This is a genomic window from Lysinibacillus contaminans (assembly GCF_001278945.1).
Lineage (GTDB): Bacteria > Bacillota > Bacilli > Bacillales_A > Planococcaceae > Lysinibacillus > Lysinibacillus contaminans.
Genome location: NZ_LGRV01000003.1, coordinates 2076174 through 2191516, shown reverse-complemented (window position 1 = coordinate 2191516; position 115343 = coordinate 2076174). Strand labels below are relative to the sequence as shown.

Below are 115343 nucleotides of genomic sequence, written 5' to 3'. Positions count from 1 at the left end.
TGTTTACGAATAAGTTTGAACCTGTAGGAATTTGTATCGGCCATATTCATATTTTGCATGGTATGGCGGAGCATAGTGGACGCTATGAGAAATTTGCTCGTGAACTGTGTGCGTTTGGATATGTCGTAACGATGCATGATCACAGAGGGCACGGTAAAACTGCAATGCGTAATGGACAGCTTGGTTTTTTTGCAGAAGAGGACGGCTTTGCGCGTGTTGTTGAAGATGTCCATGAAATTGTAAGCGTGATGCATGCACCATATACGGATGTACCGTTTATATTATTTGGGCATAGCATGGGGTCCTTTATTGCGAGACGATACATTCAGTTGTATGGTGAGTCGGTGGATCGTGTGATTTTATGTGGTGCTGGTGCTGTCTCGACTTTACATAAAGTGGGGCATTATGTGGCGCTTGCCTTAGCTAAACAGTTCGGAAAAGATGTAGAGAGCCCGTTATTAAACGACTTAAGCTTTGGTAGCTTCAATAAGCAATTCCCTTCTACTAAAACAGCGTATGATTGGTTGTGTTCCGTGGAGCAAGAGGTGCAAAAATATATCGATGATCCTTATTGTGGCTTTATCCCGACCAATCAGTTTTTCGCGGATTTGACAAAAGGCTTTATGGAACTGAATCGAAAAAAAGAGATTGAAAAAATAAAGAAAAACTTACCGATTTTATTGATTAGTGGAAGCAAGGACCCTGTTGGAGAGCAAGGGGCCGGTGTGTACCGTGTGGCAGAGCAATATCGTTCTGCAGGTCTAGAAGATGTGACTGTTTATTTGTTTGAAGACAAGAGACATGAAATTCTAAACGAAGACAATCAACAAGCGGTTTATCAAGTTTTATTACGGTGGTTAAATAAATATGATACATGACAAAATAACAAAAGCAGAAGTCGTAGCGATTGTTGGTCCTACTGCTTCCGGCAAAACAGCACTTAGCATTGAGCTAGCCAAACAATATAATGGTGAAATTATTAATGGCGATTCGATGCAGGTTTACAAAGGTTTAGATATTGGTACAGCCAAAATTACCGACGAAGAGATGGAAGGTGTCCCACATCATTTGCTCAGTTTCCTGGAGCCGACAGATTCCTTTTCCGTTGCCGACTATCAAAAATTAGTGCGAGCGAAAATTTCTGAGATTCAAGCACGAGGAAAGCTACCGATTATCGTTGGTGGCTCAGGACTTTATGTACAAGCTGTGTTATTTGATTTTCAGTTTACGGATGAACAAGTAGATGAGGAAGCACGTAAAGCTTATTATGCTGAGCTTGAGAAATTGGGCCCTGAGGCAATGCATGCAAAACTCGCAGCACTAGATCCAAAAACAGCAGAGACGATACACCCAAATAATACGCGTCGTGTCATTCGTGCTTTAGAGATGATCGAATTAAGTGGTGTTTCCAAGGCGTCAGAAGCCCAAAATCGTGGAGAGATTCCACTTTACAATCATTTGATAATCGGGCTTGGACAAAATATGGATCGTGAAGAATTATATGATCGCATAAATCGCCGCGTGGATATCATGATGGAAAAAGGCCTATTGGAAGAAGTAAAGGGCTTATGGCAGCAAAATATTCGAGGCGTCCAGTCAATTCAAGCAATTGGTTACAAAGAATTATATGATTATCTGGATGGTAAATGCTCACTTGAAGAAGCGATAGAAAGCCTCAAGCAAAACTCACGTCGTTATGCCAAGCGTCAGCTAACGTATTTCCGAAATAAAATGGATATACACTTTTTGTGAAAAAATTATTGCTAATTTGGAAATTTATGCTAGTATAAGGTGGGTATATAGAAAGAGAGATAGAGGAGGCGCTTTCGATGAAAACGACTAATTTGCAAGATGCATTCTTAAATCAGTTACGTAAAAATAGTGTTTTTGTTACAGTATTTCTGTTGAATGGGTTCCAACTAAAAGGAACGGTGAAATCTTATGATAACTTCACGATTTTACTTATTGATGGTGATGGCAAACAACATCTTATTTACAAACACGCTATATCTACTTTCGCCCCACTAAAGCAAGTGGACCTAACAGAATAAGAGAAATCAAAGCTTTAAATTTTATCGGTTAGTGTCATTGCACTAGCCGTTTTTTTTTGTTCGCGCTATAATAAAGGCGAGATCGATATATTGGAGGAAAATAACACATGAAATCAATGGAAACACCAGCATTATTAGAGTTACTAGATGCAAACGAAGATTTATACATTATTGACGTACGCGAAGACGATGAAGTCGCACAAGGCATGATCCCAGGCGCTAAGCACATCGCACTTGGCACAATCCCTGATCGCTTAGACGAATTAGATGCTTCAAAGCCATACATAGTAGTATGTAAAGCTGGCGGACGCTCTGCCAATGCATGTGCTTTCTTAGAAGCGCAAGGCTTTGACGTAACAAACCTTGAAGGTGGCATGCTTGCCTATGACGGCGAGTTAGAATTTAAATAAGTTTTTGTTTTGAAGCCCTCGCATTGTGCGGGGGCTTTTAGTTTGTCGAAAAGGTGTGGAAATTTGAATTTTGCTAGGGGGTGTGCTTGATAGAGGTGAGTTTTTGCACGATAGAATCCGTTTGGTGCATGATTGGCTAATAGTTTTGCACGATAGGAAGTAAACAATGCACGATTGATTGTGGGCTACTAAATCTTTTATAATATATTTGAGAAAGGTGGTGAAATATTGCGAATAATGGAGAGGAAAAAGCCGCATAAGCTGTTAATGTTGGAAGCTATTTTACGACGACTCAAAAAAACATCCCCAAACTACTCTTATTTTCTGGAATACCATCGTAAAATGAATGCTGGCTTTGCTGGTGAACGCTATGTCGATCGTATTTGGCAGGAAATGAATCTACCTTCCCCATTTCAATTATTCCATGATTATTGTTTTGTCAATGATGCAGGTTTTACCCATCAAGTAGATACCGTATTTGTAACGCCCCATTTTTTATGCTTAATCGAAATAAAAAATATTGCAGGTCGGCTCGACTTTGATGATGTGAAAAGGCAATGCATTCGTACAATGGCTAACGGCAAAGTAGACAGCATTGCATATCCCGTTGACCAACTGCTTCGTCATGAGAGGTATTTTCAAAACGTGTTAACGCAATTACAGCTGAAACTTCCGATTGTAAAAGTAATTCTCATGGCACAATCATCTACAATGATTGGCCAGGTGAGTGTGGAATGTCCCATTATGCATAGCATTGGCTTGCCTCACTTTTTACAGAAACAGTGGCAACGATTCAGTCAGCGTGCATTAACTAATAGAGAGTTCGATCAATTACTCGAACAATTGGCAACGATGCGTCAAGACAAGCTATGGGTACAGGAAATTGCGCATGAGGAGTTGAAATCAGGTGTGCTCTGCCCAAATTGTGCATATGAGCAGAAAATGTATTATGTGCAGGGTTCGTGGTTTTGCCGAAGTTGTGGTATGGAAAACAACGAGGCGTTTGATGAGGCCTTGCAAGATTATCGGCTTTTGCGAGAAAGTACTATTACAAATGCAATACTATGTAAGGAATTTAACATTCCCAGCAAGTATATTGCCTACCGTATTTTGCAAGCATTGAAGTTTGAAAAAGTAGGCAATAATCGCTACAGTCAGTATAAAATTCCGGAGAGCTAGGCGATAGAATGAATAGGATGCACGATAGCATTCGATTTCTGCACGATAGAACGCCAAAGTTGCACGATGATAGCGGTCTTCATCGTTGCAAATGATTCAGTAGCCATTTTTGAGTGTGAAAACAGCGTTAAGCCTGGTTTAATTTTCGCAATGGCAAACGCCATTTTCGTGTATAAGAAAGAATACGTAACGCTGTAATGGCAGCAAACAATACATATAAAAAGATATCCCCTGATAAAACTTCAAGTCCTATGATAAGTCCTGCAATAGCTGCCCAGACGCCGTAGATTTCATCGCGTAGTACGAGTGGTTTGCGCCTAGCTAACAAATCGCGCACAATCCCACCACCAGAGCCAGTTAATACGGCTGCCACAATGACTGCACTAATGGGCATATCGAGCTTTACGGCATATAGTGCCCCTTGAATGGCGAATGCTGATAAACCAATAGCATCGGTGAAATTGCCCCAACGATGCCAGTGTTGAATGAGCCGATGTGGAAATAAGAAAAACAACGTAATGGCTGCAATCGCGATTTGAAACATCATATCCTGGCCCCATAATGTTGTTACAGGAAGGCCAATGAGTAGATTACGAATGGCCCCTCCACCGAAAGCGGTGACAATTCCTAGTATGTAAACACCGAATAGATCGTATTCTTCCTCCATCGCAATTATTGCCCCGGAAATTGCAAAGGCAATGGTGCCAACGATGCTAAAAACTTCCCAAGCCATACTTTTCACTCCTACTATAATAATTAGCCCCTAGCTTAGCGCATCTAGCAAACAGAAACAATAGCAATTTTTGCAGGCTTGCGTACAAATTGATAAGATAGGGAAGAACTAATTGAAACGGAGACGAAACAAATGACTTTTACAAGCAATTTAACAGAAGAAACATTGGCTCTAGCCACACAAATAGAAGAGAAGGTACGCCCTTTCCATGTGAAAGTGGAGGAGATGGCATTTTTTAATCAGCAAAAGGTACTATCGGCATTTAGAAAGCATCAGGTGAGTGATTATCATATGCATCCATCGAATGGTTATGGCTACGATGATGAGGGCCGTGATAATTTAGAGCGTGTTTATGCGACAGTATTTGGGGCGGAAGCGGCAATTGTACGTCCGCAAATTATTTCTGGCACGCATGCGATTACGCTAAGTCTTTTTGGTGTTTTACGCCCAGGGGATGAGCTGCTGTACATTACAGGGAAGCCCTATGATACGCTGCAGTCCATTGTCGATGGTGGTGACAAGGATACAGGTTCCTTAAAAGATTATAAAATTGGTTATAGTCATGTCGATTTAATTGATAACCAGGAGATTGACTGGGACGGGGTAGCGGCTGCGATTACGCAGAATACAAAAATGATTGCGATTCAACGCTCAAAGGGGTATGCATCGCGCCCATCATTCACAATTGAGCAAATTGCTGATATGTGTGCGAAGGTACGTGAACTTGCACCTGAGGCGATTATTTTTGTCGATAACTGCTATGGTGAATTTGTTGAGACGCAGGAACCAACTGAAGTCGGTGCGGATTTAATGGCAGGCTCGTTGATTAAAAATCCAGGTGGTGGCTTAGCGAAAATTGGTGGCTATATTGCAGGTCGCGCTGAATTAGTAGAAAAATGTGCGTACCGTATGACATCACCGGGCATTGGTGCAGAAGCTGGTGCAACTTTAAATACATTGGCCGATTTCTACCAAGGTTTCTTCTTAGCACCGCATGTGGTGTCTCAAGCGTTAAAAGGTGCCATTTTTACATCCGCGATGCTAGAGGAAATCGGAATGACTACGTCGCCAAGCTATGCCGCGCACCGAACAGATTTAATTCAATCGGTATCATTCCAAACAGCGGATCAGATGATAGCCTTTTGTCGTGAAATACAAGCGAATTCACCGATTAATGCGCACTATGCACCGGAACCGGCGTACATGCCGGGCTACGAGGATGATGTAATTATGGCAGCTGGCACGTTTATTCAGGGTTCTAGCATTGAGTTAACAGCAGATGGCCCAATTCGTCCGCCATATACTGCGTTTATTCAAGGTGGATTAACGTACGAGCACGTGAAATTTGCCATTTGTAGCGCGGTACAAAAAATCCGAAAATAAATATGTAAAAACTGTTCAAAGACTTAATTTGAACAGTTTTTTTACATTTCTTCGTCTAGTGAAAAATTTCTGAAAAAACCATGTAAGAAAACCTTACATCTCCATTGACAGTAAAAATTTTTCATTGTATGATAATCGGGTATTGGAGGGGACTTAAATGAGTCGTGAAATTAGACGAACTATGCCGTTATTATCTATGAGTATCGTGATGCAATTGACCGAGCTTTCTGCGCGACAAATTCGTTATTATGAAGAACACCATTTAATTGAGCCGCACCGAACAGAAGGCAATCGCCGTATGTTTTCTTTAAATGACGTCGATATTCTTCTTGAAATAAAAGATTACTTGGAACAGGGTATGAATATAGCGAAAATTAAAAAGATTTTCACGAAAAAACAAGATCCTGCCGTAGCTGAAGAAACAAATTTAAGCGACACTGAACTACGTCGCGTGATGCGCGAAGAAATGCGTCAAGCACAGCGCATGCAAAAATCGTCCATCCGACAAGGTGATTTATCTCGATTCTATTAATTAGATTCGGGTAATGATATAAGCTAGACAATTTATAGGAGTGTGGAAAACTGTGGGTAAATACACAAAAGAGGACATTAAGCGTCTAATTGAAGAAAAACATGTAAGCTTTATTCGACTACAATTTACGGATATTCTGGGTACGATTAAAAACGTTGAAATTCCTGTAAGCCAACTAGACAAAGCACTAGACAACAAAATGATGTTTGACGGCTCATCAATTGAAGGTTTCGTTCGTATCGAAGAATCAGATATGTATCTATTTCCAGATTTAGATTCTTTCGTAGTGTTCCCTTGGACTTCTGATAAAGGGAAAGTAGCACGTTTCATCTGTGACGTCTACACTGCAAAAGGCGAACCATTCGCAGGTGACCCACGTAATAACTTAAAGCGTATTCTAAAGAAAATGGAAGATATGGGCTTCACAAGCTTCAACTTAGGGCCTGAGCCAGAATTCTTCTTATTCAAATTAGATGAAAAAGGCGAACCAACTTTAGAAGTAAACGACCACGGTGGTTACTTCGATTTAGCACCAACTGACCTTGGTGAAAATTGCCGCCGCGATATCGTGTTAGAGCTAGAGGAAATGGGCTTTGAAATCGAAGCATCTCACCATGAAGTAGCACCTGGCCAACACGAAATCGATTTCAAGTATGCTGATGCGATCACGGCTTGTGATAATATCCAAACATTCAAATTAGTTGTTAAAACAATTGCACGCAAACATGGCTTACATGCAACGTTCATGCCAAAACCATTGTACGGCGAAGCAGGTTCTGGTATGCATTTCAACGTATCATTATTCAATGGTAAAGAAAATGCATTTTATGATGAATCAACAGAACTAGGTCTTTCTGAAACAGCTATGCAATTCATGGCGGGTGTTCTTAAACACGTACAAGGTTTCACGGCAGTAACAAACCCAACAGTTAACTCTTATAAACGCTTAGTGCCTGGTTACGAAGCGCCATGTTACGTAGCATGGTCTGCTCAAAACCGTTCACCACTGATCCGTATCCCATCTGCACGTGGTCTTTCTACTCGTGTTGAAGTTCGTTCAGTGGACCCAGCAGCAAACCCATACTTAGCGATGGCTGTTATTTTAGAAGCGGGCCTTGAAGGGATCCGTCAAAGACTAACACCACCAGCTGCAATTAACCGCAACATCTATGTAATGTCTGAAGAAGAGCGCCAAGCAAACGGTATTGATAATCTACCACCAGCACTTGACGATGCTTTAGCATTACTTGCAAAAGACAAAGTGGCGCAAGAAGCTCTAGGTGAGCACATTTACGCGAACTTTAAAGAAGCAAAAGAGATCGAGTTCGATATGTATCGAACAACAGTACACCAATGGGAACGCGACCAATATCTAAAAATGTATTAATCAAAAAGGGTTGTCCAGAAAGTCAGTTTTCCTGACTTTCTGCGACAACCCTTTTTGTATTACCTGTTCACAATGCGATTATAAGACGTAATAGTTAATACGTAATAAATCAGATAGATGACGCCATAGGCAGCGACCGCATAGAGGAAATAAAGTACATTTTCGATTAAGTCCATATCATATTGTACCACTATGGATAGAAGTAACATGCCTCCATTCAATATGCCAATCAGTAAAGGCAAGATAAATACAAATAGCGTTTGTTTGGTTATTGTTGACCTTACTTCCTTTTTATTTACACCTATTTTTCGTAAAATCTCATAACGGTTTTGATCCGCATATGCTTCTGAGATTTGTTTGAAATAAATAATACTTCCCGTTGCGGCTAAGAGGACTAATGCTAACGAGCTGACAATAAACGTTTTCATGCCTGTGAATGCTTTTATTGATGTATATTTGTCATAATACGTCAGCAATTGCATGTTTTCATCGGATAGTTTTTGTAAAGTCTCAGATGTTTCTTTTGTTGTTTTTTCATTTTCTACTTCATACGCTTTATACGTGATGGGCGGGAAATTTTCAGCCATTTCACTAAACAATTTGTCATCAACGACAAGATATAAAAACTCCTCACCATCTGTTAGTCGTACTGATTTTTTTTCGAGCTTTTCAAGTGTCAATGTCTGCTTGCCTTGAGGTAATGGAATTTCAATGTCATGTCCCTCAAAATCAGCAGCCGATTGATGTATGAAATAATATTTAAAAGCGATAGCTTGTTCGCCAGATAATGGTGGTATATCCCCTAAATCCATTGTTTTTTTCACTTGGTGAAAGGTTTGTTCAGCCATCAAGTTAATGGACAGATCATGATTGTCTTGAAATGGTGCTGCGGTAGTTCCTTTCACTGAAATAATCGGGATATCGAGTTGCTCGGTAATTGGATGGTTTTTATCATTTGTAATGATACGATTGATTTGCTGATCAATCGCTTCATCCTTTGAAAGATAAATATAACTATACGGAGCTGTGCTACGAGCCTCTTTTTTAGTCATACCATATTCAGAAAAAGCTGCTTGAATGTATGGTAGTGCGCCTGTAATGAGTAAAGCGATGATCGTCAGCATCAGTGCATTTCCTCTAACTCGGTACAATAAGTGAGTAGTACCGATGATGTTGATGCCGTGATAGTACTTGGCCTTCTTCTTTTGTGCACGTTTTAACAGATAGACTGTCAAAGAGCGGAATAATAAATAAGTACCAATGACCACAATTGGTATCGCAAGCATCGCCATGCCATTAAACATCAACCAATAACTACTTGTTAGTAATACAAACGCAAGGCTAGCAGAAAAGAAAGAGGCTTTTGGGACTTTCTCGCCTTTTTTCTCTGCATGGAATAATTCAATCAATCGGAATCGGTAAATTAAGAGATACGACTGAACCGATGTGAAAATAGTAATCATTGTAAAGACAAGTGTCGTTGTTAAAATAGCTTCCAATGGAATACTAAAACTTACTTCAATCGGGGCACCCAAAAGCTTGAGCAGCAACATAGCAGACAATCTGGATAAAATGATACCTAGTACGAGCCCTGTTAATAACGTCATTGCGCCAATGATGATATTCTCAAAAAATAACATACGTCCTATTGTTTTTTTCTTTACACCAAGTAGGGAGTACAAGCCGACTTCTTTCTTCCTTTTTTTTGTGAAAAAAGCATTCGAATAGCCAATAAAGACGATGATGAACCCTATTAAAATGAAAGAGGTTTGTGACATAGTACTATCCAAAAATGGGTCGACATTTTGAATTTCTGGAATGTATAACAGAGAATTAAACGTATAAAAGATGATGATACAAACAACCATAGAGAAAAAGTAAAGCAAATAGTTGTTTATATTGCCTTTAATATTTTTTCTGGCTAGGTTAAATAAGTTCACTTGCACCACCCCCAAGAACAGATAATACATCTAATATTTTTTTGAAGAATTCTTTGCGCGTTGTATTGCCTTTTGCAAGCTCCGTGAATATGTTACCGTCTTTAATAAAGAGCACGCGTTGGCAATAGCTCGCTGCAAAGGCATCATGTGTAACCATTAATATGGTTGCTTTCTCTTCATTACTTAAACCTTGCAAACTCTCCAATAAGTCTGTCGCCGATTTAGAGTCCAATGCACCTGTTGGCTCATCTGCTAAAATCAAGCTAGGATTCGATATGATCGCACGAGAAGCAGCTGTACGCTGTTTTTGCCCACCTGAAATTTCATATGGATATTTCTCTAAGATGGAGAGAATCCCAAAGCGATCTGCTATTTCATAGACTCTTCGATCGATTTCCATTACATCCATTTTCGCTAATGCTAATGGCAAAATAATATTATCTCTTACTGTTAATGTATCTAACAAATTATAATCTTGAAAAATAAAACCAAGTTTGTCACGACGGAATGCAGATAGTTGATCTTCACTCATGTTTAATATGCTAGTTCCATCAATCAATATTTCACCTGATGTGGGTTTATCAATGGTAGCCAAAATATTCAAAAGTGTCGATTTACCAGCCCCCGAAGGTCCCATAATACCAACAAATTCTCCTTCACGAACGGTGAAATCTATATTGTCCAATGCGGTAAATGTCTGTCCTCTATCTCCGTATACTTTTTTGATGTTTGTAGTTTCTACAATTGTTTTCATCTATATTTCCTCCAATTTCGAAGTTGTGTTCTCTTTACATGCTCTATTCTATACCACGCAACACTTCCGTAACCTTTCAGTTTAAGCGTTAACCTTACAGTTCTGTCATTTTGACTACAGAAATTCATTTTTCCACTATAATGATGGGGAGAAGTGCTGTGAGAACTGCATAACTATGCTACCTCAAGCACAAATTAACCTTACTCTATACATTCAGGAGAAAAATGATGAAAATTATGATTGTAGAAGATGAAAAAACAATTCGAGATATGATAGGAGAAACAATCGAAAAATGGGGATTGGAGCTTGTAAAAGTAGATGATTTCGACCAAGTGCTACAAATCTTTCTACAGGAAAATCCTCACCTTGTGCTAATGGATATTAACTTGCCATCCTTTGACGGGTTTTACTGGTGTCAAAAAATAAGAGAATTTTCAAAAGTACCGATACTCTTTATTTCCTCTCGTAATACACCAATGGATATGGTGATGGCAATGAATATGGGAGGCGATGACTTCATCAATAAACCTTTCCATCTGGATGTTTTAATGGCTAAAATCAATGCACTTCTACGACGTACGTACGCGTATACAGAGGATCTTGAGCTAACGGTCATTGAGCATGATGGTGTGGTACTTAACTTGAAAAACTATGAAGTCACTTATGAAAATCAAAAAGTGGTGTTAAGTAAAAACGAAACAATTATTTTGCATCTTCTCATGAAGAATAGAGGAAGTGTCGTAAGTCGGAGTAAAATTATGCGTAGCCTTTGGGCGGATGAAAGATTTGTAGATGAAAATACGTTAACCGTAAATATTGCACGTATACGCAAGAAAATTGCGGAACTTGGCAAAGAACAGTTCATCACCACGAAGAAGGGAAGCGGGTATATGATTGAATGAGTTTTATTCAATATTTAAAAGATAAGCGATTTTTTCTCACTCTCTATGTGATTTTGATGCTTTTTGTTTCATTAATTATGATCGTCAATGATGATTGGGAGTTGGCTTCTCAAAACCTTCTTTATACGCATATTTTTTGTTTCTTTTTTGCAAGTTTGTATGTGATTATCGGCTATTATTATCGACGTTCCTTCTACCTTAAGTTGCAGAATTTAATCGACAGTAAACAGGAGGATTTTCACATAGCAATGCCTGAGCCCCAAAGCTATGAGCAAGCTTTATACATCCAGCTAATCCAAAAAGTACATGCCCATCATGCGGAACAGCTACAAAAACTAGTACTAGAAAAACGTGATCATCAAGACTTCATCATGTCCTGGATTCATGAAGTAAAGCTGCCAATCGCTGCAAGTCATTTATTGATGGAAAACAGTACAGGCAAGACAACGGACTTCCTTGTCGATAAATTGGAAGATGAGCTGAGCAAGATTGATAATTATGTGGAACAAGCGTTATATTATTCTCGCATTGATTCTTTTTCTAAAGATTATTTCATTACGGACGTCTCGGTACAAAACATCGTCAAAAATAGTGTGAAAAAGTATGCGAAGTACTTTATCACCAAAAGAATTCGTTTTCAAATGGATGAAGGGGAGAACTTTGTACAAAGTGATAGTAAATGGCTTGCTTTTATCATCAATCAAATCATCACTAACGCGTTAAAGTATACAATTGAAGGCGGAGGTATCTCTGTTTTGATAGAAGAAGACAGTAAAGAAAAACGATTAGTCATACGAGATACTGGCATTGGCATCAAGCAAGAAGACCTTTATCGTGTATTTGAAAGAGGCTTCACAGGTACAAATGGGAGAAGTCATTCGAAATCCACAGGTATGGGACTATATTTGGCAAAACAAATGGCCTTGAAATTAGGGCATGATATTTCTATGCAATCCCAAGAAGGAAAGTACACAAGCGTCACTATTCATTTTCCGAAAATGAGAAATTACTATCACTTCAATTGAATTAGAAAAAACAGAACCTGACTGTCGTTTATTTTAAAAAAGTCATGTTTGTAAGTTGAATCTATAATAAACCAGTACTATTGATGTAATGTGAAATATTTAAATTGAAAATTTTTAAGCTGAACTAACCTGAATAATTAGTTCAGCTTTTATTTATAGTATTTAATATAAAGCCAGAGTAATTGTATTTTTTTGTATAATGAAGGCGGGTGAATATGTATGATGTTTATTCGGCTAATTGTATAGGGGAGTTTAACAAACAATTTTAATTTATAGATTGAGCCAATTGTATGAAAAGGTATAAAAATAAAGAACAAGTGCCCTTTATAATAGAGGACACTTGTTTTATTAAACCAACTTTTAATTACTATTCAATCCAAGTGTTTGTTTCATTTTAGAAACTGCTTGATTCAATTCCTCATCTTGCACAATAGTTATATCAGTGTCCCACTGCTCTCCTTTAGGTAAGTTGAATTGGAAATTCTCGGCATATGGTGCTGGACGGCCTAATACATACTCAACAATTTCCTTTGCGATAAACGTTCTTGCTTCTTCGGGAGTACGTTTACCTGTAACGATTTCATGCATCATATTTAGAGAGAGAGTATTTGCACCCTCATTATCGCAGTGGACAGAAACCTCACCTTTTGTACGATCAATAACGATACTACCTTCTAGTTGGGCAACTAATCCTACTTTATCTGCTGGCACATGATAATCAATGAATTGTTCAAGTACATCAGTATGAGGCTCAGGGAAATCATGGGGTACCTCATCGCGAAAGGCAATAGTTCGTTTCCAAGGTCCATTGTTATACCAGATTAGACGGCTTGGAGTTGCTTCATTTGGTGGTCCATAAAAATTAATTGTATTTTCAGCCGCCATTTTAGAAGTAGCAGGCCATTCTTCAACAATTTTTTTTGCATCTTCCAAATTAATTAAACCTGTCGAGCCTTTATCTCCACCATTCCCAGTTCTGTGTAGATTCAGATTACTGACCATTGCAGTGGTCGCTATTTTTAACCGAGCTTCAGCGGGAGTACTACTTGCCGCTGTTTTTTGTGAATTATTATCCATCTGAGAATCTCCTCCTATTGATATTGATCTATAATTTAACTTCCCATTTAAAATAGAACTAAACTTCGATTTTACGATAGGAGGAAGGTTCAAAGTGAGATTGTGAAAGATTCTACCTACGAACACAGCGCTACATCAGTGGGAGTAGTCAAATATAGACGAATTAAAAATACGATTATATCTGATGTTTATGAACAGGGGTCAAAGGGGAATAAAAGTTGTAGTGATTGAGGTAAGTGCATTTTTTTTTAGAAAAACTATCTTTTGACGATAGAGGATTCAAACATACAGTTAATGATGCAATTAGTTTTGGTATCAAATGAACTTCGGAAAAACTGAATTTGATAAATACAAGAAAAAACTTAAATCCAACTATATTCAATCTCAATTGAAGAAGATATAAAACTAATACAAGGGAGAAAGATATATGAGTTCGGCAATGAAACTAACTATCCAGGATGCAAGAAAAATTAATAGAATCAAGGACAGTAAAAAAAATCTAAGGATGACAACTATTGAAAAGGTAAGAACTGAGTATAAAAGAATGATTCGTAAAAAATCTATATCTTTGTTAACAAAAGTAGAATTAAAAGCTTGGTTAACTCACTCGGAAAGGCGTCACAAAAATGGGCATCAACCTTTTATATTCGAAAAATACACAAGACACATGACGATTCAACTATATATTGACCAAGTGACATCAAATGTACTGGATGTAAGTGAGTTTGGAGAGAAAGAAACCGTATTAGATTTTTTAGAAAATAAAGCAGTATCAGCGTATTTAGAAAAAAAGTGTAGTCCTCGTAATTATTGTGAAATTCTTTTACCGATGTAATTAATAAAATGCGAAAAGAATTTACTTTTAATCTTGAGTAAAGATTTTAAAGCTATTGAGTAACCACTTCATATCAGCTTTTACGGAAAATATCGGAGGCACTGACAGATAGTTTAAGTATCTGTCAGTGCCTCTTTGTAGATTTACCATATTGTATCATTATAAAAGAGATGCCACCACAGACCTAGATGCTTGATGATAAAAAAGCGCTGAAGTTAGGCAGAATCTCTGCAAACTGTCAGCACTTCTTTTTCTATATTGGCACTTAAATAGCGGGTGGTTTCATCCTAAAAAAGTGCAATGATTTTATCAAGTATGCCTGTAATATCAAGGAATACGATGATGATGACAAAAGGAATAATATACTTCATAATAAAGAACCATATATTAAATGCGGTTGCCCCTAAGCGAGAATGCTGTAAAAGTTCCTCTCGCAAAGTGCTTTTCTTAATTTTCAGTGGTACGAAAATCGAGATTAAAAACACACCAAGTGGCATTAAAATATTACTAACTAAATAATCAGCTGAGTCAAAAATATTCTTCGAGAAGATTAAAATATCCGCAAATACACTATACGATAATGCAGAAGGTACGCCGACTACGAAAATTAAAGCACCAATCATATAGGCATATTTTGTTCGCTGCTCTTCCTTACCTTTTACTAGAGAGGCTACAATGATCTCTAACATTGAAAAGGCAGAAGTTAATGTAGCGAATAAAAATAAAGCTAAAAATCCTAATAAGAAAGCTTCACCAAAAATAATTTGATCAAAGACAGCAGGTAGTACAACAAATAACAAACCAGGTCCTTGAGCAGGTTCTAAACCTAGAGAAAACACGGCCGGGAAGATCGCTAATCCTGCCAATAAAGCGATGAATAAATTCATGGAAACGATTGAAATAGCTGGCTGAATTAAGCTTTCTTTTTTCGAAAGATATGAACTATACGTCACCATTACGGATACGCCGACACTTAGGGAGAAGAAAGCTTGCCCCATCGCAAACAAGATACTTTGAGAGTTAATGCTCGAGAAATCAGGTGCTAAAAAGAATTTCACACCTTCCATTGCATTATCAAGTGTCAGTGAGCGAATGATTAGAACAAAAAATAGGATAAATAAGGCAGGCATCAAAATCTTACTTACTTTTTCAATCCCATTTTGAATCCCTTTTGCAACAACTAGAATTGTGAAAGCTAAAAACGCAAATTGAGCGCCCATAACCAAGAGTGGATTTCCGATCGTTGCGTCAAATACAGAAGCATAATCTGCACCTTCACTAATAATTCCACCAAACAATCCTTTGGCAAAATAAATAACAATCCAACCACCAATTACACTATAGAAGGATAATAATAGGAAGCAGGTAAATACCCCTAACTTTCCGATCCAATGCCAATTTGTATTAGGTGCTAAACTACGGTAAGCACTAACTGCTTCTTTTTGAGTACTTCTCCCAATAATAAACTCTGCTAATAATAACGGAAAACCTATAAACAAAGAAAATAAAATAAATAGAAGAAAGAATGCGCCTCCTCCACTTACGCCAGTTACATAAGGGAGCTTCCATATTGCGCCTACTCCTATGGCTGATCCAGCAGCAGATAATATAAAACCAATCTTCGATGACCATTGCTCTGATGTTTGAATGCTAATCAATCCTATCTATTTTTATTACGTCCTAACTTCTGTAAAACAAAGTAAAAGACAAAAAAGCCACGTCTCTATCTGTAACGATAGGGACGTGGCTGTTCACGCGGTACCACCCTAATTGGAAACAAACCATGTCTCCCACTTGGTAAAATAACGGTTTAATCCGTTTTTATACCACTTGTTCTAACATGTAGTATAAAAAAAGCTCGAAGAATGAAATTCACACAGATCTTTGTATCAGTTTCCACCAACCACTGATTCTCTGCCAACAGGGAGATCTGGCTTAATATGTTCTTGTCATCGCTCATTCGATATTTAGAATAATAATCGAAATTATAGTATGATAACATCTAAAGGTCAAGTTCTTTTTTCAGAATTTAATATTATTTGACACCATTATTTCACTCAGTGTCAAAAAAATATCATATTTTGAGCCATTTCAAACATCTATACATATTAGGTTATTTTTTCACCTTATAATGCAGCTGTACAAACTGTCCAAAACGTTTTGTATCAACCAATACTAAATCTATTTGCGGATTATTTTCTTTAAATAATGGAATACCAGAACCTAATATATGGGGCGTGAGAGTAATAATGTACTCGTCAATTAAATTCTCTTTGATAAAGGCATCAAGTATGTCTGAACCACCAACCATCCATATTTTAGCGCCTGGCTGTTCTTTTAACTGTGTTGTAAATGCTACGACATCTTCATTTACAAAAACCACGTATTCAGTGGAACCTTGCTCAGAAGTGCTAAAGACATAGTTTTTCTTGTCCGGGTAAGGAAAAGCTTCGGCATGTTCCATGACATAGTCATAAGTTCTTTTTCCCATAATCGTAGTATCGATCGAGTCATACATCTCTGAATAGCCATTGTCACCCTCACCCTCTGTTTCCTCCAACCACTTCAGGTCATCATTTTCTTTCGCAATAAATCCATCTAAACTAGCGCCAATATATAAAATAACTTCACGTGACATTATTTTGTCCCCTTTAACTTTAGAATAGCCCTTATTAATAAAATTATAATGTATACACTATTTTAACCGAAAAAAATGGTTTGGTTCGAATGAAGTGCAAAATTCCATTTGATTGTATGCTTACTTAACAAAAAAGGCGTACGTCAGTGTAAAAGTGTTCCTGACTTTGAGAGGCATATCGTCACAAGCGAGGATGGAACGGGATATATTAATTCAATCATTTTGAAGAAGCCTCAAAATAAAAAGGCCTATATCTCTTTTGAGATATAGGCAAAAAAATCGACATCAATCTGTTCTTAAGCGCGAATACATATTGATGTCGATTAACTTCCCTTTAGATTTTTCATATTGTCTAAGTGTTCCTTCAAATGTGAAATTTAATTTAGTTAGAACCTTGATTGAATTAACATTTTCTGGTTCGACTTTTGCTTCAATTCGATTTAGCTCCAATGTTTGGAAAGTGTAATTTACCAGGGCATTGATACCTTCAGATGCATACCCCATGCCCCAATAGGCTTTTGCGATACTAACACCAATTTCGGCTTTAGAATTTTCAAAGTCGATTGAATTGAATCCACATGTACCAATGATTTCGTTTGATTCACGTTCAATTATAGTGAAGTTACTAGCTATATTATCCCGAGCTAATTCACCAAGAAGTGCAAAGATTTCTGTTGATTGCTCCTCGTACGTAAAGCTTGAGATGTTCAAGAACTTTGTAACATCAGGGTCAGACCAAATCTTAAACAAGCTATGTGAATCGGACGCTTTCATTGTTCTTAAATGTAATCTTTCGGTGTGTAGTTCCGTTTTCACTTCTTTTACCTCCAATTTTTGTCGATTGGCTAAGAGATATTGCTATTTGTGCATAGTTCAATCCCTTCAAGTGTATGTATCGATGGGGTGCTGTCATGTTAGGCGAAAAAATTAAAGCTGTTACATCTCAAACGTTGCGTGAATTGAACGTGTGAAGGATGTGTAACTTGTTAAGGGTTTTATTGAAAAAGACAAAAAAAGCCAGGCAATAGCCTGGCGTATCAATGTGTGTTTCACGAAAAAGAAGGTAGTTGTGAAACGAACGTGTTAGATACTTACCATCTTGGTTGTGGGCCACAGTGATGGTTGTATGGTGTGCCACACATTGTATTCTTTTCACAGCATTCATTTACAACGGATTCTGTTACTGGGAAATGGTGCTGGTGATCGATGATGTGTTTGTTAACTGTTGTGATATGTGATGGATGAACATGTGGAACGACTGTGTGCATGATATTCGTGCGAACAAACTGCTGTGTTGGATCGAACTGTGCTGGATCAAACTGTGTTGGCATCATATGCGGCGGACAGCAATGTGGATTATTTCCTTTGCAACCACGTGAGTGGCGACGATTACGTTTAAACATGTTAATGACCTCCTGTTTTGATAAGATATGATTCTTAGTTAATATATGAGGTGTATGACTAATTGGACTATTTGTATGCCTATTCATAGCTAGGTAAATCTCTCAGCTGCTGTTTTTTAAAAAAGGGACGCATGAAAAAAGTGGATTTATAAAGATGGCAAACTGGGGAATCTTTTTTGGGAAAAGGATGATGAAACTTTGCAGGACGCGGGGGGGATGTTGTTACCAAAAAAGTTAATGTAGCGCGATGAGCTGTATAATTAAACGGAGATCTTAATCCAGATTTTTTTAAAAAACTGGCAGATGAAATATATATCATGGTATGTAATGTATGAAATTTTTGGTTTGCGAAAAAATACTTTTTTAAACGAATCTTTGGGAAGGACAAAGACACAAATAGTAAGTTTAATTGGTCGAGTAATAAAAAAGGTATGCATGTTATAGCCAGGGAATAAGTTAACCTATTGGAGGGGATTACATGAAAAAATGGGGAGTATTTATGGTTTTAGCTTTGTTTGTAGTAGTTGGCATCTTGTATTATTCTTTTGCCAAATCGCAATTTGAATTGGCAGAGGAACTGTATGACTTTCCAGTTCCTAAAGGGGCCATGCTCATACAAACAGAAGTAACAGATAATCGAAAAAGCTTCGATTGGTCAGCTGCGTCTGGTGACAATGGTATACCACTTAGTTATAAATTGATACTTAAGAAAAATGGATGGGATCAAGGGCAAATAGACGGAACCAACGTTGTATATACGAAAGGTCAGCAGCAAATTAATCTTAGTACAGCTACAGATTATTTAAGTATTGCAAAGGTAGAGTAGGTGGAAATGACAGAACAAAAAATTCAATGGTCATCGTTACTTTTTTTTGAAGCATCTATATGGAGATTTTAATCAAATAGTAGATAGACGGATGTAGGGCATTCAACCTTTTTGATCACTTCATTTTTCACGGTCAAATACTGAACAACAAATTTTATTTAGAATATTTTTCAAACGTTAAAAAGTTCATTTGTCAAAATTGATATACGACTTAAATATAAATATGTGACAAACAGAGGAGAAAGACCTAAAATGGCGCTTATTAAAAAATATGTCGTATATCGAAATCGAAAGTTTGAATAAATCCACATTTGTTTAAGTCACTTTTAGAATTTACTGTGATAAAACGAAAATGAACTTAATTAATTTTCGAAGCAAAAATGTGGCTCAAGGAAAGATCAACAAAGAACGTTTGCTAATTCCAATTTGGCTAAACCATTTTTGGCTGCTCTAATTTTTCAAAAGGATGCAGAGGAGATTCTTCGGATCGAAGCCTTGATATACAGACATTACAGTGTATTTCCAACACACTTCTTTTGTCTTTTTCGGTAGCATTATTTCATTGATAGACAGATGGATGTTCCTCGCTGGTTACTCTAAATAAAAGGAGTACTTGGCGGTGTTTTTAAGAAAGTAGATGACAAGTCAATCATGAAATGGGAACAATATGATAAGGTCCAGATGCTTTTTTTATAATCCATTTGAAAGAAAAAATGAATATAAAATGTATTTTCTGATTGAATGCAGCATTTTATAGCTTGTTTTATCAGAAAAAACATAAGTCTATTGTCCTGTATGTATTATTTTGTAGCTTGATCAGCGGAGAGGAAATAGCTCTATTTTGTGTTGTTTTTGTATTTTTCAGGTGTTTTCGTTTGTATTTGAAAGTGCGAATGCAATGTTTTTTGACGAATACCTAAGAATGAAGATATTTTAGTAGAATGCCAAAAGGAGCATCTTGATTGTTAAAAGAGTGTAAGTACATGTTTTGGAGTTGAGTCCGATTTTTTGAAATAAGAAAGTTATTTAATTTTGAAGTAGAATCGTTAATCGTGAGCTATGACAACCTTCTCACACTTACTCAATCTTTTCCGCACCAAGTAACTTCATAAATAAAAGTAGTGTTGTAAACCCGAAAAATACCAACGTAATGAAAATTGTAAATGGATTGCGGGTACAAAGTTTAACAACCACAGCCCACCGAATATCGCCACCAAAAAAACAGTCCATCTGGTTTGCTTACCCACGTTATTTAAATGAAATAGCAAAATAATTTGTGCAACCGGGGCACAAATGAAGGCAAAAAATGTTGACCATCCACGCTTTAAATACCATGGCAGATTTGACTCTCGTTCCTCAATTGTTAGGTTCTCTCCCATACCGATTCTCCTCAAGTACCTTACTTCAATTTATTCACTAAACAAATATTTCCATGTTCTTAGTTTTGATTATACAGAGAAAAAAATAGGGTATTAAAATTCATTATTAGTGGAGAATGAATGATTGCAAACGTCCTAGGATTGCATATTGGGACTTACCTAGTTACACGATACGTCTTTTGGATTGTAAGAGTAATATTGAAAAATCTGTTGGAATTAACGAATGGTGTTCGAGTGATTGTTGTAACTAATTGTTGAATTTGACGATGTGTAGGTGGACAAATTTTAGATTTAAAAGGTATTTTGGAATATTTATGGAATATCTTATCTGAGGTTTTAAAATGTTTGTAAGCTGTTCGTTTTGCAAGGAGGAATATTCTAAAATGGGAGGCAACTATTATGACAAATGATTTCCTTACTCGAGAACAGATTGAAAAATTACTAGCTGTGAAAAAAACAGCAATCCGTGAAACCACAATGGAAGATATACAGCTAATTAGACAGAACATAGATAGTTTGATTGAGCATCATCGTAAACATGGTTTGGAGGAAGCAGTAAAAGAGAGCTTATTCCTGCGAGAGCGTTTAGATGAAACAATAATTACCGTTACAAATGAAACGGAACAACAAATTTCTTACTCATTCAAATACCCTGAAATGTATAAAGAGAATTATGTATTACAAGATTCAGGCTTTATGAGTGTCAATAAAAATTAGTAAGCAGAAGTAGTCTTCAATAAAAGGGGATGGCACATGAAAACAAGTTTTCTCAAATTTGATCGACAAGTCTGTCTTAAGATGAATATATTGACCACTTCGGTATTTGCAATTTCTGTATATTTTAATATCGAACTCATTTGTATGAGAGACCTAGGAGGTATTTGATGTACAAACTATTGCTATTTACACTGTTAGTATTGATGACACTAGCTGGCTGTTCAAACAGTGGCGCATATGACTCGACAGAAGCAATTAAAAGAGGAGATATTACCTTTTCTCCAAAAGGAGTACATAGTCTAGACAGGTTTGAGCAATTTTTAAATAACGTATCTACCAATAAAGAAGATGCTGTTCGAGTGACGTCGTATACAATTGAAGGTGACCCAATATTTGAGGATTTACAATATGACGGTGAAAAGATTCAATATTCTTATGATAATTCAAATGATGCATTTGGCGGAAATGATAAAGGGATAGATTCCGATGTTTGTACGGAGATCATTAGTAAAGTTAATGAACAAGGCAAAGAGGAATACTATATTACTGGTTGTTCGCAAAATACAGACTATGTTCTTCTTGAAATTCCAGAGGCAAAAAAGTAAATGGCATCGAATTGGAGGGATAGAAGCATTGAAAAAAATATTTTGGTGTATTTTAATGGGAATCTTATTAGTGGCTTGCCAAAATGAAGACATAACAAAAACGAAGGGCAATACAATTATGAATGCACAATTAACAAAACGAGAAGAAAATTTATTGAAAGCTGCTGCTGGCGAAATAATTTTTACATACGATGTTACAGTAGATGAGCGAGGAGGGCAGCTAGATGTATGGCTTGAAAAGTATGAATACGGACAGTTGTCAGATGATTCCAAAGGCGGAGTTGGGACGGAGATTTTTGAAGACCGACAAATACTCGTTTCGGTTCGGAAAGTTCCGGAAAGTAGAAATGCTATTGTCCGAACATCCGTTATAGGTGAGTCTTACATTGGTACAGGGGAGAATCTCATTGAATTGCCAGACAGTGGAGCATCCGGACATAGCTCACTTTTACCAGCTGTTACTACACTAACGGAAGATATGGCGATTGGCCAAATTATTTACGCAGAAGATACACTCAGCTTTCAAACAAGCTGGGGGGATTTAAACAACAATCCAGCGGCATTAGTAAGCGAATTAAAGGATTACCCTGTTGTGTATTTGGTGCGCTGCTCATTTAAAGAAGCAATATCCGCTGAATCAAGCGAGCATTAGTTCAAGATTACAATCCGGTTGTAGTAAATATTAAAGGGGGATTATTTGATATATAAAGCCACTTCGCAAAAGCAGTTGTTCGTGTATCTCCTTGGGTTTGATTTAATATTTTTCCTCTTTAGCTTGGGAACCTAATTTTTATGACATTGGTAGTACTACTAGCTCTTTTCTGTGTGCTTTTGTTATTTGTGAAGTATGAATTTGAAATAGATGAACAAACGTTACGATATCGAATCAAATTTCTCAACTTTTTAATGTATGAAAAACAAGTCAACGCGCAGGATGTACAGGCAATCCATTTCAAATGTGCAGGTTGGACTACGCAACTAGCCATTGTGAAATTACATAAGGGCTGGAATATACGTATAATGTTATTTAGCCCGCTTGAAGTTTTTTACCAATTGAAGATGTACGCCAAAAGAAATAACATTGAAATGAGCAGAACAAAGGATTATAAGACTCTAGAAAAAATGGCTCTGTAATAATCAAGTATTTATCTTTCAAAAATAAGGAGGTGTTTTTATGGGGAATTTAAATTTATTTGGTGCAGCAAACTGGGTGAGCATTCTTTCAATAATTTTTATATTACTTTGCCTTTACTCTGTATTAACTTTCTTTCAACATCTGAAAAACAACGATGAGCGATTGATCAAACAATCTAAATTAGCTGCAGTATTTTGTCTAGCAGTTGCGCTACTTGTGCCGGCTTTTTATAACCTATACATATACAGTGAAATGATGAGATAAAACTACTGTCACTAAAAGCTATAACTTGAAAGGGGTATAAACGTTGGAAAAAACGACTATGGTGGATGTTGCTAGTAATGATAGTAACGGTTTGCAATCAAGAAGACATAGAAAAAATTTATGAAAATACTATTAAAGATGCACGTGAAGAAAATTTTGAAGAGTATCCTTTAAAGTTAGGGGTAGAAATTTGTCCATATTACTAAATGCCATTATTCCAATTATTATAGGGTTTGGAGTTAGCGGAATTGTTTCGTTTTTTTTTAGGAACAAAGAAAAAGTAGATAATGGATTTGAGTTTATTTACTACAGATTAAGTTATCGTAAGAAAATGATGCGTACTTTATGGAATCTTCCTTTAATTTTTCTTGCGCTTATTTCGATAAACATATTCGCTGATTTGCAAATTTACGAAAATCTTATAATTTTTATTTTGTTTTTATCAGGCTTCTTCTTACAACTGTTTTATAATTTTTATAGGTGGAAGAAAGAAGAAATCTAATGTGAATAAAGAACGCTCGAATCAGCGAAGGCGCTGTGAGTTATATTTTCGTGGAAAAATACTTTTTTCGGGCAATAGGGGGATCAATAATGCCTAATAAAAGTAAGCTGATATTAAGTGGTTATTTGTTAGTGATTATTGCATTTTTGTATTTCGGTTTAAATGGAATTATCTATTCGACATCCGAAGAAGCATTTCCAAATGTGAAATTTGTAGCAACGTTATTTTTATTGTTCGTCGTTGCTTGGAGCATCGGGCTTGGTGTACGTAAATTCATTCAAATTACCATGAGGGATAATGAGCGGCAAGCAAAAAAGACAAAAGAATTATTCCTGAAGGCGACAGTAGTTTCGTGGATAGTCGTATTAATATTATTTTGGAAAGATTAAACTGAATGTAAGGGGAGAGTTTATGAAGATTTTTGACGCACACTTTCATATCATTGATTTTGATTTTCCGATTTCTGAGAATCAAGGATACATACCACCGAGTTATGTGGTGGAAGATTATTTACGTGAAACAGCTAACTTCAATGTAGCGGGTGGAGCAATTGTTTCGGGTTCGTTTCAAGGCTTTGATCAGGGGTATTTAGTAAAAGCACTTGCGCTAATGGGCCCGACTTTTTATGGAGTAACGCAATTGCCTTACACTGTTACAGATGAAGAAATTTTGGGGCTGCATGACAAGGGTGTGAGGGCGTTACGTTTCAATATCAAACGTGGTGGTTCGATGGATATTTCGAAGCTTGATTATTTTGCGAGACGCGTGTTTGATTTGGTCGGTTGGCATAGTGAGCTGTATATCGATGCGCAGGAATTACCGGAAATTGCACCAATTCTTCAGCAGTTACCGGCGATTTCAATTGATCATTTAGGTTTATCGGAGGCGGGTTTACCGCATTTAGTACAGCTTGTGGAGCAGGGGGTTCGTGTGAAAGCAACTGGCTTTGGGCGAGTCGAGGTCAATGTCGTACAGGCCATGGAGGAAATATATAAGGCGAATCCCGATGCCTTAATGTTTGGCACGGATTTGCCATCCACACGTGCAAAGCGTCCCTTCCATGTAACGGACATTGACCTGATTCAACAGACATTTGATGCAAAAGCAGCTGAGAAAATCCTATTTTCCAATGCTGATACTTGGTATGCAAGATCGAATAACTAGATAGAAATAAGTTAGAAACGGCTAGAAGAGCCTCTCCAAAGGCTAATCTATGCGTGAGCGAATAATATCTAGATTCTAATGTTCAACCTATAAAATTAAAAGTGCCAAGTGCAATAGTGAGTAGCCTTGGCATTGTTTGCTATTCACGATGTTATATTTGCACTTGAAAATGCACTTTTTTCTTCACACGTCTCCAAAGGAAAATCGTATATACAAATAGAACAAAAATAATGATAGATGCGGACATCATAGAACTCTCTTCATTGCCCATAAAATTGAAAAAGTTGTTAAAGCCATGGAATAGAATAGTCATAATAATTGAATGACCATCCATGATGAGTAAAGAAAGAACAAGCCCTACTAGCAGCGCATAAACAATTTGTATGACTGTATCTTCAACCGATTGGCCACCAAGAAGCTGTAAAGAATGTGTCACGCCAAAAAGTATGCTAGAAATCCAAATTGCTGTAAACGTACCTTTCGCTAACAGCATCCGAAGCATGATTCCTCTAAAAACAGTTTCCTCAATAAATGCAACGACGAACATCTGCATGATGAACATGAATAGTAAATCAGTAATTGATTCAAAATTTAAGCCTTTAGAGCTTATTAAAACAATACATAAAACAAGAAGAAGTGGTGAGACTATTAAAATACTTTCTTTATCGATCTTTCTAAAGAAGTAATGGTCCCACTTCTTTTTGGAAGCAATGTACATAAAGAGCCCTATTGCTAGTGGTATCAGCATGACAAACTGTAAAAATGGGCTAGAAGGTTGTGTAATTGATACATAGGCTCCATTTAAAACATAGAAAAACATCAAAAGAAATTCTAATCCAACGATTGTAAAACCAATCTTTTTATTCACTAGGTCGATTCCCTTCATGGAAAATTTTCTTATAACCTTATATCTTATGGCCAGGATTCAATTCTTAGATGTTTTTTCTGCATATTTTGTATAGGGTGAAACGTTATGCAGGAATCGCCGAAGCTTTTCGTAATGCGCCTGTAATCACACTGTAGATCAAGAAGGTCATGAGTAGCAAACTGCTTAGTATTGAGAAAACCGAAGCTTTTGACAGTACCTCAAAAAGTGGTGTATACCATTCGAAAATGACCATAACAATCGGAATTAAAGCAAGAATCCCAATAAAACTGTAGCCCCCGATTGTCCCTAAACGATAAAAGACCACATTTAGTAACAACCCAGAAATTAGGCAGAACAAAAGTAATACAAAGTCTAAAGCAACAATAAGCATAAATGGTTGGGTAGTATCAAAGAGTAAAACGGGATGAATGATGATGATATCTTTCACGTCTAACAGTTCAGAAAAGAATGTGATGATTTCATGCGTACAAGCAATAATGAAAGCGCCGGCAATACTCCAAGCAAGAAAAAATAGGCCTAAATGTAATACATATTGTATACGACTCAAACCAAGTTTTAAAAAATACGGCATTGTTCTATTTAAAATCTTCGAAGCCATGGTGCTGTAAAAAATATAAACAGGAATGGAAATCGTGATGGCAAAAGAAATATACTTACCAAAAAATGAATCTAAAAAAAACGATAGAAAGACAATGGAAAACAAAATGCACCAGAAAATGATATTTTGCTTTTTATAGCTTTGAAAAAAGACGTAAAAGCTTCCTTTTAACACATTCATCTAGTTGACCCCACCTTCTTTTTTTTACTTAAATACACCAACATGTCTTGCAGTGACACACTTCCGATCGTAATGTTTTCAGCCTCAATTTCTTTGCCATTTGTAAAAAGTACTGCTGTCATTTCATGCATGAAGGACTGCTTGTAAATAACCTCAAAGCCTTCAATTGCCTGTTCAACGTGGTTGGGGGAACCTTTTACTGCAACGACATGCTGAGGCCATTCATCGGCATCTTTTTGCAACAATAATTTGCCTTCATGGAGAATAAGAATTTCCTCAAATAACGCACTCGCCTCATCAATTAAATGCGTCGATAACAAAAACAATCTTGGGTTTTCAGCCTGCTGTTCAATTAATAAATCGTAAAAGGTATTTCTTCCTGCCGCGTCTAGCCCGATATACGGCTCATCAAAAATCGTAATGGCTGCATGACTTGCAAAGCCTGTAATAATACCAAGTGCAGACACCATCCCTTTTGATAGGCTTTTCACTTTGTCTTTTGGGTTGAGGGCAAATACTTGCAACAATTCTTTTGCAAAATCCTCATCCCATTTTGGATAAAAGAAGCTATTTGCCTTTAAGCTTTGTGCAACAGTCATTTCGTCTTGAAAATTTCCACTTTCAGCAACAAAGCAAATTTCACTTAAAACGTGTGGGGCATTGAAGACATTTTCACCGTTGACACAAATTTCTCCTTCAGTTGCAGAAAAGAGGCCAGCTAACATATTTAAAAATGTCGTTTTCCCCGCACCGTTATGTCCTAAAAATCCAATGATTTTTGGTCCTTCAATTGTGAAGTTTATATTTTCTAGCGCCTGCTTGTGCGTATACGATTTACTAACATTTCTCGCTTCGATGATCATACGTTATCCCCTTTGTAACATATTTTGTAATTCTTCATCTGAAATGCCTAATCTAGTTGCTTCTTTTTTCAATGGCTCAATGTGCTGCGTAAAAAAGCTATCCTTTCGTTCCAGGGTTAATATCGTTCGCGCTTGTGGACTGACAAACATACCAATTCCACGTTGTTTATAGATAACCCCTTTATCCACTAGTTCGTTCACGCCCTTTCCAGCGGTAGCTGGATTGATTTGATATTCCTTCGCAAATTCATTTGTCGATGGAATGCGATCTTCTGGCTGTAAGTGTCCATCGAGAATAGCGTCCTCAATGCGTTCGCGAATTTGTTGGAAGATAGGTTTTTCATTGTTTAAAGAATGCGTCACAATCCACCTCCTGGTTACATGGTTAATTAGTTATGTAACTAACCATACAACGCATTGAATTTTCTGTCAATTTATTTCTGAATGGAATTAATTTTTTGTATAGGACAAATAAAGTTGGAATCTGGGGATAAGTTTCTAATCCAACTTATTTCACTATTGGATGGCGGTAATTAAAGATCTTGCATAGCTTTTAATAACTGTTCTTTCACACAAAAGACAAGTAAATGGATTAGTGATACGCGGTCAAAACATTGGCAATTGATTTTTATAATAGTTGCGCAAAAATTGAAACACAAAAAGTTCTGAGATATAACACAAAATGGTCTAAACTAGAAAAGTATTTTTAGTATAATTTTATTGAAGTAAATAGGCGTCAAATCAGGGTTCTTATATTAAAATGTTGATTGTTTAAATTGGACGGTTAATTACAGATGAACTTATATTAATGGTTCATTACCAATGTACTTGACTTATAATAACCCCCACTATATGCAAGCGCATGGAACGGAAGGCGGCGACTCCTAGGGGATTAGCGAGCAACTTGAGACCCTGCAGGAGCGTAGCGACGAAGCGGCTCAAGGCTCGCCCCCTGGAAAGCGTCCGCCTATAGTGGAATGTGCTGTCAAGTACAGATTTTGGTGTAGAGCCATATTAATATTTATATTTTTTAGCTTGCATGACACTGCTAAAAGATAGGTTTTAAGCAAGTTTTATAGAAATAATGAGGTGAGTATATATGGATTGGAAACCTGATAGAAAAGCAAAAAAAGCTATATATAAACAACTCGCAGAATATATTGAAAAAGGAATTGCAGATGGTACATTTCCACCTGATAAACCTTTACCATCTGAGAGATACTTAGCTAATGTTTTGGATTTAAACAGAAGTACTGTGGTTAATGCATATGATGAACTAGAATCGATTGGGCTAATTGAAAGAAATAGAGGCAGTGGGACTACCATTAGTAAAGATATATGGGGTATAACAAAGAAACGTATTCCTAGCTGGAATAGGTATATTGAGGCGGGTTCTTTTTTACCTAATTTACCTGTAACACAAAAAATAAGAAAAGAAGCTATAGACCATAAATTAATTAATTTAGCTTCTGGAGAATTGTCAGAAGATCTTTTCCCAAAAAGCTTTTTAAGAGAAATAACTTCAACACGTTCTTTTATTGGGAGTCTAGGATACGATCATCCACAGGGGAGTGAAATACTTAGAACTACCCTTACAAAACACATAAAAAAAAGTCGGGGAATCGAAACCAAACCTTCTTCAATACTTATAACATCAGGCGCACAACAAGCATTACATTTAATTGTACAATGTTTGTTAAAGCCTGGAGATGCAATAGCAATAGAAGATCCTTCTTACAATTATACTCTTCCAATTTTGAAATCAGCAGGTATACAAATACATTATCTACCTGTCGATAGGGATGGAATAAACCCAGAAGATTTGCAGTCATTATATAAAAAACACCGTATTAAAATGATTTTTTTAAATCCAGATTTTCAAAATCCAACGGGTTCCTTAATGAGTGTAAAGAAAAGAGAAGCTATTTTAGATATATCCTCAAAGCTTGGGATTCCAGTAGTAGAAGACGATCCTTATAGTTTAACAGCTTTTTCAGGAAATAAAATACCAACCCTTAAATCAATAGATAAGAACGGAAACGTATTATACATTAGTTCTTTGTCCAAAATTGTTGCCTCAGGGTTAAGAATAGGGTGGATTATTGGCCCAACATCGGTGATTGAAAGATTATCCGATGCAAAGCAGCAAATCGACTTTGGACATTCTAGCTATACACAATGGATAGCAAATGATTTTTTAGAATCAGAAAATTTCAATTTTCATATAAAACGTTTAATTAAGGAATTAGAAAAAAGAAGAGATAAAATTATAAAAAGCCTTGATGTTTATTTAAAAGACCAGGTAGAATATTCTATTCCTCAAGGTGGCATTCATATATGGTGTAAAATACTAAAAAATTATAATGAAATCCAATTACTTGAAGAATCAATTAAAAGAGGAGTCATTTATGTTCCTGGTTCTACAATGGGATCTAAAAATGGATTTGTCCGTTTTACTTTCGCAAGAGAAGATGAAGATTCGATTGATGAAGGAATAAAAAGGTTTGCAGAAGCTCTTAATTGTTTATAAACATTTACTTCTGAAAAAGTATCTTTTATATTCAAAGATTCATAATTTGTTAACTAAGATTATTTTGTTAATTATATACAATTGGATGGCTAAAAAAGTGTTAGAGTGGATGGTTTAAAATATGTTTAAAATATTTATGATAGTGACATGGATAAGAAACATCCATATAGGCTAATTCATAATTATTTGTGGCTAAGTGTGTGGATTGATTTACAATTTATCATTTTTTTATCTGTTTAAAGTTAGCACAAGTAGATGCTGAAAAGCTAAGACTACATTTGCTGAATGAATATGGAGTAGGTACAATAGCGATCAACTCAACCGACCTAAGAATTGCCTTTTCTTGTGTGGAAGAAGAAGATTTAGAAGAGCTTTTTGAATTAATTTATCGTGGTATTAATGATTTATTAGCAAAGGAAGTATGAAGTTATGTCTAATATTTAAGAAATACTGTAAGGATGATTCTGCTTTAATGATATTCGTAAAAATACGTTTTATTGTGAGGGAGTCCAAAATATGATAAATGAAAATAAAAGTGTTAGAGTTGCTGTAATTCAGGCTGCATCAATATTTATGGATCGTGATGCAACCATAGAAAAAGCCATTAACTTAATAAAACAAGCCGGAGAAAAGGGCGCCAAAATCGTTGTTTTTCCGGAGGCATTTATCCCGGCCTATCCTAGAGGATTATCCTTTGGCACAATTATTGGAAGCCGTACGGACGATGGAAGAAAGGATTGGTATCGATATTGGGAGAACTCGATTCCTGTTCCTGGTGAAGCTACGGAACTACTTGGTGATGCGGCACGTGAAGCAGGTGTATACCTTGTCATGGGTGTCATTGAGAGAGATAGTGAATTTAGTGGCGGTACCCTTTACTGCTCTGTGTTATTTTTCGGTCCAGATGGCGTATTGTTAGGAAAACATCGCAAATTAAAACCAACTGCAGCAGAGCGGATTGTATGGGGAGAAGGAGATGGCAGTACATTGCCTGTATTTGATACCCCATATGGAAAAATAGGAGCATTAATTTGCTGGGAAAACTATATGCCTCTCGCTAGGGCAGCCATGTACGCACAAGGAGTTCAACTTTATATTGCGCCAACTGCTGATACAAGGGAATCATGGCAGTCCACCATTCGACACATTGCAATGGAAGGAAGATGCTTTGTTTTGTCCTGTAATCAATATGTAACGAAGGATATGTATCCTGAGGATCTAGCTTGTTATGATGACATTAAATCTAGTCCAGAAGTGATGAGTGATGGGGGAAGTGCAATTGTTGGACCTTTGGGTGAGTATGTTGCTGGACCTGTTTGGGGAAAAGAAGAAATTATCATAGCAGACCTTGATTTGAAACAAATAGCCTACAGTCAATTTGACTTTGATCCTGTTGGACACTATTCAAGACCGGATGTTTTTAAATTATTTGTAAACAAAGAAAAGCAAGATAACAAAATTTGAAAGAAATAACATAGTTACTACCTTAAAATTTAGACTGGGTGGATATCGTTTAGAATGGAAAAGAAACTAAAATTGAGACAGCAATTAAGACTTCAAAGAGTAAGTGAGCTTGAGCTTCCCTAAAAACCTTGGAATGTAATTCAAGCTTCAGGGCCATCGTTTAACATCAAAGAAAAACAGCGTAACTGATGTTGCCTCACATGAATAAAATGAGGATTTAGTTAATTACGTTCTAAAAGAGTTTTTGGGATAACATATTAATGTTATTAAAATGAGCACCTATAGGTATATTAGTTACCAGTTATAATTAATGAAAGAGTTGATATGATATGACATGGATTTGGGTTATTTCGGTAGTATTTTTTATTCTTAAATTGTTAATGAGTCCTCCAAGTGCACTTGTGGCATGGGTTTTAAGAAAATTTGAACTTCATCCAGAACTTGATTCAAAAGATGTTACTGTAACGTTTAATGGAAAGCATTTAGAAGAGGAAGAAAAGATTAGATTTACTGACTATTTTAATGAAGCTAACTTTTTAAAAAAACATTATATTTTTCCAGGAAATGAAAAATTATTTCTAAATCCAGAGACTAATATTACTCCATTTGTCATCAACGTAAAAAGAGGGAAAAAAGATGTTAATTTCTTTGTTTATAGTTCCGATAATCACGTGGATGTAGTCAAGCAGTACAAGGAGAAAGTTGTTTCTTATAGTCTTAATTCTGATGATCTTATAAATTTCACCATGTAAACTGAGAGACAATATTAGCATAAATGTAATAAAAAAGGCCAAATTTACAACCAGACTGGCCCCCGTATATGAGACGGAGGTCAAAAAAAAGCATTTATTCAACCAGTTATCGGTATTGTACCGGCAACTGGTTGTTTAGTCTCGCTTCGCTTGTATTTAGATACAGTACTAATACTTTATAAAGCCTTAGACAGTTTGTTCTACGCACTCCTCAAACTGTCTAAGTAGAACGTACCAGACTTTAATGCAGAATGAAACGATTCGATAAGGGCATTATCAGCGAGCGTTCCTTTACGGGACATGTTCATGGTAATGCCTTTTCCTTTAACAGCTTGTTGATATCGATAAGATGTGTACACTGAACCTTGATTCCTATGCAGCGTACATCCTTTGGGAAATATATTGATGGACTTGCAACCATCATAAAGGAAGAATTCGAATTGAATCCTTTTTCTTTCGGTTTGTTTGTCTTCTGTAATCGCTTCCGTGGTGCTATAAAACAGAACATAAAATAAAGATGTTTTATAATACAGTTCGATTTTTTTTATAATACAGATTTTCCTTTTTTAGAAAAAAACCTAAAAGGTAAACTTATAATACAATGGGTCATATTAACATGCCATCACATAAAATGCTCATATTAACGCAATTCCCATACTAAAAACAACCATTTCAGGCGTTTTGTGTACATCCGTTCATAAAGTTTTCAAAAATTTTTATTGAGAATACTTTATCCTAATTCATTGTGAATGTATAATCTGTTACATAAGAGGTTGATCTTCTGTATTATATATAAATGACTATGAAAGGCGGAAAACAGCATGGAACAATGGAAGGGCTTTCAATCAGGTAATTGGAATAAAGAAATCAATGTACGTGATTTTATTATTAACAATATTACAGTGTACGATAAAGACGATTCATTCTTAGTAGGACCTACAGAAGCTACTACTAAGCTTTGGGCTCAAGTTATGGATTTAAATAAACAAGAACGTGAAGCTGGCGGCGTTTTAGATTTAGATTCTAAAGTCGTTTCTACTATTACTTCTCACGGTCCTGGATACTTGAACAAAGATTTAGAAAAAGTTGTAGGTTTCCAAACTGACGCTCCATTCAAACGTTCATTACAACCATTCGGTGGGATTCGTATGGCTGAACAAGCTGCCGCATCGTATGGTTTCCATGTAGATGAAGAAGTAAAAGAGATCTTCACTAAATATCGCAAAACTCACAACCAAGGTGTATTTGATGCCTACACTGAAGAAATGATGTTAGCTCGTAAAGCTGGTATCATTACTGGTCTTCCAGATGCTTATGGTCGTGGTCGTATTATCGGCGACTACCGTAGAGTAGCTCTATATGGTGTAGACTTCTTAATCAACGAAAAGAAAAAAGACCTTAAAAATACAGGTAAAGTCATGTCAGAAGAAACAATTCGTCTTCGCGAAGAGCTTGCTGAACAAATTCGTTCTTTAGGCGAATTAAAAGAAATGGCTGCTGCTCATGGATTTGATATCTCAGCTCCAGCTGCTAACGCTCGTGAAGCATTCCAATGGTTGTACTTCGGATACCTTGCCGCTATTAAAGAACAAAATGGTGCAGCAATGAGCTTAGGTCGTACATCTACTTTCTTAGATATCTACATCGAAAGAGATTTACAAAACGGCACATTAACAGAAGTAGAAGCACAAGAATTAGTTGACCACTTCGTCATGAAACTACGTCTTGTTAAATTCGCTCGTACACCTGATTACAACGATTTATTCAGTGGAGATCCAACATGGGTAACTGAATCAATCGGTGGTGTTTCAGTAGACGGAACACCTTTAGTAACGAAAAACTCATTCCGTTTCTTACACACATTATCAAACCTTGGACCAGCTCCAGAGCCAAACTTAACAGTTCTTTGGTCTACAAAGCTTCCACAAGGTTTCAAAAACTTCTGTGCGAAAATGTCTATCAAAACGAGTGCGATTCAGTATGAAAACGATGACATCATGCGTTTAGAATACGGAGATGACTACGCAATTGCTTGCTGTGTATCTGCAATGCGTGTAGGTAAACAAATGCAATTCTTCGGTGCTCGTGCTAACTTAGCAAAAACTCTATTATATGCAATCAACGGCGGAATGGATGAAAAACTTAAAATTCAAGTTGCTCCACGTTTCGCTCCAATTACTTCTGATATTTTAGATTACGAAGAAGTAATGGATCGTTTCGATGCAATGATGGACTGGCTTGCTGAATTATATATCAATACATTAAATGTAATTCACTACATGCACGATAAGTATGCTTATGAGAGAATCGAAATGGCACTTCACGATACAAAGATTATTCGTACAATGGCAACTGGTATCGCTGGACTAAGTGTTGTTGCTGACTCTTTAAGTGCCATTAAATATGGTCAAGTTAAAGTAATCCGTGACGAAAATGGTGTAGCCGTTGACTTCGAAACAACTGGTGACTACCCTAAATACGGTAACAACGATGATCGTGTAGACCAAATTGCAGTAAACTTAGTTGAAACATTCATGACTAAGCTTCGCAAACATGCAACTTACCGTGATTCTGTAACAACTACGTCCATCTTAACAATCACTTCTAACGTAGTTTATGGTAAGAAAACAGGTAATACTCCTGATGGACGTCGTACTGGTGAACCATTTGCTCCAGGTGCAAACCCAATGCACGGAAGAGATACTAAAGGGGCATTAGCTTCATTAGCATCTGTAGCTAAACTTCCATATACACATGCTTTAGATGGTATCTCTAACACATTCTCAATGGTACCAAAAGCACTAGGTAAAGATGAAGCTAGCCAAGTAGCTAACTTAGCTGCAATTCTTGATGGATATGCATCTAAAGAAGGTCATCACTTAAATATCAACGTATTTAACCGTGATACTTTATTAGACGCTATGGAGCATCCAGAAGAGTATCCACAATTAACAATTCGTGTATCTGGTTACGCAGTTAACTTCATTAAATTAACGCGTGAACAACAAATCGATGTAATCAACCGTACATTCCACGGAAGTATGTAATAAATAAAGCGACTTATACAGCCTTTTGTCTAAAAGTTATTTCGAAATGAGAAACAAGCTTTAGGCGCTGTAGTTATACAAAGACCAAATTCGAATGACACGCTCATAACAGTTGTTATTCATTTTGGTCTTTTATTTTACTAGACCTTGCTTTTTCATAATTATATGGGTAGAAGCTAGGAGGCGAATTTTAATATGCAAGGAAATATTCATTCCATTGAAACATGCGGTACAGTTGATGGACCAGGAATTAGATATATCGTATTTACACAAGGCTGCTTGCTTCGCTGCCAATATTGTCATAACGCAGATACTTGGGAAATTGGCACAGGTAAAATAATGACGGTGGATGAAATCGTTCAAGATCTTGAAAGTTATCGACCTTTTATGGAAGCATCAGGTGGAGGTATTACGGTTAGTGGTGGAGAACCCTTATTACAAATGCCATTTTTAACAGAGTTGTTCAAGGCATGTAAAGCGAAAGGGATTCATACAACAATTGATTCTTCAGGTGGAAATTTCTCTGAACGTCCGGAATATTTAAGCCAATTAGATGAATTGCTACAGTATACAGATCTTATTTTAGTTGATTTAAAGCATATTAATCGTGACCAGCATAAACGACTAACTGGAAAATACAATGATCATATTCTTAAATTTGCACAGTATCTATCAGATAAAAACATGCCAATTTGGGTTCGTCACGTACTGGTACCTAACATTACAGATTTTGATGAATATCTAGATGAACTAGGTGAATTTATTGGCACTTTAAACAATGTAGAGAAAGTAGAAGTGTTACCTTACCATAAACTAGGCGTATATAAATGGGAAGCACTTAATTTGAAATATCCTCTAGAAGATACAGAGCCGCCAACAGAAGATCGTGTGGAAAATGCATATGAAAGACTAACTCGTCATTTGAAATAAATTGTCGAGTCTCGCTGAACAATATAATATATTGTCCGGGAAATATTTTGAAAAACACGAAATAAAGAAGGAACAGTGCATACTGAACTGAACCCCGAATAGTGGATACTCTAAAAAAGTAGACCTATTCGGGGTTTTTCTATATTCAATTAGCTTAAATCCCGTTATACAAATTATTGCGATTGACGAGAAAATTGTTTAGATAATGCCCCAATGGAATCATTCTTTGGACAATAAAAAAGATAACTCCGGCAGCATTCCGAAGTTATCTAATTGCTACATAGTACGGCATCTTTTTTTATTAAACTGTCTACTTTATAGGGCGCAGTTCAAAGTTATAGGTTCAATTGTTTTATAAGTTTAGATGTTTACTTAGTTTGGAGAAGCAAGAACCTTTTAGAAAGCAGCCTTAATCAAAAAAAGTAATACGAATATATGTAGAGATTGAAATAAAGGAGCTAATTTTCATTTAGCTCTTTTATTTTTTTGCAAATTATAAATCAGAATAAAAGGTACACAACGTTATTGGTTCCAACTTTATTAGTTCTATACAATTCTTGACCAATGGGGGCAGATTAATATAATACCTAATACGAAAGAAGTTCATAGCGCATCCACTTTTAAAAAATATGGGTGACGCCACTTACGTCCTGGAAAATGAGGATACTGGTTTTTATTATAAAAATCCATAGGATGGTACTGATAAAATTCATCGATATGTTAAATTGCTGAATTTATTTTTGAGAGTACTAGAAATTTTATGTGCAGGCTGTCGTTAATAAATGACCAAACACCAAAATAAATTAATTTATTATCCTTTTTTTAACCTAAATTTAACATTCGTCTAGTAGAGTGAATGACAACAAGGGAAGAATTTTAGAGAGGTCGTGAGGAAGAAATAGAAGTTAGTCAAAAAAAGAACATCTTTTGAGTCATGCAAAAAAGTTATTAAACGTAAAAGTAGTCATTGAATGTTGATCTTTTAAATTGCTGACGTACTACCGGTTTATGAACTATGTAGAAAAGGAGCCTTTATCGATGACGCTATTTAAAAAAAAGCCCACGTCACTTGTTCCTAACGCTTTGCAACACTTAGGAATCTCTTTTCATAGCTTTGAGTTAAACCGCTGTGACAAGAAAACATTTTATATTACTGTCGAGCTTTACTTCAATGGACAGAAAGTATTATGCGATTTAATTTATATTGTCGATCAACCTGAAATGTGCGGAGCTATTTCCATCAATACACACTATCATCCAGTCCAACGTTTTATCAAGCAACACTTCAATCATCACTTAATGTATTCTGATGAAATGAAGCTTGCAAAAAACTTTTCTCAAACGTCTTTTTTTAAACAGAGCATGAAGCAATTTGCAGAAAAATACCCAGAGTTCGCAAAAAACTCCTTGACGTATGCATAATAAAATAGGCGAATTTAATATAATAGTTTTTACAGTCAGTCTCATTCCATGAGACTGACTGTTTTAGTGCTGTCCAATAGAAATTAATATTGTTACTAAAACTCCATTTCTGCATATGCTCCATTTTCGCTGCTACATATAATGTTTTAAGGAAGGATGGGAGGTGAGTTTTAATGAGAATTAACTGGGGAATACGTTTCAAGCATAAGCCGTTTTTATTGGCACTATTTTCTTTAGTGTTGTTATTGGCACAGCAGATTGGGGCTTTTTGTGGCTATGAAATGATGAGTGGGATGAGCGAGCAGCTAACATTCATCTTAAATACAGTTTTATCGATTCTCGTGTTAATGGGGGTTATTGTTGATCCAACAACGAGGGGCATGAGTGATAGCGAGCGCGCTCGGATGTATAGAAGACCAAGATAATTTTCGCAGACCTTTTTAAAAAAGGGCATTTAGTAAAATTATAACTATCGGGACGACCTTTCTTTTAGGTAAAATAAGGTATAATTGCAAATGAATAAAAAGTGTAATTTTACAATTTAAGTAAATGTGTTACGATGAAAGAATTGAAAAGTAGGGAGGGTGGTCGAATGTCAACGGAGATGGAGCAACGTATCGCGAAGTTAGAGCAAGAGGTTGTGGATTTGCGGCAGGAAGTAGACGCATTGAAGCGACACAAGCAAAAAGAGCAGAGTCCTAAAAGTTTTGTGAGTAAGCCTATTATCATAGGCCCGCCAGTAGAACCAAAGCCAAAACCAGTGCTTGAATCAGCAATTGAAAATGTCGAGGAACCAAAGCACACGTTAGAGGAACGTATCATGTGGGCGTTACCAAAAGTGTTCATGGTCATTTTGGTGTTAGGGGTATTATGGGGACTCAAATTAGTGAGCGATTACGGCTATTTATCCAACGGGGTGAAAATCATCCTCGCTTACGTACTGTCGGTGGCACTAACGGTGACAGCTTATAAGGTTGAGATCAAGAAGATCGGCTCACAAGCCATTACGATTTCGTTATATGGTGGAGCATTCATCATCGGGATTTTAACGACAGCTGCAGGTGCAATTTTGTATGAAATATTGGGATTGTATGTGGCACTTATGATAGCGCTACTATATATCGGATACGGTATAGCCATAAGCTATTTCAAGAAAAACGAAGTTCTCACAACATTTGTAGCCTTTACTTCACTTCTGTTACCATATTTACTCGAATATATGGATTTTAGTCCTGTCATTATTTTAGGCTTTATTGTGGTGCTATTTGGCGCACTACAACCTGTTATTATTTTGCATCAGCAAAAAATCGCTCTATATGTCGCGACCTTTTTCTCAGTAATTTCTATTAGCATTTTATCATCTGTAAATAGTGACAATAAGACTGTTTTTGCTCTTAGCTTGCTTGGTATATTGGTCATGTTCTTCATGAGCTGGTGCCGTATGAATATTGGAGAGCCAAAATGGAAGCAGTTACATGCAGGTTTGCTATTTACTTTAAGCAGTTTTAGTTTACTATTGCTGAATTTAATGGTTAGTAATCTGGAATATAGTGAATTACTGCTACTTATTATGCTTGGACTTTTTGTAGGGCTAGCATTTTATGGGCATCGACACAAAATGCAAGAAGCGTTTGATGTTGCTGGGACGCTTGCAATTGTAACGCTGCTCAATATACTTATTGTAATGAATTTGCCTAGTGATGTTGAACGTTTACTGTTACCGTTTAGTGCGTTTGTTGGTGTAATGATTGCCATGCGCTTAAGAGCAAGTGTCATGAAGGCAATCAATTCATTTATATTTATGATTACAGTCATTTTAAGTTATGTCATACATGAACCAACGCCATTTTTAAGTATTGACCATGTAAGTTTAGTGTTACCGTTAGTGTATCTAGTTGTGATTTATCTTTATTTGAAACGACCGAAAGAGGAGCTAACTAGCTTTGAGACGGTGATGAAGGAATTGTATGTGGTTGATGTGTTAGCCGTCATCACGAGTGTTTACTTTTTGTCCTATATCGCCAAGATAGATACAGCGTATTTTGCAAGTGTTAATGGCATACCACACTTAATGTATATTGCACTCGCTGTCCTTTTTGCGGCATCGCTGATCGTGCCAGAAAAGTATATAGGGCGGGTGTTGTCACCAGTACTTGGTGGGCTTTTCTTGTTAACAATGCTGTTGCTTACATTGATGCCCTACAATATGGAGGGGATAGAATGGCTCAATATCGTAACAAGGGTTGTGTATATCGCGGTAATTGTGGCTATTTTGGTGGATGTTTATGTGAATGGTACCATTGCACAAAAATACAAGAAGTTGACGGAGAAATATACAGATCATGTTTTGAGTACAGGAATTGTGCTTGTGATGATTACTGTATGGGGACTGCTGTACCAGTTAACGTACAATCAGTTACTGGATGGGACGTTACGTATTGCCTTGACGACGATAACGCTCTTTATGACCGCGAGTATTTCGCTATGGCTTAGCATAATTCGAAGCTTCCGAATTCTAAGGTTAACAGGCTTTGCGATTTTAGCTTTTGCCATCGTAAAGCTCGTATTCATTGATTTATCGTCTCTCGACTTATTTGTACGTGCAGTGCTATTTATGACAATAGGTGGGCTAGGATTATTCTTATCGAATCGCCTATTAAAAAAATAATTGTGTAGAGATTCCAGCGTATGCTTTGGAATCTCTTTTTTTCGCGGAAAAATAATTTTTTTAATACAAAAAACAATGTTTTTCTACAAAAGAAGATTTTTTTCGCTATAAATTAGATATTGTTACAAGTTATTTAGAATGTTAACATCAGTTGTATAGTGAAAATTCTGAAAATTAAAGGGGTGTTTAGATGATCACGTTTTTAGTTTGTATCGTATTATTGATTGTAGGTTATTTCACTTATGGAAAGTATGTAGAGAAGGTATTTGGTGAGAAAGAGGAACGACCAACACCAGCGTATGTGAACGCTGACGGGGTTGACTATGTTCCAATGTCAACGCCGAAGAACTCACTTATCCAATTGTTAAACATTGCCGGGGTTGGGCCAGTGTTTGGGCCTATTGCAGGGGCGCTTTACGGTCCAGTGGCATTTGTCTGGATTGTTGTTGGTTGTATTTTTGCCGGTGCAGTCCACGACTATTTAACTGGTATGATTTCGATTCGGAACCGTGGTGCCCATTTACCAGAACTCGCTTCTAAGTTTTTAGGTAAATACATGCGCCATATTGTAAACGTTTTCGCGCTATTATTGTTAGTACTTGTAGGGACTGTATTTGTATCGTCACCAGCAATGTTGCTTTTTAATTTAATGGAAGCAAAAATTAGTATCGCCATTATCACATTTGTCATATTTGCTTATTATATTTTAGCGACAGTATTGCCGGTAGATAAAATTATCGGTCGTTTTTATCCGTTTTTCGGTGCACTATTAGTGATTTCAGCGTTAGGTGTAGGGATTGGCCTTGTTGTGACAGGCTCTCCAATTCCTGAATTAACACTAAAAAATATGCACCCAGCAGCACTACCGATTTTCCCACTGATTTTCTTTACGATTACATGTGGGGCACTATCGGGCTTCCATGCAACACAATCGCCAATCATTTCGCGTACGACGAAAAATGAAAGAGAAGGCCGTAAAATCTTCTACGGTATGATGATTACAGAAGGTATTATTGCTATGATTTGGGCAGCTGCCGCAATGAGTTTATTTAATGGTTACGGTGGGTTAAGTGAAATGATCGCTGCAGGTGGTCCAGCGGCAGTTGTAAGTGAGGCTTCACTTCTGATGCTTGGTTCAATTGGTGGTACATTGGCAATTCTAGGCGTTATCATTTTACCTATAACATCAGGTGATACGGCGTTTCGTGCAGCACGTATGATTATCGCTGATTACTTCAAATTTGCACAAGGCAAGATGCTTAGTCGAATTTGGATTGCGGTTCCACTATTCGTTATTTCTTATGCCTTAACGAAAATGGACTTCAATATTTTATGGCGTTACTTCTCTTGGGCAAACCAAGTGACAGCGGTTATTGCGTTATGGGTAGGGGCTATGTATCTATTCCTATCATTCAAGAATCACTGGATCGCGACCGTACCAGCCATTTTCATGACAAGCATGGTATTTGTCTACATTCTATTTGAACCAACGATGGGCTTCGGCTTGCCGTTAACAGCTTCCTATGTTGGTGGTGCAGTAGGGGCGATGGCGATTACAGCATTATTCTTTACTCATGCTAATAAACAACGAGGGACTGGGTTTGTGTTGGATGAGGATGTTTCGGGTTATAAGATTAATGGTTAAACAGTAGGCTATTGATGATTAAATATAGTTGGAAATGCATTTTCTAAATAATTAAAAGCCTACAATTTTGTTAAGCAGAATTGTAGGCTTTTTTTGATTTTGTTACCATGGTTGACTTCTTAGAGGAGGAAGAGCTCTTTCGAAATTTTATGTTCTAAGAGCTTAGAAGGATAATCTAAGAGCGAATGCGACGTGTCTAAGAGAAGAGGGTAGACATTATTATAAGTCGAAGGGCATGACCAAGTCAGCTATAACATACATAAATTAGTGGAACCCTTTGTAAGATAGGCAATCTAAATTAGTTAGTTTAGTCACAATGAGCAATTTCAATTAACGGACGTTAATGTGTTTCGCTTTGTTGGAAATCGGAAACTACTAGAAACTTGGCATCAAAATAAATTAGACCTATGGAATGATGTGTTGTTAAAATAGCTATTTGCTACCAAGGAAACGTGGTCGACGTAATAAAAAAGTGTTGGAGAACATCTACTGTGAATTGGAGGGAATTGCAAAGAAGGATGAAAAAATATTACAGTCATTTCGTTCATGGCAAGATTTGAGTTCGAAAGAAGAACAAATCTCTCTAATTAAAAGTCGATTAAAATATTTAATGAATAAGGAAGCAACTATCTAAGAAGCTTAATTACGAGAACAATAAGCATTAGAAAAAGGAAAAGAAGATAGCAAAGCGGGAAATTGTTCGCAACTTGTTAGTCCAAAATGCAGCGATAGATCTTATCCGAAATACACAGGATTCACAATCGAGCAGATTGAAGAAGTTATAGTGAAGATGGATTTGCGGTAGATAGTTGGCTATGTATAAAGTAATCAGAATAAAACCGCCTATCATCGACTTTTTATCAATGAAGGACGGTTATTTACATAGTAATTATTATAGGTAATGGACAGTTAAATCTCCTTTTGTGGTTCAGGGTCTATTAAACCACCTTCTGTTGAGTAGGTAGGTCCTGATGTTGGTGCGAATATATCTGTATTCAATTTATTTTTATCATATATATGTTTTGTATTGGCTCCAATAGTGTCAACTTTATTGCCAATAATTGTTCCGAATATTGTAGAACTACCGCCGAATTTTATTGAAGAATTAGGGGCTAGAATCACAATATGGTGATCTTCATTTCCGAATTTTGTATCGCCAGAATTATTAAGTACACCTCCTACAATTAGATTTCCAGAGATATGTGCACTACTTAGCGATACAGAACTATATTTTGTATACAAGTTACTCTCAACTTTCTTGGAAAATGATAAAGGACTAGCTCCTTCATAATAAATCGTTGTATCAAAAGGGGTTCTTTCATTGCTGGCAAGGAAATCAACAATGGATAATTTATTTCTAACGAGAATATTTAGTTTCCCTGTCCCCTTAATTCGAATATTTCCACCGCTAGATGTTAAGTCGTCAATAACGAGTGTTCGATCTTGGTCACCTACATCGATTGTTAGAGTCGCGTTACTACGAATAGAGATATTTGGAATATAGCTATCATTCAATAGTGATATTGAATTGTTAGCCCCCGTAGAGATGCTAGATAACTCTGTCAAAAGAGAATCATCAACAATGTTTAAAAATTTTGGTGCTGATGGAATTTGAGCATTTGCAAATGATTGGCTACTACAATCATCAGTATTCCCTGAAGTATCCTGTGTGCCTCTTAGTTTATTTAATTTTTCATGGTAATAGTTTAAATTTATATTTTCATTACTTAAAAACTGATTGAACTCTGCTTCATCTTTAGCGCGTATATTGGTAGTATTATTTCCTTTCTTGTAAACGATTTCCCCTATGGAATATCTTTTGCTCCCCAATGCACTGGCTGAGTCGGTTAGTGATTGAATGCTTTCTTTTCCAAAAATAACCCCTTTAATAGTTGGGTATGTGTTTGTTTGGTTGATAATATTTTTATTTGAATACATAAAAGTGTTTGAAACAGTATTGATATTTTTTCCAATTAAAATATCATTTAAAGCAAAAAAGTTGCCTGTAGAAGTGAAGTATCCGTTCTGTGTTTTAAAGTAAATATCTTCGTTCGAAATAATATCTTTTTTATAGGTTCCGCCACTTTCAAAAGTAATATCTGATAATGCGACTAGGTCCCCGTAAACGGTAGGTGTATTCGTTAATGTTATTGATCCTTTAGAATAAATATTGTAATATTCCCCGCCGTTTTTAATTTTCAAGTCATTTAATGCAAAAATATCTGCATTTGTATAATAAGTATTGGTTGCTTCAAATGAATTAACAAGTACGCCAAAGCAGAAATTATAGTTAGTTGGTGTTTCGTCGCCTGGTTCAGTTAGTATATCGGGTAGTTTAATTGAAAAAGTTTGTGATATTGTTCTTGTAATGCCATCTATGTCTGCTGTAGATTCTAAAGTGTAGGAATTAGATTCTGGACCTTCCTTTAGTATTACTTGTGAAGCTGGTTCATGACCGTTTTGATGTTTGTAACTTTTTACTTCTGCATATTTATATTCTTTTTTATTTGTTGTAGGATCAAAAATGAGTTTTTTATTTAAATGAGAGACCGCAGCAGAAAGATAATCTCCGTTAATTTTGTCAAGATCCAGTTCTTTGTCTTTATAACCATCTAAAATAGATTGAAAAACACCTTCTAATTCCGAGTTGATGTCTGCTCGTTTGATGTTTAAGTCAGCTTCCGCAATATAAAAAACTGATTGGTCTGTTCGTTCGTGTTTGGTTATTTTTAATGTGTTACTCGTCATAGTTATTAAAGCGAAACTAATAACAGAAATCAAAACGATGAGTAAGAGCGTAATAATAAAAACAGAGCCTCGTTCGTTTACGAATACAGTATTTTTTCTCAATATGGACTCCCCTTTCTTAAATATAATTCAGTAGAGTATGTTCTTCCTTGTAAATTTGTGATTTGTATAGAAATTAAGTTAAAGTTTGGCGAACTAGTATTATTTTGAGTTTTAGCTAACTCTTCTAATGTGAAGTTACTAACTAGGAAATTGTCAATACCTGTAGATAAAATCTTGCCATTTTGATTAATTGTTTTTTGTTCTTTGTTAAAGACAAAATGGATTTCTGGTTCAGTACCAGGTTTTATCTTCAACTCAGTATCAGAAGGTAGAGTTACATTTTCAGGATGTTTCCTTATATCTTTTGTAATTACCTTGAGTGCATAGGCTGCATTGTTAATTTCTTTATTGGCCATAGTTTGTTTTTGATGGGTATTCGAACTTTGGCTAATAATAGAATAAAGAAATAGTAAGACAATACTTGCAATAATTGTAACTGCTAATGTTTCAATGAGTGTTAAACCAGATTCTTTATTCAATTTCATTACCTTGCCCTCCATTCAAAGATGTTTTCCATTTGTGCTTCTGGAGTTGTTCGTTCGGTATCGCCTTTGTCATATACTAGAATCACAAAACGGGTTAAATTTTTCTTATAATCATAGAAGCTAAATTTAAGCTCATAATAAAAATCGTTATTTGGATCCACTGTTGTATCGCCTTCTTTTAAAAATACAGTAGGGTTATTTACATCTTTTTCATAATTTTTTTCAGTCGAAATAGCTATGATAGCATCTTCAACAATTTTAATTTTTGTACGGTCATCTGCCTTTTTTGGAACCACGATATTTTGAGAAAGGCTATAGAGTTTCTCCATTTCTTGTTGTGCATAATACGTTGCGTCGAGAATGTCATTGGATGTTTTTGTTGTTCTTGCTGTGCTTATAAAGAGTGAAAAGAAACTTATAAGAATAATCGAAATAATGACAATTGATGCGACAACTTCTATTAACGATATTCCTGATTCGTTAAGTCGGAGTTTTAAAGTAGGTATTTTCATTTAGAATCGCCTTCTTTCTAAGGAGGAATAAGTATGGGGATTTTTGTTTTATAATAAAATCAGTGGAACTGTCTATAAAAAACAACATAAAACAAATTTACAAGAATCCAGAAAAACAGCTTATTTATTTTAATGTTGTATGTCGTTTTGGAGAATTGTCGTTTTGATTAAATGAAAAGAAGTATACCTCTTAATAAACGGTAAATATACATAAGATTCGAATGTTCGAAAATGTAAAAAACTACGGTATGTAAAGTATAATCTAATAGTGGTAAAGGCAATTTCATATTAAGTATGTAGTTAGTTAACTATTGTGAACAACTTTCACTTTTTGAATCTTTGTTTAATTTAGGTGGAACGTCATTTAACCAAACCGCTGAAATATCCTCTCCACTTCTACTTAAATAGCAAGCCCTTTCAGATAAAACACAAATTCTCATCCGACTTTACATCCCCATGAATTTCTACTCTACCATGAAGATATAAATTCCCACCATAATACGTAGAAACGGTATATCACAACTAGTCGGGAATTGCATCTGTGCGGATTTGAGAATTATCAAGAATATCCTCCGTTTACAGATAATAATACCTTTTAAGTAGGGATATATGTACCATAATACGGTAATTTCACATTTTTGTCGGTTTTTTTAGAGTTAATATATGGTTTAATTATAATTAATAGGGATTTATTCCCTCTTGGAATAGATCTTATGCTCTTTACATAACTTTTTTTGTGTTGAATGACATAGTCTTTTATTTTTTAACTATTAGAAATTCAATGATTAGGTAAATAGTGGTGTTCAAACCATACTTTTGTATAGTATTCTGTTTATATGAGTTTATTAATTTAAATATAGTGAAAATTAAATAAAAAGTGTTAAGTGGGAAGGGGATGTGAGCATGAGAATAGGCTTAAAAATAATGACGTTACTAACTTTAATCGCCATACTAATGGCGATGTCGATACCAAATATTGTGTTAAATCCTACAACATATGCGAAGGAAGTGTCGAAAGCTTCTAGCATTGGTGGTGTGGAGGTAGCCGATTTGAAGGGAAAGGAAATCGAAGCGGCGGTACAAGTGGCAGTGACGGAATGGCTGGCTACCCCAGTAAAAGTTACAGGTGGTGGTGTGACATCGACAATCGATCCAAGTCAATTTGTTTTTGATGTAGCATCTTCTGTTGCGGACTACGAGCGTATGACAGATAAGTCTTGGTACGCATTTTGGGAAAGCGATCAAACTGTACATATCCCTTTACATGTAGTGCTTAATGATGAAGTTCAAGCACAGCTACAAGCAGTCGGCGTTTGGGATGTAGAGAATACATTAAATTCTGTTGTGGGACAAGCTTCTTATTTAAAAGGACATGAAGTAGAAGCAGCTGTCTTGGATACGACTTCACTTGAAGCAGAAAGATTAGCATTAGCAATTGAAGAGATTCCTGTAAATACATTAGGTGTTGTAGAGGTAGGAAGTATTTTAAACGATTTTGTTATTGCGCCAGGCGAAAATATTTCCCTATTAACTTTATTGGGTGATAATACGGAGCTTGCAAATCTTGAGGGTTTAGATTTCATTGCATCTATGCTTTATAATGCAGTGCTACAAACAGATTATGAGATTTTAGAGCGTCACGCGCAAAATGAAATTCCATCTTACCTTCAGCAAGGTACAGAGGCGTCCATCAATAAAGCGTTAGAAAAAGACCTGCAGTTCGTTAATCTTACTGAACAGCCAGGGAAGGTTAAAGTTACAACAGAAGGTAACTCTATTAAATTAGAAATATTCTCACAGACAAAAGAAAAGGAAATAAAAATACGAGTAGAAAAGGATCGTATTGTGGATCCACGAATCATTTATCGATATTCAGATGAAATAGCGATTGGACAAGAAAAGACAGTACAAGAGGGGAAAGAAGGCATTCGTGTTGAAGTGTATCGTTCGATTACTGAAAATGGCGTTTCTTCTGAAGTATTAGTAAGTCGTGATTTTTATGCACCAATTAATCGAATCGTCGTTCGCTCTACAAAACAGCCTGTTACTACAGCAGGTGGTAGTGAATCGGATACGTCTTCAACTAACCCGAATGATCCTGATTTACAGCTAGATTTAGATGGCAATGGTTTACCGGATACACCAAGTAAACCAGGTGAATCATCTGTAAATAATGGTGATAAACAACAATCAAATGATCCGGATATTGTATACGGCTACTACGATAAGGGTGGGAATTTTGTACAGACAAGCCCTTGATGAAAGGAGTGTACTGGAATGGCTATAAATACTGGACGTAAACGTTTAGGAGACTTGCTTGTCAGTGCAGGCGTAATGCAGCAGGAACAATTAGAATATGCACTTAAGACAAAATCGCGGGATGAAAAACTCGGAGATTTTCTTATTAAAGAAAATATTTTAACAGAGCAACAATTAATTGAAGTGTTAGAATTCCAACTGGGTATTCCACATATTCATTTAAACCAATATTCGATTAGTCCTGAGTTGCTTCAACTAATTCCAGTAGAATTGGCAAAACGAGCAAATATTATGCCGATTCGAAAAGAAAAAAATAAGCTTTTCATCGCTATGGCTGATCCAATGGACTACTTTGCGATTGAAGAGGTTCGTATGGCAACTGGTTGCCAAATTGAAACAAGTATTGCCGCGAAGGACGATTTATATCGAACAATTACAAAGTATTACGATTTACAAGAGTCGATGGAAGCGGCACTGTCGGATTTAGGTGCATCGGGCAGCGAGACGCTAGAAGAAATTGAAAAAGAAGATTCGCCAATCATGCGTTTGGTGAATCAAATTATAGCTAATGGTGTCGCCCAAAGAGCGAGTGATATCCATTTTGATCCACAAGAAACAGAATTACGCGTACGCTACCGTGTAGATGGTGTATTACGAACAGAGCGTTCATTGCCGAAGCATATGCAAAATATTGTAATAGCTCGTATTAAAATTATGGGGAATTTAAATATTACGGAAAACCGTATTCCACAGGACGGTCGTATTAAAGCGAATGTGAACTTTAAACCTGTTGATATTCGTTTATCGACGTTACCAACTGTTTACGGTGAAAAAGTCGTAATGCGTATTTTGGATTTAAGTACTGCTGCAAACGATATTGACAAGCTCGGCTTTAGTGAAAAAAACGAGGCGATCTTCCGCAAAATGATTGCGCAACCAAATGGCATCATGCTTATTACAGGACCTACTGGTTCGGGTAAATCATCTACTTTATATGCGGCACTTAGTAATCTAAATGAAGAGGGCGTCAATATTATTACGGTAGAAGATCCAGTTGAGTATCAGCTCGATGGCATTAACCAGATTCAAGTAAAGGAAGAGGTTGGCCTTACATTTGCAGCTGGTTTACGTTCTATTTTACGTCAAGACCCGGATATTGTAATGATCGGGGAAATTCGTGACTTAGAAACAGCGCAAATTGCAGTGCGGGCGTCTTTAACCGGACATTTGGTATTAAGTACACTACACACAAATAGTGCGGTGGAATCGATCTCACGCTTGCAGGATATGGGCATCGAACCCTTCTTATTATCCTCCTCATTAGTGGGTATTATGGCACAGCGTTTAGTGCGTCGCATCTGTCGAGACTGTACTGAGGAGTATGCATTTACAAATCGGGAACTAGAAATTCTGCAAGCAAACGGCATTGAAGGAGCGACATACGGTAAACGTGGCCGTGGTTGCCCATCTTGCAATCAGACTGGCTATCGTGGTCGTCTAGCGATACATGAGATTTTGCCGATCAATCGTAAAATAAAAGATTATATATTAAGTCGCAGTGGAGATAATGTCATTCGCGATTACATGAAGCAAGAGGGCTACAATACTTTAGTAGTGGACGGTTTACTAAAAGTAATAGATGGGCAAACAACAACGTCTGAAGTACTTCGCGTAGCCAACGCAGATTAGGATGTGATGACTGTGGGATCAACAATATCAATTATCGATTTACTAGAAAGAGCCTATACAGAAAAAAACTCAGATTTACATTTAACAGTAGGTATTCCACCGGTATATCGTGTGCACGGGCAGCTCGAGCAATACGGTGATTTTACGTTAACTTCTGAAGATTTAAAAACAATGGTTCTTGAGATTTTGCCAGACTACAAAGTGAAAGAATTTGAGGAGAAGGGTGAAACCGACTTTAATTATTCATTAGCAGGGAAATGTCGTTTTCGTGTAAATGCGTATCATCAGCGCAATGAAGTAACGATTGCAGCCCGTTTAATTGATGCAAAGATTCCATCTATTGAATCACTTAACATGCCAGAAGTACTGTATAAGCTTGCGGAAAAACCACAAGGGCTTATTTTAGTAACAGGTCCAACAGGTTCTGGTAAATCAACAACACTTGCCGCAATGATTGACTATATTAATACGAATAAAGCGAAGCATATTATTACACTTGAAGATCCAATTGAATATTTACACACACATAAAAAATCAGTGATTAATCAGCGTGAGGTCGGAGTCGATACGATGAGCTTTGCAAATGGATTACGTGCGGCGCTCCGTCAAGACCCAGACATTATTCTTGTGGGGGAAATGCGTGACCTCGAAACGATTTCTACAGCGGTAACAGCTGCAGAAACAGGTCACTTAGTCATGGCGACATTACATACAAGTAGTGCTGCCACTACGATTGACCGTATTATTGATATCTTCCCACCACATCAGCAAAGCCAAATTCGAGTACAGCTAGCAAATGTACTAGTCGGAATTGTGTCACAGCGCTTGTTCATTCGAAAGGATGCAAAGGGGCGTATCGCGGCAACGGAAATTTTAGTACAAGCCCCATCCATTTCAAACCTTATTCGTAACGAAAAGATTCACCAGATTCCAAGTGTCATGCAAACGAGTAGGGCGCTTGGGATGCACACATTAGAATCATCTATGCAGCAGCTCATTTCGTCGGGGAAGATCTCCATTGAGGATGCAAGACCGTTTATGAATGCGGGTGATTACAGTTGACCGTTTTTCGTTATAGTGGGCGCTCAAAAACTGGTGTTTTAAAAAAGGGAATTATTGATGCGACGAATAAAAAAGTAGCCATCGAGAAATTACGTGAACAGGGCATTAACGCACGGGAGCTAGAAGAATCAAAAAGCATATTGCACAAAGACTTAGTGGTGGGTGGCAAAGTCAAACACCAAGATTTCGTCATTTATTGTCGACAATATGCAACCCTCATTCGAGCAGGTGTCTCAATTGTTGAGTCGACGCGTATTTTAGGGACCCAATCAAAAAGTAAACCGCTGAAAAAGGCACTTGGACAGGTGGAGGAAGACATTCGAGGAGGGCTGTCATTTTCTGACGCTGCTGCAAAGCATCCAAAAGTATTCCCACCATTGTTCATCAATATGATGCGCTCTGGTGAAGTTACCGGCAATATCGACAATACATTAGAGCGTTTAGCGATGACGTTTGAAAAGTCCTATAACATTAAGAAAAAGGTACAGTCAACGATGACCTACCCAGCAGTATTAATGGTTATTACCATTGCCGTTACATTTTTCTTGATGATTTTCATCGTACCGACATTTGTTGGAATGTTTGATGACCTTGGCGGTGAAATGCCTGCCCTGACATTATTCATCTTAAAGATTAGTGATTTCTTAATAGCATATTGGTGGCTAATATTAGCTGTCCTCATCGCTGCTGTTGTTGGATTTAGAATGGCATACAAAGGAAACAAACAGTTTAACTATTCTGTAAACCTATTGTTACTGCGTATACCTGTATTTGGACCGTTATTACAGAAGAATGTTATTGCCCGGATGACACGGACATTATCTTCATTATTTAGTAGCGCTGTTCCGATTTTACAGGCATTGACGATTGTCGAAAAAGTTGTGGGGAATCCGGTAGTTGGTAAGGTTGTGCTAGAAGCGAGAGAGAGTTTAGAATCTGGTAGCACATTATCGGCACCACTTGAAAAAAGTTGGATTTTCCCGCCGCTTGTCACGCAAATGACAGCAATCGGAGAGCAAACTGGTTCACTCGATTATATGCTTGAAAAAATAGCAGACTTTTATGAGGATGAAGTTGATCGTACGGTAGATACGCTGAAATCACTCATTGAGCCGTTAATGATTGTCTTTCTAGCAGCTATAGTTGGGACAATCGTCATGGCCATCATGATGCCAATGTTCTCGATGTATGAAAATATGTAATGTTCTTTCTATATTATTGAAAGGGGTGATGCAAAAAAGATTTACGGAAAATTAGGGTGTTCGTGTTTTGCACTAATATATAATACTAAGGAGGAACAAACATGTTAAAAAAATTACTGAACAAAAAAATGTTAAAAAATGAAAAAGGTTTAACGCTTATCGAGTTACTAGCTGTTATCGTAATTTTAGCGATTGTAGCCGCAATTGCTGTTCCAGCGATTGGGAATATTATCGAAAACTCAAAGTATAATGCTGCAAAAGCTGATGCTATAAATGTTCTTAATGCGGCTAATATTTATTTTACTGATGAAGGCACAGCAGATGGAGGGACAGTTGATGTTGCAGCATTAAAAGCTGCTAAATATTTAGATAATGCTGGCTTATTTGAAACTGCTACAACGGATGAAGTTACTAAAGCCGCTGGTGGAAATAAATTAACTGGAGCAGTAAAATATTCAGGAGCTAAGACAGCTACTTTTACAGCTGCAACTATTGCTGGTATTAATAAAGATGATCAAAAAGGTAGCGGAACACCTGAAGCAATTAAAGAATAATATTTGGCTCTTTTTAGAACATCCAATAATCTGTTGGATGTTCAAATAAAGAACTAAGTACTAATAAAGAAAAATGATATTGTTTTATGGGAAAGGGGGGGTTTCATGTTCAACAAAAAAAAGAAGTCACATATTTCAATAGAAATAAAAGATTATGTATTGCGTGCGATTGTAGCAAAGGGGCCTGACACATCGCTTTGGAAAGGCTATGAGCTTCCTTTAGAGCGTGGTATCGTAGAGGGTGCTGTTATTTCAGATGAGATGGCGTTGTATGAAATTATTAAAGAGCATGTCACAAAATGGGCGGGCAAGAAGCAAAATGTGCGAATGTTCGTGCCGGATACTTCGGTACTTTTAAAAAACTTTGATCATCCAAGTGATGTTGAGCCACATCAGTTAAAAGGATATGTCGAGATGGAGCTTGGCCAGTCGATTCATTTACCGTTCCATGAACCTTTAATTGATGTTTATGATCCAAAACCAGGTGACGGACAAGCTATGTTGTATGCGGCACCTTCTGAAGAAGTCAATAAGATGATGGGGATGTTTTTAGATGCCTCCTTAGAGCCTCAAGCTGCCGATATTCGGGGCTTATGCAATATTCGATTACTAGAACATATGCAGTTTCTAGATGCGCATAAGACCTATTTAATAGCCGATTGGTCGATTAATGAACTGTCAATTAGTATTTTCTCACAAGGTAACGTGGAGTTTCTGCGCTACCAATCGATTGAAACGAATTTAGCCGATTGGAAGGCGGAACCAGTTGGTGAAAATAGCTATTCATTTGAGCATATAGGTGGAGAAGAAGAGTATCGCATGGTCGTGACGGATCAGGTGCTCGAAATCGATCGTATGATGAACTTCTTTAAATTCTCTTTACATAAAGGTGAAAAATCAGTCGATGAAATTATTATTTTAGGAGATAATCCAATATTACAGACCATTGCTGATTTATTAAGTAATAATTTTGATACGCCATTAAAAGTATTAAACGATTCGATCATTCAAAAGCAGTTCCCAGAATTTACGGAGCCATTTGCCACTTTACTTGGACTTGCGCTAAAGGAGGTTAACTGATGGTACCAGAAATAAACCTCTTGCCTAATTTAGAAAAGAAGAAGGCTGCTCCAACGTTACTATATGCCTTGTTAATAGGGATTACAGCGATTGTCCTAGCCTATATGATTTTCTTATATTTTGGAGCGAAAAGTGATATCACTACTTTATCTAAGCAGGAGCAAGAGTTAACAACGCAACGTGAGGAGCTTCAAAAAGAGCTCGATGCAAAGAATAATATTAACGCAGGATCACTTGCGCAATCTGTGAAATTTGTAGAAAACGTATCCTATCCCGTCACACCATTAATAGCTGAAACACTAGTGCTTTTACCTGAGCATACTTATGTACGTGGGTATACTTTTGATGAAGAAAGTGTAACTGTGACGATTGATTTTGAGACGATGAATGATATTTCAAGATATGTAGAAAAACTTGGAACAAGCGATTATTTTAGAGATACTCAAGTAGACACAATAGAAAATTTTGAAGTAGCACTTGGGGAACAAACGGAAGACAAGAGGTTGGAAGATAAATTCAAAGAAATACCACGTTATACAGTGACCGTTAAGTTGTTTATCGACTATGCTTATTTAGCTAAAGGAGGAAAAGGATGAATTCTATAACAAGTAATAAAAATTCAGCCATCCTCCTTTTGACCGCTCTAATTGCCGCCGTTTTGTTTGCGGTGTATTACTATGTGTTAACACCAAAACTGGATGATGTGAAGGCAAAGGAAAGTACGGTCAGCACTTTAAATCAAGAGATAACGAGTTTACAAGAGCAAATAGCTATAGTAGAGGAAACGCAACAATCTTCTGCGACAAATAATGTAACACTCCGTAAAAAAGTACCTCAAACGCGCGCAATTGAAAAAGTGCTTCTGGATATAGCGGAAATTGAAGCTGTAACGGGTACGTTGGTGGAATCGATTAGCTTTAATAACTATGATTCACTTGTGTTAGATTCAACGATTACGGATCCGAACGCACCGGTAGTAGATGAGGATGCACCTGTGACAGACGGAGATACAACTGATACTCAGCCAACAGAAGAAGATCCAGAGGCCACAACTGATGAGCTACCTGTTTCGACTATCGCGAAAGAATCTTTGCCGGCCGCATTAAAGCTTGTTACGTTTAGTATGGACATTGCTGCACTTGATATGAAATCATTAAATAGTTACTTACAAGAAATTGAAAAAATTGAACGTATCATGAAAATTGATGCGTTAGATATTTCTTTACCTGGGGAAGAAGATAAGTTCCAAGAGGATGCAGATCCAACAGTGACCGCAACCATCCAGGTGACGACGTTCTATTATGAAGGGGAAAAATAGTAAGTAGGCGCGCATACGTAAATAGTATGGGCGTCTATTAGTTTAGGAGGATTTACATTATGGAAATCGCTTATACAATAATGGTTTTTGTGTTTGGGCTTGTCTTTGGCTCGTTTTTTAACGTGGTTGGGTTACGTGTGCCAATGAAGGAGTCGATTGTGTCGCCACCTTCGCATTGTACGACGTGTCAACGTCAATTGACGGTGCTAGATTTAATACCGGTGCTTTCATTTTTATTTTTAGGTGGGAAGTGTCGAGGTTGCGGGCAAAAGATTTCGTGGATTTATCCGTTCATGGAACTTGTAACAGGTGTGTTGTTTGCTTTTGCTTATTGGCAGCTTGGATTTAGTGCAGAGTTTGCAGTGGCGATTTTATTTATTTCTTTATTAGTGATCATTGTCGTGTCGGATTTCGCTTATATGTTGATACCAGATAAGGTGTTGCTTTTCTTTTTACCCCTGCTAGTCATAGGGCGAATTCTTTCACCGTTAACGCCGTGGTGGGATAGTTTACTAGGTGCAGTTGTAGGGTTTGGCATATTATATAGTATTGCTGTTTTGTCACGGGGTGGCATGGGCGGTGGCGATATTAAGTTATTCTTTTTAATCGGGCTCGTGCTCGGCACAATAGGATCGTTACTGACGCTGTTTTTAGCGGCAGTAATAGGAATGATAGTCGGCATCGTAATTTTACGTGCACGAGGACAGGGGAGAAAAACACCTGTGCCATTTGGACCATCGATTGCATTAGCTGCTATCATTGTCTTTTTTTATGGTGATGCCATTACTAATTGGTATTTAGGGCTATGGTAGAAAGTAAACTATATGGGGGGTTGTTGTTTGAAACCGATCATTGCAATCACTGCTTGTGCTGAGGATGATCTATCTTCGCGTTTAAATGCGGCATATAGTAAGAGTATACTAGAAGCGGGTGGAGTTCCGATAATTCTACCGCTTGGAGTAGAGGCGGATGTGGCGCAGATTTTGTCTATATCAGACGGGTTATTACTATCTGGTGGTGATGATGTGCATCCATTTCATTTTGGCGCAGAGCCATCGCCTAAATTAGGGCAGATTCATCCTGAACGAGATACGGTTGAGCTCGCCCTGATACACGCTGCGATTACAAAACAAATGCCTATTTTCGGGATTTGCCGTGGTATTCAAGTGCTTAATGTTGCACTAGGTGGCACGCTTTATCAGGATATTGATTCGGAATATCACAGTAGTAAACGATTAAAGCATACCCAGCAAGCAGCTCGCGGTGTTGCGACGCATTATGTAAATATTGAGCAAGATAATGTCTTGATGAAAATCATCGATCAAGAGAAAATTGCGGTCAATTCCATTCATCATCAGGCGATTCATGCGTTAGGTGACACATTGAAGGTTGCAGCAAAATCGAATGATGGGATCATCGAAGCCGTCTACCATGAATCATTACCATTTTGTTTAGGCGTGCAGTGGCATCCGGAAGAACAAGCGCTTGCTGGAGATAATGAAGCAAAAAAACTATTTAAAGCCTTCGTAGCCGCTAGTTTGAAATATAAGAAAAAAGCCTAAAGACAAAAAAAGCTGTCCGATACAGTCAGTTTCTGACTAATGGGACAGCTTTGTCATTTACTAGTGTACGCGACGATATAGGCCAACTACTTGTCCTAAAATCGATACTTGGTTCACAATAATTGGTTCCATTGTAGCGTTTTCAGGTTGTAGGCGGAAATGCGTTTTTTCTTTGTAGAAACGTTTAACTGTTGCTTCGTCTTCTTCTGTCATCGCTACAACAATGTCCCCGTTATTTGCTGTTGATTTTTGCTTTACAATAACTAAATCACCGTCTAAGATGCCTGCGTCAATCATTGATTCACCCATAATTTCTAGCATGAATAATTGATCTTCACTCGTACCGTATGTGTCTGGTAACGGGAAATATTCCTCAATGTTTTCAATCGCTGTAATCGGTGAACCGGCTGTAACTTTACCAACTAAAGGGACGTGAATGACACTTTGCTTTTGAATAGTATCCTCAGGTTCTAAGATTTCGATAGCGCGTGGTTTTGTTGGGTCACGGCGAATTAAACCTTTTTGTTCTAAACGTGCTAAATGTCCGTGCACAGTCGAGCTAGAAGCAAGGCCTACAGCTTCTCCAATCTCACGTACAGATGGTGGATAGCCCTTAGCGCGAACCTCTTCTTTAATGAATGCCAAAATGTCCTCTTGCCTTTTCGAAACTTTTTTCATAATGCTCACCTCTTTAACTTTATGTACTCGTTTTACTTATAAAGTAGTATAGCAGAATGCGAACACGTATGCAAACATAGGTTCGAAAAGTGTTTGACAAAAACGTTTGTTCGTTTTATTATGAGAACATACATTCCGAACAAGTATTCGAAAAAAGGGGACATGGTTGATGAATTGGATGAAAAAAAACGTACATATTTCTATTTTACTGGGAGCTTGCGTGTTATTTGCAGGATATCTCTTAATAACCGATCCTGGTGATATTACATATACAGAAATTCATATTAAACATGGCGATAGCTTATGGTCGTTAGGAGAACAACATCGTGGTAAAATGGCTACAGATGAGTGGATACAAATCGTTAAACTAAAAAATGAATTAACAGATGTGAAAATCGTGGCAGGAAAGTCATTAATCATTCCAGTCGTTGGCGATCATGCCAAGCCCATCAATACAATTGAAATTGCGAGAAATACACAATGATGAATGAACAACGATCGGCTGTCGTCTATTGCCGTGTCAGTACCGAAAAAGAAACGCAAAGCTCCTCACTGGAGCGACAAGAAGAAGAACTTGTAAGCTATGCAAAACAGCAGGATTACAAGGTGAAAGGTGTCTTTAAAGACAAGCATAGTGGTTATGATGTAGAGCGTGAAGGGCTCCTTGAAATGTTAGATTTTATTAAGGAAGAAGGCGTAAGTGCGCTGTTTGTGCAAGATGAAACACGTTTAGGCCGAGGCAATGCGCGTATGGCTGTTCTACATTTACTGCAAAAAACGGAAACGGATGTCTTTTCGATGCAAGATGCAGGGACAGTTCAGTTAAATGAAATGGACACCATGTTGCTAGAGATTTTAGCAATTGTAGAAGAGTATCAGCGCAAGATTCATAATGCGAAAATTCGCCGAGGCATGCGCCGTGCTGTCGAAAATGGCTATCGTCCTGAAAAGAATCTATCTAACCGCGGAAACCCACTAGGCCAAGAGCGAAAAGAAGTACCGATTGAAGAAATTATTCAGCTACGCAACAAAGGCTTCACTTTTCAAGAAATCGCCACAACTCTCAGAGGCTTAGGTTTTAACGTAAGTAAAGCTACTGTGCACCGTAGATATCAAGAATACCAAGAGAGATTAGAGGGCAAATAATTTGCACTTCTAATCTTTTTTGCATATTTTTGTAGTAGTATAAGTACGAAAGAGGTGTGGAATAATGTTATCGAAAGAAAAAATTAATCGAATCAATGAATTATCAGCTAAAGCAAAAGCGGGAAACCTAACAGAAGTAGAAGCGAAGGAACGAACAGCCCTTCGCCAAGAATACTTAGCCACCTTCCGTGCGACAATGCGTGATACAATTGAAAATGTAAAAGTAGTCGATGAAGCCGGTAATGATGTAACTCCGGAAAAGGTAAGAAAAGCTAAAAAAAATAAATTTTTAAATTAATGTGACACATTTTTTATTTAGTATGTCACAAATCCTAATTAGTATAACAAAAGCATTGTTTTCTAATGCAATCTTGACTAAACTGTAAAAGAACAATATATAGGACGAGAAAGGATGTCACAATATTATGACTCAACATGCAGATCAACTAGCGATAAATGCTATCCGAACATTGTCAATCGATGCAATTGAAAAAGCAAACTCAGGCCACCCAGGCTTACCAATGGGGGCAGCGCCAATGGCTTATACGCTTTGGACGAAACAACTTCGTCACAACCCTGCTAATCCTAAATGGGCTAACCGTGACCGTTTCGTACTTTCAGCAGGTCATGGTTCAATGCTTTTATATAGCTTACTTCACCTTGGTGGTTACGGCTTACCAATGGAGGAAATTAAGAACTTCCGTCAATGGGACTCATTAACTCCAGGTCATCCTGAATACGGTCATACGGTTGGAGTAGAAGCTACTACTGGTCCTCTTGGTCAAGGGATTGCTATGTCAGTTGGTATGGCAATGGCTGAGCGTCATTTAGCGGCAACTTACAACAAACCAGGTCATGAAATCGTTGACCACTACACATACGCACTTTGCGGAGATGGTGACTTAATGGAAGGTGTAGCTGCTGAGGCAATTTCTTTAGCAGGTCACTTGAAATTAGAAAAACTAATTGTACTTTACGATTCAAATGATATTTCTTTAGATGGTGATTTAGAAAAATCATTCTCTGAAAACATTGAAAAACGCTTTGAATCATACGGTTGGAACTATATCCATGTAGCTGATGGTACCGATATTAAAGCTATTAATAAAGCAATCGAAAAAGCAAAAAAATCAAAAGGTAAACCAACAATCATCGAAGTAAAAACAGTCATTGGTTTCGGTTCACCAAATAAATCAGGTAAATCAGATTCACACGGTGCACCACTTGGTTCAGACGAAGTACTATTAACAAAAGCGGCTTATGAGTGGCCACATGAGCCATTCCAAATTCCTGCTGAAGTGTATGACACATATAAAGCAGCAGCTGAAGAGCAAGGTGCTCAACCTGAAGCGGCTTGGAATAAAAAATTCGAAGCGTATAAAGCTGAATTCCCTGAATTAGCTGCACAATTCGAAAATGCGATGAACGGTAAATTACCTGAAGACTTCGCATCAGAATTACCTGTATATGAAGTAGGTAAATCTGTTGCAACTCGTTCTTCTTCAGGTGATGCAATCAATGCAATCGCGAAGAAAACACCTTCATTCTTCGGTGGTAGTGCGGACCTTGCTGGTTCAAACAAAACGACTATGAAGGGTGCAGGCGACTTCTCAGCAGACGACTACGCAGGCCGTAATATTTGGTTTGGTGTACGTGAATTTGCAATGGGAGCAGCTATGAACGGTATGGCACTTCACGGTGGTGTAAATGTCTTCGGTGGTACGTTCTTCGTATTCTCTGACTATGTTCGACCAGCTATCCGTCTTTCAGCTTTAATGGGTCTACCTGTTACTTATGTGTTCACACATGACTCAATTGCTGTTGGGGAAGATGGCCCTACACACGAACCAGTTGAACATTTAGCATCACTACGCGCGATGCCAAATCTTTCTGTGATTCGTCCAGCTGATGCAAACGAATCTGCAGTTGCTTGGGAACTTGCTGTATCTGCTGAAAAAACACCGACTGTTTTAGTTTTATCTCGTCAAAACTTACCAGTACTTAACGCTTCAATCGACACAGTTCGTGAAGGCGTTAAAAAAGGTGCATACACAGTATCACCAGCATCTAAAGAAGTGGCAGATGCACTAATCATTGCAACAGGCTCTGAAGTTTCACTAGCTGTAGAGGCACAAAAAGCATTAAAAGCTGAAGGTATCGATGTAGCAGTTGTGTCAATGCCTTCAATGGATCGCTTCGAAAAACAAGACGCAGCATACAAAGAATCAGTTCTTCCAAAAGCTGTAACAAAACGTCTTGCAATCGAAATGGGCTCATCATTCGGCTGGCATAAATACACTGGTTTCGAAGGTGACGTACTTGCAATCGACAAGTTCGGCGCATCTGCACCAGGCGAATTAGTAATGGAAAAATACGGCTTCACAGTTGAAAATGTTGTAGCAAAAGTGAAAGCACTTTAATTTACTCTCAATTGCGCCTCGGCGTAATTGTGTCTGGATTTTGAATTGTGCTTGCACAATTAACTCCTTTCAAAATCCATGACATCTGCCAGAGGCTTTAACTGTATTCAGTCGGTGTTTGAGCACTTAATGAATAAAGGTTGAAATCATTATTCATTGCCCAACCTATTTAGGTAAAAGACTTAGACTGAATACAGTTAAAAATACCGCAATGCTCTAATAAGAGCGTTGCGGTATTTTTTTATTTTTGGATGTTTTCGAAAAGGCAATATAAACAACTATTATTTTGTATAAAGACTGTGCCTATAAATAAGTAAAAGTCCTTTTCATTCTAAATTTTTTTGTTGATTTTAGCGGAATATGCTTGCCTGCGGAAAGTGAGCATCCTAGCGGAAATCAACTTCCCATTTTAATAGTGGTGGTTAAAATTGATTAATCAATACGCCTGATATTATTCATCTATAAAATGGAAGGAGGGGAGATAGTACTCCCTCCTTTCGTTTTAATCATTTTTCATTACGAAGCGGGGATCATCCCATACAAATTGACGCTTTAAGAGCCCTAGTTAATCATTTTTATAAAAGGATTAACTTATAAAAAGGAACTATTGTTGGGGAATTGCGTTATAGTATATAAAAATGGATTTTTTTGGAGAGATAATAATGGATAAAAAAATAACACGAACTACGAAGAGAAAAAGAATGCGAATGAAAAAACTGATTTTATTTGGTTCCTTATTTGTTGTATTCATCGGCATAGCATGGGCTAGTACAAATTATTACTCTTTTAAAAAGGCATTGGTGAAGATGAATGGGTCAGAAGAAATAAAGGGAGCATCTAATATGGCAACATCAGATCAAACACCTCATTCAGAGCCGTTTTCTGTATTACTTCTAGGGATTGATGAACGGAAAAGTGATAGTGGGAGAACGGATACAATGATCGTCGCTACAGTAAATCCGGAAATAGGTACAATTAAAATGCTTAGCATTCCAAGGGATTCACGTGTTGACATAATTGGCAATAACACGACAGAAAAAATCAATCATGCCTATGCGCGTGGCGGTATTTCCATGACAATCAATACAGTTGAGCATCTATTATCGATTCCTATTCATTACTATGTTGCGGTTAATATGGAAGGCTTTTTATCGATAATTGACGTAGTGGATGGCATTGAAATAAATAATGATATGGATTTAGCTCACGGTAAATATAGTTTTCCTAAAGGTAAAATCACACTAAATGGAGATGAAGCACTCGTGTTTTCAAGAATTCGATATGAAGATCCTCGAGGTGATTTTGGCAGACAGGTAAGACAAAAGCAATTGCTTGAAGCCTTGCTATCTGAAGCGAAAAACCCCAAAATATTACTGCAACTAAACGATATATTTAAGGTGCTCGGTGATAATGTCAAAATGAATTTTACCGCTTCTCAATTGATGGACTTGCAAAAATTGTATGGTAAGTTAGATGGTAAAATCGAACAATTGCAATTCGAGAATGGCGTTGGACAAACAATTGATAAGTATTGGTACTACATATTAGATGAGGAAGAAGTAAATCAGGTTAGTGAAGAATTAAGCGAACATTTAGGAGTTTAGCAAAAAGAGGACTGTATTCTTCTAGAATATGCAGTCCTCTTTTAGCTGATAGAATGATAAATATCGCCGATAACAAAGTCAGAATCGCCGATAAACTCCCCATAATCGCTGATAGAACATCAAAAATAGCCGGTAGACCTCACAATATAGCCGATAAGCTTCCAGTTATTTCGCTAAACCATTTTGAAACGCATAAACCACCGCTTGTGTACGATCTTGTACTTCAAGTTTCGCCAAAATATTACTAACATGTGTTTTCACGGTTTTCAATGCAATGAATAAGTTATCCGCAATTTCCTGGTTGGCCTTTCCTTTTGCCATCAACAATAGTACTTCCATTTCTCGTTCTGTAAGCTGTTCAAATAATGGTGTGCTTGAACCGTAACGCATGCGGTGCATCATTTTGGAAGTTACTTCGGGCTCTAATACGGTTTCACCGCCCATTGTTTTACGAATGGCATCGGCAATTTGCTTGGCATTGGAAGTTTTTAAAATATAACTGACAGCGCCTGCCTCTAAAGCAGGATATACTTTGTCATCATCTAAAAAGCTAGTGACCATCATAATTTTCGCTTCGGGCCAGGCTGCTAATATTTCCACAGTGGCTTCAGGACCTGTCATAACGGGCATGACATTATCCATTAAAATAATATCTGGGCGAAGAGCAAGTGCACGCTCCACCGCTTGTTTGCCGTTTTCAGCTTCACCGACGACAGTTATATCAGGTTGCGCTGACAAATAGGCAGAAACGCCAATGCGCACCATTTCGTGGTCATCCACGATCAGAACTTGAATCATCTGGCTCGACCTCCTTTTGCAATGGGACTTTTACTTCTACAATCGTACCTACGTCGGGTACAGAAACAATTTTATACGTACAGCCGATTTCAACGGCACGTTCGGCAATATTTTTCAAACCATAAGATGTGGACTTATCGTCTTCAATGTTAAAGCCGAGGCCGTTATCTTGAATACGTAAGATCGCTAAGCCATTACGTGCGACAAGGAGTAACTCTACTTCACTCGCTTTTGCGTGACGCAATGTATTCGATAGTGCTTCTTGTGCGATTCGGAATAAATGATCTTCCTCCGCTTTTGTTAAGGCCATTTCCTCGAGTTCGTATTCTATATGAAAATAAACTTTTTGTTGTAGCTCAATAATAAGTTCTTCTAAACCTTGTGCGAGTGTTTTATTGTGCAGCGCGACAGGACGTAAATGTAGCAGTAGCGCACGCATTTCAAGCTGAGCCTGTTGTACAACTTTTTCCACTTGTTTTAATCCTGTTGGGTTTTCGTTACTTTCTGTTAAGGCCGATAAAAGCATGGAAGCGGCGAATAATTGCTGAGAAACGGAGTCATGCAGTTCACGAGCTAGACGCTGACGTTCTGCAATAATCTGCTCTTGAATCACTTTATCATTTGCTTCAGCTCGTTCATTGGTAAGACGTTGTAAACTTTTACGTTGTGTGTCGATTAGTTCACTTGTTTGTGTTAGTGCTTTTTTCAGTGGTTTTGGTAGTGGTTGTTTCTTTGGTATCACAAAGTCAGGCTCGACTAATTGTTTTACAAAGCGTGTTGCCTGAGCTTCTCTTGTTCTAGCTGTTGAGCTAATCCACCCTGCAATCACTAGACTTAATACAAAGAGACTGATGACAATCACGCCACCTAGTGGAATAGCATCATAGGTTTGTTGCCATAACGGTTGCCATACTTTTTCGTTCGGCTTCCCCCATATTAAAAATAGTAAACCAAAAGCTGCACCTACAAATAGAAAGAACAAGGTAAACACTCTTGAAATGAAAGCAATCATTTACGAGTCACCTCCAAATCGCCAAGCCATGTCGCAACGTGAATGATGAGTTTGCGCTTTGCATCTTCAGGCTCGCCGTCTGTAAACGTCACACTTTCATTGAGTAAACGTTGGGGACCGAAATCTAAGCATTTGATGTCACCAAACAGTGTCGTATATTGGACGCGGAACGGAATTTCGTAAGGTACATGGATTTGTACTTTACCGATCCCTTGGCGAATCGAAATTAGGCTAGTTCCAGCAGGTAAAATGGTTTGTGTCGTATCAATAGTAATATCACCAGCAAGGCGCTGAATTTGGACGTCTTGCCATTTAAATGCCTCAATGGGAGCTGGTGTCGTACCAAACAGTTCATTTTTTGTCGCAGGTAGTTTGTCAAAAAGCGCATGACCGACAATTTTCGGCTCGTTTTCTTTTTGTAAGTAGTTATAAAGCATATATAAGAACAGGAATACGATAAATAAGCGCAAACTCCACATCGTAAAGAGCGCTATGGCAATAAAGAAAATACCGAGCCATTTAAAAAATTTACTGTTTTTTGAATAACTAAAATAGAGTAGGCCAGCCCCAATTAATAGCGAAAAAGCACCGCCATTATTGAAAATCGTCAACTCAATAAAGAGAAGTAAAAAGAAGCATATTACCCAAAAAGAGAGTTTATTCGTGTTAAAGTTTTGCAAAGGGATGCACCTTCTTTCTACAAAAATATGTGAGAGAAGACGAGATGCTTCCCTCGAAAAACGTTTTATCATTCAAGCAGATGTATTTCAATTTTCTTTAACTACCATCTCTTTGATAGTGCGAATGATAATCTCAGAATCAAGGGTATTAGGGTAATGAGCGGAATTTTCTAATGTTATAAATTCCTTGCCATTTGGTGCGTCTAATAACTCATAGTACTGTTTCGCTAAATCATAGTTAGTCTGTTTATCATATTTCCCTTGAATAAAATAGATAGGTACATCTATTTTTTTTATTGTATGAAAAAAATCTGTAAGGATAATTTCTTCTTTTAGTTCTTTACTTTCAATAAGACTGAGCTTAGGCCCCGTAATGAAAGAATGATATATATCAGGTAGAGAGTAGTCAGGGGAAATGAAAGCCCCTTTTACTAAATTAAAAAGATTAACTTTTTCTACATCTTCATCATAATAATTCATCCCTCTATACTGATCAATAAGTCCACTAAAGATATCCTCTTTTTCATCTAGATAAGGACCTTCACCTAAGTCTTGTAGGGTTTGAAGTGTTTTTTTATCGTCCTTCTCAGTAGCTTCATTTTCCAACCAAGTATACCCGATTTCTTGGCCTTTAACGGTACTTGTTAATTGTGAAATCCCTAAATATGCATGGAACTTTTCAGGGTATTTAGATACTAATAGCGTTCCTGTCACTGTTCCGAACGATTGCCCAAGTAGATATATTTTTTCTTGTTTATAGTGCTTTCTTATATAATCTACTATAACATTAGCATCTGCGATAAATTGATCAATGTTCATCGTTTTTATATTTAACTCTTTGTTAAAACTTTTCCCTGATCCTCTTTGATCATAATATACTGCCACACAACTCTCCGTTATTTCGGGATATAATGACCGAGCACTTACTCCGTATGGAAATGGAGATCCTGGACCACCGTGTAGAAATAGACAAAATGGTTTTGTCTTATCTTTTCCATCCACTAAAATAAATTGTTTGTCCCCGTTTACAAGAATTTCTTTTAATTCACTAATTCCACCATTCTTTATTTGTGCAGCACTTGCATTTTTTATTTTTTCTTGAGCGAAAAAACGATAGCCAAATAAACTAACGATTAATACGAGAATGATTACTAAAAAGGAAAATAACCCCGTTTTAATCATTCAACTAAATCGCCTTTTATCTTGCTTTCTACACATGTTTCCATATAAACACTCCTTATCTTTAAGGTAGATTGCTCTAAAAAGTCAATTAGGGATTTAAGTTAATGGGCAACATTTTATATTTTTATCACAGAAATGAGGATGCTTCAAAATTATTTTGGAAGCATCCCTAGTATAATTATAACATTTTATTTATTTTCAATTAGCAGTGGTGGATTTTCATTTGTAGCATTTTTTTCTAGCTCGGCAAGACGTGCTTCGAAAGTTGTAACTTCATGATCTTTATCGATTTGGTTAGCTAATTTATCGATATATGATTCTAAGTCCTCGAAATTTGTTTGATTATTTTTGGCAAGCATGCCATCCATTTGGTGGTGTGCACGTGTGACATTTTCTTTGCCCATAAGCTGTAACTGACGAACTTTCATGTCTTTAATTTTATGCTTCATCGTTTCAAACTTACGTTCAAGTTCGAAAAATTCGCGTGTGCTTGCTTCGATACTTGCTTGCAATGTGTTTTTGCGTGCAGTATAAGCTGCGACTTCATCCATTGCAAAGTCAATTAGATCTTGCTCGCCGCTCGCAGTTGCAAGTGTTAGCTGTGCTTCTCGTTTTGCTAGTAACTCCGTGTTTTCTTTGAATTCTACTTCCAGTTTTTCTTTTAACTGGCCTTGGCGTTCTAACAGTTTACCTGTTTGCTCCGTTTGTTTTTCTGCTTCGCGGATGTATTGATTGAGCATCGAGATTGGGTTTTTCTTCTCTTTTTTATCTAATACTTGATGTAAATCGGCTTCTAACGTGTATTTAAAACGTTGTAATAGATTCATTTTGTTTCGCTCCTTTTATTTTTTTCTGGACAAAAGCGCCAAACCTTCGATGGCGCTTTTGCCCTTTTATTTTGTTAAGTTTGACCATTCTTTTTCGAAGTTTGTAAATGGGTCTTCTTCTTTTGCTTCAATTGTAGGGATTTTTACGCTTTCGCCATTCCATTTTTTATAGATGACATAAAGGATGGCGATGGCTGCTAAACCAACCATTGCTGGAACGTTTGATATGGCTGATAGCACACCAATTAAACCTACTGTGATCCAAATGATTTTAGTGAATGTTGATTGACTTGAGATGTAGAAGTGCATACCAAGTGCTACGAGGACACCTGAAAAAAGAAGTCCTGCTAAAGGTCCAACTAAGGCAAGTGCCACAATGGCTGCGATGATGCCTCCTGAAAATAATAGAAATTTTCTCATGTTTGTTTGCTCCTTTCGTTTGTACCTTAATAGTACCTGGTAGAACGTTTTGCTAAAACGGACTAGGAAATGATTTTCATCTAGGTCTTGAGGCTGAGACTAGTCAGGAAGGAAGGAATATAGAAACTTTTCGACAAAAATAGATGATTAACGCTTCCTTGGTTTGACAAATAATCGAAAAAGAATTCGCTATACTTACGGAAATGAAACTGATTGAAAGGGGATTTCTTATGAGAACCTACTCCATTTATAAAATAAAAGAAGAACATTTAACGTTTATTTTTGGTAGAGAGCGAAAGTTACTTGAAATGATGCAAGGTTGTGAAGATGCAAATGAGAAATCCTTGAAAGAATTATCGTACATTTGCGAATCCGTTCGTTTTGAAGAGATTGCAGATGTACTAGAAGCTCAACTGGATTCGAAATATACGCATTTAGAAAGAACACGAAATGCGCTATTTTTGGAACATCCGATTAAAGGGAAAATGGCAATTTATTTAGTGGAGCGCAAAATTTGCATCTATTGTGAGGGATCACGCATGCTAGACTTAGATTTGTTTCAAATGCTAGCCAAAATGAGTGATCGTTTCATTGCCTTCAATAAACAAGAGAATGAGTGTGGCTGGCTGAAGCCTATGAAGTATCACATGCATTAGGAAAATTCACTGCTATATATAGTAACACGCTCCTATTTCGTGTATAATCGAGCGTGGAGAGTTTATCTCGGTATATTGTAGTGGAGGAGGTTGGCAAGATGGCAACTTGGATTTGGATTATTATCGTAATTATTGCGTTAGCGGCAGGTACTGCGCTAGGTTTTTATTTCGCACGTCAAGCTATGATGAAACATTTAAAAGAAAACCCACCAATCAACGAACAAATGATTCGTATGATGATGGCTCAAATGGGTCGTACTCCGTCTGAAAAGCAAGTACGTCAAATGATGGCACAAATGAATAAAGTCCAAAAATAATTGGATTTTTTTAAGAGCAACTCGTCCAAACATTGGGCTAGTTGCTTTTTTGTTAGCTAAAATTTGCATATAATGAAATCATTTAAATTGGAGAGAAGAGAATGTGCAAATATAGATTTGTTGTGTTCAATTTCGTTTTATTATTTGGTATAGGCATATATTTAGCTGTTTATAGTCTTAAGTTAAATAATATTGAAAGCTCATTGCTTCCTGCTATATCGGGTACTTTATTAGGATTTTCAATCTATTCATCCTCAATCTATTACAAACTTTTAAAACAACCGAAACACGACTAATTGAAATGTAAATTTGTTGCAACATTCTTCAAAAAAACAAAGGTGGTGTTAGATTATTCTTAAAACTCTAACTTTTCATGTAGATTCTCGTTATAATAGAGGGAGATAGTCTAAAGGAGTTGTTCATGATGGAAAAGGAAAAAACAAATGTAGAAAGTTTTGATTTAGATCATACGAAAGTAAAAGCACCTTATGTTCGTTTAGCGGGTGTGAAAACTGGTAAAAATGGCGATGAAGTATACAAATACGATATTCGCTTTAAACAACCAAACAAAGAGCATATGGACATGCCTGCACTTCATTCATTAGAGCATTTATCGGCAGACATTATTCGCAATTACTCAGACAATATCGTGGATTTTAGTCCAATGGGATGTCAAACAGGTTTTTATGTATCCCTCATTAACCACAATGATTACGAGGACTTACTCAATATTTTAGAAAAAACATTTACAGATGTTACAAAAGCAACAGCCGTGCCAGCGTGCAATGAAGTGCAATGTGGATGGGCAGCAAGCCATAGCTTAGAAGGTGCACAAGCTTTGGCGAAAGAATTTTTAGCAAAACGCGATGAATGGCATACTGTTTTTGCAGAATAGTAAAGAGACCTTGCACAGTTTTTCTGTACAAGGTTTTTTCTATTTAAGTTTTATTTAGAAGCAAATGGAATGACATTTGATGAAGACGGTTCATTCGGTATTTTTTTGTAAATAAAGGATTCTAAAAATTCATGTATAAGATCCTCGTATTCAGCCATATTTTCATTAAAGGACTGAGCATGTGCACCTTTTTCAAAAAGTTTTAACTTCTTCGGACCGCTTTTTTTATTGTATAATTCCAATGACATCGTAGCGGGTATGAACGTGTCAGGCAGGCTATGAACAAACAGCACAGGCTTTTCAATATGTGTAACTGCCTCGGCTGGGGTCACACTTTTGAATGAGTAACCATCACGTAGACGAATGAAAAAGTCCGCGAAGCGAATAGGTATAATCGAACCATATTTTAATTCGGTCTTTGCCAATCTCTTCAGGAGTATTGAAAAATCAGTAAACGCACAATCGGAAATATAAAAATCAGCACCATCATTGACTGTACCTGCATATAGGAGCATGGCCGCAGCGCCCATTGATTCACCGTGAATGCCAAGAATTGCATCATCCCCAATCATGGCCTTCACCGTTTTGACAACTGCATCCAAATCATATTTTTCGTAATGTCCATAACTGGTTGTTTTGCCACCCGAATCACCGTGACGTCGGTGGTCAAAAATAACTGAATTATAGCCAAGACGTTCAAATAGTCGAGCATATCTTACTGAATTAATTTTATTTTCGGTTACACCATGGCAAATAATAATCGTATTATTTGTTTGCAGTGGCTGGAACAGTATACCGCGAATCGTGTAACCGTTAGGAGATTCAATATTTAATTCGCATTTGAAATGTTGATTGTACCAAACTTCATCGAAACGTTTTGCTGTTGTCTCACGTTCTCGAACAAAATCAGGATCCTTTTGCTGAATGTACATCAACTTATTAGATAGCGCGAAACCGAAAAAACCGGTTGCAGCAGCGGCAAGGGTCGTTGTAATAGTAGAAAATAAAAGCATTTTCTTCTTCAAGTTGAACACCTCCTCAAAACTGTTTCTTTACATTGTAATGTTCCCATCTGAGATTGAATAAACCACGACAACATTTTACAGAAATATAAGAACAAAATCTGACATATTCTTTATCGAAAAATGTCGAAATATTTGTTAAAATATAGATATCTGCTAGTAGCATATGCAGGTGACATCGATTTTTGAACGGGGAAAAGGGGAAATGGTTTTGACAAATGAGGTTGTGATTGTAAGTGCTGTGCGTACAGCAATTGGTTCATTTCAAGGGACATTAAAGGATGTACCTGCGACAACGCTTGGCAGCATCGTGATCAAAGAAGCGCTATTACGTGCTGGTATTACCGGGGAGCAAGTGGATGAAGTTATTATGGGAAATGTTTTAGCTGCAGGGCTAGGACAAAACCCCGCACGTCAAGCTTCTATTGGGGCAGGTTTACCGCATGCTGTACCAGCGTTAACGATTAATAAAGTATGTGGATCAGGCTTAAAGGCAGTACATATAGCAACACAAGCAATCTTAGCAGGCGATGCGGATATTATTATTGCTGGCGGTTTTGAAAATATGAGCCAAGCACCGTATGTATTAAAAAACGCGCGTGAAGGTTTACGCATGGGTGATCAAAAGCTTGTCGATACAATGATTCACGATGGCTTATGGTGTGCATTTAATGATTATCACATGGGTGTTACAGCTGAAAATTTATGTGATGCGTATGGGATTTCACGTGAGGAGCAGGATGCCTTTTCAGCACGTTCACAACAGCGTGCTGAAACTGCAATGGCAACAGGTAAGTTTGACAATGAAATCGTCCCGGTTGAAATTCCACAGCGTAAAGGAGAGCCAATCATTTTTGCTAAAGATGAATTCCCTCGTGCCGAGGTAACAGTGGAATCATTATCGAAACTGCGCCCAGCATTTAAAAGGGATGGCTCTGTGACAGCAGCGAATGCATCGGGCATTAATGATGGTGCAGCTGCAGTTGTGGTCATGTCAAAAGAAAAAGCACTTGAGTTAGGCCTAAAACCGATAGCGCAAATTACAGCTAACGCGAGCTCAGGTGTAGATCCATCGATTATGGGAACTGGCCCTGTAATAGCTGTGAAAAAAGTGCTGGCAAAAGCGAATGTATCACTAGAAGATATTGATTTAATCGAAGCAAATGAGGCGTTTGCAGCACAATCGATTGCTGTCGATCGCGAACTTGGCTTCAATCATGATAAACTAAATGTAAATGGGGGAGCGATTGCCCTTGGTCACCCAATTGGTGCTAGTGGTGCACGTATTTTAGTGACACTTTTACACGAGATGGAAAAGCGTGACGTAAAAACAGGTCTCGCAACACTTTGTATCGGCGGTGGACAAGGCGTAGCGACAATTGTACAACGCCCTTAAAGTTAATGAGAAGGTGAAATGAATGGGAAAGAAACGAAAACAACAACAACAACAGCGTGTAGATAATAACGCAACAGCCGGCCTACCGAAGCAAGAAGCAATGACACTTGCTGATCAGCTAGGTGGCGACGTGTTAGCGAAATTAAAAGCAGCTAAGCAAGATCTAACAGCTAAAGAACAAGCAGCAGCGGAAGAACGTCATGCACAGGCAGCCTTTGAGCGTAAGCAACGCGAGAAAAACAAATCGTTCGAAGAATTGCTAAATGAATATGGCGACAAAGGCACGAAGTTTTAAAGTAAAACAGTGAACCCGAATTTGGGTTCACTGTTTTTTCATGATAGCTGATAGAAAAGCGAATATCGCTGATAGAATTGTGAATATAGCTGATAAAGGTTCTGATATCGCTGATAAAGGTTCTGATATCGCTGATAAAAACGTGAATATCGCTGATAAAATTGCAAATATAGCTGATAGACACCGCTTACCTCTTTTCATATGTGGCTATTATTTCTTTTTGTCGAATTGTTGATCTGTAGGATGGTTGGTTATATTGTTTTTACTCTAAATAAGAGCATATGAACTTTATTAAGCTTGTCGTATTTTCCTAACCAACACAACAACCCCAACAAAAACAATTGCCCCAGTTGTATCTACTAACACATCCTGTCCATTCATCATTCGTCCGGGTGTAAAGCTTTGCCGAAACTCATCTAGCAATGCAATAAGCGCTGTCCCGATGATTGCTACGCTAGCTGCATAACGCCGCTTTCTCCATGCGAAGTAAATGCCAAGTGCAATGCAGCCAAACCCTACAAAATGCGTAAGTTTACGAATTAAAAACTCAATAAATTCAAAGTAGCCTCGCTCTTCAATTGAGACAACTGTATCCCAGTAAGGAATTTGTAACACTGATAACTGCTTTTCAAAAGGTTTACTCGCGAGTATGTCCTCAAGTGCTGGGATAATGGTCTGTTGTTCATACGTCATGCTAGAGGAAATTGCCAGCACCACTAAAAATAAGAGTAAAACAATCCATTTTTTCATCGATGGTCTACATATTTTTTATTTTTTGTTAATTCTCTAGCTACTTGAAAATTAGTAATGCACGTAGCTTTTTCATAAGCGACAAGCGTTTCTTCAAGTTGCTGACGTGAACTAGCGCCAATTACGGTAGAGGCGATGGCTGGTTCTTTCAAATTGAATGCCAGAGCAAGTGCATGTAAATCGCCATAATGTGCGGCTAATTTTGCTAAAGTCTTATGTAATTCCTCAGCTGTATATGCGTTATACCCGTTTGCACGACGTAAGCGTTCGTCCCACTCATTTGTTAGTAAGCCTTTTGCAACAGTGCCGCGTGTCACGACAGAAGCGCCTTCGCTAGCGACAAAATCAAACCATTCTTCTGGGCGACGGTCGAGTGCACTATACTGCATCATGACACTTTTCGCCGAACTTGCTGGTAAAAAACGTTTCAACACATTTGGTCGAATCGAGGAAATCCCATATTCTCGAATCAATCCATCCTTTTTCAAACTTTCAAATGTGTCGATAATCCCATCCCAATCATCCTCAATTGTCCCACCATGCAGTTGATAGACATCAATATAGTCGGTCCCAAGGCGTTTTAAACTTGCACGAGCAGCCTCTTTTATATAAGAAGGAGAAGCATCCCAACACCAACCATCGACACCTTCTGTCCAACGATTTCCGACTTTTGTCGCAAGCACAATATCCTGACGGCGTTTGCCTAAAATTGAGCCAATGATCTCCTCGTTAACTCCAAAATCATATAAATCGGCCGTGTCGATTGTATTAATACCTGCATCAAGTGCCATATCGACAATACTAGCCGCTTTTTCCTTGTCTGTCGAAAGAGACATGCCTCCTAAACTAATTTCTGATATAAACAAATCACTAGAGCCGAGTTGTCTTTTTTTCATCCTATTGTCCTCCTTCGAATTCGCTACTTGTAATGGTACAATGAACATATCTGAAGAACAAGTGAGGTCTTTTGCATATGAAAAAATTTGAAGAGAAAACAACGCACACAACGCCTATTTTCGATGGGAAAATCGTAAAATTACAAGTCGATGATGTCATTTTACCGAATGGCAAGGCTGCAAAACGTGAAATCATTAAGCATCCGGGCGCAGTAGCGGTCATTGCCATCACAAATGAAGGAAAACTAGTTTTAGTGGAGCAGTACCGAAAAGCTTTAGAACGTTCGATTATTGAAATTCCTGCTGGCAAGCTTGAGCAAGGAGAAGAGCCTATCGTCACAGCTCGCCGCGAATTAGAAGAAGAAACAGGCTATGGAGCGCATGAATTTACGTTTTTACAAGCCTTTGCAACATCACCAGGCTTTGCGGATGAGATTATTCATATTTTTGTAGCAAAAGATTTATATCAAATTGAAGAAAAAGCAGATTTAGATGAAGATGAATTTGTCGAATTACTAGAAGTTTCGTTGGAAGAGGCACAAGAGATGGTCGCAAATGAGCGTATTTATGACGCGAAAACAGCGTTTGCAATCATTTGGTTTGCCATGCAACAGGCAAAATAATCATAAGGACAACCTTGCATAATAGTAGATGACGAGCATAAGCTGTAACAACCTTTACAAGAAAAGGAGAATGCTTATGTCTCGTACGGTTTCTATTTTTTATCACGCGTCTATCGTGGCAGTGAGCTTTGTTTGTGGCGTCATCTGCTTTCATATTATTGGTAGTGCGAATGCGGAGTCTTTCATTTTGTACATTGAACCGCGTCTAGCGGGGGACAAGCAGTCCATTTTTCGATTAGTACTGCCTGTGGTTGTTTCCATTGCTACTATACTTTTACTAGCAACACATAGCTTTTTGAAAATATTTATCCGTGTAACGGTAGCGATGCGTGCAACTTTTTTTGGCTTTAGTTCAGTGTTTCTTTTGCAAAAACTAGAGGCATTTTGGCTTTATACGATTTGGTGGTTCCCATTTCAACTTATCTATTGTATATTGTTGCTAGTTCTATGTAATTTACTCGTGCCAGCTTGGACGAAGAGAAAGATTGGAAAAAAAGTACCTGGACAATCAATTATGTTGAATTTTATTGCTTTTTTTATCATAATGGTTGTAGAATTTATTTTACTAACGTACGTTTTATCTTAATTCAGTTTTACTGAAAAGATATACCTTAGGCGAAAGTCATAGATTTTGCTTGCACAATTCAAAATTTAGACGTATTTACGCTGACGGTAATTGAAATTATATCGCTATCTTGTAATAGGATTAACTCCTTTGGTATAATGGAATGAGTTTAGGGGGGCGTCACATGGAGGGCCGTATTGATCGTATTAAAAAACAGTTGCATAGTGCTAGTTACAAGCTGACGCCGCAGCGAGAGGCAACAGTTGCTGTATTGCTTGAGCATGAAGAAGACCATTTAAGCGCAGAGGATGTATATCTTTTAGTAAAAGATAAAGCACCTGAAATCGGTCTGGCTACTGTCTATCGAACATTAGAGTTATTAACAGAGCTAAAAATTGTCGACAAAATTAACTTTGGCGATGGCGTATCACGCTTTGATTTACGCCAAGAAGGCGCCGCACATTTCCACCATCACCTCGTTTGTATAGAATGTGGAGCTGTCGATGAAATCCAAGAAGATTTACTCGAAGATGTGGAAGCCGTTGTTGAAAAGCGTTGGAACTTTATCATTAAAGATCACCGACTAACTTTCCATGGTATTTGCTGGCGTTGCCATGATAAGAACGACGAAAATAATGGAGAATAATAACGAGAAACTGTCCAATGAAATCTTCACTATAGATTTCATTGGGCAGTTTTTTGTTTTGCCCATAGTGACCGTGCTAGAATAGAGAATAATTGACAGTAAGGGGGCGGCTTTTCGATGAACGAATTCCAATTTGCAATAGAAGATTATATTCATTTTATCCAGGTAGAGCGGCAGTTATCCGCGAATACACTCGCATCCTATCGCCGAGATTTAGAGAATTACGTACAATTTTTGCAGGAAATTGAAGGAATGATAGATTTCAAACGAGTGGAAAGAACAACTATTTTACGCCATTTAGAGCAACTACGTATACAAGGGAAAACGAGTCGCACAGTCGCACGACATATTTCTTCGATTCGAAGTTTTCATCAATTTCTATTACGCGAAAAGCGTGCGGAAACAGATCCTACTGTGCATTTAGAAATGCCGACAATTGAACAAAAATTACCCAATGTCTTATCAATTGAGGAAATTGAGGCAATACTGTTAGCACCTAATCGTAGTAAGCCGCAGGGTATCCGTGATGTAGCAATGTTGGAATTACTTTACGGTTCAGGTATGCGCATTAGCGAGCTGATTGCACTTGATTTAGCAGATATTCATCTCACAATGGGCTTTGTACGTGTATTCGGCAAGGGTGGTAAGGAACGCATTATCCCACTAGGTAAAAGTTCGTTGGCCGCTTTGAGTGCCTATTTGGACGGTGCGCGAGGACAACTTCAGGGGAAATATCCAAAAACAGAGGCGTTTTTTATAAACCAGAGAGGGAAACGTTTAACAAGGCAAGGTTGTTGGAAATTAATGAAAGAGCATGCTTTAAAAGCAGGAATAAAACACGAATTAACTCCACATACTTTACGTCATTCGTTTGCAACTCATTTAGTCGAAAATGGCGCTGATTTACGTGCAGTTCAGGAGATGCTGGGCCATGCGGATATTTCCACAACGCAAATTTATACGCATATTAGTAAAACAAGACTATCAGAAGTATATAAGCAATTCCACCCGCGTGCATAAAATTTCATATAATTGTCAGATGTCTGACCTTTATTTTTTGATTTTTTTTGGGTAGAATGAAGAAGTTGAATGAAATAGGAGGGTACATCTATGAATAAACAATTTAAAAAAATACATGTAGTTGTCTTAGACTCAGTTGGTATCGGTGAAGCGCCAGACGCAGAAAAATTTGGAGATGTTGGTGCGCATACATTAGGCCATATTGCTGAAAAAATGAATGGGCTTACAATGCCACATTTAGAGTCTTTCGGTTTAGCAAACATTGAGCCACTAAAAGGATTAAAAGCTGTAGATAAACCAAAAGCATACTACGGTAAAATGCAAGAAGCCTCTGTAGGAAAAGATACAATGACAGGACACTGGGAGATCATGGGTTTAAATATTGATAAACCATTTAAAGTATACCCAGAAGGATTCCCTGCTGAATTGATTGCAGAGTTGGAAGCGCGTACAGGGCGTAAAGTACTTTGCAATAAACCTGCGAGTGGTACTCAAGTAATTGATGATTTTGGACCAGAACAAATGGAAACAGGGGCTTTGATCGTTTACACATCTGCTGACCCAGTACTACAAATTGCTGCACACGAAGAAATCATTCCACTTGAGGAATTATATAAAATTTGTGAAATTGCACGTGAGTTAACGTTACAGCCTGAGTATTTAGTTGGCCGTGTCATTGCACGTCCTTACATTGGTACACCTGGTAATTTCACACGTACTTCTAATCGTCATGACTATGCGTTAACGCCATTTGGACGTACAACAATGAATACAATGAAGGATGCAGGACTAGATGTAATTGCTATCGGTAAAATTTCTGACATTTTCAACGGTTCAGGTGTGACAGATGCAGTACGTACGAAAAACAATATGGATGGTATGGACAAATTTGCAGAAGTTGTTCGTCGTGATTTCCACGGTATGAGCTTCTTAAACTTAGTTGATTTTGATGCAAACTTTGGTCATCGTCGTGATCCAATCGGTTATGGACATGCACTACAAGAGTTTGACGCTCGTTTGCCAGAAATCTTGGAAGCGATAACAGAAGATGATCTACTAATTATTACAGCTGACCATGGTAATGACCCAACCTTTCCAGGTACAGATCATACACGTGAATTTGTACCACTTTTCGTGTATTCACCACGTTTCAAAGAATGTGGCGAGATAGCTCTTCGCGAGACATTTGCTGATATTGGAGCAACGGTTGCTGAAAACTTCGGCGTAGAAGCACCACCTTTCGGAAAAAGTTTCTTAAACGACCTAAAATAAGGGGGATCTTATCATGAATATGGCGCAGCTATTTGAAAAGAAAAAGCACGGCAAGGAACTTTCACAAGAAGAAATAAAATACTTTGTAGAAGGTTACACTAACGATTCAATTCCGGATTACCAAGCGAGTTCTCTACTTATGGCCATTCGTTTAATGGGCATGACGGACGAGGAAACATTTTATTTAACAAAAGCGATGATTGAATCCGGTGATGTGATAGATTTAACTTCGATCAAAGGCTTTAAAATCGACAAGCATTCAACGGGTGGTGTTGGCGATAAAGTAACATTAATAGTGACACCTATTATCGCAGCTTTAGGTATTCCTGTTGCTAAGTTCAGTGGTAAGGGCCTTGGTATTACAGGCGGTACAATTGACAAAATGGAATCAATTCGCGGGATGAGAACGGAACTCTCTTCACAAGAATTTATCGATAATGTCAATAAACATAAAATTGCAGTGGCTGGTCAAACGGGTAATCTTGTACCAGCCGATAAAAAGATATATGCGCTTCGTGATGTGACAGGAACAGTCGATTCCATTCCGTTAATTGCAGCGTCAATTATGAGTAAAAAAATTGCTAGTGGTGCTGATGGCATCGTGCTTGACGTGAAATGTGGTTCTGGGGCATTCATGAAAACACAAGAAGAAGCAAAAAAACTTGCTGATGCTATGACAGCAATCGGTGAAAAACTTGGTCGTAAAGTAGTTGCACATATTAGTGATATGGACAATCCACTGGGTAGAATGATTGGTAACAAGCTTGAAGTCGTAGAAGCCCATGCACTATTAAGCGGGCGTATGGAAGAAACACATGCTGATTTACTAGAAGAGTGTGTCATTATTTCTTCATTAATGTATCAAGTTGCGGCTGGTGCAGATGAACAAACGGCAACGGCGGCTGTTAAACGCGTACTTGAGGACGGTTCAGCTTTAGCGAAGTTTGAAGAATTCATAGTAGCACAGGGCGGTGACGTAGCAGATATCGTGCAAAATGACACAGCACATAAAGTGGCGGTGACAGCACAACAAGGTGGTATTGTTGATACGATTAATGCGTTATTAGTCGGTGAAGCAAGTGTCGCTTTAGGTGCGGGCCGATTAACGAAGGAATCGGCACTCGACTATGATGCAGGTATCCAACTTGTCGCTAAAAAAGGTGATAAAGTAGCAGCTGGCGACACGATTGCCTACCTATATTCTAATAGTGAAATTACGCAAGATACGATTAATAAAGTACAATCAGCATATAAAATGGCATAAAAATTAAGTACATTACCAGAAGTCGCAGATGATATTTGATTAAAGAGCGTAATGATCAGAGAATGCTCGTTGATTGGAGTGGAGGCTGGGCGACTCCTGGGGGATTAGCGTCATAGATGAGACCCTGGAGCGAGCTTGCGAGTGAAGCGGCTCATCAGACGCCCCCCGGAAAACGCCCAGCCAGAACGGAAATCAACCACAAAATATGGTAATGAATATAAAAATAGTTAAAACAGCGAGCTATCTCTAAATGGAGATGGCTCGCTGTTTTTTTCTTTCCACTTATAATGTCATATGCCAAGGTTTAAAACCTCATATTTTATCCTATACTGAAGCCATAAGTATGTCGAATTGACACTATTTCGGAAAAATATGAACTAGTTTTGTCAGTCACAAGGAATCACCACGATGGATGTGGAATTGCACGGGAGGAGGCGATGTTCATGCAATTTCAAATGGAAATGGTTTCAAGAGATACAGTTGTTGTTCGTTTATATGGTGAGTTAGATCACCATGCGGTTGAACAAATTCGATCGAAAATTTCTGCAGCGATATTCCAAGGTGCAGTTTCGACGGTCATTTGGAATTTAGGCGGGCTTTCTTTTATGGATAGCTCAGGCGTTGGTTTAGTACTTGGTCGTATGCGTGAACTTGAGGCTGTGGCTGGCCGAACAATACTATTAAATCCGTCGCCAACGATGCGTAAAGTGTTCCAGTTTTCAGGGTTAGGTCCTTGGATGCTAGATGCGACAGAAGAAGAAGCGATTGAACGCGTAAGGGGGATTGTAAATGGATAACGAAATGACATTAACGTTTTTAGCAATTAGTGAAAATGAAGGCTTGGCACGCATTGCTGTGACAGGTTTTATCGCCCAATTAGATCCGACGATTGATGAATTATCTGAATTTAAAACGGTGGTATCAGAGGCCGTATCGAATGCTATTATACACGGTTATGAAGAAGATGGACGAGGTGTCATTACGGTCCGTGCACAACGTGTTGACGATGTTGTAACCGTATCTGTCATGGATAAGGGAGTAGGCATTGAAGATGTCAGTCAGGCAATGGAGCCGTTATTTACAACGAAGAGTGAGATGGAACGTTCAGGAATGGGCTTTACAATTATGGATAGTTTTTCAGATCAGCTAACAGTGATGTCTAAGTGGCGGGAAGGGACGACTGTCACATTTTCCAAAAAGTTTTATTCGGTTCGCACGGCGGTCATGTGAGGGTGCTATCGTGAAGCCGCTAGAACAGTCGTCCGAAAAGCTATTGTCACAGGCAGAAATGCGTGAGTTAATCGCGCTTTCACAACAGGGCGATCAGGAAGCACGTAAGCGAATGATTGAGGGCAATACGCGGCTTGTGTGGTCCATCGTCCAGCGTTTTACAACACGTGGAGTTGAGCTAGAAGATTTATTTCAAATTGGCTGCATTGGACTGATGAAGTCAGTCGATAAATTTGATTTATCGTATGAAGTGAAGTTTTCGACGTATGCTGTGCCGATGATTATCGGAGAAATTCAGCGCTTCCTTAGGGATGACGGTATGGTGAAGGTCAGTCGTTCAATTCGAGAGCTGAACTTTAAAATTCGCCATGCGACGGATGAATATATCAAACAAAATGAGCATCCGCCTACGATTCATGAGTTAGCGCTAACACTCGATGTCACGGCAGAAGAAATTGTCACCGCGTCGGATGCATTAAGGGATCCTGCTTCATTGCATGAGCAATTATTTGAAAGTGAAGGGGATTCAATCACTTTAATGGATCAAATGAAGGATGAAAAATCCGAGCAACCTTTTGAATATATTCCACTTAAAGAATTGTTAACACGTCTTGAACCGAGAGAGCAGTCGATTATTTATTTGCGCTATTTTTCAGATTGCACACAATCGGAAATTGCAAATAGGCTAGGTATATCTCAAGTGCAAGTGTCGCGTTTAGAGAAGAAGATACTAGCGCAATTAAAAAGCTGGATGGCAACTAGTACGAAGGTAGAGCAGGAAGTAAAAAAAGACATCTAAGAAAATGGTGACAGCATGACAAATAAGATATTTAACAGCCTAGAAGAAGCGGAAAGTTTTTTAAAAGAACAATTCGGCGATGGTGAATCCTTCGACGTTTGTGTAAAGCATATGTTTATCAAGGATTTACCCGTGCTTTGTGCGTATATTAGTGGACTTGTGGATGGGAGCATATTAACGACAATTTCGTCTAATTTATTACCAGATGAAGACATCGATATTGAAGACGAAAAGGAATACTTTGAGGCTTACTTTAATTTTTATGGTCGTTCAGAGGAGACAGAGCGGAAGGCATACTTGCTTGCTATTTTAAGTGGTCAAGTAACATTTGTGACAAAAAGTGGATTCTGCTATGTAGCTGAGCTTCGTAATTATCCTGGGCGTACGCCAGAGGAACCGGACAATGAAAAAGTTATTCGTGGTTCAAGGGACGGATTTACGGAAGGCATTATGTTCAATACGGCACTTGTTCGTCGCCGTATTCGTAATAGTAATTTAAGATTTGAGCTGCATAAAGTGTCTAAGGATGGCCAAACGGATGTGGCATTCGCTTATATGAAAGGTATTGTGAATGAAGAAATGCTCGATAAATTACGGCAACGACTTTCACAAATTAATCATGACGGACTAACAATGGCGGATAAATCGCTGGAAGAATGGCTATTCAAGCAAAAGTTCCATCCTGTGCCATTTGTGCGGTATACAGAACGTCCTGATATTGCAGCAGCGCATATTCTCGAAGGACATATTGCCATAATTGTGGATACGTCACCATCAGTTATTTTAGTGCCTATTACAGTCTTTCATTTGCTGCAACATGCTGAAGAATACAGGCAGGCACCTGCAGTTGGGACATTTATTAAATTTATGCGTTATTTTGGCACGGTGATGGGCTTAGTACTATTACCGATTTGGTATGTATTTGTGACGCAGGAATCTTTATTACCTGAGGGACTGTCATTTTTAGGTTCTGAGGAAAAATCGAATGTTCCATTATTACTGCAAATCATTATTGCCGATCTCGGCATTGAATTTTTACGGATGGCCGCCATTCATACCCCGACCCCATTATCCACTGCGATGGGCTTAGTTGCTGGGGTTATTATTGGACAGATTGCGATTGATGTCGGACTATTCTCATCAGAGGTTGTATTGTATACAGCAGTAGCCGCCATTTTCTTATTTGTAGTTCCTTCGTATGAATTGAGTATTTCTATTAAGCTGTTTAGATTTGCGCTCTTACTGATGACGGGTTTATGGGGCGTAAACGGTCTGTTCATAGGATTGTTTTTACTGTTCACGTATTTATGTTCATTACGTCCTATGCAAGTACCGTATTTATGGCCACTTGTACCATTCTTTCCAAAGGCAATGCTTCGTGTGTTAATAAGGTTCCCGATGACAGATGACGCACCTCGACCTTTTATAGTTGCTTCCAAGCACCGAAAAAGGTCATAGATGGCATTGCGCTCATATTTTGCATGTGCTAAAGTTCACATATAGTATTTTGTGATTTTTGAAAAAATTTTCACGAGATGGAACTGATGTGAAAAAGGGAGAGATGCACATGCATTTATATGGGACACAAGCAATTTCTGAAGACGGTCATCTAACAATTGGAAAAGTAGACACGCTAGAGCTTGCAAAACAATATGGTACACCACTTTTTGTTTACGATACAGCACTGATTCGTAAGCGCGCTCGTGGGTTTATCGACACATTTAAAAAACTAGGTGTAAAAGCAGAAGTAGCATACGCTTCAAAAGCATTTGCCTGTGTAGCGGTGTACCAATTAGCTGAGGAAGAAAACTTATCATTGGATGTTGTGTCGGGTGGAGAACTTTTTACAGCATTAAAAGCTGGATTCCCGACAGAACGTATTCATTTCCATGGGAACAACAAAAGTATTGCAGAATTAGAGCAAGCTTTTGACGCTAAAATTGGCTGTATTGTCGTGGATAATTTCTATGAAATCGAACTTTTAAAAGAAATTTCAGAGCGTCGCCAGCAACCAATGCGTATTTTATTACGTGTCACTCCAGGTGTGGAAGCACATACACATGATTTCATTACAACTGGACAGGCGGATTCTAAATTTGGCTTTGATTTACATAATGGTCAAGCCGATGAAGCGTTTAAGCAAACTTTCAACCATGAATATTTAGAGCTACTAGGATTACATTGCCATATTGGCTCTCAAATTTTCGATACTGCTGGCTTCGGGTTAGCGGGGGAAAAATTAATCGACAAAATTTCGGCATGGAATAAGGCTCACGATTTTACATGCACTGTGTTAAACTTGGGTGGGGGCTTCGGTATTCGTTACACAGAAGAAGATGCGCCACTTGAGCCACAAGTATATGTAGAAGATATGATTACAGTTGTGAAAAATAAAGCAACTGTGCTAGGCCTTACAATGCCAGAAATTTGGATTGAACCAGGCCGTTCGCTTGTGGGTGATGCAGGAACTTCACTTTATACAATAGGTTCACAAAAAACAGTACCCAATGTACGAAAATATATTGCTGTTGATGGTGGGATGAGTGACAATATTCGCCCTGCATTATACGACGCAAAATATGATGCGGTCATTGCAAGTAAAGCAAATGCACCGAAAGAAGAAACGTACACAGTTGCTGGTAAACTTTGTGAGTCAGGTGATAAATTGATTATTGATGCAAAACTTCAAGAAGCAGCTTCTGGTGATGTATTAGCTATCTTCTGTACAGGTGCTTATGGTTACTCAATGGCGAGCAATTATAACCGTGTACCGCGTCCGGCAGTTGTGTTCGTAGAAAATGGCGAACATCAATTAGCCATAAAACGTGAAAGTTATGAAGATCTTGTACAAAACGACCTCCCTCTAACGCTAAAAAAGGGTGAGTCAATTTGAGAAAAAACAAATGGGTATTATTAGCATCCATGACGACGTTTATTTTGTTATGGGGCGTTGTCTACTGGGTATTAGCTTCTAAAGGAATTCTTGGTCCTGGTTCGTAAGGTAGTCACTCTACTTGCGGTCAAAGTACAAATCGTGTAGGATAGTCAAAGATTATGTACAGCTAGAAAAAGAGGGAATATAGCCTATGTTAATTCGATATAAAAAAGCTTTCGAGAAAATAGCCATGGGGCTACTCTCGTTTATGCCTAACGAAAAAGACATAAAAAAGCTCACAGAGACAATCCAATCCTATGAAAATGATGAAAATTGGATTTTATATTTATTAAAAAAGAACGATGAATATGTTGGGATTGTCGGCCTTGTGCTAGACGATAAAACAGCAACTATTCAGCATGTTTCCGTTATCCCTTCGTATAGAGGTGAGGGTTTTGCCAAAGAAATGCTGCAGGAAGTAGCAGCACTTGGTTTATATGAAAACGTGCGCGCTACCGATGAAACAAGAGGGATTGTTGAAAAGTGTATTGATTGTACAGAAGAGAACGAAGATGGACCAAAGGATCTTTGAGCCAACTATGTACAATGCATAAATGAAGAAAAAGCAGACGATATTTAACGTCTGCTTTTTCTTTGTTTGCTTTCTAGTCGCTCAGCAAGAATATGTGAGCGATCACGTAGCATATGTTTATGAAGAAGATATTCGCTACTGTTAGTAGGTAGGCTGTTTATACGTGCTGTAACTAGTGGCTGGATCTCACAGACAATGGGCAATGTAAAGGCATGAAAAGTATCGCCAGCCTGAGTGCGCTTGATGGCTATTTTTGTGTGAGTGAGTAATGACTCGTAATCGATGGCCTCATAAAACTCACTATTCTTATTGAGCTCGAAATTTTTTAGTGCCTTTTGCAAGATACGTGTGGCACCAGCTTGATTTCCGCGTCGCCAATGATAAAGGCCAGTTGCCAATTGTACTAAACCGACTAGTGGATGGTTTTTATCGCCGGGTGCAATATCTTTCCAATATTCCTCGAGCACTTCATGACATTCAAAGAAATCTTCATTGCCATTAAAGTATGCGCAGTAATCGATAAACAAAGTGTGGTGCTGTGGATGCATTTTGAGCTCCTTTCCTCTATACTAAAACATGAACTTAACTTTATGTAGTAAGCATTGAAAGCTTGCTACATAAAGTTAGAGCCTCCGGTGTATGTCATAGATTTTGCACCATTCAAAATCTGGTCGTAATCATATAGAGGCGTAATTGATAGATGTCAGGGTGGGTACAACATGTCTTACGAAGTGAAATTAGAAGCCTTTTCCGGGCCTCTCGATTTATTATTGCATTTAATTCACAGATTGGAAATCGATATATATGATATTCCGATGGCTGAAATTACACAACAATATATCGACCATATACATGCCATGCAGGTGCTTGAGTTAAACGAGGCAAGTGAGTACTTAGTGATGGCGGCTACATTGCTTGCCATTAAAAGCCGCATGCTATTGCCTATCCATGAGGGAGAATTAGATGAGACTGAATTTGAAGTCGATGGTCCTGACCCTCGTGAAGAACTTGTACAACGTTTAGTAGAGTATAAAAAGTATAAAGAAGCAGCAAGTAATTTACAAGAACTTGAAGCGGAACGTGCACAGGTATTTACGCGACCGCCCACAGATTTATCAGCATTAGCACCAGAAGAACAGTTGGCATTATTTGATACAAATATCAATATTTACGACATGTTAGGGGCATTCCAAAAGCTAATGCGCCGCAAAAAATTGAAGAAACCTTTGAAAACAACCATTACAAGGCAGGAGCGTTCAGTGAAAGATCAAATGCGCTCAGTTGTCGACTCCTTACGACTAACAGGTGGACGTGCATCATTTTTCGAACTGTTTCCCTATGAGGATAAGGCAACGCTTATTCTAACGTTTTTATCGCTACTTGAGCTTATGAAGCGCCAAGTAGTCGTAGTGGAGCAGGGCGGGAACTTTGAAGAACTTACCGTCACATTACAGAAGGAGGATTGGAATGATGACGAAACCATTGAATTTGTACAGTAGAATTGAAGCATTATTATTTGTCGTTGGTGATGATGGCTTAACGATTCAGCAATTAGCAAATCTCCTGGACGAACAAGATGAACTTGTAGCAGAAGCTATCAAAGAGCTTAGTACGACGTACGAGGAAGATTTAACGAAAGGCATCATGCTCAAAGAAATTGCTGGTGTTTATCAGCTTACAACAAAGCCTAAGCTAGCAGAGACGATTCAAAAATTAGTAGAAAATCCAACAGCGCAGTCATTATCGCAAGCATCACTCGAGGTACTGGCAATCGTTGCATACAAACAGCCAATTACACGTCTAGCCATTGAAGATTTACGTGGTGTGAAGTGTGAACGTCCATTACAAACGCTAGCCTCTCGTGGTCTTGTTAAAGAAGTTGGGCGTTCTGAAGGTACAGGCCGTGCGATTTTATATGGCACAACAAAAGAGTTCTTAAACTATTTTGGATTAAATAGTATAGAAGAGATGCCACTTTTACCAGAGAGTGAGCAAGGTGAGGCAGAGCCAGAAACAGATTTATTTTTAACGAAATTCCAAGAAACTTTTAGCGAGGCAAAGTGAGTTAATTTCATAAATAGTTTTTCTAGGGAAAATCACGAACATTTCAGTGGAGCGGAAAGCGTCCGCCTGTAGCGTAAAGATGCGAACGAACATATTTTTTTCTTTGCAATGTACGTAATTCTTGATGAAAATACGAATTTTGAAATTGATTCAAGTAACTTAAATTTTACGTAAATAAGGAGTGGCTTGTTGCAACGGCAATTTAAGTGGGTGTTGTGTAGTGTACTGTTCATGTGTTTGGCGTTCCCGAGTAGTAGCTTTGCAAGAGGTGGGAGCGGACATGTTGTGATTGACGGAGAAACTGGTCGAATACTATTGGGTGTTAATGAGGATAGTAGACTGCCAATTGCGAGCTTAACGAAAATCTGGACAGCACTTATAGCAATTGAAAATAGTGCGCTAGACGAAAAAGTTGTGATTTCAGCGAAGGCTGCTACAGCGGAAGGCTCGTCGATTTATTTGCAAGCAGGTGAGACAGTGACGGTAGAAACATTATTATATGGCTTAATGCTACGTTCAGGTAATGATGCGGCAACAGCTTTAGCCGAGCATGTCGGTGGCTCTGTAGACGGTTTCGTTCGTTTAATGAATGAGCGAGCTGCTGTTGCGGGACTTAGAAATACGGTCTTTATGAATCCGTCAGGCCTGCATCATGAAGAACATTTATCATCTGCGAAAGAAACAGCGGAAATGCTGCGAATAGCCCTGCAAAACAAAAAATTCGAAAAAATTGCTTCCACCGTATTGTTCCGTGCCGATACGACGAATGGGATGCTATGGGAAAACAAACACCGTTTAGTGCGGGAACAATCAGGTCCTGTAAGTGATTCGAAAGATGAGGAAGAACAACCGGTCACATCGCTGAAAAGATCGACAGGCTCAGCATATGCTGGCAAAACTGGCTATACGAAAGTAGCAGGTCGTACGCTTGCGACGGCTTTTCAAAAGGACGGGCAGACGTGTATTGTCGTGACATTAAACGAGTCAGATGATTGGCAAGTGCACCGTAGTCTGGCAAACTCGATCTGGCAAAACTATAGTCTTGAGACCGTTGTGAAAAAAGGGAAATACAAAGTGAATGACAAGGTTTCCATACGTTTAGAGAAGCCTATCCGGTTACAGCTAAACAAGGAAGAGAAGTCAAAGGTTCGACAAGTGCTGCATATTTCTAGAAAACGCCAGGAAGCAGTATTATCCATTTTCATTGGAGAAAAGCGTATTTACGCAACGAGTGTAAATGTAGAATCAGTGGATCGTAAGTAGCGATCCACTGATTTTTTTGTTTTTTTATTGAATAAAAAATTTAGAATACTCACGCTACTTGGATGTAATTAGTTTCCCTTTAATAATGTGCGAAAGTATGACATAATTTTCACAGACTAACGGGATATATAACTTTATTCAGAAGGCAACCAAATGCCCGTTAAATAGAGTTAAAGCCTCTGGCAAAAGCCAAGGCAAATTTGAACTAGAGGTGATAGTTATGGAAAGATTACAAAAGGTCATTGCGTACGCTGGAGTAGCATCAAGACGTAAAGCAGAGCAATTGATAGTAGAAGGTAAAGTAAAAGTGAACGGTGTTGTCGTGAAGGAGCTTGGTACGAAGGTTTCAAACTCAGACGCAATTGAAGTAGAAGGTGTAAAACTCGAAAAAGAAAATAAAGTTTACTTCTTATTATATAAACCGCGTGCCACAATTTCTGCGGTAACGGACGATAAAGGACGCAAAACTGTCACAGATTTATTTAAGCATATTCCGGAACGTATTTTCCCAGTAGGACGTCTTGATTATGATACATCCGGTTTATTACTTATGACAAATGATGGCGAGTTTTCTTATATGCTGACACATCCGAAATTTAAAATCGATAAAACGTATATTGCTCGTGTAAAAGGTGTGCCAACAGTAGAAGGCTTAAAAAAATTACAGCGCGGTATTAAGCTAGAAGATGGCAAAACAGCACCAGCAAAAGTAAGCATGACGTCTTATGACGAGGAAGCGGGTAAGGCGATTTGTGAAATTACGATTCACGAAGGCCGTAACCGTCAAGTACGTCGTATGTTCGAAGCAATTGGTACACCTGTTGTTAAACTGAAACGTGAACGCTTTGCTTTCTTAGATTTATATGGACTAACACCGGGTGAATACCGTCCATTATCGAAGCATGAAGTTAAGCAGCTTCGCGTACTTGCAGAAACAGGACAAATCGGTAATTAAGTAGGATATGCAAAGAAAGTGGACAACTCACTATACGTATAGTGTTGTTTTCACTTTCTTTGTGATGAAAACGTTCATAAATCATTCATAATTAATAACTAAGCTAAATTGTATCATTTTGCTATAATAGGATAGAATAGCACACCTTAGTAAAGGAGGGTTTATTAACTTGGATAAAAAGAAGAAGCGTCTCGTATCACGTACAATTATTTTAGCCATTTTAGCACTAGCGATTGGCTATACTGTATATGGCACAGCGACAAAGGATAAAGTAGAGTTAGTGAAAGTAGGCTCTGAAGCACCAGATTTCACGTTAGTAGATTTAGATGGAGAGAAGCATAAGCTTTCTGATTATAAAGGCCAAGGGGTATTTTTAAACTTCTGGGGTACTTGGTGTAAGCCTTGTGAAAAAGAAATGCCAGCAATGGACAGACAATACCAAGTCTTTAAAGACCAAGGTGTACAAACGCTAGCGGTAAACATTGCACAAACTGATTTTGAAGTACAGAACTTTGTCGATAAATACGAATTGTCATTCCCGGTAGTAATCGACAAAACAAAGGACGTTATGACTACTTATAATGTTGGGAACTTACCTGCTACGGTGATGATTGACCCTGACGGTAAAGTGGCGAAAATTATTACAGGTGAAATGACAGAGGCAGATATCGCTTCGTATATGGAGTTAGTAAAGCCTGAATAAGGAGATAATGACGATGGAGAATATCACTTGTGCTTGTGGTCATAGTAACCCATACGGCACGAAGCTATGTGAAAAATGTGGTCGTCCCTTAACGGAAGAAGAAAAACAAAATAAAGTTGTCGACATGCGCTATGACGGTACAGCAATTCGTTCAAAAACGTACAACAAATCAATTATCGACAAAATTTGGAACTTCTTCTCAAGCGTTAAAGTAGGGATTTCCCTTATTATTATTACGCTAGTCACAGCATCTTTAGGAACACTACTGCCTCAAGAAATGTATGTAAATGCTCCCGATGCCGTTAAACCAGCCTATTATGAAAAAGTGTATGGTTGGTTTGGAAAATTTTATAACAATTTAGGACTATCTGATTTGTATAGCTCTTGGTGGTTCCAAATTATAGTTGGGATGCTTGGTGTTTCTATTATTATCGCTAGTCTTGACCGTGGAATACCTCTCTATAAGTCATTAAAAAACCAACGTGTCAAACGTCATGAAAGTTTCATGAAACGTCAACGCATCGTTGCAGAAGGACAAGTTACTGCAAGTCCAGATGAAGTACTCGATAAAGTCGAAAAGAAGATGAAAGAGATGAAATATAACGTACGTCGTGATGGTAGCGCGCTGCTAGCAGAACGTGGTCGTTTCTCTCGTTTCGGTCCATACATAAACCACGTTGGTCTTATACTCTTTTTAGCGGGGGTCATGTTACGTCTAGTACCAGGCTTTTACGTTGATGAATCAATTGTAGTGCGTGAAGGTGAAACGCGTGCAATTACCGGCATGGATGGATATTTCATTGAAAACCGTGATTTTATATTAGAAACACATAATAATACGCCACAGGGTGAACAGTTAAAGCAGGGTGTCAACGTCGTTGCGAAAAACTTCCAAACAGACATCACTTTATACAAACAGCCTGAAGGTGCAATTGCAGGGGACACATCAAATCTTGAAAAAGTAAAAGATTATTCAATCCGTGTAAACCATCCATTAAAAGAAAAAGGTTTTGCCCTTTATCAAATGGGTTATCGTCTAGATGAATTGAAGCAAATGAATTTTGCTTTGAAAAATAAAGAAACTGGACAATCACTAGGTGAGGTTGGAATCGATTTAACGAACCCTGAAAAAGAATATGATTTAGGAAATGGTATATCTATAAAGCTACTTGTTTACACACCAGATTTCTCAGGTTTCGATAATGGTGCGCCACAAACGGCATCTTCAGCACCAAACAATCCTGCATTCTTATTTAAAATGATTACACCACAAACGCCTGAAGGTGAAACAAGTTTTGTAGAAATTCAAAATACAATTGAGCCACTTGGTTACAATCAGTATGAAATGAAATTTGCTGGAATAGAGACACGTGATTCGACTACCATTACAATTCGTAAAGACCGTACGATTCCAATTTTATTTGTCGGTGGTATTATCTTCATGATCGGTGTAGCAATAGGTTCTTATTGGAATCACCGACGTCTATGGTTGCAAGTAGAACCAGATGGTCGTGTTGTCATGGCTGCTCACGTTAATAAAAATATGTTTAGTATGAAAAAAGACTTAGATGCAGTCACAGAATATGCTGGTCTACCGCAATATACAGATCAACTTGATACTATTGCAGAAGACGAAGAGAATGCAAGTAATGGCAATAAAGAAGAGAAAGGTGACAACACGTTATGAGTTTAATTGATTTAAGTGGGAATTTGCTATATGTGGCATTCGTAGCCTATTTGGTCGCGACATTGCTTTTCGGTGGTGCGATTAAACAATCAAATGCAACAGGCAAAAACACAGAAAAATGGGGTAAGCTTGCCATTACTGTAACCTTAATCGGTTTCTTTTCACAATTAGGTTACTTCATTACACGTTGGATTCATACAGGACACGCACCTGTTAGTAATATGTTCGAATTCACGACTGCTTTTGGGATGTTTATCGTGGCATCGTTCATATTAATTTACTTTATTTACCGAATGACAGCTCTTGGTTTGGTGGCATTGCCTGTTGCATTGTTAATTATTGCGTATGCAGCCATGTTCCCGAATGAAGTAAGCCCATTAGTTCCATCACTACAAAGTCACTGGTTAACAATTCACGTTATTACAGCGGCGCTTGGTCAATCGATTTTAGCGATTAGTGCGGTAGCCGGGTTAATTTACTTATTAAAAGTTGTCGACGTAACGAAGAAATCGAAGCAACGTTTCTGGTTAGAAGCGGTTATGTATTGCTTAGTAGTTGTAATCGGTTTCGTAGTCATCTCATCAACATTCAGTGCAATGGATTATGAATCAAAATATACGTATGTTGATAAAGAAGGCGCAACACGTCAAATTGTTTACAATATGCCACCGATCTTCGGTATGAATGAATTTGAGGCAGTAGAAGAACATGGAATGTCTCCATTAGTAGAAATGCCAGGCATAATCAATGCGAAAAAATTAACGACAGTGGCTTGGTCACTATTAGTAGGGACAATCCTATACTGGGCGATTCGCTTAATTGCACGTCGCCGTATTAGTGCGATATTCCAACCACTCGTAAAAAAGGTTAACTTACAATTGCTTGATGAAATTGGCTATCGTTCTGTGCTTATCGGTTTCCCAGTATTCACATTAGGAGCGTTAATCTTTGCAATGATTTGGGCGCAAATTGCGTGGAGTCGTTTCTGGGGTTGGGATCCAAAAGAAGTATGGGCACTTATTACGTGGTTGTTTTATGCGGCATTCCTTCACCTACGTCTATCGAAAGGGTGGGAAGGTGAGCGTTCAGCTTGGTTAGCATTAATTGGTTTCGGTATTATCTTATTCAACCTTATTGCTGTTAACTTAATTCTTGCTGGGTTACACTCATACGCATAAACGTATATTGTTCACAGTAGAAATTTCATCCAATTTGTACATCAAGCATGTCTCTCGGAATGTTGTGATGTGAACGGACAAAGAAAAGCCTTCTTGCTGTGGCAAGAGGGCTTTTCTTTCTTTTCAATACGCCCTATACAATGTACAATAGAAGGTAGAGATAGATTGGAAAAGAGGGATCGCGAAAGTGTCAGAAAATATTTCAGTATTAGTAGTAGATGACGAGGATCGTATTCGCCGCTTATTAAAAATGTACCTTGAACGTGAAGGGTATCAAGTTGACGAAGCAGAGAATGGTAATGAAGCGATCGAGATGTCATTGGAAAAAGAATATCACTGTATTTTGCTTGATATTATGATGCCTGAAAAAGATGGGCTTGAAGTATGTGGAGAAATCCGCGAACGATCAGCAACGCCAATTATTTTACTAACTGCAAAAGGCGAGGAAGCAAACCGTGTACAAGGGTTTGAGCTAGGCGCAGATGATTATATTGTAAAGCCATTTAGTCCACGTGAGGTTGTGCTACGTGTGAAGGCGATTTTACGTCGCTCACAGGCATTTTCACCAACGCCAAATGCATCTTCTTCAAAAGATTTAGTTGTGTTCCAACACTTAATGATTGATCACGATGCGCACCGTGTAACGGCAGAAGGCATCGAAGTGAACTTAACACCAAAAGAGTATGAATTACTCTATTTCCTAGCGAAATCTCCAGACAAAGTATTTGACCGTGAACAATTACTAAAAGAAGTTTGGCATTATGATTTCTTTGGGGACCTTCGTACAGTGGATACACATGTAAAACGTTTGCGTGAAAAGTTAAATCGTGTATCTGAAAATGCCGCGAAAATGATTGTCACTGTTTGGGGCGTTGGTTACAAGTTTGAGGTCGTTAATGAATAGAATATGGAATAGTATTGTCGGGAAGCTATGGGTAACCATATTGCTTCTCGTTTCATTTGTATTGTTTGTTTTCACGGTATTAATGCTTGAATTCCTTCAAAATTATCATATGCAACAGGCAGAAAGCTCACTGCGTCAAACCGCTGCAACGGTTGCAAGTATTATAGATGACAACGAAACTGCAGAAGCCACTTCGGAGTTATTAACAGATATTTTACCTGACAGCACGAATGCACTGATTGCGTTAAATAATTACGAAGTATCGTTTGGGATGCAAGAGGGCGTTAATAAACAAGAAATACAAGATATGATACTAGCAAATAAGGCATTTCATAAGGTTTTTAAATCTGATGAACCGATTATTCAAGAAATGATGATGCCGTCCTCGACAGTTGAAGGAAAAATGGAATCGTATGTCGTCCTTGGTTTTCCATTAAATGTGGAGAATGAAGTACATGGTGCGGTGTTTATTTATCAGAGCCCAGATGCACTTCATAAAACATCAAAAGAAACAACGAAAATTGTATTTTTAGCGGCAGTCATTGCTTTTATCTTAACAACTTTCTTTGCATTCTTCTTGTCTTCACGTATTACCTCCCCTCTGCGTAAAATGAGAGAACTAGCCTTTGAAATTGCCAAAGGGAACTTCGAGGCAAAAATGCCAACGACACAAAATGACGAAATTGGGCAACTTGCTGTCGCATTTAACCAAATGGGTCGTCAACTAAAGCACAACCTAGAGGTCATTAATCAGGAAAATGAGCAACTGTCGAATATTTTAACGTCCATGACAGATGCGGTTATTACGTTTAACCGTGATCGTACTATTTTACTGAGCAACCCGCCAGCAGAACGTTTAATGCAAAAATGGTTTGTCAATAAAGGCTCGCAAAGTGCGAAACCAATTCCACCAGAGTTGTATCATATGCTCGATCACGTGTTGATGTTTGAAGATAAGCTAGAAGAGGAAATTGAAATGGACGGTAGCTATTATACATTTACGATAAGCCCGCTTTATAGTGGAGAGATGATTCGAGGTGCTGTTGCGGTTATCCGTGATATGACGGAGCAACATCGCTTAGAGAAGCTTCGTTCAGACTTTATAGCAAACGTATCACATGAACTTCGTACACCGATTGCCATGCTTCAAGGCTATTCTGAGGCTCTTATGGATGACTTTATTCAAGATCAAGAGGAACGAAATGAAATTACGAAAATTATTTATGATGAATCCAAACGGATGGGCCGTCTAGTGACAGATTTACTGGATCTTGCACGCATGGAGGCAGGTCATATGTCGCTGTATAAAGACGAATTGCCGATTAACTCGACATTTGAACGCATTACACATAAATTCGCACAAGTAGCCAAAGAGAAAGGTGTACAACTCATATTTAACAGTGAGTTTAGCGAGGATGCAGTTATAAGTATTGATGTGGATCGCATTGAACAAGTGTTAACAAATTTAGTAGATAATGCACTGCGTCATACAGATGAGGGCTCTGTCATAGTAAAAGTCGAGCAAGAGCCGACATTCGCGAAAATTTCAGTAAAAGATACTGGGCATGGTATTCCACAAGAAGATTTACCGTATGTCTTTGAACGTTTTTACAAGGCAGATAAAGCACGCACCCGTTCAAAAGGCGGCACAGGTCTTGGTCTTGCGATAGCTCGAAATATCGTTAAGGCACACTCAGGTAATATTATGGTAGATAGTGTGGTTCAGGAAGGCACAACCTTTACATTTTATTTACCATTTGAATAACATTTTCAGCAGAAGTCTCTCATCTCTAAAGGGGTGAGAGAAATACATAGTTTAACTATTGTTCAGTGGGTTTATAAACGGAAAAAGAATGGTAGAACTCTGGCAAAGAACGCTGGGTCCAGTAGATATCACATATTTTTTTGCGCGAAGTCGAAGCCTACTTAATTAGATGTAACTTTAATGAATGTCAAACGACAAATACAATGAGAACGGAGGTGGAGTGCTTTGAATGACTCCGTGTTCCATCGTTTATACGATGCTTACCACCAAGATGTATTCCAGTTCCTAATTTATTTAGTGAAAAATCGCATGCTTGCCGAGGATTTATCGCATGAAGTTTACGTTCGTGTACTTCGCTCATACGATCAGTTTACGGGGAAGAGTAGTGAAAAAACATGGCTTTTTGCCATCGCGAAAAACGTAGCGATTGACCATTTCAGAAAGCAAACAGTACGGCAAAAACATTCACTCGATTATTTCGACTGGGAAACAGAACAGTTACGTTCATCCACTCCATCACCTGAAGAATCCTTATTATTAAGTGATGAATTCCTGCAATTAGAGGCAGCACTTGAAAACTGTACAGGAGATCAAAAAATGGTCATTGTGATGCGCTTCTTCCAAGAATTATCGATCATGGAAACGGCGCAAATACTTGACTGGACCGAGGCAAAAGTGAAAACGACTCAATATCGTGCAATCAAAGTTTTACGAGAACGGCTACAAAATGAAATACGAGAGGAGGCGAAGTGGCAATGACTCATAAAAAATTCGATGATGACCAACTAGAAAATTTATTGAACAACGCCCCTAAGCTTTCCGATCACCGTTCTAAAGAAGATGTGCTGAAACGCTTGCTGGCAGACGCTCGCTTGCAGGGGAATCCGCATTTACAAGCAGCTACAAACGAATCAATAGTTAGCGTTGAAACTTTTCATGAGCAACGTCAAGGGACGGCTTCCATAGAAGAGGAAAGAACTACACTGGCGACAAGAAAGCGTAAAAATAGTAAGATATCTATTTTGGTAAGTATTGCTTCCGTTTTCGTGCTCACAATATTAGCTGGCGCGATGATATTCAATCATAATACAGCAGAAGATCAAGCGATTTTTGATTCGGAAAATTCTTCAACAATGCAAGCTGATGAAGCTGAAAACATCGACAATGCAAATGCTGTGATGGAAACTAGTGTTATGGCGGATCGTACACGTATGATGTCACTACGAACATCTGTTTACGAGGAAGATATTGCGGATGCGACGGTCTTCCGCATTGGTTTAGCGGGTAGTGCAGCAGAAAGCATACCGATGACCTATGTTATTCCTAATGAGCGTGTCGTCGCTGATTTTGGTGCTGAAAATCCGACCACACTACAACTATATGAAAAATATGCACCGCAAATTGACGAAGAGGCAATGGGTTTTTCTGAGTATCATCCTTATAAAGGTGAGCTGAAAGAGCAAGGAGAGACGCTTGTCCATGTGTTACCCGCGGAAAATGAATATGACGGTGCATCAGCAACTGTCAGTATGTACACTGGTTCACTAAAAGACACATTCTCAGATTATCAAGAGATTGCTTTGAAAAATGCTGATGGTACAGCATATGAGTTTTCACAGGTTGGCGAGCCAAGTAAGCCGATGCAAATGACAGGGACAGTGAATCACCATAATTATTATTTGTTCAAAGAAACGAACGGTGCAGAATATTTATCGCCAAATTTCCATCAAACGTTTGAAACCGTGACAGAAGCGTTTACGGCGATGCGGCATAAAAACAATGATATTTATGTACCAGTTATACCAGAAGGTGTGACGTATGCTGTAACGGAGGTAGAAGACGGTGTTGTCGTGACGTTTAATGTCCCGCTCGATTTAACAACACTCGACGCAGTCCCTGCGACGCAGCTTGTGGAAGCGATGATGCTGACAGCCGCAAGCTTTGATAAAAAAGTACTTCTTGAAAATGTTGTGCAAGACAGCTGGGAAGGCTTTGATCTGACAAATTATTTGCCAATGCCCATAGGAGCCAATAAGCAATATATGCAGTAGTATAGGAACAGCTATCCATTTTGGGTAGCTGTTTTAACATAGCTAGAATAAAATTGTTTAATGCATACAAAACAAATAGGAATAATTTTTAAGCGGAACTATTTACTTTTGCATCATAATTCATTATAGTAGAGTTGTAAGATAAAATAATATTGATTCATCTTCGGGGCAGGGTGAAATTCCCTACCGGCGGTAATAGAGTCGTAAATTGTTTGTGTATTTTAAAATTACACAAACTCGAAAATTTACAATACTACTCTTCAGCCCGCGACCTGTGCAATTTTTTTGCATGGCTGACTTGGTGTGATTCCAAGGCCGACAGTTACAGTCTGGATGGGAGAAGATGGAGGTACGATCGTCATTCGTTGTTACGAATTGTAGCTATGTGCGAACGTTTTTTTGTGTATCTTTTTTACACAGTTTGCGCAAAAAAAATAGCTATAAATGGCGTTTTTTAATCATGCCTATTCTCCCTTATGCTTTCGTGCATAGGGGTTTTTTCGTGGACAGGAATCGATAGCATCGTGGCCTCTCTTCTTGTGAGATCGAATCAGCAAAGAGGAGAGAGTTTTACAATGAAGAAAAATCTTAAACTACAATCATTTATTACGATTGGTATGCTCAGCAGTATTTCATTTTTACTAATGCTTTTCAATTTCCCAATTCCACCATTTCCAGCGTTTTTAGAAGTGGATTTCAGTGACATGCCTGCACTTATCGCAGCAATCACAATGGGACCGGTAGCGGGTATTTTAGTAGAATTATTTAAGAATGTGCTAGATTGGGTCTTCTCGGGCACACCAACAGGGGTACCTGTTGGCCATATTGCAAACTTTGCAACAGGAATTTTATTTATTTTACCAGTAACATTTATTTTTAATCGCTTTAAAACAATGTCTGGTCTTGTAAGTGGTTTAGTTGTGGGAACAGTAACGATGGCCGTTGGTATGAGCTTCTTAAACTACGCTGTGTTTTTACCAATGTACACATACTTCTTAGGTATGGAGCCGGTTGTTGGAAATTCATTATATACAATGATCGTAGCGGGTATTTTACCATTTAACCTTGTGAAAGGTGTTTTAATAACGTTAATAATGGCGCTATTGTATACAACGATGCGTAAATGGGTTGACCAACAACGTGCGATGTATTTAACAAAATAACATGATAACCCTTGGGCGCAATCGTGCTCGGGGGTTTTTTAGTTGTGCTTTTTCATGTAAAATGAGAATGAGTATAGAGAGTTGAGGAGTTTGATGAGATGAGTGAGAAAAACGGACAGTGGTCCAGTAAATTAGGATTTATTTTAGCATCGGCGGGTGCGGCGATTGGGCTTGGTGCGATTTGGAAGTTGCCGTACGTAACAGGACAAAGTGGAGGCGGGGCATTTTTCCTGATTTTCGTGTTGTTTACGTTATTAATTGGCTTGCCGATGTTGTTATCTGAATATATTTTAGGGCGTGGGACGCAGTCAGAAGCAGTGACGGCATATAAAAAGATTGTACCTAATAAACCAACGTGGGCTTGGATTGGTCGTATGGGTGTAATTGGTTGCTTCTTGCTACTGACTTTTTATAGTGTTGTAGGTGGTTGGATTTTTATCTATAGTGGTCTTGGTGTGGCTGGAGCCATTATTGATCCTGCTGTTAACCCAGCTGAGTTATTTGATAAAATTACTGGCACACCGTCGATTACATTAGTCGGTTTAGCGATATTTACGCTTGCGAATGTTTTTGTTATTTCGCTGGGTGTACAAAATGGTATTGAAAAAGCGAGTAAGTGGATGATGCCATTATTATTTGCGATTTTTATCGTGTTAGTTATACGTGCGCTAACATTAGATGGTGCGATGGCGGGCGTGAAATTCTTTTTATGGCCAGACTTCATACATATTACCGGTCGAGCGGTACTAGAAGCATTAGGGCAGTCGTTCTTCGGTTTAGCGGTCGGGTTCTCCTGTCTAGTGACGTATAGTTCATACTTGAAAAAAGATGTGAGTTTGCCGAATTCAGCGGGTTCTGTTGTGCTACTTACAGTACTTGTGTCGTTTTTAGCAGGGCTAGCAATTTTTCCGGTTGTGTTTGCTTTTGATTTAGAACCAGCCTCTGGACCAGGCCTGCTATTTATGGTGTTACCGGCTGCGTTTGGGCAAATGCCGTTTGGTGAAGTGTTCTTGGCTTTATTTTTACTCCTGTTTTTATTTGCTACACTAACATCGTCGTTTAGCCTTTATGAAATTATCGTGGCAGCATTTATCGAAAAGTGGAACATTTCACGTGTGAAGTTAACGATGCTAATAGGTGTTGTAGTATTCTTAGCTGCAATTCCGGCGGCATTATCATCTAGTGTGCTAGCTGATGTATCTATTTTCGGAAAATCGATATTTGATGCAACAGACTTTTTAGTATCGAATTTAATGCTACCAGTAGGTAATTTGCTAATTTCGATTTTCATCATTCATGTGGTGAATAAAGAGTTTGTGAAAACAGAATTATTGGCGGGTAGTAAAATGGGACAAGGTTATTATTCAACTTATCGTGTACTCATGACATTTATCGTGCCGGTTGTAATTACTGTAGTGCTGTTGAATATGCTATTACAATATTAAAAAGAAGCAGAGAGTATTAGCTTACTAATACTCTCTGCTTTTCTATAGGTGTCCATGCTTAAAGGTCTTCTCTGTTGAATTTAAGACCGATACAATAGCCTACAATCAATACTCACTTAATGATAATTCTCCGGACCACTCACCCTTTATGAGCAGTCTTGCATCTTCTTCTTTTGTCACAATGGGAAATACTTTGTCACATTGCGAAATGGCGAATAAATTTCGAATGAAATCATCAACAACGATAATGACAATCTTTTTCCCTTTAACCGACACTTTCTTTGCGAAATTGACAATCATGCCAAATCCGGTACTATCAACATTCGTTACTTTTTGCATGTCGATAATATAACCGTGCTCTGTTTCAAAACTTAGACCTTGTAGTTCTTTTTTTACATCTTCAATTATTCCGTATTCTAAATCACCTGTAAATGCTATTGAAATATAGTCTGCTTTTGTATCAATTTTAACCGTGATTTTTTTATGATCCATCTTATATTGTCCCCCCATTTTTTCTCTTAATATAATAGATTCGATCACTTACTATTTAGAACTGGAATTTATTCACTTCGTTGCGTAAATTGTCGGCAATCACCGCTAATTCATCAGAACTTTGTGTAATTTCAGCAACTGTTGCATATTGTTCTTCAGAAGTTGCGGCAATTTCTTCTGTAGCGGCTGCTGAATCTTCAATAATTCGCGATATGTCGTGAATCGCCTGTTGCACATTCAAAGAATTCACATTTACATTAGTGAATGCGGATCTCATTTGTTCAACACCTTCTTCTGTTTCAACTACTTTTGCTACAATTTCTTTTAATGCGGTGCCGCCTTTATTGATGATCGTAACCTGTTCTTCTACTGCATGTAAGTTACTTTCCATTGTTCGAACAGTCACAGACGTTTCTGCTTGGATGTCATTGATTAAATTTGTAATTTGTCCAGAAGCTAGGCTAGATTGCTCTGCAAGCTGGCGAACCTCTGATGCTACGACTGCAAAACCTTTTCCTTGCTCGCCTGCTCTAGCGGCTTCAATTGCCGCATTTAAGGCAAGTAAATTAGTTTGGTCGGCAATACCGGTAATGACCGTAATAATTCCGCCGATTTCTTCTGAACGCTTTCCTAACTTTTGAATAGAGTCGGTAGCATAGGAGACCGTTTGCGTTACGGTGCTTAAATGCTTGATGGCTTCATTAATTGCTTCTTCGCCTTTGCGAGCTATATGTGTCGAGTCTACTGCGTTTTTCAAAGTTTCTTCTGCGTTTTTTAAACTGTGCGTTACTTCTTCAATCGTTTGTTGCATCATCGATACAATTCGTTCAGATTGATCAGATTGAGTCGTTGTGCCAACTGCAACTTCATTCATCGTCAATGCAATTTGATTGGCCGATTCACTTGTTTGGTGAGATGACTCTGCTAATAATTGTGAGGAATTCGCAATTTGATTGGAGCTGCTAGCTACCGTTGTAATCGTCTCTGTCAAACGGTCTTTCATGTCTCTAAAAGCATGGGCTAAATCAGCAATTTCGTCATTGCCTTTCGCATTTAATAACTTTACATTCAAGTTGAGATTAGCTAGTTCTTTCGCATTTGAATTTAAGATATTAATAGGTGTGATTATTTGTCGTTTCAAGAAGATGCTTATGCAAGCGATAATTAAAATGGCAATCCCTATAGAAATAGCGATATTTTTTATGGCGGATTTGGTAGCAATCGTTATATAAGGTACTGTTGGAACGGCTGTAGCCCAAACGCCGATTACCTCGCCTTTACTATCTAAAATTGGATCATATGCTCCTTGATACAGTTCACCTAAAACATTTGCTGAACCAATGAATCGCTTTTTTTGTTCCAAAACAACAGTGGCTACCTCGTCAGATACTTTTGTAAGCATCGCTCGTTTACCATTATCTACAACATTTGTACTGATTCTTGTGTCGTTTTGAAAGATTGACACCACATTCCCGTTTGTTAGCTCGCCGACCTTATCTACGATGTCGAAATTCTCGACCATATTGACATCGCCTTTATACAATTTGTCATCAATGATTTTCCACTCACCGGGGATTTTTGCATCGAGATACTGATAACTTAATTGTATATCCGATAATAGTTTAGTATCTGCACTTTCCAAAAGATTGTTTTTGGAAACATAAAAATTAATCCCAGCAAGAAGGGATGTCAGAAGTAAAATACAATTAAATACAAGAAAGTTCATCTTTCTGTGGACATTCCATTTCATCATAATTCCTCCAATTGTCATATACATTACGCACCAATTTTTTTTGAAATACCCACTAAAAATTTTGTATCTGATACGTTTTCAAACCAAATTTCATCGACCATATTTTTTACAAAAAATAGACCTCGGCCACGGTCTGAATAAGTAGGGTCTTCTAAATCGAATTGAAGAAACTTTTCCCAATCTTTCTCAGGTATCCCTTTTGCTTGATCGATCACAGTAACTTTGACTAATTCTTCGTCCTGTGAAACGTGTACTTGAATTTTTTCTACTTCATTTAAATTCGCATGATTCATCGCTTCTACGGCATTAATGACTAACTCATGAACAACAAAACATAATTCCTTCTTACTAGGGATATTATATAAGTTGGTATAGCTAGTCATCGTCTCGTCAACAAAATAGATAGCTTGCTGATTAGGGACTAAATTGAGCGTAAAATCCATAGGGTGCACCTACCTTATAATGTAATTGTAATGGAAACTACTGTTATATCATCGGTGTAGTTATTTTCAAATAAATCGTACTTTTGAGAAAATTTTTGCAATGCATAGGCATTGTCTTGAGATGCATATGAATGAAAATAGTTGAGATCAACGGTTTGGTTTTCAGTCAATGCGAGCATTCCGTCGGTATAAAGGATGATACGATGCCAACCTGATAGTTGTATTGATTTTTTGTTTATTTGAATAGTAGGGAATAATCCTAAAATAGGTGTATTTGGTTGGAGTAACACCGTTTCCCCATATTTTCCGAACAAAAGACCGGGTGGATGTGATGCATTGATATAATGTAAAGTACCATTTTTTGTATCAATCAATATATAGATGGCTGTTACTAAAAAACTGTCCATGTCCTCATCCGAAAACAATTCATAAATTCGGCGATTAAGTTCAGTGATTACGCAAACGGGATCGATTAATCTCGTAATTAAGCCGCGTAGTAAGGAACGAATTGACATAGTGACAAGTGAAGCTGCTATCCCATGACCCATCACATCGTATAACAAAACCGCTGTCAAATCGTCATTAATTTTAAACCAGCAATACATATCGCCACCTAATGTATTAGAAGTAACGTACAACCCGTCAAATTCGATATGCTCAAGCTTTAGCGAAGGGGTAAATGCATTCTTTTGTACTTTTTTTGCGATAGCTAAATCCTTTAGCTGACTACTTTCTTGCTGTTTCCGCAACTTTGCTTCTTCTCGATATTTTAAGGCTACATGAACCCGTGCCTTAAATTGCGTAAAGTCAAACGGCTTGAGGATAAAATCAAATATTCCAGCATCAAAGACTCTGTCGATTATAATTGTTTTTTCGTAAGAGGTGGAAAGAAGGATAGGAACTTGAATCCAGTTATTTAATATTTCGATTTGCTGACAGATTTCCTCGCAATTTGTGAGTGTCAATTTAACATCAAAAATGATTAAATCAATGTCTTCTTTATAAACATCCGATATGTAATTCATCACAGCGTCAACTGTCGAAAAGCTATGAACATTAATAATGCCTATACGATTAAAATACTTTTTTGTTCGCAACACATCATTACTTACGTTCCCAATGATTAATACTGACATTCTTGTTAAACCACCGCCTTATTTGCAACATAACAGAAGCTTATAAACTTTGAGTACAGGATGACCGATTGGTAGTTTTTAATCATCTGTTTACTATCATTTTTAGCTACATTATATATTCAACTATTATGTCGCACTAACTAATACTATTATATTGTAATTCGACATAAATTTACCACTAAATCTTTTCTTAAACAAGACTATTGTATGATGTGAGTGATCTTAAATCGTAATGCTGCAGAAAATTTAGGGGAAATGCACTCTCAAAAGGCATGAATCTAAAAATGTGACTCGTTTAATTAGCTTTTCATCCGTAGTGTTTGCCTACACGGGAGGACTAGAAAATTATTTACGTACTATCGACATATTTTTACTGGATTTATGTAATAAAAAAATTAGTCCTAACCAAATGGGGTTAAATAATACAGATAATGAAAGGCTGATTTGATGTCATCTTCAACAGTCCCGGTGTTGTTAGAGTAAAATAGGTTGTGTTAATTGTGATTTTTCGCTGTATTTGCTCGTATAGTCATTTGAAACTGGAGCATTGGATGCAGCCTAAGTTACATACATCTTAAAACAAGATAAAACCATTCGAAAAAAAGAATGTTAGAAAACATAACATAGACATTGCTTTTTTATTTAATTTTGTGTATTTTTTGATTAATACATCATATCATGTAAGTAAAAATGACACATCGGAGTGGTGAAGAATGAAACATTATACAAAAGAAGATATTATCCGTCTGGTAGGGAAAGAGAATGTGAAATTTATTCGCCTTCAATTTACAGATATATTGGGAACGATTAAAAACGTGGAAGTGCCGGTTAGCCAATTGGAAAAGGCTTTAGATAATAAGGTGATGTTTGATGGTTCGTCTATTGAAGGGTTTGTAAGAATTGAAGAATCTGATATGTATTTACGTCCAGATATAGATACGTTCGTTATTTTCCCTTGGACAGCAGAGAAGGGGAAGGTTGCTCGTTTTATTTGTGATATCGCAAGACCAGATGGTACACCATTTGAAGGCGATCCACGTTCGAATTTAAAGCGTGCATTAAAGGAAATGGAGGAGATGGGTTTTACCTCGTTTAACCTAGGACCAGAGCCGGAATTTTTCTTATTCAAGCTCGATGATAAAGGTCAACCGACGCTGGAGCTAAATGATAGTGCTGGCTATTTCGATTTAGCGCCAACGGATTTAGGAGAAAACTGCCGCCGCGATATCGTACTAGAGCTAGAGGAAATGGGCTTTGAAATCGAAGCGTCACACCATGAGGTTGCACCTGGTCAGCACGAAATAGATTTTAAATACGCAAATGCTATTGAAGCTTGTGATAACATCCAAACGTTCAAGCTTGTTGTGAAAACAGTGGCAGCCAAACATGGCCTGCATGCAACCTTCATGCCAAAACCATTATTTGGCGTTAACGGCTCAGGGATGCACTTTAACTTATCATTATTCGAAGGTGACAAAAATGCCTTCTTCGATGAAAACGCGGATTTACAATTAAGTCATACAGCGCGTAGCTTTATGGCAGGTGTCATAAAACACGTACATGGTTTTACAGCAGTGACAAACCCGCTAGTAAACTCATTCAAACGTTTAGTGCCAGGATACGAGGCACCATGCTATGTCGCATGGTCTGCGCAAAACCGATCGCCACTGATTCGAATTCCAGCAGCTCGTGGCCTCTCCACACGGATTGAGTTACGATCTGTAGATCCAGCAGCAAACCCATATTTAGCGATGGCTGTTATTTTAGCAGCTGGACTTGATGGCATTCGAAAAGATTTAACACCACCAGATGCGGTGGATCGCAATATTTATAAAATGACACGCGCTGAACGTGAAGTAAGTGGTATTGATAGCCTTCCAGCATCTCTAGAATACGCATTAATCGAGTTAGAAATGGATAGCATTGTGCGAGAGGCACTAGGTGAGCATATTTTCGAGAAGTTTACTGAAGCGAAGGAAATTGAATGGGATAAATACAGAACACGCGTACATGACTGGGAACGAGATGAATATATGAAGATGTACTAGACAGGAAGTGTTAGGGGTTGAAGGCCTCCAACACTTCTTTATTTTTTTGTCCAAATGCCATTTTCATTGGTTTCTTAAATTGAAATCATCGGGAGTGGAACCTGCATTTAGTTACTTTTTTTAAAATGAAAAGCAAGGTTTTCAATGATTAAAACGGCGAATATCTCGCTAAGTGAATCAAAATGGACATTCTAAGTGCCATCCGAAAATACACCTGTATTTTCTAGATTTACAGTACATATTTGATATGTTAGTATATCAATATCTAATGAGAATTATTAAATTTAAATGATTTTTCTGAATATTTTACTTTTTAATAATGATAATTTATCTAAAATAATTCCATTGTAATAAGAATGGTTTATGTATTTTTTCTTTAGGAGATGAATGATAATGAATGCCAAAGATTTTTCGAATTCATTAAAGCCTGCTGAAATAGTAGCGCAAACAGTCGGAATATATGAAGAAGCTGTGAGATTAAGAAGAATGATCCATGAAAATCCTGAGCTTGGGTTTGAAGAGCATAAAACGGCTGAAATTATCGCGAATTATTTACAAAAACTTGGCATTGAAGTAACTACAGGAGTTGCAAAGACGGGTGTTGTTGGTATTCTTCGTGGAGAGAAAAAAGGACCTGTTCTAGCTTTACGAGCAGATATTGATGCTTTACCTATTCAGGAGAAGACAGATGTAAGTTACAAATCTAAAAATCCAGGGATTATGCATGCTTGCGGACATGATATGCATACCGCAATGCTACTTTCTGCTGCTAAAGTTTTATCTCAAAATAAACAACATATTTCGGGTACGATTAAATTTATTTTTCAGCCTGCTGAAGAGATGAAGGGCGGGGGCATTATGATGGTTGAAGAAGGTGTTCTAAGTAACCCTACTGTTGACCATGTTTTTGCTTTTCATGTTTGGCCTGAGTTAGCAACTGGAAAGTACGGCTTTAGAAATGGTGCGATTATGGCAAGTATGGATACTTTTGATGTTGTGTTAAAAGGTAAAAAAGGTCATGGGGCAGCACCTCATCAAGGAGTTGATGCAATTGTGGGTGCAGCTCACGTTGTAACAGCTCTCCAAACAATTGTAAGCAGAGAAACTGATCCAATTGACTCTGTCGTACTTACAATCGGCACAATTGAAGCAGGGGATGGCTATAATATCATTCCTGAAAAAGCTAGTTTTAAAGGAACTGTACGAACACTAGATGCCAACACTCGTAAGGAAGTAGCTGCAAGTATTCAACGAATTATTGAAGGAGTGGCTTCGGCTCTTAAATTAGAAGTTGAAATAAACTTTAACTCTACAGTAGGGTATCCTGTTACAATGAATGATCCAAAATTTAATGACCATGCTGCTGCTATTGCTATTGATTTATTCGGAGAAAATGCAGTGCAATGGTTGAATAAACCAAGTATGGCAAGTGAAGATTTTGCTTTCTATTTAGAACAAGTCCCTGGCACATTTGTCTTCTTAGGCGTTGGAGAAAATCCAGACGATCCTATGAAACTACATAGTGACGTATTTTTACCAGATGAAAAAGCAATGATTCAAGGGATTTCCCTGATCGTTGGCCTAGCTTTAAATACAACAGAAAAAATTCAATAGGTTACAAAATGGTCTAACACTAAAATCTGTTCCTGAATAATTATCTATTGATACAAAGCTCATGTTTAGAAAAAGCGCCAAAAAATTATAGGAATAATCATGCTGATTTCCTTTTTGGATTCAGCATGATTTATAGAATAGGAGTACAAAAAGTGCAAGAAAAATCTTTTCGTAGTTGGAAAATTCATTTATTCGTGTTGATATTAGTCTGTTTCACAGAATTTATCGGCATAAAAACATTCAACATAGGAATTGGAGCAATTGCATTATTTCCAATGTTGTATGCATTAATTATCGGAGCCATTATTAGTTTACCGTCATTAAAAATTTTGAAAATGAAAGAAATGAATGTAGCAGCCAATATTTTGGGGATTTCATTCATGCTATTTGTAGCCAAATTAGCTATGTTAATGGGTCCTTCTTTACCGCAAATCTTTGAGGCAGGACTTTCTTTAGGCTTACAAGAAGTAGGGCATTTCGCAGGAACAATTGTATTAGGTTTACCAGTTGCATTGTTACTTGGGATGAAAAGAGAAGCAATTGGCGCGACTTTTTCCATTGATAGAGAACCTAACTTAGCTATTATTGCTGAAAAATATGGCTCTGATTCACCTGAAGGACGAGGAGCACTGGGCGTATATGTTTGTGGTACGTTGTTTGGGGCTTTATATCTCTCAGTGTTAGCGAGTTTTATGGCCCAAACTGGTTGGTTCCACCCAATTTCACTAGCCATGGGTGCTGGTGTAGGTTCGGGTAGTATGATGGCGGCTATGGTTGGTGCATTATCAGTTATATTCCCGGATTCTGCAACGGATATTGCAGTTTTTGCGGGTGCCGCTAACTTAATTACAACCATTTTAGGAACGTATATTTGTGTCTTCTTTTCTTTACCGGTTACAAATTACTTATACAACAAATTTGAACCTATTTTAGGGAGAAGATCAAAAAAAGACCAAGCGAAAAATATTGGGGCATAGGATATAAAGAGGAGATTTTAAATGAAAGATAAAATATTAACGTTTGCAATTATTGGAATAATAGCCCTTATGGGAAACTGGATTGGATACGATGTTTCAGCTATTGATGCCTTACCAGGTATGATGATCATTGTTGCTGTTACGGTATTAGGGTTCCTTTTCGCTAAAATCGTTCCTATTAAACTTCCAGTGGTTATTTGGATATCTATGTTAGCATTAGTGATTACAACGCCAATATTCCCTGGAAATGAAACTGTTATTAAATTAACGGAAAAAGTGAACTTTATGGCTCTAGCAACACCTATTTTGGCGTATGCAGGTCTCTCTTTCGGGAAAGATTTGCAAGAGTTTAAAAAATTGGGTTGGCGCATTGTTGTTATCTCACTCGTTGTATATACAGGAACATTTGTATTATCATCGCTAGTAGCGGAAATTGGTTTTAGATTAACGGGTAAATTCCATTGATTTTTTGTGAACATATTACTCTATTACATCTAGACTACTAGAACCACAATCATATGTAGCAAAAAACTTTACCCGTATGAATTAAAAACTATCCACTTTGATTTAGCGTCCTTGCGCAATCGCCACCACTTTAAACAAGATATTTTGATCCATACGGTGGAAAAGGCATAATAAACAAAAATCCCTGACAGGTTGAATGTTGACTCTGTCAGGGTTTTTCTTTATAAAAATGCTAGTCATTCCAACCCTTACATACATCTATCCATTCCTTGTAAGGTGTATAGGCTTCAAACTCGTCGATCCTTAGCTCGATTGCAGAGTTGCTACTACCACACGCAGGGAAAACAGTTGTAAAGCGTTTGAGCGATACATCTAAGTAGATCGCCACGCCTTTGTTCACACCAAATGGGCAAACGCCACCAACATCATGGCCTATGAGCTCATTTACGTCTTCTTTTGCAATCATTTTAGCCTTTGTGCCAAAAATAGCTTTGTATTTAGCATTGTCGATTTTAGCATCACCTGCTGCAACGATTAAAATCGCTCCATCGTTTACTAAAAAAGATAGTGTTTTAGCGATACGTTCAGGCTCGCAACCGAGTGCTTGTGCAGCCATTTCAACGGTTGCAGAGCTTTCACTAAGCTCTTGTATTCTATGTTGTAAATCCCATTGCGCAAAATGTTCGCGTACTTTTTCAATTGCCATATGTAATGCCTCCTTAATTTTCTACTAATATTTTAGCATAATTTTCAGAAAATGAAGTTGCGTTTTTCTGGGGAATCGATTAAAGTAGAATAAATAGTGTAAAATTACACTTTTGTGTAAGGGGGAAAAGGTGATGAAAGTTATTCAGTCAATTGCTGTATTTGTTGGCTTGTTATTTTTGACAGGGGTTATAGGGTTCTTTGTATTACTCATGGGTGGGATGCATTATATAAGTCTGCTCGTTGCTATACCAATTTGCTTGTTTTTACTTTATATCTGTCTGGAATTTGGTTGGATTAAGACGAAAAAGCGGAAAGGGTGGTTTGCAGGATTAGCCGGGGTAGCGCTCATAATCGCTTCGATTGCACCAATTCAGTATCATTATAAAATGAGTATTCCAACTGTTGATGCGGAGGTTGCAATTTATGAATATGAGCCATTTACTGAAAATAATAAGGTCGTAAAGTCTGAAACAGTGGCATCCTTACAATTGCAGGAACCATTGCCACGGTTGGATGGTGCTACAGCTATGTATCCGTTGTATTCGGCATTTGTGCAAGCTACGTATCCGAAAAAAATATATAATTCCTATGATAGCGAGGTTATGGTAAACACAACGCCAGAAGCCTATCATAATTTAATTTATGGAAAAGTCGATCTGATTTTTGCGGCAGCTCCGTCTGTATCACAGGAAAGAGTCGCGGAGATGGAGGGCTTAACATTTAATATGACGCCTATTGGACGCGAAGCATTTGTATTTTTCGTAAATCATAAAAATAGTGTAGACAATTTAACACTTGAGCAAGTGAAGCAAATCTATGCGGGCGATCTGACGAATTGGAATCAGTTGGGTGGCAATAATGAAAAGATTCGTGCATTCCAACGCCCAGCAGATAGTGGAAGTCAGTCGATGTTAGAGAAAATTATGGGGAATACGCCGATTATGGAGGCCCCTGCAGAGGATATAGCATCAGGCATGGGCGGTATTATTCATGAAGTATCGCAGTATCGTAATTATAAAAATGCGATTGGCTATACGTTCCGATACTATTCGACTGAAATGGTAGGCAATGAGGATATAAAATTACTGTCCATTGACGGAGTCGCACCTACAAAAGAAAATATTCGCAACGGTACATATCCATTAGCATCGGAATTTTATGCAGTAACGGCTGGAACAGAAAATCCAAACGCGCAAGCATTCATCGACTGGATTGTTTCGCCTGAAGGGCAGGCTTTAGTTGAAAAAGTCGGCTATGTACCGGTGGAAAATAACTGAGTTGTTTGCTATACTAAAATTACAATTAGATATAAAAGTTTTCTAGGGTTCCGTAGCTACTGCTAGTCTGGACCGAGAGAAAACCACAAATTCATCTTCATTTTTTGTGACACGGAAGGATAAAAGCCTGGGAGATACTGTTTTTACAGTGTTTCTTCTGGCTTTTTTGTTTGGTTTTATGGAGAGGGGGCCTCTGTGTGGCAAGGAAATGATTATCATCAGCAATAAGGACATCCAAAATCAAGTTATTTAGGAGGAAATATAAATGAATAAACAATGGTTGAGTATTTTTATTGCTGCCTTTTTTGAGGTCGGCTGGGTAATTGGTTTAAAGCATGCAAATAGTGTTGTGGAATGGATTGGAACAGCAATTGCGATTTTTATTAGCTTCTATTTATTAATTAAAGCTGGTGAAAGTTTGCCTGTTGGGACGGTGTATGCAGTGTTCGTTGGTTTAGGGACTGCGGGAACAGTTTTGGCTGACAGTTTATTGTTTGGCGAGCCGTGGAAGCTAGCTAAAATTGCGAGTATTGCTGTGTTATTAGCAGGAGTTATCGGGTTGAAACTTGTCACAGGCGAACCTAGAGATAAAGGGGTGAAGGAATAATGGCATGGGTAGCATTAGTGGTTGCTGGGCTTTGTGAAATGATGGGTGTTTTTATGATTAGTAAATATAATAACAAGAAAAGTGTCCAAAATTTAATGCTATTGATTGTAGCATTCACTTTAAGCTTTGCGGGGTTAGCCTACGCGATGGTTTCCTTACCAATGGGCACAGCGTATGCTATTTGGACAGGTATCGGTGCGGCAGGTGGCGCATTACTTGGCATGTTATTTTTTAATGAATCGAAGGACTGGCGCCGTATTGTATGTATCGCACTTGTTCTTGGCTCGGCAGTTTGTTTAAAATTAATATCGTAATAAAGAGCATTTACTTCTAAACTAGAGGTAAATGCTTTTTTTGTAAATTCTTGTAGATAACGAAGTGTAATTTGTCTGTATTTAACGATAATTACAAAAGCTATAGAAATATCGATTACGCAGTTACTCGAACAAGCACCTTATATTAAGCTAGCGACTGACGAAGTACAGGTAAATTTTAAAGGCATATTTGCGGTTATTGATAACTATCGCTAGAGGCTTGGAGATAGCGGAAACGCATTAACCTCATATATCAAATTATGAGAAAACTTTTTAATCTGAATTTTTCGAGCAGTACAGTAGTGTTTCAAATGTAATGTTTAGTTCATCTCCAGTTCATATAGGTGATTTATGCTTAGCTTATCAAAAGATTGGAGGAGTTAGTTATGAACCTTGCCTTGAAAGAAATTAAGAAAAATAAAGTAAGATTTTTAATATTAGGTTCTATTGTGTTTCTTGTTAGTTTACTAACTTTTATCATTTCTGGTTTGGCGAATGGATTATCACAAGACAATGCCGCCCTCATTAAAGATTTACCAGAAGGACAATTTTATATGAATGAAGATGCAGATGAAAAATATAATCTGTCAAGAATAGATAGCGAGCTCCAAAATGAACTATTGCACAAAGAAAAGAATGCTGTAGCGTTTTCAATTCAAATGGGCTTTTTAAATGATGAGGCGGATAAGCAACAAAGCGTGGCCTTTGTGACATCTACCGATTCAAAGCTATTTGAAAATGTGAAGCCCGGGGAAATTATATTAGATAGCTCATTGAAGAAAGCAGGTATAAAAGTAGGTGATACCTTAACGAACAATCAATTTAGTGGTGAGTTTGTTGTAAAGGGCTTTGTGGATCAAAAGAAATACAGTCATGCGCCTGTTGCTTTTATCAACATGGTGAATTATCAAGAAATTTATCGAGTTATGGAAATGCAAATGGTTTTCGTACCAGATGCGGATTCTTCACATGAAATCGCTGGATTACAATCATTTTCAAATAAAGAATTTCTAGGTACAATTTCTAGTTATAGCGCAGAGCAGATGTCTTTAAATATGATTATTTGGTTTTTAGTAGTCATTAGTGGCATGTTGTTTGCGATCTTCTTCTACATGATGAATGTTCAAAAAATCGGGTTATACGGAATTTTAAAAGCAATTGGTATAAAAACAAGTAAGTTATTCAAAATGATTTGGACACAAATGTTTGTAATTACAGTCATTTCACTTATTTTGTCTATTACACTTAGTCAAGTTTTCAATATGATTGCACCAGAAGGAATGCCGTTTAGTTTAACTTTTGAAACTACTATGCAATTGTCTTTAGTATTCTTAGTTATCGGATTTATTGGGGCTACACTCTCTGGACTACAAATTAAAAAAATCGAACCATTACAAGCGATTCAGCAAGGAGAGGCTTAATATGACGTTATTTGAAATTGATAATGTTAGAAAAACGTTTACGAATGGGGAAGTAAAAGAAGAAATACTAAAAGGAATCAATCTTTCCCTAAGAGAAGGCGAGATAACAGCATTAGTAGGCGCATCAGGCTCTGGTAAAAGTACACTTCTTACAATAGCTGCGGGACTTCAACCCACAACTGAGGGTCAAGTACTATTCGAAGGGAAAAATATGACGAATATGAGTGCAGAGCAAGTTCGACAAGTGCGAGCAAGTAAATTCGGTTTTGTTTTTCAATTTGCGCACCTGGTTCCTTTCCTTACAGTAGAAGAACAACTAATGCTAATGTTAGATGTTTCTGAAACGAAATTAAAGAAACATGAGCAAACAGAAGAAGTGAATCGGATACTAAAATTAGTTGGAATGGACCACCGAAAAAATGCGTATCCTTCTTCGCTGTCAGGTGGGGAGAAACAACGTGTTGCCATTGCTCGTGCAATCATTCATAAGCCTAAAGTTCTCTTCGCAGATGAACCAACGGCAAGTTTAGATTCAAAAAGATCTAAAGAAGTTATGTTGTTAATTAGAGATTTAACGAAAACATTAAACATTACGACATTAATGGTTACACATGACGAAGAAATGCTTGCTTATGCTGATCATATAGTTAAAATGAGCGATGGTCTAATTTTGCAAAATACAAATTAAATCTTTAAATAAAAAAACACAGCCTTTTGGGTTTGTGTTTTTTTGTTCTATGTATATGTAATTGAAAGATAAGATCGTTATTAAGCAATTGGAGTAGGTACAATAAAAATAATGGCCCCTTCGTTTTCACTTAACGAGGGGACCATATTTAATGTTTATTTCTTAATATCTTTTGTCCATTCAGCAACTGTTGCTTCATTGTTTTTAATCCAATTTTTCGCCGCTTCTTTCGGGTCAGTACCGTCCATAATTTCAAGCATGACTTCTTCTAAATCATCTGAAGTCCAGTGGAAGTTGTCAAGAACTGAATATACATCTGGATTTTCTTCTTTTAATCCTTTACGAACAAATGTGTTAATCGTTTCTTCACCGCCGTAAACACCCTTTGGATCCTCTAAGTATTTTAAATCATAAGAAGCGAATTTCCAGTGTGGCGACCATCCAGTGACAATAATGTCTTCTTTATTGTCAATTGCTTGAGAAAGCGCTGTTGTCATGGCACCAGAAGAAGAGGTTACTAGATTCCAATCTGCTAAATTATCATATTCTTCTTGTGCTTTTTCAGTCGCAGCAGTAATACCAGCACCAGGTTCAATTCCTGTAATCGTATGATCGGCTTCATTTGTTAAATCTTCGATAGAGTTCACTTTCATATAGCTTGGAACGACTAATCCAATTTTAGCTCCAGAAAGATTTTCGCCGAGCTCATCTAGATCATCCTTATATTTTTCATATTGAGAAGCGTGTGTATGTGGTAGCCATGCTGCAACCATACCGTCCGCTTCACCTTTGGAAAGTGCCTCCCACATGATGCCGTTATCTAGCGGCGTCAATGATACATCATAACCTAAGTCTTCTAGTACCTGTCCAACGACATTTGTCGAAGCAATTTCAGTATCCCACTCAACATAAGCAAGATTTACTTCTTTTGCATCGCTACCTTTACTAGAATCCTCGTCACTACTACATGCAGCAAGTAAGAATCCAAGTCCTAAAGCCATACCTAATTTTGATAATGTTTTAAATTTCATCGAATCTTCCTTTCTTATTGCACTTTCTTTTTGTTAAAGCTTTGAGTCAAGCGATCGATAATAATCGCGAAAATCACGAGTCCTAAGCCAGCGACGAAGCCATTACCGACCTGTGTACGTTGAAGTGCTGTTAAAACCTCACGACCAAGTCCTGGTGCTCCAATCATGGATGCAATTACGACCATTGAAAGTGATAACATAACAGTTTGGTTTATGCCTGCCATAATGGTTGATTTGGCCAACGGAATTTCAACTTTGAATAGTTTTTGACTGGCTGTACTGCCGTATGAATCAGCAGCTTCGACCAACTCTTTTGGTACTTGACGAATACCTAAATTTGTCATACGTACCGTAGGGGGCAGTGCGAATATTACAGATGCGAATACCCCTGGGACAATCCCAATGCCAAAAAAGGCAACGGCAGGAATTAAGTAAACGAAGCCAGGCATCGTTTGCATGAAATCTAGAAGCGGTTTTATGATACTTTCAGCGATACTAGATTTTGACATCAATATGCCAAGTGGAATACCTATAACAATGGAAATTATACTCGAAAATAATACGAGGGTTGTTGTTTCCATGAGTTGAGTCCATAAGCCTTGATTATAAATAAATAATAAGCCTAAGAGTGAGAACGTAGCTAATCCAAATTTTTTGCCAGTTGCGAAAAAAGCTAAAATGACAATTAGTAAGATTAAAATAATGGCGGGAATGCCAATTAATAAATCAGTGACCTGACTCATGAGTAGTTTTCCGGATTTTTGAATTGTGCCGAAAAAGGCTGAAAAATTACTCGTCAACCAGTCCATAGCTGATTCTACCCAAGGGGCAAGTGGTAAAGTTGGTAGATTATCTAAAAAATTATTCATGTGATTCAGCCTCCTCGCTGTATGTTGAGAGCGCTTCGAT

General features: G+C 37.8%; 119 protein-coding genes, 3 pseudogenes, 2 riboswitches and 1 other annotated feature (2 of these 125 cut by a window edge). Of the genes and pseudogenes, 86 read left to right on the top strand and 36 right to left on the bottom strand.

All coding sequences use genetic code 11. The annotated features are described in order from the left end of the window. The 5 genes from AEA09_RS12835 to AEA09_RS12815 all read left to right on the top strand — a co-directional run. Positions 1-878, top strand: the 3' portion of a protein-coding gene (locus tag AEA09_RS12835) for an alpha/beta fold hydrolase (RefSeq protein ID WP_053584228.1). The gene continues 37 nt to the left of window position 1, outside the view; the window shows 878 of its 915 coding nt (coding positions 38-915); its start codon lies off the left edge, out of view; it ends in the stop codon at positions 876-878. Continuing rightward, positions 868-1752: a tRNA (adenosine(37)-N6)-dimethylallyltransferase MiaA gene (gene miaA, locus AEA09_RS12830; RefSeq protein ID WP_053584227.1), complete on the top strand. Its 885-nt coding sequence runs from the start codon at positions 868-870 to the stop codon at positions 1750-1752. Before AEA09_RS12835 ends, miaA begins: the two co-directional genes overlap by 11 nt. A gap of 77 nt (positions 1753-1829) precedes the next feature. Then, entirely contained in the window at positions 1830-2051 is a 222-nt protein-coding gene (hfq, locus tag AEA09_RS12825; protein ID WP_053584226.1) for an RNA chaperone Hfq, read from the top strand. Between the two features lie 107 nt (positions 2052-2158). Beyond that, a complete protein-coding gene (locus AEA09_RS12820) occupies positions 2159-2461 on the top strand; it encodes a rhodanese-like domain-containing protein (protein WP_053584225.1) in 303 nt (100 codons plus the stop codon). 237 nt (positions 2462-2698) lie between these two features. Further along, positions 2699-3640, top strand: a complete 942-nt coding sequence (locus AEA09_RS12815; RefSeq protein ID WP_245622872.1) for a nuclease-related domain-containing protein — start codon at positions 2699-2701, stop codon at positions 3638-3640. 127 nt (positions 3641-3767) lie between these two features. Here AEA09_RS12815 and AEA09_RS12810 read toward each other — a convergent pair whose 3' ends face one another. Further along, positions 3768-4373 (bottom strand): trimeric intracellular cation channel family protein, encoded by a 606-nt coding sequence (locus tag AEA09_RS12810; RefSeq protein WP_053584223.1) that lies wholly within the window; start codon positions 4371-4373, stop codon positions 3768-3770. A 132-nt stretch (positions 4374-4505) separates the two neighbouring features. On the opposite strand from AEA09_RS12810, the gene AEA09_RS12805 reads away from it, so the two are divergent. The 3 genes from AEA09_RS12805 to glnA (AEA09_RS12795) all read left to right on the top strand — a co-directional run bounded on the left by AEA09_RS12805 (position 4506) and on the right by glnA (AEA09_RS12795) (position 7675). After that, positions 4506-5756 carry a methionine gamma-lyase family protein gene (locus tag AEA09_RS12805; RefSeq protein ID WP_053584222.1) on the top strand — a complete coding sequence of 417 codons (1251 nt, stop codon included), beginning with the start codon at positions 4506-4508 and terminating at the stop codon, positions 5754-5756. Between the two features lie 157 nt (positions 5757-5913). After that, positions 5914-6288, top strand: coding sequence for a MerR family transcriptional regulator (locus AEA09_RS12800; protein WP_053584221.1), 375 nt, complete (start codon positions 5914-5916; stop codon positions 6286-6288). 52 nt (positions 6289-6340) lie between these two features. Next, a complete protein-coding gene (gene glnA, locus AEA09_RS12795; protein WP_053584220.1) occupies positions 6341-7675 on the top strand; it encodes a type I glutamate--ammonia ligase in 1335 nt (444 codons plus the stop codon). 59 nt (positions 7676-7734) lie between these two features. Here the strand turns inward: glnA (AEA09_RS12795) and AEA09_RS12790 are convergent, their stop codons facing one another. Both AEA09_RS12790 and AEA09_RS12785 read right to left on the bottom strand, forming a co-directional pair. Further along, entirely contained in the window at positions 7735-9615 is a 1881-nt protein-coding gene (locus AEA09_RS12790) for an FtsX-like permease family protein (protein ID WP_053584219.1), read from the bottom strand. Continuing rightward, entirely contained in the window at positions 9602-10369 is a 768-nt protein-coding gene (locus AEA09_RS12785; protein WP_053584218.1) for an ABC transporter ATP-binding protein, read from the bottom strand. Before AEA09_RS12785 ends, AEA09_RS12790 begins: the two co-directional genes overlap by 14 nt. 227 nt (positions 10370-10596) lie before the next feature. Here AEA09_RS12785 and AEA09_RS12780 point away from each other — a divergent pair, with 227 nt between their 5' ends. Beyond that, a complete protein-coding gene (locus tag AEA09_RS12780; protein ID WP_053584217.1) occupies positions 10597-11271 on the top strand; it encodes a response regulator transcription factor in 675 nt (224 codons plus the stop codon). Then, positions 11268-12296 (top strand): sensor histidine kinase, encoded by a 1029-nt coding sequence (locus tag AEA09_RS12775; RefSeq protein WP_053584216.1) that lies wholly within the window; start codon positions 11268-11270, stop codon positions 12294-12296. The genes AEA09_RS12780 and AEA09_RS12775 overlap by 4 nt, the downstream gene beginning before the upstream one ends. Before the next feature lie 360 nt (positions 12297-12656). On the opposite strand, the gene AEA09_RS12770 is transcribed toward AEA09_RS12775, so the two are convergent. Next, on the bottom strand, positions 12657-13373 hold the full coding sequence (locus tag AEA09_RS12770; protein WP_053584215.1) for a hypothetical protein: 717 nt from the start codon (positions 13371-13373) through the stop codon (positions 12657-12659). Between the two features lie 427 nt (positions 13374-13800). Here AEA09_RS12770 and AEA09_RS12765 point away from each other — a divergent pair, with 427 nt between their 5' ends. Continuing rightward, the gene (locus AEA09_RS12765) at positions 13801-14208 is read left to right on the top strand and encodes a hypothetical protein (protein ID WP_053584214.1); all 408 of its coding nucleotides are present in this window, start codon (positions 13801-13803) and stop codon (positions 14206-14208) included. A 287-nt stretch (positions 14209-14495) separates the two neighbouring features. On the opposite strand, the gene AEA09_RS12760 is transcribed toward AEA09_RS12765, so the two are convergent. Further along, positions 14496-15857: a sodium-dependent transporter gene (locus AEA09_RS12760; RefSeq protein WP_053584708.1), complete on the bottom strand. Its 1362-nt coding sequence runs from the start codon at positions 15855-15857 to the stop codon at positions 14496-14498. Between the two features lie 85 nt (positions 15858-15942). After that, positions 15943-16170: a binding site (T-box leader), on the bottom strand. Positions 16171-16321: 151 nt separating this feature from the next. Next, positions 16322-16846, bottom strand: coding sequence for a dihydrofolate reductase family protein (locus AEA09_RS12755; protein WP_053584213.1), 525 nt, complete (start codon positions 16844-16846; stop codon positions 16322-16324). Between the two features lie 120 nt (positions 16847-16966). Here AEA09_RS12755 and AEA09_RS20550 point away from each other — a divergent pair. After that, positions 16967-17074 (top strand): annotated as a pseudogene (locus AEA09_RS20550) (DNA-binding transcriptional regulator); the annotation flags it as partial. 57 nt (positions 17075-17131) lie between these two features. On the opposite strand, the gene AEA09_RS12750 reads toward AEA09_RS20550, so the two are convergent. Next, entirely contained in the window at positions 17132-17662 is a 531-nt protein-coding gene (locus AEA09_RS12750; RefSeq protein ID WP_053584212.1) for a GNAT family N-acetyltransferase, read from the bottom strand. A gap of 275 nt (positions 17663-17937) precedes the next feature. Then, the gene (locus AEA09_RS12745) at positions 17938-18249 is read right to left on the bottom strand and encodes a CotD family spore coat protein (RefSeq protein WP_053584211.1); all 312 of its coding nucleotides are present in this window, start codon (positions 18247-18249) and stop codon (positions 17938-17940) included. 478 nt (positions 18250-18727) lie between these two features. Here AEA09_RS12745 and AEA09_RS12740 point away from each other — a divergent pair, with 478 nt between their 5' ends. Continuing rightward, positions 18728-19075 carry a hypothetical protein gene (locus tag AEA09_RS12740; RefSeq protein WP_053584210.1) on the top strand — a complete coding sequence of 116 codons (348 nt, stop codon included), beginning with the start codon at positions 18728-18730 and terminating at the stop codon, positions 19073-19075. A gap of 1106 nt (positions 19076-20181) precedes the next feature. On the opposite strand, the gene AEA09_RS12735 is transcribed toward AEA09_RS12740, so the two are convergent. Then, positions 20182-20454, bottom strand: coding sequence for a hypothetical protein (locus AEA09_RS12735; protein ID WP_053584209.1), 273 nt, complete (start codon positions 20452-20454; stop codon positions 20182-20184). A 399-nt stretch (positions 20455-20853) separates the two neighbouring features. On the opposite strand from AEA09_RS12735, the gene AEA09_RS12730 reads away from it, so the two are divergent. The 8 genes from AEA09_RS12730 (at position 20854) to AEA09_RS12695 (ending at position 24841) form a co-directional block, all read left to right on the top strand. Next, the gene (locus AEA09_RS12730; protein WP_053584208.1) at positions 20854-21171 is read left to right on the top strand and encodes a hypothetical protein; all 318 of its coding nucleotides are present in this window, start codon (positions 20854-20856) and stop codon (positions 21169-21171) included. 167 nt (positions 21172-21338) lie between these two features. After that, the gene (locus AEA09_RS12725) at positions 21339-21776 is read left to right on the top strand and encodes a DUF4362 domain-containing protein (RefSeq protein ID WP_053584207.1); all 438 of its coding nucleotides are present in this window, start codon (positions 21339-21341) and stop codon (positions 21774-21776) included. 28 nt (positions 21777-21804) lie between these two features. After that, positions 21805-22428: a hypothetical protein gene (locus tag AEA09_RS12720; protein WP_053584206.1), complete on the top strand. Its 624-nt coding sequence runs from the start codon at positions 21805-21807 to the stop codon at positions 22426-22428. 522 nt (positions 22429-22950) lie between these two features. Beyond that, complete coding sequence (locus AEA09_RS12710) at positions 22951-23175, top strand: hypothetical protein (RefSeq protein WP_053584204.1); 225 nt, start codon at positions 22951-22953, stop codon at positions 23173-23175. A 77-nt stretch (positions 23176-23252) separates the two neighbouring features. After that, positions 23253-23381 carry a hypothetical protein gene (locus tag AEA09_RS20505; protein WP_281176727.1) on the top strand — a complete coding sequence of 43 codons (129 nt, stop codon included), beginning with the start codon at positions 23253-23255 and terminating at the stop codon, positions 23379-23381. Continuing rightward, positions 23366-23677 carry a hypothetical protein gene (locus tag AEA09_RS12705; RefSeq protein ID WP_053584203.1) on the top strand — a complete coding sequence of 104 codons (312 nt, stop codon included), beginning with the start codon at positions 23366-23368 and terminating at the stop codon, positions 23675-23677. The genes AEA09_RS20505 and AEA09_RS12705 overlap by 16 nt, the downstream gene beginning before the upstream one ends. A gap of 89 nt (positions 23678-23766) precedes the next feature. Further along, positions 23767-24066, top strand: coding sequence for a hypothetical protein (locus AEA09_RS12700; protein WP_053584202.1), 300 nt, complete (start codon positions 23767-23769; stop codon positions 24064-24066). 22 nt (positions 24067-24088) lie between these two features. Continuing rightward, positions 24089-24841 carry an amidohydrolase family protein gene (locus tag AEA09_RS12695; protein ID WP_053584201.1) on the top strand — a complete coding sequence of 251 codons (753 nt, stop codon included), beginning with the start codon at positions 24089-24091 and terminating at the stop codon, positions 24839-24841. Positions 24842-24992: 151 nt separating this feature from the next. Here AEA09_RS12695 and AEA09_RS12690 read toward each other — a convergent pair whose 3' ends face one another. The 4 genes from AEA09_RS12690 to AEA09_RS12675 all read right to left on the bottom strand — a co-directional run bounded on the left by AEA09_RS12690 (position 24993) and on the right by AEA09_RS12675 (position 27734). Beyond that, positions 24993-25709, bottom strand: coding sequence for a CPBP family intramembrane glutamic endopeptidase (locus AEA09_RS12690; protein WP_245622839.1), 717 nt, complete (start codon positions 25707-25709; stop codon positions 24993-24995). 103 nt (positions 25710-25812) lie between these two features. Beyond that, entirely contained in the window at positions 25813-26508 is a 696-nt protein-coding gene (locus AEA09_RS12685; RefSeq protein ID WP_053584199.1) for a hypothetical protein, read from the bottom strand. Beyond that, positions 26505-27371, bottom strand: a complete 867-nt coding sequence (locus AEA09_RS12680) for an ABC transporter ATP-binding protein (protein ID WP_053584198.1) — start codon at positions 27369-27371, stop codon at positions 26505-26507. Before AEA09_RS12680 ends, AEA09_RS12685 begins: the two co-directional genes overlap by 4 nt. Positions 27372-27374: 3 nt before the next feature. Then, complete coding sequence (locus tag AEA09_RS12675) at positions 27375-27734, bottom strand: GntR family transcriptional regulator (protein ID WP_053584197.1); 360 nt, start codon at positions 27732-27734, stop codon at positions 27375-27377. A 736-nt stretch (positions 27735-28470) separates the two neighbouring features. On the opposite strand from AEA09_RS12675, the gene pdxR reads away from it, so the two are divergent. The 4 genes and pseudogenes from pdxR (at position 28471) to AEA09_RS12660 (ending at position 32117) form a co-directional block, all read left to right on the top strand. Continuing rightward, entirely contained in the window at positions 28471-29901 is a 1431-nt protein-coding gene (gene pdxR, locus AEA09_RS12670) for a MocR-like pyridoxine biosynthesis transcription factor PdxR (RefSeq protein ID WP_053584196.1), read from the top strand. A gap of 224 nt (positions 29902-30125) precedes the next feature. Continuing rightward, positions 30126-30326: pseudogene (locus tag AEA09_RS20340) on the top strand (aminotransferase class I/II-fold pyridoxal phosphate-dependent enzyme); the annotation flags it as partial. 91 nt (positions 30327-30417) lie between these two features. Continuing rightward, entirely contained in the window at positions 30418-31365 is a 948-nt protein-coding gene (locus tag AEA09_RS12665; RefSeq protein WP_053584195.1) for a carbon-nitrogen hydrolase family protein, read from the top strand. 329 nt (positions 31366-31694) lie between these two features. Beyond that, complete coding sequence (locus tag AEA09_RS12660; protein WP_053584194.1) at positions 31695-32117, top strand: YfmQ family protein; 423 nt, start codon at positions 31695-31697, stop codon at positions 32115-32117. 218 nt (positions 32118-32335) lie between these two features. On the opposite strand, the pseudogene AEA09_RS20335 reads toward AEA09_RS12660, so the two are convergent. After that, a pseudogene (locus AEA09_RS20335) lies at positions 32336-32506 on the bottom strand (IS3 family transposase); the annotation flags it as partial. Here AEA09_RS20335 and tnpB point away from each other — a divergent pair. The 7 genes from tnpB (at position 32492) to AEA09_RS12630 (ending at position 41829) form a co-directional block, all read left to right on the top strand. Then, positions 32492-32632: an IS66 family insertion sequence element accessory protein TnpB gene (gene tnpB / locus AEA09_RS20655; protein ID WP_425412005.1), complete on the top strand. Its 141-nt coding sequence runs from the start codon at positions 32492-32494 to the stop codon at positions 32630-32632. The pseudogene AEA09_RS20335 and the gene tnpB sit on opposite strands and share 15 nt — an antisense overlap. 306 nt (positions 32633-32938) lie before the next feature. Continuing rightward, positions 32939-35164 carry a formate C-acetyltransferase gene (gene pflB / locus AEA09_RS12655; RefSeq protein WP_053584193.1) on the top strand — a complete coding sequence of 742 codons (2226 nt, stop codon included), beginning with the start codon at positions 32939-32941 and terminating at the stop codon, positions 35162-35164. 195 nt (positions 35165-35359) lie between these two features. Continuing rightward, complete coding sequence (gene pflA / locus AEA09_RS12650) at positions 35360-36094, top strand: pyruvate formate-lyase-activating protein (RefSeq protein WP_053584192.1); 735 nt, start codon at positions 35360-35362, stop codon at positions 36092-36094. 1038 nt (positions 36095-37132) lie between these two features. Next, positions 37133-37516, top strand: coding sequence for a hypothetical protein (locus AEA09_RS12645; RefSeq protein ID WP_053584191.1), 384 nt, complete (start codon positions 37133-37135; stop codon positions 37514-37516). Between the two features lie 173 nt (positions 37517-37689). Next, positions 37690-37941, top strand: coding sequence for a phage holin (locus AEA09_RS12640; protein WP_053584190.1), 252 nt, complete (start codon positions 37690-37692; stop codon positions 37939-37941). Positions 37942-38108: 167 nt separating this feature from the next. Then, positions 38109-40184, top strand: coding sequence for a DUF2339 domain-containing protein (locus AEA09_RS12635; RefSeq protein ID WP_053584189.1), 2076 nt, complete (start codon positions 38109-38111; stop codon positions 40182-40184). 190 nt (positions 40185-40374) lie between these two features. After that, entirely contained in the window at positions 40375-41829 is a 1455-nt protein-coding gene (locus tag AEA09_RS12630; protein ID WP_053584188.1) for a carbon starvation CstA family protein, read from the top strand. 909 nt (positions 41830-42738) lie between these two features. On the opposite strand, the gene AEA09_RS12625 is transcribed toward AEA09_RS12630, so the two are convergent. Genes AEA09_RS12625 through AEA09_RS12615 form a run of 3 tightly spaced genes read right to left on the bottom strand, consistent with a single transcriptional unit; the run spans position 42739 to position 45676 of the window. Then, complete coding sequence (locus AEA09_RS12625) at positions 42739-44679, bottom strand: PilX N-terminal domain-containing pilus assembly protein (RefSeq protein WP_053584187.1); 1941 nt, start codon at positions 44677-44679, stop codon at positions 42739-42741. Further along, on the bottom strand, positions 44676-45164 hold the full coding sequence (locus tag AEA09_RS12620) for a PilW family protein (protein WP_053584186.1): 489 nt from the start codon (positions 45162-45164) through the stop codon (positions 44676-44678). Before AEA09_RS12620 ends, AEA09_RS12625 begins: the two co-directional genes overlap by 4 nt. Continuing rightward, positions 45164-45676 carry a hypothetical protein gene (locus AEA09_RS12615; RefSeq protein WP_053584185.1) on the bottom strand — a complete coding sequence of 171 codons (513 nt, stop codon included), beginning with the start codon at positions 45674-45676 and terminating at the stop codon, positions 45164-45166. The genes AEA09_RS12620 and AEA09_RS12615 overlap by 1 nt, the downstream gene beginning before the upstream one ends. A 903-nt stretch (positions 45677-46579) precedes the next feature. Between AEA09_RS12615 and AEA09_RS12610 the strand changes: the two genes are divergently transcribed. The 10 genes from AEA09_RS12610 (at position 46580) to AEA09_RS12565 (ending at position 56402) form a co-directional block, all read left to right on the top strand. Then, on the top strand, positions 46580-47935 hold the full coding sequence (locus AEA09_RS12610; RefSeq protein ID WP_053584184.1) for a VanW family protein: 1356 nt from the start codon (positions 46580-46582) through the stop codon (positions 47933-47935). A gap of 18 nt (positions 47936-47953) precedes the next feature. After that, positions 47954-49624 carry a GspE/PulE family protein gene (locus AEA09_RS12605; RefSeq protein WP_053584183.1) on the top strand — a complete coding sequence of 557 codons (1671 nt, stop codon included), beginning with the start codon at positions 47954-47956 and terminating at the stop codon, positions 49622-49624. Positions 49625-49636: 12 nt separating this feature from the next. Beyond that, the gene (locus tag AEA09_RS12600) at positions 49637-50686 is read left to right on the top strand and encodes a type IV pilus twitching motility protein PilT (protein WP_281176726.1); all 1050 of its coding nucleotides are present in this window, start codon (positions 49637-49639) and stop codon (positions 50684-50686) included. Next, positions 50683-51888, top strand: coding sequence for a type II secretion system F family protein (locus AEA09_RS12595; RefSeq protein WP_053584181.1), 1206 nt, complete (start codon positions 50683-50685; stop codon positions 51886-51888). The genes AEA09_RS12600 and AEA09_RS12595 overlap by 4 nt, the downstream gene beginning before the upstream one ends. A gap of 101 nt (positions 51889-51989) precedes the next feature. Beyond that, complete coding sequence (locus AEA09_RS12590) at positions 51990-52442, top strand: type II secretion system protein (RefSeq protein ID WP_082332648.1); 453 nt, start codon at positions 51990-51992, stop codon at positions 52440-52442. 105 nt (positions 52443-52547) lie between these two features. Further along, positions 52548-53522, top strand: a complete 975-nt coding sequence (pilM, locus tag AEA09_RS12585) for a type IV pilus biogenesis protein PilM (protein ID WP_053584180.1) — start codon at positions 52548-52550, stop codon at positions 53520-53522. Continuing rightward, entirely contained in the window at positions 53522-54118 is a 597-nt protein-coding gene (locus AEA09_RS12580; protein ID WP_053584179.1) for a PilN domain-containing protein, read from the top strand. The genes pilM and AEA09_RS12580 overlap by 1 nt, the downstream gene beginning before the upstream one ends. Further along, positions 54115-54840, top strand: coding sequence for a hypothetical protein (locus tag AEA09_RS12575; protein ID WP_053584178.1), 726 nt, complete (start codon positions 54115-54117; stop codon positions 54838-54840). The genes AEA09_RS12580 and AEA09_RS12575 overlap by 4 nt, the downstream gene beginning before the upstream one ends. Before the next feature lie 59 nt (positions 54841-54899). After that, complete coding sequence (locus AEA09_RS12570; RefSeq protein WP_053584177.1) at positions 54900-55652, top strand: prepilin peptidase; 753 nt, start codon at positions 54900-54902, stop codon at positions 55650-55652. A 27-nt stretch (positions 55653-55679) separates the two neighbouring features. Then, positions 55680-56402 (top strand): gamma-glutamyl-gamma-aminobutyrate hydrolase family protein, encoded by a 723-nt coding sequence (locus tag AEA09_RS12565; RefSeq protein ID WP_053584176.1) that lies wholly within the window; start codon positions 55680-55682, stop codon positions 56400-56402. 60 nt (positions 56403-56462) lie between these two features. Here AEA09_RS12565 and lexA read toward each other — a convergent pair whose 3' ends face one another. Continuing rightward, entirely contained in the window at positions 56463-57080 is a 618-nt protein-coding gene (gene lexA / locus AEA09_RS12560; RefSeq protein ID WP_053584175.1) for a transcriptional repressor LexA, read from the bottom strand. A 169-nt stretch (positions 57081-57249) separates the two neighbouring features. Here lexA and yneA point away from each other — a divergent pair, with 169 nt between their 5' ends. The 5 genes from yneA to AEA09_RS12535 all read left to right on the top strand — a co-directional run bounded on the left by yneA (position 57250) and on the right by AEA09_RS12535 (position 62250). After that, on the top strand, positions 57250-57564 hold the full coding sequence (yneA, locus tag AEA09_RS12555; protein ID WP_053584174.1) for a cell division suppressor protein YneA: 315 nt from the start codon (positions 57250-57252) through the stop codon (positions 57562-57564). Then, the gene (locus AEA09_RS12550; protein WP_053584173.1) at positions 57561-58226 is read left to right on the top strand and encodes a YneB family resolvase-like protein; all 666 of its coding nucleotides are present in this window, start codon (positions 57561-57563) and stop codon (positions 58224-58226) included. Before yneA ends, AEA09_RS12550 begins: the two co-directional genes overlap by 4 nt. Positions 58227-58290: 64 nt before the next feature. Next, entirely contained in the window at positions 58291-58524 is a 234-nt protein-coding gene (locus tag AEA09_RS12545; protein WP_053584172.1) for a DUF896 domain-containing protein, read from the top strand. Positions 58525-58651: 127 nt separating this feature from the next. Continuing rightward, on the top strand, positions 58652-60646 hold the full coding sequence (gene tkt / locus AEA09_RS12540) for a transketolase (RefSeq protein ID WP_053584171.1): 1995 nt from the start codon (positions 58652-58654) through the stop codon (positions 60644-60646). A 662-nt stretch (positions 60647-61308) separates the two neighbouring features. Beyond that, on the top strand, positions 61309-62250 hold the full coding sequence (locus tag AEA09_RS12535; protein ID WP_053584170.1) for an LCP family glycopolymer transferase: 942 nt from the start codon (positions 61309-61311) through the stop codon (positions 62248-62250). A 165-nt stretch (positions 62251-62415) separates the two neighbouring features. On the opposite strand, the gene AEA09_RS12530 is transcribed toward AEA09_RS12535, so the two are convergent. The 6 genes from AEA09_RS12530 to AEA09_RS12505 form a co-directional block, all read right to left on the bottom strand. Then, on the bottom strand, positions 62416-63048 hold the full coding sequence (locus AEA09_RS12530) for a response regulator transcription factor (protein ID WP_053584169.1): 633 nt from the start codon (positions 63046-63048) through the stop codon (positions 62416-62418). Then, a complete protein-coding gene (locus AEA09_RS12525) occupies positions 63023-64060 on the bottom strand; it encodes a sensor histidine kinase (RefSeq protein ID WP_053584168.1) in 1038 nt (345 codons plus the stop codon). Before AEA09_RS12525 ends, AEA09_RS12530 begins: the two co-directional genes overlap by 26 nt. Beyond that, positions 64057-64740 carry a cell wall-active antibiotics response protein LiaF gene (gene liaF / locus AEA09_RS12520; RefSeq protein ID WP_053584167.1) on the bottom strand — a complete coding sequence of 228 codons (684 nt, stop codon included), beginning with the start codon at positions 64738-64740 and terminating at the stop codon, positions 64057-64059. The genes AEA09_RS12525 and liaF overlap by 4 nt, the downstream gene beginning before the upstream one ends. An 87-nt stretch (positions 64741-64827) precedes the next feature. Then, positions 64828-65922 (bottom strand): alpha/beta fold hydrolase, encoded by a 1095-nt coding sequence (locus AEA09_RS12515; protein ID WP_053584166.1) that lies wholly within the window; start codon positions 65920-65922, stop codon positions 64828-64830. Between the two features lie 188 nt (positions 65923-66110). Next, positions 66111-66749, bottom strand: a complete 639-nt coding sequence (locus tag AEA09_RS12510; protein WP_053584165.1) for a PspA/IM30 family protein — start codon at positions 66747-66749, stop codon at positions 66111-66113. Between the two features lie 66 nt (positions 66750-66815). After that, a complete protein-coding gene (locus tag AEA09_RS12505) occupies positions 66816-67169 on the bottom strand; it encodes a lmo0954 family membrane protein (RefSeq protein ID WP_053584164.1) in 354 nt (117 codons plus the stop codon). Between the two features lie 230 nt (positions 67170-67399). Between AEA09_RS12505 and sirA the strand changes: the two genes are divergently transcribed. The 3 genes from sirA to AEA09_RS12490 all read left to right on the top strand — a co-directional run bounded on the left by sirA (position 67400) and on the right by AEA09_RS12490 (position 69037). Then, the gene (sirA, locus tag AEA09_RS12500) at positions 67400-67825 is read left to right on the top strand and encodes a sporulation inhibitor of replication protein SirA (RefSeq protein WP_053584163.1); all 426 of its coding nucleotides are present in this window, start codon (positions 67400-67402) and stop codon (positions 67823-67825) included. 98 nt (positions 67826-67923) lie between these two features. Then, positions 67924-68142 (top strand): YneF family protein, encoded by a 219-nt coding sequence (locus tag AEA09_RS12495; RefSeq protein ID WP_053584162.1) that lies wholly within the window; start codon positions 67924-67926, stop codon positions 68140-68142. Between the two features lie 424 nt (positions 68143-68566). Further along, the gene (locus AEA09_RS12490; protein ID WP_053584161.1) at positions 68567-69037 is read left to right on the top strand and encodes an S-ribosylhomocysteine lyase; all 471 of its coding nucleotides are present in this window, start codon (positions 68567-68569) and stop codon (positions 69035-69037) included. A 50-nt stretch (positions 69038-69087) separates the two neighbouring features. Here the strand turns inward: AEA09_RS12490 and AEA09_RS12485 are convergent, their stop codons facing one another. Continuing rightward, positions 69088-70062 carry an alpha/beta hydrolase gene (locus AEA09_RS12485; protein ID WP_053584160.1) on the bottom strand — a complete coding sequence of 325 codons (975 nt, stop codon included), beginning with the start codon at positions 70060-70062 and terminating at the stop codon, positions 69088-69090. A 202-nt stretch (positions 70063-70264) separates the two neighbouring features. Between AEA09_RS12485 and AEA09_RS12480 the strand changes: the two genes are divergently transcribed. Then, on the top strand, positions 70265-71455 hold the full coding sequence (locus tag AEA09_RS12480; RefSeq protein ID WP_053584159.1) for an acetyl-CoA C-acetyltransferase: 1191 nt from the start codon (positions 70265-70267) through the stop codon (positions 71453-71455). Between the two features lie 22 nt (positions 71456-71477). Next, a complete protein-coding gene (locus AEA09_RS12475; RefSeq protein ID WP_053584158.1) occupies positions 71478-71750 on the top strand; it encodes a YqkE family protein in 273 nt (90 codons plus the stop codon). 291 nt (positions 71751-72041) lie between these two features. Here the strand turns inward: AEA09_RS12475 and AEA09_RS12465 are convergent, their stop codons facing one another. Together AEA09_RS12465 and AEA09_RS12460 are read right to left on the bottom strand one after the other, a co-directional pair. After that, positions 72042-72500 carry a VanZ family protein gene (locus AEA09_RS12465; RefSeq protein WP_053584156.1) on the bottom strand — a complete coding sequence of 153 codons (459 nt, stop codon included), beginning with the start codon at positions 72498-72500 and terminating at the stop codon, positions 72042-72044. Then, the gene (locus AEA09_RS12460) at positions 72497-73396 is read right to left on the bottom strand and encodes an aldo/keto reductase (RefSeq protein WP_053584155.1); all 900 of its coding nucleotides are present in this window, start codon (positions 73394-73396) and stop codon (positions 72497-72499) included. Before AEA09_RS12460 ends, AEA09_RS12465 begins: the two co-directional genes overlap by 4 nt. A gap of 77 nt (positions 73397-73473) precedes the next feature. On the opposite strand from AEA09_RS12460, the gene AEA09_RS12455 reads away from it, so the two are divergent. The 12 genes from AEA09_RS12455 to AEA09_RS12400 all read left to right on the top strand — a co-directional run bounded on the left by AEA09_RS12455 (position 73474) and on the right by AEA09_RS12400 (position 84282). Continuing rightward, positions 73474-74019 carry an NUDIX domain-containing protein gene (locus tag AEA09_RS12455; protein ID WP_053584154.1) on the top strand — a complete coding sequence of 182 codons (546 nt, stop codon included), beginning with the start codon at positions 73474-73476 and terminating at the stop codon, positions 74017-74019. A gap of 76 nt (positions 74020-74095) precedes the next feature. Then, a complete protein-coding gene (locus tag AEA09_RS12450) occupies positions 74096-74605 on the top strand; it encodes a hypothetical protein (protein ID WP_053584153.1) in 510 nt (169 codons plus the stop codon). 163 nt (positions 74606-74768) lie between these two features. Next, positions 74769-75230 (top strand): ferric iron uptake transcriptional regulator, encoded by a 462-nt coding sequence (gene fur / locus AEA09_RS12445; RefSeq protein WP_053584152.1) that lies wholly within the window; start codon positions 74769-74771, stop codon positions 75228-75230. A 117-nt stretch (positions 75231-75347) separates the two neighbouring features. Beyond that, positions 75348-76250, top strand: coding sequence for a site-specific tyrosine recombinase XerD (xerD, locus tag AEA09_RS12440; RefSeq protein WP_053584151.1), 903 nt, complete (start codon positions 75348-75350; stop codon positions 76248-76250). Between the two features lie 90 nt (positions 76251-76340). After that, positions 76341-77522, top strand: coding sequence for a phosphopentomutase (gene deoB, locus AEA09_RS12435; protein WP_053584150.1), 1182 nt, complete (start codon positions 76341-76343; stop codon positions 77520-77522). 13 nt (positions 77523-77535) lie between these two features. Then, positions 77536-78786 (top strand): thymidine phosphorylase, encoded by a 1251-nt coding sequence (locus AEA09_RS12430; protein ID WP_053584149.1) that lies wholly within the window; start codon positions 77536-77538, stop codon positions 78784-78786. A 443-nt stretch (positions 78787-79229) separates the two neighbouring features. Beyond that, a complete protein-coding gene (spoIIAA, locus tag AEA09_RS12425) occupies positions 79230-79583 on the top strand; it encodes an anti-sigma F factor antagonist (RefSeq protein ID WP_053584148.1) in 354 nt (117 codons plus the stop codon). Further along, the gene (spoIIAB, locus tag AEA09_RS12420) at positions 79576-80016 is read left to right on the top strand and encodes an anti-sigma F factor (protein WP_053584147.1); all 441 of its coding nucleotides are present in this window, start codon (positions 79576-79578) and stop codon (positions 80014-80016) included. The genes spoIIAA and spoIIAB overlap by 8 nt, the downstream gene beginning before the upstream one ends. A 10-nt stretch (positions 80017-80026) precedes the next feature. Then, positions 80027-80815: a SigF/SigG family RNA polymerase sporulation sigma factor gene (locus tag AEA09_RS12415; protein ID WP_053584146.1), complete on the top strand. Its 789-nt coding sequence runs from the start codon at positions 80027-80029 to the stop codon at positions 80813-80815. Positions 80816-80830: 15 nt separating this feature from the next. After that, the gene (locus AEA09_RS12410) at positions 80831-82273 is read left to right on the top strand and encodes a spore germination protein (protein WP_053584145.1); all 1443 of its coding nucleotides are present in this window, start codon (positions 80831-80833) and stop codon (positions 82271-82273) included. A gap of 109 nt (positions 82274-82382) precedes the next feature. Beyond that, a complete protein-coding gene (lysA, locus tag AEA09_RS12405; RefSeq protein ID WP_053584144.1) occupies positions 82383-83708 on the top strand; it encodes a diaminopimelate decarboxylase in 1326 nt (441 codons plus the stop codon). 193 nt (positions 83709-83901) lie between these two features. Beyond that, positions 83902-84282: a GNAT family N-acetyltransferase gene (locus AEA09_RS12400; protein ID WP_053584143.1), complete on the top strand. Its 381-nt coding sequence runs from the start codon at positions 83902-83904 to the stop codon at positions 84280-84282. 44 nt (positions 84283-84326) lie between these two features. Here AEA09_RS12400 and AEA09_RS12395 read toward each other — a convergent pair whose 3' ends face one another. Then, a complete protein-coding gene (locus AEA09_RS12395) occupies positions 84327-84830 on the bottom strand; it encodes a DUF309 domain-containing protein (protein WP_053584142.1) in 504 nt (167 codons plus the stop codon). A gap of 171 nt (positions 84831-85001) precedes the next feature. On the opposite strand from AEA09_RS12395, the gene AEA09_RS12390 reads away from it, so the two are divergent. The 13 genes from AEA09_RS12390 to AEA09_RS12330 all read left to right on the top strand — a co-directional run bounded on the left by AEA09_RS12390 (position 85002) and on the right by AEA09_RS12330 (position 99460). Then, positions 85002-85781, top strand: coding sequence for a segregation/condensation protein A (locus AEA09_RS12390; protein WP_053584141.1), 780 nt, complete (start codon positions 85002-85004; stop codon positions 85779-85781). Next, the gene (gene scpB / locus AEA09_RS12385; protein WP_053584140.1) at positions 85753-86346 is read left to right on the top strand and encodes an SMC-Scp complex subunit ScpB; all 594 of its coding nucleotides are present in this window, start codon (positions 85753-85755) and stop codon (positions 86344-86346) included. Before AEA09_RS12390 ends, scpB begins: the two co-directional genes overlap by 29 nt. A 231-nt stretch (positions 86347-86577) precedes the next feature. Then, entirely contained in the window at positions 86578-87609 is a 1032-nt protein-coding gene (locus AEA09_RS12380) for a D-alanyl-D-alanine carboxypeptidase family protein (RefSeq protein WP_156312199.1), read from the top strand. 220 nt (positions 87610-87829) lie between these two features. Continuing rightward, on the top strand, positions 87830-88564 hold the full coding sequence (locus tag AEA09_RS12375) for a pseudouridine synthase (RefSeq protein WP_053584138.1): 735 nt from the start codon (positions 87830-87832) through the stop codon (positions 88562-88564). 169 nt (positions 88565-88733) lie between these two features. Beyond that, positions 88734-89267: a thiol-disulfide oxidoreductase ResA gene (resA, locus tag AEA09_RS12370; protein WP_053584137.1), complete on the top strand. Its 534-nt coding sequence runs from the start codon at positions 88734-88736 to the stop codon at positions 89265-89267. Between the two features lie 13 nt (positions 89268-89280). Continuing rightward, complete coding sequence (resB, locus tag AEA09_RS12365) at positions 89281-90954, top strand: cytochrome c biogenesis protein ResB (protein ID WP_053584136.1); 1674 nt, start codon at positions 89281-89283, stop codon at positions 90952-90954. Then, the gene (ccsB, locus tag AEA09_RS12360) at positions 90951-92132 is read left to right on the top strand and encodes a c-type cytochrome biogenesis protein CcsB (RefSeq protein WP_053584135.1); all 1182 of its coding nucleotides are present in this window, start codon (positions 90951-90953) and stop codon (positions 92130-92132) included. The genes resB and ccsB overlap by 4 nt, the downstream gene beginning before the upstream one ends. 187 nt (positions 92133-92319) lie before the next feature. After that, entirely contained in the window at positions 92320-93036 is a 717-nt protein-coding gene (locus AEA09_RS12355) for a response regulator transcription factor (protein ID WP_053584134.1), read from the top strand. After that, positions 93029-94801 (top strand): ATP-binding protein, encoded by a 1773-nt coding sequence (locus AEA09_RS12350; RefSeq protein WP_053584133.1) that lies wholly within the window; start codon positions 93029-93031, stop codon positions 94799-94801. Before AEA09_RS12355 ends, AEA09_RS12350 begins: the two co-directional genes overlap by 8 nt. A gap of 225 nt (positions 94802-95026) precedes the next feature. Further along, a complete protein-coding gene (gene sigX / locus AEA09_RS12345; protein ID WP_053584132.1) occupies positions 95027-95560 on the top strand; it encodes an RNA polymerase sigma factor SigX in 534 nt (177 codons plus the stop codon). Continuing rightward, the gene (locus AEA09_RS12340) at positions 95557-96852 is read left to right on the top strand and encodes a hypothetical protein (protein WP_053584131.1); all 1296 of its coding nucleotides are present in this window, start codon (positions 95557-95559) and stop codon (positions 96850-96852) included. Before sigX ends, AEA09_RS12340 begins: the two co-directional genes overlap by 4 nt. A gap of 155 nt (positions 96853-97007) precedes the next feature. After that, a riboswitch (FMN riboswitch) is annotated at positions 97008-97201 on the top strand. Positions 97202-97427: 226 nt separating this feature from the next. Then, positions 97428-98015 carry an ECF transporter S component gene (locus AEA09_RS12335; RefSeq protein ID WP_053584130.1) on the top strand — a complete coding sequence of 196 codons (588 nt, stop codon included), beginning with the start codon at positions 97428-97430 and terminating at the stop codon, positions 98013-98015. 98 nt (positions 98016-98113) lie between these two features. Next, positions 98114-99460, top strand: coding sequence for a sodium-dependent transporter (locus AEA09_RS12330; protein WP_053584129.1), 1347 nt, complete (start codon positions 98114-98116; stop codon positions 99458-99460). 105 nt (positions 99461-99565) lie between these two features. On the opposite strand, the gene AEA09_RS12325 is transcribed toward AEA09_RS12330, so the two are convergent. From AEA09_RS12325 to AEA09_RS12310, 4 genes are read right to left on the bottom strand one after another with little or no spacing between them, the layout of a single operon-like run. Then, positions 99566-99952 carry an STAS domain-containing protein gene (locus AEA09_RS12325; protein ID WP_053584128.1) on the bottom strand — a complete coding sequence of 129 codons (387 nt, stop codon included), beginning with the start codon at positions 99950-99952 and terminating at the stop codon, positions 99566-99568. A gap of 55 nt (positions 99953-100007) precedes the next feature. Next, the gene (locus AEA09_RS12320) at positions 100008-101705 is read right to left on the bottom strand and encodes a methyl-accepting chemotaxis protein (RefSeq protein ID WP_245622838.1); all 1698 of its coding nucleotides are present in this window, start codon (positions 101703-101705) and stop codon (positions 100008-100010) included. A gap of 23 nt (positions 101706-101728) precedes the next feature. Then, a complete protein-coding gene (locus AEA09_RS12315; RefSeq protein WP_053584126.1) occupies positions 101729-102148 on the bottom strand; it encodes an ATP-binding protein in 420 nt (139 codons plus the stop codon). A 14-nt stretch (positions 102149-102162) separates the two neighbouring features. Beyond that, on the bottom strand, positions 102163-103284 hold the full coding sequence (locus AEA09_RS12310; RefSeq protein ID WP_053584125.1) for a SpoIIE family protein phosphatase: 1122 nt from the start codon (positions 103282-103284) through the stop codon (positions 102163-102165). A 713-nt stretch (positions 103285-103997) separates the two neighbouring features. On the opposite strand from AEA09_RS12310, the gene glnA (AEA09_RS12305) reads away from it, so the two are divergent. The 4 genes from glnA (AEA09_RS12305) to AEA09_RS12290 all read left to right on the top strand — a co-directional run bounded on the left by glnA (AEA09_RS12305) (position 103998) and on the right by AEA09_RS12290 (position 108388). Further along, positions 103998-105332, top strand: coding sequence for a type I glutamate--ammonia ligase (gene glnA / locus AEA09_RS12305; RefSeq protein WP_053584124.1), 1335 nt, complete (start codon positions 103998-104000; stop codon positions 105330-105332). 393 nt (positions 105333-105725) lie between these two features. Next, positions 105726-106946: a M20 metallopeptidase family protein gene (locus AEA09_RS12300; RefSeq protein WP_053584123.1), complete on the top strand. Its 1221-nt coding sequence runs from the start codon at positions 105726-105728 to the stop codon at positions 106944-106946. 152 nt (positions 106947-107098) lie between these two features. Then, the gene (locus AEA09_RS12295) at positions 107099-107923 is read left to right on the top strand and encodes a DUF3100 domain-containing protein (RefSeq protein ID WP_245622837.1); all 825 of its coding nucleotides are present in this window, start codon (positions 107099-107101) and stop codon (positions 107921-107923) included. A gap of 21 nt (positions 107924-107944) precedes the next feature. After that, positions 107945-108388 (top strand): hypothetical protein, encoded by a 444-nt coding sequence (locus tag AEA09_RS12290; protein WP_053584121.1) that lies wholly within the window; start codon positions 107945-107947, stop codon positions 108386-108388. A 232-nt stretch (positions 108389-108620) separates the two neighbouring features. Here AEA09_RS12290 and AEA09_RS12285 read toward each other — a convergent pair whose 3' ends face one another. After that, complete coding sequence (locus AEA09_RS12285; protein ID WP_053584120.1) at positions 108621-109094, bottom strand: YbaK/EbsC family protein; 474 nt, start codon at positions 109092-109094, stop codon at positions 108621-108623. Positions 109095-109227: 133 nt separating this feature from the next. On the opposite strand from AEA09_RS12285, the gene AEA09_RS12280 reads away from it, so the two are divergent. The 5 genes from AEA09_RS12280 (at position 109228) to AEA09_RS12260 (ending at position 113403) form a co-directional block, all read left to right on the top strand. Further along, complete coding sequence (locus tag AEA09_RS12280) at positions 109228-110373, top strand: PstS family phosphate ABC transporter substrate-binding protein (protein ID WP_053584119.1); 1146 nt, start codon at positions 109228-109230, stop codon at positions 110371-110373. Between the two features lie 31 nt (positions 110374-110404). Then, positions 110405-110509: riboswitch (guanidine-I (ykkC/yxkD leader) on the top strand. A gap of 129 nt (positions 110510-110638) precedes the next feature. Further along, complete coding sequence (locus AEA09_RS12275; RefSeq protein WP_053584118.1) at positions 110639-110980, top strand: DMT family transporter; 342 nt, start codon at positions 110639-110641, stop codon at positions 110978-110980. Further along, entirely contained in the window at positions 110980-111294 is a 315-nt protein-coding gene (locus AEA09_RS12270) for a DMT family transporter (RefSeq protein ID WP_053584117.1), read from the top strand. Before AEA09_RS12275 ends, AEA09_RS12270 begins: the two co-directional genes overlap by 1 nt. 386 nt (positions 111295-111680) lie before the next feature. Next, a complete protein-coding gene (locus AEA09_RS12265; RefSeq protein ID WP_053584116.1) occupies positions 111681-112715 on the top strand; it encodes an ABC transporter permease in 1035 nt (344 codons plus the stop codon). A gap of 1 nt (position 112716) precedes the next feature. Further along, positions 112717-113403, top strand: coding sequence for an ABC transporter ATP-binding protein (locus AEA09_RS12260; protein WP_053584115.1), 687 nt, complete (start codon positions 112717-112719; stop codon positions 113401-113403). Positions 113404-113558: 155 nt separating this feature from the next. Here the strand turns inward: AEA09_RS12260 and AEA09_RS12255 are convergent, their stop codons facing one another. The 3 genes in view from AEA09_RS12255 to AEA09_RS12245 are tightly spaced (at most 14 nt apart) and all read right to left on the bottom strand, a layout consistent with a single transcriptional unit that may run on beyond the window. Further along, a complete protein-coding gene (locus tag AEA09_RS12255) occupies positions 113559-114434 on the bottom strand; it encodes a glycine betaine ABC transporter substrate-binding protein (RefSeq protein WP_053584114.1) in 876 nt (291 codons plus the stop codon). Between the two features lie 14 nt (positions 114435-114448). Beyond that, positions 114449-115303 carry an ABC transporter permease gene (locus AEA09_RS12250; protein WP_053584113.1) on the bottom strand — a complete coding sequence of 285 codons (855 nt, stop codon included), beginning with the start codon at positions 115301-115303 and terminating at the stop codon, positions 114449-114451. Beyond that, positions 115296-115343, bottom strand: partial view of a quaternary amine ABC transporter ATP-binding protein gene (locus tag AEA09_RS12245; RefSeq protein ID WP_053584112.1) — the 3' end only. It continues 1152 nt past the right edge of the window; the window shows 48 of its 1200 coding nt (coding positions 1153-1200); its start codon lies off the right edge, out of view — the gene reads right to left on this strand; it ends in the stop codon at positions 115296-115298. The genes AEA09_RS12250 and AEA09_RS12245 overlap by 8 nt, the downstream gene beginning before the upstream one ends.

Excerpts from the sequence above, each read along its gene's own strand:
- lexA (WP_053584175.1), bottom strand. The coding sequence starts at position 57,080 with ATGAAAAAAGTTTCGAAAAGGCAAGAGGACATTTTGGCATTCATTAAA.
- yneA (WP_053584174.1), top strand. The coding sequence starts at position 57,250 with ATGAATTGGATGAAAAAAAACGTACATATTTCTATTTTACTGGGAGCT.
- AEA09_RS12610 (WP_053584184.1), top strand. The coding sequence starts at position 46,580 with ATGAGAATAGGCTTAAAAATAATGACGTTACTAACTTTAATCGCCATA.
- AEA09_RS12580 (WP_053584179.1), top strand. The coding sequence starts at position 53,522 with ATGGTACCAGAAATAAACCTCTTGCCTAATTTAGAAAAGAAGAAGGCT.
- AEA09_RS12730 (WP_053584208.1), top strand. The coding sequence starts at position 20,854 with ATGACAAATGATTTCCTTACTCGAGAACAGATTGAAAAATTACTAGCT.
- AEA09_RS12770 (WP_053584215.1), bottom strand. The coding sequence starts at position 13,373 with ATGGATAATAATTCACAAAAAACAGCGGCAAGTAGTACTCCCGCTGAA.
- AEA09_RS12680 (WP_053584198.1), bottom strand. The coding sequence starts at position 27,371 with ATGATCATCGAAGCGAGAAATGTTAGTAAATCGTATACGCACAAGCAG.
- AEA09_RS12615 (WP_053584185.1), bottom strand. The coding sequence starts at position 45,676 with ATGAAAATACCTACTTTAAAACTCCGACTTAACGAATCAGGAATATCG.
- AEA09_RS12510 (WP_053584165.1), bottom strand. The coding sequence starts at position 66,749 with ATGAATCTATTACAACGTTTTAAATACACGTTAGAAGCCGATTTACAT.
- AEA09_RS12765 (WP_053584214.1), top strand. The coding sequence starts at position 13,801 with ATGAGTTCGGCAATGAAACTAACTATCCAGGATGCAAGAAAAATTAAT.
- deoB (WP_053584150.1), top strand. The coding sequence starts at position 76,341 with ATGAATAAACAATTTAAAAAAATACATGTAGTTGTCTTAGACTCAGTT.
- AEA09_RS12605 (WP_053584183.1), top strand. The coding sequence starts at position 47,954 with ATGGCTATAAATACTGGACGTAAACGTTTAGGAGACTTGCTTGTCAGT.
- tnpB (WP_425412005.1), top strand. The coding sequence starts at position 32,492 with ATGCAGCGTACATCCTTTGGGAAATATATTGATGGACTTGCAACCATC.
- glnA (WP_053584124.1), top strand. The coding sequence starts at position 103,998 with ATGAAACATTATACAAAAGAAGATATTATCCGTCTGGTAGGGAAAGAG.
- AEA09_RS12710 (WP_053584204.1), top strand. The coding sequence starts at position 22,951 with ATGGGGAATTTAAATTTATTTGGTGCAGCAAACTGGGTGAGCATTCTT.
- AEA09_RS12495 (WP_053584162.1), top strand. The coding sequence starts at position 67,924 with ATGGCAACTTGGATTTGGATTATTATCGTAATTATTGCGTTAGCGGCA.
- AEA09_RS12390 (WP_053584141.1), top strand. The coding sequence starts at position 85,002 with ATGTCTTACGAAGTGAAATTAGAAGCCTTTTCCGGGCCTCTCGATTTA.
- AEA09_RS12550 (WP_053584173.1), top strand. The coding sequence starts at position 57,561 with ATGATGAATGAACAACGATCGGCTGTCGTCTATTGCCGTGTCAGTACC.
- AEA09_RS12285 (WP_053584120.1), bottom strand. The coding sequence starts at position 109,094 with ATGGCAATTGAAAAAGTACGCGAACATTTTGCGCAATGGGATTTACAA.
- AEA09_RS12275 (WP_053584118.1), top strand. The coding sequence starts at position 110,639 with ATGAATAAACAATGGTTGAGTATTTTTATTGCTGCCTTTTTTGAGGTC.
- AEA09_RS12340 (WP_053584131.1), top strand. The coding sequence starts at position 95,557 with ATGACTCATAAAAAATTCGATGATGACCAACTAGAAAATTTATTGAAC.
- AEA09_RS12320 (WP_245622838.1), bottom strand. The coding sequence starts at position 101,705 with ATGATGAAATGGAATGTCCACAGAAAGATGAACTTTCTTGTATTTAAT.
- AEA09_RS12250 (WP_053584113.1), bottom strand. The coding sequence starts at position 115,303 with ATGAATAATTTTTTAGATAATCTACCAACTTTACCACTTGCCCCTTGG.
- AEA09_RS12735 (WP_053584209.1), bottom strand. The coding sequence starts at position 20,454 with ATGGGAGAGAACCTAACAATTGAGGAACGAGAGTCAAATCTGCCATGG.
- AEA09_RS12660 (WP_053584194.1), top strand. The coding sequence starts at position 31,695 with ATGACATGGATTTGGGTTATTTCGGTAGTATTTTTTATTCTTAAATTG.
- miaA (WP_053584227.1), top strand. The coding sequence starts at position 868 with ATGATACATGACAAAATAACAAAAGCAGAAGTCGTAGCGATTGTTGGT.
- lysA (WP_053584144.1), top strand. The coding sequence starts at position 82,383 with ATGCATTTATATGGGACACAAGCAATTTCTGAAGACGGTCATCTAACA.
- AEA09_RS12410 (WP_053584145.1), top strand. The coding sequence starts at position 80,831 with ATGACAAATAAGATATTTAACAGCCTAGAAGAAGCGGAAAGTTTTTTA.
- AEA09_RS12725 (WP_053584207.1), top strand. The coding sequence starts at position 21,339 with ATGTACAAACTATTGCTATTTACACTGTTAGTATTGATGACACTAGCT.
- tkt (WP_053584171.1), top strand. The coding sequence starts at position 58,652 with ATGACTCAACATGCAGATCAACTAGCGATAAATGCTATCCGAACATTG.
- hfq (WP_053584226.1), top strand. The coding sequence starts at position 1,830 with ATGAAAACGACTAATTTGCAAGATGCATTCTTAAATCAGTTACGTAAA.
- AEA09_RS12645 (WP_053584191.1), top strand. The coding sequence starts at position 37,133 with ATGACGCTATTTAAAAAAAAGCCCACGTCACTTGTTCCTAACGCTTTG.
- AEA09_RS12740 (WP_053584210.1), top strand. The coding sequence starts at position 18,728 with ATGAAAAAATGGGGAGTATTTATGGTTTTAGCTTTGTTTGTAGTAGTT.
- AEA09_RS12255 (WP_053584114.1), bottom strand. The coding sequence starts at position 114,434 with ATGAAATTTAAAACATTATCAAAATTAGGTATGGCTTTAGGACTTGGA.
- AEA09_RS12290 (WP_053584121.1), top strand. The coding sequence starts at position 107,945 with ATGAAAGATAAAATATTAACGTTTGCAATTATTGGAATAATAGCCCTT.
- AEA09_RS12380 (WP_156312199.1), top strand. The coding sequence starts at position 86,578 with ATGTGTTTGGCGTTCCCGAGTAGTAGCTTTGCAAGAGGTGGGAGCGGA.
- AEA09_RS12280 (WP_053584119.1), top strand. The coding sequence starts at position 109,228 with ATGAAAGTTATTCAGTCAATTGCTGTATTTGTTGGCTTGTTATTTTTG.
- AEA09_RS12695 (WP_053584201.1), top strand. The coding sequence starts at position 24,089 with ATGAAGATTTTTGACGCACACTTTCATATCATTGATTTTGATTTTCCG.
- pflB (WP_053584193.1), top strand. The coding sequence starts at position 32,939 with ATGGAACAATGGAAGGGCTTTCAATCAGGTAATTGGAATAAAGAAATC.
- AEA09_RS12325 (WP_053584128.1), bottom strand. The coding sequence starts at position 99,952 with ATGGATCATAAAAAAATCACGGTTAAAATTGATACAAAAGCAGACTAT.
- AEA09_RS12810 (WP_053584223.1), bottom strand. The coding sequence starts at position 4,373 with ATGGCTTGGGAAGTTTTTAGCATCGTTGGCACCATTGCCTTTGCAATT.
- AEA09_RS12265 (WP_053584116.1), top strand. The coding sequence starts at position 111,681 with ATGAACCTTGCCTTGAAAGAAATTAAGAAAAATAAAGTAAGATTTTTA.
- AEA09_RS12635 (WP_053584189.1), top strand. The coding sequence starts at position 38,109 with ATGTCAACGGAGATGGAGCAACGTATCGCGAAGTTAGAGCAAGAGGTT.
- fur (WP_053584152.1), top strand. The coding sequence starts at position 74,769 with ATGGAGGGCCGTATTGATCGTATTAAAAAACAGTTGCATAGTGCTAGT.
- pilM (WP_053584180.1), top strand. The coding sequence starts at position 52,548 with ATGTTCAACAAAAAAAAGAAGTCACATATTTCAATAGAAATAAAAGAT.
- AEA09_RS12270 (WP_053584117.1), top strand. The coding sequence starts at position 110,980 with ATGGCATGGGTAGCATTAGTGGTTGCTGGGCTTTGTGAAATGATGGGT.
- AEA09_RS12505 (WP_053584164.1), bottom strand. The coding sequence starts at position 67,169 with ATGAGAAAATTTCTATTATTTTCAGGAGGCATCATCGCAGCCATTGTG.
- AEA09_RS12745 (WP_053584211.1), bottom strand. The coding sequence starts at position 18,249 with ATGTTTAAACGTAATCGTCGCCACTCACGTGGTTGCAAAGGAAATAAT.
- AEA09_RS12475 (WP_053584158.1), top strand. The coding sequence starts at position 71,478 with ATGGGAAAGAAACGAAAACAACAACAACAACAGCGTGTAGATAATAAC.
- AEA09_RS12545 (WP_053584172.1), top strand. The coding sequence starts at position 58,291 with ATGTTATCGAAAGAAAAAATTAATCGAATCAATGAATTATCAGCTAAA.
- AEA09_RS12700 (WP_053584202.1), top strand. The coding sequence starts at position 23,767 with ATGCCTAATAAAAGTAAGCTGATATTAAGTGGTTATTTGTTAGTGATT.
- AEA09_RS12525 (WP_053584168.1), bottom strand. The coding sequence starts at position 64,060 with ATGATTGCTTTCATTTCAAGAGTGTTTACCTTGTTCTTTCTATTTGTA.
- AEA09_RS12800 (WP_053584221.1), top strand. The coding sequence starts at position 5,914 with ATGAGTCGTGAAATTAGACGAACTATGCCGTTATTATCTATGAGTATC.
- AEA09_RS12570 (WP_053584177.1), top strand. The coding sequence starts at position 54,900 with ATGGAAATCGCTTATACAATAATGGTTTTTGTGTTTGGGCTTGTCTTT.
- AEA09_RS12620 (WP_053584186.1), bottom strand. The coding sequence starts at position 45,164 with ATGAAATTGAATAAAGAATCTGGTTTAACACTCATTGAAACATTAGCA.
- AEA09_RS12780 (WP_053584217.1), top strand. The coding sequence starts at position 10,597 with ATGAAAATTATGATTGTAGAAGATGAAAAAACAATTCGAGATATGATA.
- scpB (WP_053584140.1), top strand. The coding sequence starts at position 85,753 with ATGACGAAACCATTGAATTTGTACAGTAGAATTGAAGCATTATTATTT.
- AEA09_RS12805 (WP_053584222.1), top strand. The coding sequence starts at position 4,506 with ATGACTTTTACAAGCAATTTAACAGAAGAAACATTGGCTCTAGCCACA.
- AEA09_RS12395 (WP_053584142.1), bottom strand. The coding sequence starts at position 84,830 with ATGCATCCACAGCACCACACTTTGTTTATCGATTACTGCGCATACTTT.
- xerD (WP_053584151.1), top strand. The coding sequence starts at position 75,348 with ATGAACGAATTCCAATTTGCAATAGAAGATTATATTCATTTTATCCAG.
- AEA09_RS12820 (WP_053584225.1), top strand. The coding sequence starts at position 2,159 with ATGAAATCAATGGAAACACCAGCATTATTAGAGTTACTAGATGCAAAC.
- spoIIAA (WP_053584148.1), top strand. The coding sequence starts at position 79,230 with ATGCAATTTCAAATGGAAATGGTTTCAAGAGATACAGTTGTTGTTCGT.
- AEA09_RS12310 (WP_053584125.1), bottom strand. The coding sequence starts at position 103,284 with ATGTCAGTATTAATCATTGGGAACGTAAGTAATGATGTGTTGCGAACA.
- AEA09_RS12480 (WP_053584159.1), top strand. The coding sequence starts at position 70,265 with ATGGTTTTGACAAATGAGGTTGTGATTGTAAGTGCTGTGCGTACAGCA.
- AEA09_RS12515 (WP_053584166.1), bottom strand. The coding sequence starts at position 65,922 with ATGATTAAAACGGGGTTATTTTCCTTTTTAGTAATCATTCTCGTATTA.
- AEA09_RS12350 (WP_053584133.1), top strand. The coding sequence starts at position 93,029 with ATGAATAGAATATGGAATAGTATTGTCGGGAAGCTATGGGTAACCATA.
- AEA09_RS20505 (WP_281176727.1), top strand. The coding sequence starts at position 23,253 with ATGATAGTAACGGTTTGCAATCAAGAAGACATAGAAAAAATTTATGAA.
- AEA09_RS12530 (WP_053584169.1), bottom strand. The coding sequence starts at position 63,048 with ATGATTCAAGTTCTGATCGTGGATGACCACGAAATGGTGCGCATTGGC.
- spoIIAB (WP_053584147.1), top strand. The coding sequence starts at position 79,576 with ATGGATAACGAAATGACATTAACGTTTTTAGCAATTAGTGAAAATGAA.
- AEA09_RS12400 (WP_053584143.1), top strand. The coding sequence starts at position 83,902 with ATGTTAATTCGATATAAAAAAGCTTTCGAGAAAATAGCCATGGGGCTA.
- AEA09_RS12260 (WP_053584115.1), top strand. The coding sequence starts at position 112,717 with ATGACGTTATTTGAAATTGATAATGTTAGAAAAACGTTTACGAATGGG.
- pflA (WP_053584192.1), top strand. The coding sequence starts at position 35,360 with ATGCAAGGAAATATTCATTCCATTGAAACATGCGGTACAGTTGATGGA.
- AEA09_RS12335 (WP_053584130.1), top strand. The coding sequence starts at position 97,428 with ATGAAGAAAAATCTTAAACTACAATCATTTATTACGATTGGTATGCTC.
- AEA09_RS12330 (WP_053584129.1), top strand. The coding sequence starts at position 98,114 with ATGAGTGAGAAAAACGGACAGTGGTCCAGTAAATTAGGATTTATTTTA.
- AEA09_RS12575 (WP_053584178.1), top strand. The coding sequence starts at position 54,115 with ATGAATTCTATAACAAGTAATAAAAATTCAGCCATCCTCCTTTTGACC.
- pdxR (WP_053584196.1), top strand. The coding sequence starts at position 28,471 with ATGGATTGGAAACCTGATAGAAAAGCAAAAAAAGCTATATATAAACAA.
- AEA09_RS12535 (WP_053584170.1), top strand. The coding sequence starts at position 61,309 with ATGGATAAAAAAATAACACGAACTACGAAGAGAAAAAGAATGCGAATG.
- AEA09_RS12685 (WP_053584199.1), bottom strand. The coding sequence starts at position 26,508 with ATGAATGTGTTAAAAGGAAGCTTTTACGTCTTTTTTCAAAGCTATAAA.
- AEA09_RS12455 (WP_053584154.1), top strand. The coding sequence starts at position 73,474 with ATGAAAAAATTTGAAGAGAAAACAACGCACACAACGCCTATTTTCGAT.
- AEA09_RS12590 (WP_082332648.1), top strand. The coding sequence starts at position 51,990 with ATGTTAAAAAAATTACTGAACAAAAAAATGTTAAAAAATGAAAAAGGT.
- sirA (WP_053584163.1), top strand. The coding sequence starts at position 67,400 with ATGAGAACCTACTCCATTTATAAAATAAAAGAAGAACATTTAACGTTT.
- AEA09_RS12460 (WP_053584155.1), bottom strand. The coding sequence starts at position 73,396 with ATGAAAAAAAGACAACTCGGCTCTAGTGATTTGTTTATATCAGAAATT.
- AEA09_RS12490 (WP_053584161.1), top strand. The coding sequence starts at position 68,567 with ATGGAAAAGGAAAAAACAAATGTAGAAAGTTTTGATTTAGATCATACG.
- AEA09_RS12375 (WP_053584138.1), top strand. The coding sequence starts at position 87,830 with ATGGAAAGATTACAAAAGGTCATTGCGTACGCTGGAGTAGCATCAAGA.
- AEA09_RS12630 (WP_053584188.1), top strand. The coding sequence starts at position 40,375 with ATGATCACGTTTTTAGTTTGTATCGTATTATTGATTGTAGGTTATTTC.
- ccsB (WP_053584135.1), top strand. The coding sequence starts at position 90,951 with ATGAGTTTAATTGATTTAAGTGGGAATTTGCTATATGTGGCATTCGTA.
- AEA09_RS12300 (WP_053584123.1), top strand. The coding sequence starts at position 105,726 with ATGAATGCCAAAGATTTTTCGAATTCATTAAAGCCTGCTGAAATAGTA.
- AEA09_RS12640 (WP_053584190.1), top strand. The coding sequence starts at position 37,690 with ATGAGAATTAACTGGGGAATACGTTTCAAGCATAAGCCGTTTTTATTG.
- AEA09_RS12450 (WP_053584153.1), top strand. The coding sequence starts at position 74,096 with ATGTCTCGTACGGTTTCTATTTTTTATCACGCGTCTATCGTGGCAGTG.
- resB (WP_053584136.1), top strand. The coding sequence starts at position 89,281 with ATGGAGAATATCACTTGTGCTTGTGGTCATAGTAACCCATACGGCACG.
- AEA09_RS12315 (WP_053584126.1), bottom strand. The coding sequence starts at position 102,148 with ATGGATTTTACGCTCAATTTAGTCCCTAATCAGCAAGCTATCTATTTT.
- AEA09_RS12755 (WP_053584213.1), bottom strand. The coding sequence starts at position 16,846 with ATGTCACGTGAAGTTATTTTATATATTGGCGCTAGTTTAGATGGATTT.
- AEA09_RS12665 (WP_053584195.1), top strand. The coding sequence starts at position 30,418 with ATGATAAATGAAAATAAAAGTGTTAGAGTTGCTGTAATTCAGGCTGCA.
- AEA09_RS12465 (WP_053584156.1), bottom strand. The coding sequence starts at position 72,500 with ATGAAAAAATGGATTGTTTTACTCTTATTTTTAGTGGTGCTGGCAATT.
- AEA09_RS12815 (WP_245622872.1), top strand. The coding sequence starts at position 2,699 with ATGGAGAGGAAAAAGCCGCATAAGCTGTTAATGTTGGAAGCTATTTTA.
- AEA09_RS12785 (WP_053584218.1), bottom strand. The coding sequence starts at position 10,369 with ATGAAAACAATTGTAGAAACTACAAACATCAAAAAAGTATACGGAGAT.
- AEA09_RS12430 (WP_053584149.1), top strand. The coding sequence starts at position 77,536 with ATGAATATGGCGCAGCTATTTGAAAAGAAAAAGCACGGCAAGGAACTT.
- AEA09_RS12775 (WP_053584216.1), top strand. The coding sequence starts at position 11,268 with ATGAGTTTTATTCAATATTTAAAAGATAAGCGATTTTTTCTCACTCTC.